The organism is Citrobacter sp. ABFQG (assembly GCF_004322975.1).
GTDB classification, from domain to species: Bacteria; Pseudomonadota; Gammaproteobacteria; order Enterobacterales; family Enterobacteriaceae; genus Citrobacter; species Citrobacter freundii.
This window is the reverse complement of record NZ_CP036435.1, coordinates 1,437,601-1,552,943: the sequence shown is the minus strand read 5'-3', so window position 1 is coordinate 1,552,943 and position 115,343 is coordinate 1,437,601. Positions and strand designations below refer to the sequence as shown.

General features: G+C 52.6%; 97 protein-coding genes, 2 pseudogenes and 1 riboswitch (1 of these 100 running past the window's edge). Of the genes and pseudogenes, 36 read left to right on the top strand and 63 right to left on the bottom strand.

Going from position 1 to position 115,343, the window contains the following annotated elements; genetic code table 11:
* Positions 1–490, bottom strand: partial view of a GMP reductase gene (locus tag WN16_RS07525; RefSeq protein ID WP_044698978.1) — the beginning only. The gene continues 554 nt to the left of window position 1, outside the view; the window shows 490 of its 1,044 coding nt (coding positions 1–490); its start codon is at positions 488–490; its stop codon lies off the left edge, out of view.
* A gap of 225 nt (positions 491–715) precedes the next feature.
* Between WN16_RS07525 and coaE the strand changes: the two genes are divergently transcribed.
* From coaE to yacG, 3 genes are read left to right on the top strand one after another with little or no spacing between them, the layout of a single operon-like run.
* A complete protein-coding gene (gene coaE / locus WN16_RS07520) occupies positions 716–1,336 on the top strand; it encodes a dephospho-CoA kinase (RefSeq protein WP_044698980.1) in 621 nt (206 codons plus the stop codon).
* On the top strand, positions 1,336–2,079 hold the full coding sequence (gene zapD / locus WN16_RS07515) for a cell division protein ZapD (RefSeq protein WP_003837445.1): 744 nt from the start codon (positions 1,336–1,338) through the stop codon (positions 2,077–2,079). Before coaE ends, zapD begins: the two co-directional genes overlap by 1 nt.
* 9 nt (positions 2,080–2,088) lie before the next feature.
* A complete protein-coding gene (yacG, locus tag WN16_RS07510; protein ID WP_003018740.1) occupies positions 2,089–2,283 on the top strand; it encodes a DNA gyrase inhibitor YacG in 195 nt (64 codons plus the stop codon).
* 88 nt (positions 2,284–2,371) lie between these two features.
* Here yacG and mutT read toward each other — a convergent pair whose 3' ends face one another.
* The 23 genes from mutT to leuO form a co-directional block, all read right to left on the bottom strand.
* Positions 2,372–2,761, bottom strand: coding sequence for an 8-oxo-dGTP diphosphatase MutT (gene mutT, locus WN16_RS07505; protein WP_003837443.1), 390 nt, complete (start codon positions 2,759–2,761; stop codon positions 2,372–2,374).
* A gap of 56 nt (positions 2,762–2,817) precedes the next feature.
* On the bottom strand, positions 2,818–5,523 hold the full coding sequence (gene secA, locus WN16_RS07500; protein ID WP_003018746.1) for a preprotein translocase subunit SecA: 2,706 nt from the start codon (positions 5,521–5,523) through the stop codon (positions 2,818–2,820).
* A 60-nt stretch (positions 5,524–5,583) separates the two neighbouring features.
* Positions 5,584–6,090, bottom strand: coding sequence for a secA translation cis-regulator SecM (gene secM, locus WN16_RS07495; RefSeq protein ID WP_003018748.1), 507 nt, complete (start codon positions 6,088–6,090; stop codon positions 5,584–5,586).
* Between the two features lie 283 nt (positions 6,091–6,373).
* On the bottom strand, positions 6,374–7,291 hold the full coding sequence (gene lpxC, locus WN16_RS07490; RefSeq protein ID WP_003018750.1) for a UDP-3-O-acyl-N-acetylglucosamine deacetylase: 918 nt from the start codon (positions 7,289–7,291) through the stop codon (positions 6,374–6,376).
* A gap of 100 nt (positions 7,292–7,391) precedes the next feature.
* The gene (ftsZ, locus tag WN16_RS07485; protein WP_003018753.1) at positions 7,392–8,543 is read right to left on the bottom strand and encodes a cell division protein FtsZ; all 1,152 of its coding nucleotides are present in this window, start codon (positions 8,541–8,543) and stop codon (positions 7,392–7,394) included.
* A 62-nt stretch (positions 8,544–8,605) separates the two neighbouring features.
* Complete coding sequence (gene ftsA / locus WN16_RS07480) at positions 8,606–9,868, bottom strand: cell division protein FtsA (RefSeq protein WP_003018755.1); 1,263 nt, start codon at positions 9,866–9,868, stop codon at positions 8,606–8,608.
* Entirely contained in the window at positions 9,865–10,698 is an 834-nt protein-coding gene (ftsQ, locus tag WN16_RS07475) for a cell division protein FtsQ (RefSeq protein WP_003018758.1), read from the bottom strand. Before ftsQ ends, ftsA begins: the two co-directional genes overlap by 4 nt.
* Position 10,699: 1 nt before the next feature.
* Positions 10,700–11,620, bottom strand: a complete 921-nt coding sequence (locus tag WN16_RS07470; RefSeq protein ID WP_032937536.1) for a D-alanine--D-alanine ligase — start codon at positions 11,618–11,620, stop codon at positions 10,700–10,702.
* Entirely contained in the window at positions 11,613–13,088 is a 1,476-nt protein-coding gene (gene murC / locus WN16_RS07465) for a UDP-N-acetylmuramate--L-alanine ligase (RefSeq protein WP_003018763.1), read from the bottom strand. Before murC ends, WN16_RS07470 begins: the two co-directional genes overlap by 8 nt.
* Before the next feature lie 51 nt (positions 13,089–13,139).
* Entirely contained in the window at positions 13,140–14,207 is a 1,068-nt protein-coding gene (murG, locus tag WN16_RS07460) for an undecaprenyldiphospho-muramoylpentapeptide beta-N-acetylglucosaminyltransferase (RefSeq protein ID WP_032937534.1), read from the bottom strand.
* On the bottom strand, positions 14,204–15,448 hold the full coding sequence (ftsW, locus tag WN16_RS07455) for a cell division protein FtsW (RefSeq protein WP_003018770.1): 1,245 nt from the start codon (positions 15,446–15,448) through the stop codon (positions 14,204–14,206). Before ftsW ends, murG begins: the two co-directional genes overlap by 4 nt.
* Entirely contained in the window at positions 15,448–16,764 is a 1,317-nt protein-coding gene (murD, locus tag WN16_RS07450; protein ID WP_016149555.1) for a UDP-N-acetylmuramoyl-L-alanine--D-glutamate ligase, read from the bottom strand. Before murD ends, ftsW begins: the two co-directional genes overlap by 1 nt.
* Before the next feature lie 2 nt (positions 16,765–16,766).
* The gene (mraY, locus tag WN16_RS07445; RefSeq protein ID WP_003018774.1) at positions 16,767–17,849 is read right to left on the bottom strand and encodes a phospho-N-acetylmuramoyl-pentapeptide-transferase; all 1,083 of its coding nucleotides are present in this window, start codon (positions 17,847–17,849) and stop codon (positions 16,767–16,769) included.
* Positions 17,843–19,201, bottom strand: a complete 1,359-nt coding sequence (gene murF / locus WN16_RS07440; RefSeq protein WP_003018777.1) for a UDP-N-acetylmuramoyl-tripeptide--D-alanyl-D-alanine ligase — start codon at positions 19,199–19,201, stop codon at positions 17,843–17,845. The genes mraY and murF overlap by 7 nt, the downstream gene beginning before the upstream one ends.
* Entirely contained in the window at positions 19,198–20,685 is a 1,488-nt protein-coding gene (murE, locus tag WN16_RS07435; RefSeq protein WP_003845734.1) for a UDP-N-acetylmuramoyl-L-alanyl-D-glutamate--2,6-diaminopimelate ligase, read from the bottom strand. Before murE ends, murF begins: the two co-directional genes overlap by 4 nt.
* Entirely contained in the window at positions 20,672–22,438 is a 1,767-nt protein-coding gene (ftsI, locus tag WN16_RS07430; protein ID WP_003018783.1) for a peptidoglycan glycosyltransferase FtsI, read from the bottom strand. The genes murE and ftsI overlap by 14 nt, the downstream gene beginning before the upstream one ends.
* A 15-nt stretch (positions 22,439–22,453) precedes the next feature.
* Positions 22,454–22,819 (bottom strand): cell division protein FtsL, encoded by a 366-nt coding sequence (ftsL, locus tag WN16_RS07425; protein WP_000625651.1) that lies wholly within the window; start codon positions 22,817–22,819, stop codon positions 22,454–22,456.
* Positions 22,816–23,757: a 16S rRNA (cytosine(1402)-N(4))-methyltransferase RsmH gene (gene rsmH, locus WN16_RS07420; RefSeq protein ID WP_003018789.1), complete on the bottom strand. Its 942-nt coding sequence runs from the start codon at positions 23,755–23,757 to the stop codon at positions 22,816–22,818. Before rsmH ends, ftsL begins: the two co-directional genes overlap by 4 nt.
* A 1-nt stretch (position 23,758) precedes the next feature.
* Complete coding sequence (gene mraZ, locus WN16_RS07415; protein ID WP_003018792.1) at positions 23,759–24,217, bottom strand: division/cell wall cluster transcriptional repressor MraZ; 459 nt, start codon at positions 24,215–24,217, stop codon at positions 23,759–23,761.
* Positions 24,218–24,830: 613 nt separating this feature from the next.
* Entirely contained in the window at positions 24,831–25,835 is a 1,005-nt protein-coding gene (gene cra / locus WN16_RS07410) for a catabolite repressor/activator (RefSeq protein WP_003018794.1), read from the bottom strand.
* 180 nt (positions 25,836–26,015) lie between these two features.
* A complete protein-coding gene (gene ilvN / locus WN16_RS07405) occupies positions 26,016–26,507 on the bottom strand; it encodes an acetolactate synthase small subunit (protein ID WP_003829566.1) in 492 nt (163 codons plus the stop codon).
* Between the two features lie 2 nt (positions 26,508–26,509).
* Positions 26,510–28,234, bottom strand: coding sequence for an acetolactate synthase 3 large subunit (ilvI, locus tag WN16_RS07400; protein WP_003845729.1), 1,725 nt, complete (start codon positions 28,232–28,234; stop codon positions 26,510–26,512).
* A gap of 318 nt (positions 28,235–28,552) precedes the next feature.
* Positions 28,553–29,500, bottom strand: coding sequence for a transcriptional regulator LeuO (gene leuO, locus WN16_RS07395; protein ID WP_103790811.1), 948 nt, complete (start codon positions 29,498–29,500; stop codon positions 28,553–28,555).
* Positions 29,501–30,152: 652 nt separating this feature from the next.
* Between leuO and leuL the strand changes: the two genes are divergently transcribed.
* The 5 genes from leuL (at position 30,153) to leuD (ending at position 35,012) form a co-directional block, all read left to right on the top strand.
* On the top strand, positions 30,153–30,239 hold the full coding sequence (leuL, locus tag WN16_RS07390) for a leu operon leader peptide (RefSeq protein WP_048998978.1): 87 nt from the start codon (positions 30,153–30,155) through the stop codon (positions 30,237–30,239).
* A gap of 91 nt (positions 30,240–30,330) precedes the next feature.
* Positions 30,331–31,902 (top strand): 2-isopropylmalate synthase, encoded by a 1,572-nt coding sequence (gene leuA / locus WN16_RS07385; RefSeq protein WP_003837421.1) that lies wholly within the window; start codon positions 30,331–30,333, stop codon positions 31,900–31,902.
* Positions 31,902–32,993, top strand: a complete 1,092-nt coding sequence (gene leuB / locus WN16_RS07380; RefSeq protein WP_044698990.1) for a 3-isopropylmalate dehydrogenase — start codon at positions 31,902–31,904, stop codon at positions 32,991–32,993. The genes leuA and leuB overlap by 1 nt, the downstream gene beginning before the upstream one ends.
* Before the next feature lie 2 nt (positions 32,994–32,995).
* A complete protein-coding gene (gene leuC / locus WN16_RS07375; RefSeq protein ID WP_016149551.1) occupies positions 32,996–34,396 on the top strand; it encodes a 3-isopropylmalate dehydratase large subunit in 1,401 nt (466 codons plus the stop codon).
* A gap of 10 nt (positions 34,397–34,406) precedes the next feature.
* The gene (gene leuD / locus WN16_RS07370) at positions 34,407–35,012 is read left to right on the top strand and encodes a 3-isopropylmalate dehydratase small subunit (RefSeq protein WP_003837416.1); all 606 of its coding nucleotides are present in this window, start codon (positions 34,407–34,409) and stop codon (positions 35,010–35,012) included.
* Between the two features lie 45 nt (positions 35,013–35,057).
* On the opposite strand, the gene WN16_RS07365 is transcribed toward leuD, so the two are convergent.
* From WN16_RS07365 to sgrT, 5 genes are all read right to left on the bottom strand, one after another.
* On the bottom strand, positions 35,058–36,050 hold the full coding sequence (locus WN16_RS07365; protein WP_044699207.1) for a substrate-binding domain-containing protein: 993 nt from the start codon (positions 36,048–36,050) through the stop codon (positions 35,058–35,060).
* An 82-nt stretch (positions 36,051–36,132) separates the two neighbouring features.
* On the bottom strand, positions 36,133–37,416 hold the full coding sequence (locus WN16_RS07360) for an MFS transporter (RefSeq protein ID WP_003837412.1): 1,284 nt from the start codon (positions 37,414–37,416) through the stop codon (positions 36,133–36,135).
* A 58-nt stretch (positions 37,417–37,474) separates the two neighbouring features.
* On the bottom strand, positions 37,475–38,239 hold the full coding sequence (gene idnO, locus WN16_RS07355; RefSeq protein ID WP_044698992.1) for a gluconate 5-dehydrogenase: 765 nt from the start codon (positions 38,237–38,239) through the stop codon (positions 37,475–37,477).
* Between the two features lie 278 nt (positions 38,240–38,517).
* Positions 38,518–39,696 (bottom strand): sugar efflux transporter, encoded by a 1,179-nt coding sequence (locus WN16_RS07350; protein WP_003837408.1) that lies wholly within the window; start codon positions 39,694–39,696, stop codon positions 38,518–38,520.
* A gap of 373 nt (positions 39,697–40,069) precedes the next feature.
* Positions 40,070–40,198, bottom strand: a complete 129-nt coding sequence (gene sgrT, locus WN16_RS07345) for a glucose uptake inhibitor SgrT (protein WP_003018817.1) — start codon at positions 40,196–40,198, stop codon at positions 40,070–40,072.
* Between the two features lie 99 nt (positions 40,199–40,297).
* Here sgrT and sgrR point away from each other — a divergent pair, with 99 nt between their 5' ends.
* The 4 genes from sgrR to thiQ all read left to right on the top strand — a co-directional run bounded on the left by sgrR (position 40,298) and on the right by thiQ (position 45,392).
* Positions 40,298–41,953 carry an HTH-type transcriptional regulator SgrR gene (gene sgrR, locus WN16_RS07340; RefSeq protein ID WP_044698994.1) on the top strand — a complete coding sequence of 552 codons (1,656 nt, stop codon included), beginning with the start codon at positions 40,298–40,300 and terminating at the stop codon, positions 41,951–41,953.
* Between the two features lie 33 nt (positions 41,954–41,986).
* Positions 41,987–42,110: riboswitch (TPP riboswitch) on the top strand.
* A 30-nt stretch (positions 42,111–42,140) separates the two neighbouring features.
* Positions 42,141–43,124: a thiamine ABC transporter substrate binding subunit gene (thiB, locus tag WN16_RS07335; RefSeq protein WP_003837404.1), complete on the top strand. Its 984-nt coding sequence runs from the start codon at positions 42,141–42,143 to the stop codon at positions 43,122–43,124.
* Entirely contained in the window at positions 43,100–44,710 is a 1,611-nt protein-coding gene (thiP, locus tag WN16_RS07330) for a thiamine/thiamine pyrophosphate ABC transporter permease ThiP (protein ID WP_016149543.1), read from the top strand. Before thiB ends, thiP begins: the two co-directional genes overlap by 25 nt.
* Positions 44,694–45,392, top strand: coding sequence for a thiamine ABC transporter ATP-binding protein ThiQ (gene thiQ / locus WN16_RS07325; protein ID WP_032937527.1), 699 nt, complete (start codon positions 44,694–44,696; stop codon positions 45,390–45,392). The genes thiP and thiQ overlap by 17 nt, the downstream gene beginning before the upstream one ends.
* A gap of 44 nt (positions 45,393–45,436) precedes the next feature.
* On the opposite strand, the gene WN16_RS07320 is transcribed toward thiQ, so the two are convergent.
* Both WN16_RS07320 and araC read right to left on the bottom strand, forming a co-directional pair.
* A complete protein-coding gene (locus WN16_RS07320) occupies positions 45,437–46,204 on the bottom strand; it encodes a DedA family protein (RefSeq protein ID WP_003837398.1) in 768 nt (255 codons plus the stop codon).
* Between the two features lie 119 nt (positions 46,205–46,323).
* Positions 46,324–47,169, bottom strand: a complete 846-nt coding sequence (araC, locus tag WN16_RS07315; protein WP_003018834.1) for an arabinose operon transcriptional regulator AraC — start codon at positions 47,167–47,169, stop codon at positions 46,324–46,326.
* A gap of 339 nt (positions 47,170–47,508) precedes the next feature.
* On the opposite strand from araC, the gene araB reads away from it, so the two are divergent.
* The 3 genes from araB (at position 47,509) to araD (ending at position 51,524) form a co-directional block, all read left to right on the top strand.
* The gene (gene araB, locus WN16_RS07310; RefSeq protein WP_044698997.1) at positions 47,509–49,218 is read left to right on the top strand and encodes a ribulokinase; all 1,710 of its coding nucleotides are present in this window, start codon (positions 47,509–47,511) and stop codon (positions 49,216–49,218) included.
* Between the two features lie 10 nt (positions 49,219–49,228).
* Positions 49,229–50,731 (top strand): L-arabinose isomerase, encoded by a 1,503-nt coding sequence (gene araA / locus WN16_RS07305; RefSeq protein ID WP_088169041.1) that lies wholly within the window; start codon positions 49,229–49,231, stop codon positions 50,729–50,731.
* A 97-nt stretch (positions 50,732–50,828) separates the two neighbouring features.
* The gene (gene araD, locus WN16_RS07300; protein ID WP_103790812.1) at positions 50,829–51,524 is read left to right on the top strand and encodes an L-ribulose-5-phosphate 4-epimerase; all 696 of its coding nucleotides are present in this window, start codon (positions 50,829–50,831) and stop codon (positions 51,522–51,524) included.
* Positions 51,525–51,564: 40 nt separating this feature from the next.
* On the opposite strand, the gene WN16_RS07295 is transcribed toward araD, so the two are convergent.
* Entirely contained in the window at positions 51,565–51,948 is a 384-nt protein-coding gene (locus tag WN16_RS07295) for a DUF4751 family protein (RefSeq protein WP_044699003.1), read from the bottom strand.
* 596 nt (positions 51,949–52,544) lie between these two features.
* Here WN16_RS07295 and polB point away from each other — a divergent pair.
* The 3 genes from polB (at position 52,545) to rluA (ending at position 58,605) form a co-directional block, all read left to right on the top strand.
* A complete protein-coding gene (gene polB / locus WN16_RS07290) occupies positions 52,545–54,896 on the top strand; it encodes a DNA polymerase II (RefSeq protein WP_044699004.1) in 2,352 nt (783 codons plus the stop codon).
* Between the two features lie 131 nt (positions 54,897–55,027).
* Positions 55,028–57,934, top strand: a complete 2,907-nt coding sequence (gene rapA / locus WN16_RS07285) for an RNA polymerase-associated protein RapA (RefSeq protein ID WP_044699006.1) — start codon at positions 55,028–55,030, stop codon at positions 57,932–57,934.
* 11 nt (positions 57,935–57,945) lie between these two features.
* On the top strand, positions 57,946–58,605 hold the full coding sequence (rluA, locus tag WN16_RS07280; RefSeq protein WP_003018849.1) for a bifunctional tRNA pseudouridine(32) synthase/23S rRNA pseudouridine(746) synthase RluA: 660 nt from the start codon (positions 57,946–57,948) through the stop codon (positions 58,603–58,605).
* A 95-nt stretch (positions 58,606–58,700) separates the two neighbouring features.
* Here the strand turns inward: rluA and djlA are convergent, their stop codons facing one another.
* Positions 58,701–59,516 (bottom strand): co-chaperone DjlA, encoded by an 816-nt coding sequence (djlA, locus tag WN16_RS07275; protein WP_003837382.1) that lies wholly within the window; start codon positions 59,514–59,516, stop codon positions 58,701–58,703.
* A 255-nt stretch (positions 59,517–59,771) separates the two neighbouring features.
* Between djlA and lptD the strand changes: the two genes are divergently transcribed.
* The 6 genes from lptD to apaH are packed head-to-tail and all read left to right on the top strand — an operon-like array spanning position 59,772 to position 66,514.
* Complete coding sequence (lptD, locus tag WN16_RS07270) at positions 59,772–62,129, top strand: LPS assembly protein LptD (protein ID WP_016149536.1); 2,358 nt, start codon at positions 59,772–59,774, stop codon at positions 62,127–62,129.
* Positions 62,130–62,182: 53 nt separating this feature from the next.
* Positions 62,183–63,469: a peptidylprolyl isomerase SurA gene (gene surA / locus WN16_RS07265; protein ID WP_003018860.1), complete on the top strand. Its 1,287-nt coding sequence runs from the start codon at positions 62,183–62,185 to the stop codon at positions 63,467–63,469.
* Entirely contained in the window at positions 63,469–64,461 is a 993-nt protein-coding gene (pdxA, locus tag WN16_RS07260) for a 4-hydroxythreonine-4-phosphate dehydrogenase PdxA (protein ID WP_032948498.1), read from the top strand. The genes surA and pdxA overlap by 1 nt, the downstream gene beginning before the upstream one ends.
* Positions 64,454–65,275 carry a 16S rRNA (adenine(1518)-N(6)/adenine(1519)-N(6))-dimethyltransferase RsmA gene (gene rsmA, locus WN16_RS07255; protein ID WP_003018865.1) on the top strand — a complete coding sequence of 274 codons (822 nt, stop codon included), beginning with the start codon at positions 64,454–64,456 and terminating at the stop codon, positions 65,273–65,275. The genes pdxA and rsmA overlap by 8 nt, the downstream gene beginning before the upstream one ends.
* A 2-nt stretch (positions 65,276–65,277) precedes the next feature.
* Positions 65,278–65,655: a Co2+/Mg2+ efflux protein ApaG gene (gene apaG / locus WN16_RS07250; RefSeq protein ID WP_003018867.1), complete on the top strand. Its 378-nt coding sequence runs from the start codon at positions 65,278–65,280 to the stop codon at positions 65,653–65,655.
* A 10-nt stretch (positions 65,656–65,665) separates the two neighbouring features.
* Complete coding sequence (apaH, locus tag WN16_RS07245) at positions 65,666–66,514, top strand: bis(5'-nucleosyl)-tetraphosphatase (symmetrical) ApaH (RefSeq protein ID WP_044699010.1); 849 nt, start codon at positions 65,666–65,668, stop codon at positions 66,512–66,514.
* 96 nt (positions 66,515–66,610) lie between these two features.
* On the opposite strand, the gene folA is transcribed toward apaH, so the two are convergent.
* The 9 genes from folA to WN16_RS07200 all read right to left on the bottom strand — a co-directional run bounded on the left by folA (position 66,611) and on the right by WN16_RS07200 (position 74,940).
* Positions 66,611–67,090, bottom strand: coding sequence for a type 3 dihydrofolate reductase (gene folA, locus WN16_RS07240; RefSeq protein ID WP_003018873.1), 480 nt, complete (start codon positions 67,088–67,090; stop codon positions 66,611–66,613).
* A 198-nt stretch (positions 67,091–67,288) separates the two neighbouring features.
* The gene (gene kefC, locus WN16_RS07235) at positions 67,289–69,151 is read right to left on the bottom strand and encodes a glutathione-regulated potassium-efflux system protein KefC (protein ID WP_003018875.1); all 1,863 of its coding nucleotides are present in this window, start codon (positions 69,149–69,151) and stop codon (positions 67,289–67,291) included.
* Positions 69,144–69,674, bottom strand: coding sequence for a glutathione-regulated potassium-efflux system oxidoreductase KefF (kefF, locus tag WN16_RS07230; protein WP_003018878.1), 531 nt, complete (start codon positions 69,672–69,674; stop codon positions 69,144–69,146). The genes kefC and kefF overlap by 8 nt, the downstream gene beginning before the upstream one ends.
* 103 nt (positions 69,675–69,777) lie before the next feature.
* Positions 69,778–70,011 carry a YgdI/YgdR family lipoprotein gene (locus WN16_RS07225; RefSeq protein WP_003018880.1) on the bottom strand — a complete coding sequence of 78 codons (234 nt, stop codon included), beginning with the start codon at positions 70,009–70,011 and terminating at the stop codon, positions 69,778–69,780.
* A 91-nt stretch (positions 70,012–70,102) separates the two neighbouring features.
* Entirely contained in the window at positions 70,103–71,446 is a 1,344-nt protein-coding gene (locus tag WN16_RS07220) for an MFS transporter (protein ID WP_003845694.1), read from the bottom strand.
* 147 nt (positions 71,447–71,593) lie between these two features.
* Complete coding sequence (gene fixX / locus WN16_RS07215; RefSeq protein ID WP_000203736.1) at positions 71,594–71,881, bottom strand: ferredoxin-like protein FixX; 288 nt, start codon at positions 71,879–71,881, stop codon at positions 71,594–71,596.
* On the bottom strand, positions 71,878–73,164 hold the full coding sequence (locus WN16_RS07210; protein ID WP_003018887.1) for an FAD-dependent oxidoreductase: 1,287 nt from the start codon (positions 73,162–73,164) through the stop codon (positions 71,878–71,880). The genes fixX and WN16_RS07210 overlap by 4 nt, the downstream gene beginning before the upstream one ends.
* Before the next feature lie 48 nt (positions 73,165–73,212).
* Positions 73,213–74,154: an electron transfer flavoprotein subunit alpha/FixB family protein gene (locus WN16_RS07205; protein WP_003837367.1), complete on the bottom strand. Its 942-nt coding sequence runs from the start codon at positions 74,152–74,154 to the stop codon at positions 73,213–73,215.
* 15 nt (positions 74,155–74,169) lie between these two features.
* A complete protein-coding gene (locus WN16_RS07200) occupies positions 74,170–74,940 on the bottom strand; it encodes an electron transfer flavoprotein FixA (RefSeq protein ID WP_003018893.1) in 771 nt (256 codons plus the stop codon).
* Between the two features lie 480 nt (positions 74,941–75,420).
* On the opposite strand from WN16_RS07200, the gene caiT reads away from it, so the two are divergent.
* The 6 genes from caiT to caiE all read left to right on the top strand — a co-directional run bounded on the left by caiT (position 75,421) and on the right by caiE (position 82,496).
* Positions 75,421–76,938, top strand: a complete 1,518-nt coding sequence (caiT, locus tag WN16_RS07190; RefSeq protein WP_044699016.1) for an L-carnitine/gamma-butyrobetaine antiporter — start codon at positions 75,421–75,423, stop codon at positions 76,936–76,938.
* A 34-nt stretch (positions 76,939–76,972) separates the two neighbouring features.
* Entirely contained in the window at positions 76,973–78,115 is a 1,143-nt protein-coding gene (gene caiA / locus WN16_RS07185; protein ID WP_003018898.1) for a crotonobetainyl-CoA dehydrogenase, read from the top strand.
* 105 nt (positions 78,116–78,220) lie between these two features.
* On the top strand, positions 78,221–79,438 hold the full coding sequence (gene caiB / locus WN16_RS07180; protein WP_044699018.1) for an L-carnitine CoA-transferase: 1,218 nt from the start codon (positions 78,221–78,223) through the stop codon (positions 79,436–79,438).
* A 61-nt stretch (positions 79,439–79,499) separates the two neighbouring features.
* Positions 79,500–81,053 (top strand): crotonobetaine/carnitine-CoA ligase, encoded by a 1,554-nt coding sequence (caiC, locus tag WN16_RS07175; protein WP_044699019.1) that lies wholly within the window; start codon positions 79,500–79,502, stop codon positions 81,051–81,053.
* A 54-nt stretch (positions 81,054–81,107) separates the two neighbouring features.
* Complete coding sequence (gene caiD, locus WN16_RS07170) at positions 81,108–81,893, top strand: crotonobetainyl-CoA hydratase (protein ID WP_044699022.1); 786 nt, start codon at positions 81,108–81,110, stop codon at positions 81,891–81,893.
* 6 nt (positions 81,894–81,899) lie between these two features.
* Positions 81,900–82,496, top strand: a complete 597-nt coding sequence (gene caiE / locus WN16_RS07165) for a carnitine operon protein CaiE (protein ID WP_044699023.1) — start codon at positions 81,900–81,902, stop codon at positions 82,494–82,496.
* Between the two features lie 75 nt (positions 82,497–82,571).
* Here caiE and caiF read toward each other — a convergent pair whose 3' ends face one another.
* From caiF to WN16_RS24500, 11 genes and pseudogenes are all read right to left on the bottom strand, one after another.
* The gene (gene caiF / locus WN16_RS07160) at positions 82,572–82,967 is read right to left on the bottom strand and encodes a carnitine metabolism transcriptional regulator CaiF (protein WP_003018912.1); all 396 of its coding nucleotides are present in this window, start codon (positions 82,965–82,967) and stop codon (positions 82,572–82,574) included.
* Between the two features lie 273 nt (positions 82,968–83,240).
* Complete coding sequence (carB, locus tag WN16_RS07155; RefSeq protein ID WP_003018915.1) at positions 83,241–86,468, bottom strand: carbamoyl-phosphate synthase large subunit; 3,228 nt, start codon at positions 86,466–86,468, stop codon at positions 83,241–83,243.
* A 17-nt stretch (positions 86,469–86,485) separates the two neighbouring features.
* Positions 86,486–87,634, bottom strand: coding sequence for a glutamine-hydrolyzing carbamoyl-phosphate synthase small subunit (gene carA / locus WN16_RS07150; RefSeq protein WP_003018918.1), 1,149 nt, complete (start codon positions 87,632–87,634; stop codon positions 86,486–86,488).
* 455 nt (positions 87,635–88,089) lie between these two features.
* Complete coding sequence (gene dapB, locus WN16_RS07145; RefSeq protein WP_044699026.1) at positions 88,090–88,911, bottom strand: 4-hydroxy-tetrahydrodipicolinate reductase; 822 nt, start codon at positions 88,909–88,911, stop codon at positions 88,090–88,092.
* A gap of 173 nt (positions 88,912–89,084) precedes the next feature.
* Complete coding sequence (gene rihC / locus WN16_RS07140; RefSeq protein ID WP_044699027.1) at positions 89,085–89,999, bottom strand: ribonucleoside hydrolase RihC; 915 nt, start codon at positions 89,997–89,999, stop codon at positions 89,085–89,087.
* A gap of 66 nt (positions 90,000–90,065) precedes the next feature.
* Entirely contained in the window at positions 90,066–91,016 is a 951-nt protein-coding gene (gene ispH / locus WN16_RS07135; protein ID WP_003018925.1) for a 4-hydroxy-3-methylbut-2-enyl diphosphate reductase, read from the bottom strand.
* Between the two features lies 1 nt (position 91,017).
* Positions 91,018–91,467: an FKBP-type peptidyl-prolyl cis-trans isomerase gene (fkpB, locus tag WN16_RS07130; RefSeq protein ID WP_003018929.1), complete on the bottom strand. Its 450-nt coding sequence runs from the start codon at positions 91,465–91,467 to the stop codon at positions 91,018–91,020.
* Positions 91,468–91,584: 117 nt separating this feature from the next.
* Positions 91,585–92,082, bottom strand: coding sequence for a signal peptidase II (lspA, locus tag WN16_RS07125; protein ID WP_003018932.1), 498 nt, complete (start codon positions 92,080–92,082; stop codon positions 91,585–91,587).
* Positions 92,082–94,898, bottom strand: coding sequence for an isoleucine--tRNA ligase (gene ileS / locus WN16_RS07120; RefSeq protein WP_016149528.1), 2,817 nt, complete (start codon positions 94,896–94,898; stop codon positions 92,082–92,084). Before ileS ends, lspA begins: the two co-directional genes overlap by 1 nt.
* A gap of 37 nt (positions 94,899–94,935) precedes the next feature.
* The gene (gene ribF, locus WN16_RS07115; protein ID WP_003837336.1) at positions 94,936–95,874 is read right to left on the bottom strand and encodes a bifunctional riboflavin kinase/FAD synthetase; all 939 of its coding nucleotides are present in this window, start codon (positions 95,872–95,874) and stop codon (positions 94,936–94,938) included.
* A gap of 7 nt (positions 95,875–95,881) precedes the next feature.
* Positions 95,882–96,085 (bottom strand): annotated as a pseudogene (locus WN16_RS24500) (DUF2575 domain-containing protein).
* A gap of 117 nt (positions 96,086–96,202) precedes the next feature.
* Between WN16_RS24500 and rpsT the strand changes: the two are divergent.
* From rpsT to WN16_RS07095, 3 genes are all read left to right on the top strand, one after another.
* Positions 96,203–96,466 (top strand): 30S ribosomal protein S20, encoded by a 264-nt coding sequence (gene rpsT, locus WN16_RS07105; RefSeq protein ID WP_003018940.1) that lies wholly within the window; start codon positions 96,203–96,205, stop codon positions 96,464–96,466.
* A gap of 463 nt (positions 96,467–96,929) precedes the next feature.
* Positions 96,930–98,303: an MFS transporter gene (locus tag WN16_RS07100; protein WP_044699208.1), complete on the top strand. Its 1,374-nt coding sequence runs from the start codon at positions 96,930–96,932 to the stop codon at positions 98,301–98,303.
* A gap of 40 nt (positions 98,304–98,343) precedes the next feature.
* Positions 98,344–100,383: a glycoside hydrolase family 31 protein gene (locus WN16_RS07095; RefSeq protein ID WP_003845653.1), complete on the top strand. Its 2,040-nt coding sequence runs from the start codon at positions 98,344–98,346 to the stop codon at positions 100,381–100,383.
* Between the two features lie 49 nt (positions 100,384–100,432).
* Here WN16_RS07095 and nhaR read toward each other — a convergent pair whose 3' ends face one another.
* The 8 genes from nhaR to dnaK form a co-directional block, all read right to left on the bottom strand.
* Positions 100,433–101,332, bottom strand: a complete 900-nt coding sequence (nhaR, locus tag WN16_RS07090) for a transcriptional activator NhaR (protein ID WP_003018949.1) — start codon at positions 101,330–101,332, stop codon at positions 100,433–100,435.
* Between the two features lie 38 nt (positions 101,333–101,370).
* A complete protein-coding gene (gene nhaA / locus WN16_RS07085; RefSeq protein WP_003018952.1) occupies positions 101,371–102,537 on the bottom strand; it encodes a Na+/H+ antiporter NhaA in 1,167 nt (388 codons plus the stop codon).
* 142 nt (positions 102,538–102,679) lie between these two features.
* The gene (locus tag WN16_RS07080) at positions 102,680–103,942 is read right to left on the bottom strand and encodes a hypothetical protein (protein WP_003837330.1); all 1,263 of its coding nucleotides are present in this window, start codon (positions 103,940–103,942) and stop codon (positions 102,680–102,682) included.
* 24 nt (positions 103,943–103,966) lie between these two features.
* Positions 103,967–105,157, bottom strand: a complete 1,191-nt coding sequence (locus tag WN16_RS07075) for an anaerobic sulfatase maturase (protein ID WP_032941172.1) — start codon at positions 105,155–105,157, stop codon at positions 103,967–103,969.
* A 102-nt stretch (positions 105,158–105,259) separates the two neighbouring features.
* Positions 105,260–106,753: a sulfatase-like hydrolase/transferase gene (locus tag WN16_RS07070; RefSeq protein WP_044699031.1), complete on the bottom strand. Its 1,494-nt coding sequence runs from the start codon at positions 106,751–106,753 to the stop codon at positions 105,260–105,262.
* 20 nt (positions 106,754–106,773) lie between these two features.
* Complete coding sequence (locus WN16_RS07065) at positions 106,774–107,538, bottom strand: outer membrane protein OmpK (protein WP_032941170.1); 765 nt, start codon at positions 107,536–107,538, stop codon at positions 106,774–106,776.
* A gap of 352 nt (positions 107,539–107,890) precedes the next feature.
* Complete coding sequence (gene dnaJ, locus WN16_RS07060; protein ID WP_003837322.1) at positions 107,891–109,024, bottom strand: molecular chaperone DnaJ; 1,134 nt, start codon at positions 109,022–109,024, stop codon at positions 107,891–107,893.
* Positions 109,025–109,109: 85 nt separating this feature from the next.
* Positions 109,110–111,032, bottom strand: coding sequence for a molecular chaperone DnaK (gene dnaK / locus WN16_RS07055; RefSeq protein WP_003018959.1), 1,923 nt, complete (start codon positions 111,030–111,032; stop codon positions 109,110–109,112).
* A 383-nt stretch (positions 111,033–111,415) separates the two neighbouring features.
* Between dnaK and WN16_RS07050 the strand changes: the two genes are divergently transcribed.
* From WN16_RS07050 to satP, 3 genes are all read left to right on the top strand, one after another.
* Positions 111,416–111,820 carry a DUF2541 family protein gene (locus WN16_RS07050; protein WP_003018965.1) on the top strand — a complete coding sequence of 135 codons (405 nt, stop codon included), beginning with the start codon at positions 111,416–111,418 and terminating at the stop codon, positions 111,818–111,820.
* A gap of 33 nt (positions 111,821–111,853) precedes the next feature.
* Complete coding sequence (msyB, locus tag WN16_RS07045; protein ID WP_044699034.1) at positions 111,854–112,567, top strand: acidic protein MsyB; 714 nt, start codon at positions 111,854–111,856, stop codon at positions 112,565–112,567.
* Between the two features lie 148 nt (positions 112,568–112,715).
* On the top strand, positions 112,716–113,282 hold the full coding sequence (satP, locus tag WN16_RS07040) for an acetate uptake transporter (RefSeq protein WP_044699036.1): 567 nt from the start codon (positions 112,716–112,718) through the stop codon (positions 113,280–113,282).
* Between the two features lie 34 nt (positions 113,283–113,316).
* Here the strand turns inward: satP and WN16_RS07035 are convergent.
* Together WN16_RS07035 and mog are read right to left on the bottom strand one after the other, a co-directional pair.
* A pseudogene (locus WN16_RS07035) lies at positions 113,317–114,611 on the bottom strand (MFS transporter).
* A 124-nt stretch (positions 114,612–114,735) separates the two neighbouring features.
* Positions 114,736–115,323 carry a molybdopterin adenylyltransferase gene (mog, locus tag WN16_RS07030; protein WP_044699039.1) on the bottom strand — a complete coding sequence of 196 codons (588 nt, stop codon included), beginning with the start codon at positions 115,321–115,323 and terminating at the stop codon, positions 114,736–114,738.
* Positions 115,324–115,343 lie beyond the last annotated feature (20 nt).

Below are 115,343 nucleotides of genomic sequence, written 5' to 3'. Positions count from 1 at the left end.
TTTCACCGGTGACTACATTGCCCGCACAAATCGTTTTTGTCGGCCATGCTTCACGCGCTTTCGACACAAACTGAACAAAATGCTCTGAGTAGCCATTTGCCACATCAATGCAGATAAAATTCAGCGCTGGGTTGAGCGCCAAAATCTGTTTGGTTTTTTCGAAGTCTGCGTCAGACGTGCCGGTTGAAACCATTACGTGTTTGAGTACATCGGCAGAAGTCTCTGCGATGAAGGTGGCCCAGTCTTCAACAGAATAGTGTTTGTGCACAGCGGTCAGGATGTCGAAGGATGCCAGCGCCGTTGCCATGGCAAACGTCCCGACAGTGTCCATGTTCGCGGCAATAATAGGTACGCCGGACCAGGTCTGACCTGAATGCTTAAAGGTAAATTGACGTTCCAACTCAACATCGGAACGGCTTTTGAGAGTAGAACGCTTAGGGCGGATAAGAACGTCTTTGAAACCTAACTTCAGATCTTCTTCGATACGCATGTGCGGATTCCTGGGGTTAATGGCGAAAAATCGAAACTCACAACTCCAGTGACGCTATCATACGCACTAATCAATGCCGCGCAAGACTGCGAAATTCTCTTTTTTTACGCTACAATCCCATAAATTTACCTGGCGAATAGTAGGTTAATCCTGCAACAGCCTCGCCTTCGCACGCTTAACTTTTAACTGTTTGATAATCAAACTTAAACTCCAGGATCGGCATCTATGAGGTATACGGTAGCCTTAACCGGCGGCATTGGCAGTGGTAAAAGCACCGTTGCAAATGCGTTCGCTGACCTCGGAATAAACATCATTGATGCAGATATTATTGCGCGCCAGGTGGTTGAACCCGGCACACCTGCTCTTAAGGCAATCGAAGAACATTTTGGTTCCGAGGTTATCGCCGCAGACGGATCGTTGCAGCGGCGCATTTTACGCGAACGCATTTTTTCCGCCCCAGAGGAGAAAAGCTGGCTGAATGCCCTGCTCCATCCGCTTATTCAGCAGGAAACGCAGCGCCAGTTTCAGCAAGTGACCTCACCTTACCTGTTATGGGTTGTCCCTTTGCTGGTGGAAAATTCGCTGTATAAAAAAGCCGACCGCGTACTTGTGGTGGATGTCACGCCCGAAACCCAGCTCAGACGCACCATGCAGCGTGATGACGTCACACGTGAGCATGTTGAACAAATTCTTGCTGCCCAGGCAACGCGTGAAGCGCGGCTGGCCGTGGCAGACGATGTTATTGATAATAATGGCGCACCGGAAGCCATCGCCTCGGATGTCGCCCGCCTGCACGCGCTCTATTTGCAATGCGCGTCGCAGTTTGTCTCACAGGAAAAACCGTAATGCACACCCAGGTCCTTTTTGAACACCCTCTCAATGAGAAGATGCGTACATGGCTGCGCATTGAATTTTTAATCCAACAGCTCTCCGTTAATTTACCCATTGCTGACCATGCCGGCGCTCTGCATTTTTTCCGCAATATCGGAGATTTACTGGATGTATTTGAACGCGGCGAAGTCCGTACCGAACTCCTCAAAGAACTGGAGCGACAGCAGCGTAAACTCCAGGCCTGGGTCGAAGTTCCCGGCGTCGATCAAAGCAGAATCGACTCTTTGCGCCAGCAGTTAAAAAGTGCAGGCAGCATTCTGATTTCTGCCCCGCGTATTGGACAGACGCTGCGCGAAGATCGTCTGATTGGTCTCGTACGTCAGCGTTTAAGTATTCCTGGCGGGTGCTGCAGTTTCGATCTGCCGACTCTGCATATCTGGTTACACCTGGCGCAATCGTATCGTGACGCGCAGGTTGAAACCTGGCTTGCCAGCCTGAATCCGCTCAATCAAGCGCTGTCGCTGGTGCTGGATTTAATTCGCAACTCAGCGCCGTTTCGTAAGCAAACCAGCCTGAATGGTTTTTATCAGGACAACGGCGAAGATGCAGATCTGCTGCGCTTGCAGCTGCCGCTTGATTCGCAGCTTTATCCGCAAATTTCTGGTCATAAGAGCCGTTTTGCCATCCGCTTTATGCCGCTGGATAGCGAAAATGGTCAGGTGCCTGAGCGCCTCGATTTTGAACTGGCGTGCTGTTAAGGAGTCAACATGTCTGAACAAACCATCGTCAACTGCCCAACCTGCGGCAAGCCTGTAGTATGGGCTGAAGTCAGTCCGTTTCGCCCATTCTGCAGCAAGCGCTGCCAGTTAATCGATCTGGGAGAGTGGGCTGCAGAAGAGAAACGCATCCCAAGCTCAGGCGATCTGTCGGAAAGCGACGACTGGAGTGAGGAGCAGAAGTAATTCTGCTAATACGTAGGGCGGGCAAGCGTAGCACCCCCGCCATAATTTGCCGGATGGCGGTGTTGCCTTATCCGGCCTACGAACACCATTATCCAGTAATCAGCTTTTCAATGACCGGTGCATTCGCCGGCGGGAAATCTTCCGCATTCAGAGCATATTGCGCTATCCACTGCGCCGGTTGCCCCTCTTTTCCCCACGGCTCGCCTTCCCAGCTTTCAACCAGCCAGAACCACAGAGTGATATGCCTGTCCGGAAACTGATACTCCAACTTTTCGAACAATGAACTTTGAGTCGGCGTGATCCCTACTTCTTCCTGTAGCTCGCGAATCAGCGCCTGCTCCGGCGTTTCGCCCGCTTCAATTTTCCCGCCGGGGAACTCCAGCTTATTGGCCATGTGGGCATCAGCCGCACGCTGGGTGATAAAAATTTCATTGTGCTGATTACGAATAATCCCGACGGCGATCTGCAATATTTTCATTTTCATCGTCCATAAAAAAGGCGCAGAAGTCTGCGCCTTTTCAATAAGTTATTTTCTTAGCTCAGACGGCCATGACACTGTTTGTATTTCTTGCCGGAACCGCAAGGACACGGATCGTTACGACCCACTTTACGATCGCCGGTTTGTGCCGCCAGCTCTTCTGCCGCAGCAGAATCATCACCTTTATGGCTCAACTGCTGCATCTGCGCTAAACGCTCAGCTTCTTCGCGACGCTGCTGCTCCATCGCTTCTACTTCTTCAGGCATACGCACCTGAACTTTGCTCAGAGTGCTGATCACTTCGTACTTCAGTGATTCCAGCATTGATGCAAACATAGAGAAGGATTCACGCTTGTATTCCTGCTTCGGATCTTTTTGCGCGTAACCACGCAGGTGGATACCCTGACGCAGGTAATCCATCGCAGCCAGGTGCTCTTTCCACAAAGAGTCGAGCGTTTGCAGCATCACGCCTTTTTCGAAGTGACGCATCATCTCCGCGCCCACAACTTCTTCTTTGCGCTGATAAACTTCTACTGCGTTTGCCAGAATACGTTCGCGCAGCGTTTCTTCGTGCAGCTCAGGTTCTTTATCCAGCCACTCTGAAATCGGCATATCCAGATCGAAGTCGTTTTTCAGACGTTCCTGCAGACCCGGAATATCCCACATTTCTTCCAGAGACTGCGGCGGAATATAGGCATCAATCGTCGCTTTGAATACGTCTTCGCGAATGCTGTTAATGGTTTCGCTAACGTCAGTTACGTCCAGCAGTTCGTTACGCTGGGTGTAGATAGCACGACGCTGGTCGTTGGCAACATCATCATATTCCAGCAACTGCTTACGAATATCGAAGTTGCGGCTTTCCACTTTACGCTGCGCGTTAGCAATTGCTTTGGTCACCCATGGGTGTTCAATGGCTTCACCAGGCTTCATACCCAGTTTACGCATCATGCCGGACACGCGGTCAGAGGCAAAAATACGCATCAGCGCATCTTCCATCGACAAATAGAAACGAGAAGAACCCGCATCCCCCTGACGACCAGAACGACCACGCAGCTGGTTATCGATACGACGAGATTCGTGACGCTCAGTACCGATAATATGCAAACCACCAGCAGCTAATACCGCGTCATGGCGAACCTGCCACTCGGCTTTGATCTGCGCGATTTGTTCCGGAGTTGGGTTTTCCAGCTCGGCAACTTCTGCCTGCCAGCTACCACCCAGCACGATATCGGTACCACGACCCGCCATGTTAGTAGCGATTGTCACGGCAGACGGGTAACCCGCCTGTGCGACGATATCCGCTTCGCTGGCATGGAACTTGGCGTTCAGAACGTTATGTTTGATGCCTGCCTTGGTCAGCTCGTTAGAGACCACTTCAGATTTTTCAATGGAGATAGTACCCACCAGCACCGGCTGGCCATTTGCGGTACGCTCTTTAATATCTTCAATGATCGCCTGAATTTTTTCCGCTTCGGTCATGTACACCAGATCCGGTAAATCCTTACGGATCATCGGACGGTTAGTTGGTACAACTACGGTATCCAGCTTGTAGATGGAGCTAAATTCAAAGGCTTCGGTATCTGCTGTACCGGTCATACCGGCCAGTTTTTCGTACAAACGGAAGTAGTTCTGGAAGGTAATAGATGCCAGCGTCTGGTTCTCGTTCTGGATCTCTACGCCTTCTTTAGCTTCAACAGCCTGGTGCAGACCATCAGACCAGCGACGCCCCTGCATGGTACGGCCGGTGTGTTCATCAACGATGATAACTTCGCCGTCTTTCACGATGTAGTCAACATCGCGGGTAAACAGCACGTGCGCACGCAGTGCGGCAGTCACGTGGTGCATCAGCATAATGTTGCCTGGAGAGTACAGAGACTCGCCCTCATCCATAATGCCTTCGTTAACTAACAACTCTTCAATCAGTACCAGACCACGTTCGGTCAGGTTAACCTGGCGCGCTTTCTCATCAACAGAGAAGTGGCCTTCCCCCTGGAACGTGTCGGAATCTTCCTTCTCCTGACGGATCAGGTGTGGGATGATTTTGTTCACTTTTTTATACATTTCCGAGCTGTCTTCAGCCGGGCCGGAAATGATCAGCGGCGTACGCGCTTCATCGATCAGGATGGAGTCAACTTCATCGACCAGCGCATAGTGCAGTTTACGTTGAACACGCTCTTCCGGACTAAACGCCATGTTATCGCGCAGGTAGTCAAAGCCGTATTCGTTGTTGGTACCGTAAGTAATATCGGCGTTGTAGGCTTCACGCTTGGCTGGCGCTGGCAGGCCAGACATGTTGATACCAACGGTCATGCCGAGGAATTCAAACAGCGGGCGGTTATTTTCGGCATCACGCTGAGCCAGGTAGTCGTTCACGGTAACTACGTGCACGCCCTTCCCGCTTAATGCGTTCAGGTAGGCTGGCAGCGTCGCGGTCAGGGTTTTACCTTCACCAGTACGCATTTCCGCGATGCAGCGATCGTTAAGCACCATACCGCCCAGCAGCTGAACGTCGAAGTGGCGCATACCGAACACGCGTTTACTCGCTTCACGCACCACTGCGAACGCTTCCGGGATCAGGCTCTCAACGCTGGCACCTTTTTCCAGACGGGCGCGGAATTCAGCGGTCTTCGCTTTCAGTTCATCATCGGAGAGTTTTTCCATCTCCGGTTCCATTGCGTTGATGACATTGACCACTTTACGCATACGACGCAGCGTACGCTCGTTACGGCTACCGAATACTTTGGTTAATAATTTGATTAGCATAATAAAATCTCAAACGCCCCGCGATGCGGAGTCAAAAATTATAAGTTGGAAGGTTCTTTTTTAGCTGAGGCGTTGAGGACCAGCGCGGATACCCTGCAGCTGGCTGATCCAGACCGGAACGCTAAATGCGGCCTGAGAAGTAAAGTGGGCGTATGTCACGCGACTTACTGTCGCGGGCGGAGTGCCTTCTTGCGTCAGCATCGCGCTGAGCGTATTCAGTAACGCAAGATGGTGCGCCTGGATTGGCAACGGCTCTTCGGCAACAGGCAACGCCTGAGGCGCCATGGCAAAAGAAAGATGGCGGATAACCGTACGAATGGCATGTTGATGCCAGTAATCGACGGTAAAATTTGGGCGGCGATTAGTCGCTTCCAGCAAAGCAAGCTGGCTAAAGTTAACTTTAGCGGATTGATCGTGATTGCTGGCGGTCGCCTTCGCGGGGGTATTGGGTTCAGCAGCATTACCGAGCGCGGGCAGGCCAAAACTCGCCGCGACCATCCCCAACAGGAGATGCGGCCAGAAGTACCGTCTGCCTAACTGTCGCCAACGCGTCAGTATTCCACTCACGTTTTTGCCACCTGATATACCCTGCGTTTGGGGTTACGAATGCAAAACATTTTTTTTGCGCACGAATCTTATCATTAAAGCGTACGCTCCACAGCAGTAATGACAACCGGCCATGGGTAAATATGCTCAAGAAAGCAGCGATCGCACACTATTTTAACCTAGTGGCAGGGAAATATTTGCGTTGGAAAAGGCTGCGCTAATGAGTACATAAAAAAACGACTGGCTCACCTGGCCGGAGAGAGTGCCAGATTTACCAGTCGAATTTATACGACAGTGTATGTCGTTATGCCAGTACGGTCGAAGGTGCTTTGAACGCCAGAGGCAGTTCTGCATCGTCCTGGAAGGTCACATATTCCCAGGCTTCCTGTTTTGCCAGGACCGCCTGCAACAGTTTGTTATTCAATGCATGACCGGATTTATACGCGGTGAATGCACCAATAATGTTGTGACCACACATGAACAAGTCACCAATCGCGTCGAGCATTTTGTGACGAACGAATTCGTCTTCAAAACGCAGACCGTCTTCGTTCAATACGCGATAATCGTCAACAACGATGGCACAATCGAAGCTGCCGCCCAAGGCCAGGCCACGGGACTGCAGATATTCGATATCACGCATGAAGCCGAAAGTACGCGCACGGCTGATCTGACGCATGAACGCATCTGCAGAGAAGTTCATCGCGTAGCGCTGCGTGCTGGCATCAATCGCTGGATGGTTAAAGTCGATGGTAAAATCCAACGAGAAACCATTAAACGGTTTGAATTCAGCCCACTTATCACCATCTTCGACACGAACGGTCTCTTTGATGCGAACAAATTTCTTAGCGCTGTTCAGTTCTTCAATACCCGCATCGAGCAGCAGATATACGAATGGAGCAGCACTACCATCCATGATCGGGATTTCCGGGGCGTTAACTTCAATAACAATGTTATCGATACCTAAGCCCGCCAGAGCAGCATTCAGGTGCTCTACGGTTGAAATCCGCACATCATGCTCATTGACCAGACACGTACAGAGCATGGTATCACGCACAGATTTGGCATCGGCCGGGAAATCTACCGGAGGATTCAAGTCGGTGCGACGATAGATGACCCCGGTGTTGGCCGGCGCAGGGCGTAGCGTCAGCGTGACTTTTTTGCCGGTATGTAAACCGACGCCAGTCGCCTGAACGATACGTTTAAGTGTCCTTTGTTTGATCATCGTATAATCTCGCCAAATTAACTATCCAACCGAAGTGTACTATACATTCGGCGGGCCAGTTTAGCACAAAGAGCGCAGATTCCCAAATTCCAGCTAATTCTTAATCAGCTTGCTTACGCAGGAATGCAGGGATATCCAGATAATCCGGCTCTTTAGTGGTTTGCGGCGTATTGTCGTTAACCACTTTCGCTACCGGCTTCTGTTCTTGCGTCAACGGCGCCATGCCGTGTTGCTGGTAACGATCCATTACCGGCTGCTGTACCTGCTTGTTGGTTACCAGAGTGATTTCAGGACGCTTGTCCATACCAATTCCAGTCGCAACAACGGTCACACGCAGTTCGTCGTTCATATCCGGGTCCAGAGAGGTACCGATTACCACGGTCGCGTTATCCGATGCAAAGGCACGGATGGTGTTACCCACGGTTTCGAACTCATCCAGACGCAGGTCGAAGCCCGCAGTAATGTTGACCAGCACGCCGCGTGCGCCGGACAGATCGATGTCTTCCAGCAGCGGAGAAGAGATAGCCATTTCAGCCGCTTCTTCTGCACGGTCTTCACCGCTCGCCACGCCAGAACCCATCATCGCGTAGCCCATTTCGGACATCACGGTGCGCACGTCTGCAAAGTCGACGTTCATCAGGCCCGGACGAGTAATCAGTTCAGCGATACCCTGAACTGCGCCTTTCAGTACGTCGTTCGCTGCGCCAAACGCATCCAGCAGGGAGATACCGCGACCCAGTACTTTCAGCAGTTTGTCATTCGGAATAGTAATTAGAGAGTCCACATGTTTGGACAGCTCGGTGATACCCTGCTCCGCGAATGCCATACGCTTCTTGCCTTCAAAGTTGAAAGGCTTAGTCACGACAGCAACGGTCAGAATACCTAAATCTTTTGCTACTTCAGCAACCACTGGCGCTGCACCGGTACCGGTACCGCCGCCCATGCCTGCTGCGATAAACACCATGTCTGCCCCGTCAAGCGCTGCACGCAGAGCTTCACGATCTTCGTCTGCCGCATTACGGCCGACTTCCGGGTTCGCACCCGCGCCCAGACCTTTGGTGATGCCGCTACCAATCTGAATGGTCTGTCCAACCGCCGTTTTACGCAACGCCTGAGCGTCGGTATTCACCGCGAAGAATTCAACACCTTCGATGCGCTCGCGCACCATGTGTTCAACGGCATTACCGCCACCGCCGCCGACGCCGATGACTTTAATCACCGCGTCATTGGTAAGTTCCATAGGTTCAAACATAGTTTCTCTCTCCGTTGTGCCTGTCGCCTGAGACCGTTAATGTGCGTTGGTCTCTTTAAAAATTAAAACTCTTTTCGCAGCCAGCTATTGAGTCGTTTGATCCACGAGCCAACTGATGCCGTTACGCGTTTTTCTACTTCAGCCTCACCACTCAAATGGGATTCTTTTCCGTAGTGAAGCAGCCCCACTGCCGTTGAATAATACGGCTCCTGAGCATAATCCGTCAGACCAGTGATATTCAGCGGCGCGCCAATACGTACTTGCGTATGGAACACGCGCTGTGCGCAGGCCGCAAGACCTTCAATTTGCGCAGCACCACCGGTTAACACAATCCCCGCCGCCAGATGATGTTTCACACCCTGCTGGCGAAGCTGTTCTTGTAATTGCAAAATTTCTTCGTTGACCAGGTTGAGCAGCTCGGTATAACGCGGCTCAATGACTTCTGCCAGGGTCTGACGTTGCAGGCTACGCGGTGGACGACCACCTACGCTTGGCACTTCAACGCTTTCGTCTTTACCCACGATGGACCCCAGCGCACAGCCATGGCGCACTTTAATGGCTTCAGCATCGCTCGGCGGCGTACCAAAGGCATACGCGATATCACTGGTCACTACATTCCCTGCATAAGGGATAACTTTAGTGTGGCGCAACGCCCCGCCAGTATAAACGGCGATGTCCATTGTACCACCACCAATATCCACCACGCAGACACCCAGCTCACGTTCATCTTCCGTCAACACGGAATAACTGGCTGCCAACCCGGCAAAAATCAGTTGGTCAACTTTCAGACCACAACGTTCAACAGCTTTGACAATGTTCTTCGCCATGTCGTTGTGGCAGGTAATAAGGTGGACTTTTGCCTGCATACGTACGCCGGAAAGACCTACCGGATTTTTAATGCCTTCCTGGTAGTCAATGGCGTATTCCTGCGGAATAACGTGCAGAACACGATGTTCATCGCGAACGCGTACGGATTTTGCCGTATGTACCACGTTTTCCACATCTTCCTGCGTCACTTCCTCTTCGGAAATGGGCACCATACCAATTTCATTTTGACAGCTAATATGTTTACCGGAAAGTGCCAGATACACCGAGGAAATCTGGCAATCTGCCATCAGTTCAGCCTGGTCAATGGCGCGCTGTACGCACTTCACCACTGACTCAAGGTCATTCACCCCGCCTTTATCCATACCTCGCGATGGGCAACTGCCCACGCCAATGATATTGACCATACCGTCGGGCAGAACTTCCCCTACTAAAGCGGCTACCTTCGCGGTGCCAATCTCCAGTCCAACTACCAGTTTTCTGTCCGTCGCCTTGATCATTGTTGTTCTGCCTGTGCCTGATTCTGTTGCTGATTAGATTCCTCAGGAGGCAAGGGAACCCAGCCTACTGCCGCTCCTGAGTCATAACGCAAATCAACGTAGCTAATCCGTTTGCCATCGGTTTGCGCCTGCTGCTGTAAAACCGGGTAGAGTTCCACAAAGCGAGCCAAACGTTTTATCGTATCGCCCCTGCCCAGATTGAGCTTAATATCGTTATTCAGCGTCAACTGCCAGGAACGACGAGCGGTCATCGCCGCTTCCTTCAGGGTGAATCTATCCTTAGCCAGCACCTGCCCCATATCACGGAACCCTTGCAACACTTCACTTGCGCTGCCTTCCGGTCCGTACAACATAGGTAATACCTGCTTATTGGCCCGACCGGTTGGGACGCTGAACGTATTGCCTTCGGCATCCACCATATGCTGGTCATTCCAACGCGCAATGGGCACATATTCAACCAGATGAATCTTCAATTCATCGGGCCATTGCTTTCTGACGCTCGCCTGTTTAATCCAGGGGAGACGTTCAATTTGACTCTGAATGATGTTCACATCCTGAGTCATAAAGGTTCCCGGAGCGCCCAGAGCCAGAATGGACTGACGAATATCGTCATTGCGCGTGTAATGCCGTTCGCCGGTTAACACCAGCTTTGACAATGGCAACCGCTGCGCATCTTCCATCCACCCCAACACTACCCAGCCGCTGACAAACACGGTGCACAGCACTGTCAGCAGGAACAGTATTCCTGCAAGACGCGTTCCATTATTGCGGCGTGAGGAGTTTACTTCTTCTTCATCACCGTTTCGCGTGTTCAGCGCAGCCTGCGACATATCAGTCCGCCAACTCCAGAATTCTTACCACCAACTGCGAGAAGCTCAGGCCAGCCTGACGTGCCGCCATCGGCACCAGGCTGTGGCTGGTCATACCCGGAGAGGTATTCGCTTCCAGCAGATAAAACTGGCCATCGCTGTCCAGCATGACGTCAATGCGACCCCAACCTTTACAGCCCAATGCGGTCCATGCTTTCAGGACTAATTCCTGCAAACGGGCCTCTTGTTCAGCTTCCAGACCTGCAGGGCAGAAATATTGTGTCTCATCAGAGAGATACTTCGCCTCATAATCATAGAAGGTTCCCGCGGGTTGGATACGTATTGACGGTAAAATTTCTTCACCAAGTATCGCAACTGTAAATTCCGGGCCACTGAGCCATTTTTCGATCAGTACTTCTTCATCATGCTGAAAAGCCAATGCTAATGCACCCTGCAAAGCATTTTCTTCTTCAACTTTTGACATCCCTACGCTGGAGCCTTCACGGCTTGGCTTCACAATCAGCGGCAAACCTAACGCAGAGATTTTTGTAACCGCTTCATCGCTAAGACCTTTTTCGAACTCAGAGCGGGTCAATGCAACCCAGGGCGCGACGGGTAAACCTGCGCCCTGCCACAGCAGCTTGCTGCGCAGTTTGTCCATCGAAATTGCGGACGCCATGACGCCGCTGCCGGTATATGGCAGGCCAATTTGCTCCAGCATGCCCTGCAACGTGCCATCTTCCCCGCCACGACCGTGCAGCGCAATAAACACCTTCTGAAAACCCATAGATTTCAGAAGAGTGACATCAATATCTTTAGGGTCAACCGGATGGGCATCGACACCACCTTCGCGTAACCCTGCCAGTACGGCCGCGCCGGAATTCAGCGAAACTTCACGCTCTGTGGAGGTTCCTCCTAACAGGACCGCGATTTTATCAGCCATGTTGTTCTTCCTCCGGGTTTTGCGGCTTCAGTTTGATTTCAGCTAAGGAACGTGCGATTTTGCCGATATTTCCAGCGCCCTGCACCAAAATCAGATCATTGCCGGTTAATACCGGCGCCAGCATGTCTGCCACCTGAGCCGGATCGGATACCAGAATCGGGTCGATCTTACCGCGACCACGGATCGTACGGCACAGCGAACGGCTGTCAGCCCCCGGAATCGCGGCTTCACCCGCGGCGTATACATCCAGCATCAACAGCGCATCGACCTGAGTCAGCACGTTGGCAAAGTCGTCATACAGATCGCGTGTACGCGTAAAGCGGTGCGGCTGGAACAGCATTACCAGATTTTTGTCCGGCCAGCCCGCGCGTGCAGCTTTAATCGTGGCATCCACTTCCGTTGGATGATGGCCATAATCATCAACCAGCATCGCCGTCCCGGCTTTACCGTTTACCGGCTCAAGCGGAAATTCGCCGAGGAAGTCAAAACGGCGTCCGGTGCCCTGGAAACTTTCCAGCGCGCGCAGAATTGCGTCGTCTTCAATGCCTTCTTCTGTTGCAACTGCCACCGCCGCCGCCGCGTTCAGCGCATTGTGACGGCCCGGTGCGTTCAATGTCACACGTAAATCGGCCATCCCCTGACGCAGCAGCGTGAAGTGCCCTTGTGGACCAATCTGCTGGTAATCTTCAACGCGCACATCAGCATCATCGCTGAAACCATAGGTTGTGGTTTGACGACCGACGCGCGGCAACAACTCGCGGATCACCGGATCGTCAACGCACATCACCGCACGACCATAAAACGGTAAGTTATGCAGGAAATTAATAAACGTCTGCTTTAAATTTTCGAAGTCGCCATGGTAGGTATCCATATGATCGGCTTCGATATTGGTAACAATCGCCACCATCGGCTGCAAATGTAGGAACGACGCATCGCTCTCATCCGCCTCCGCAATTAAATAACGGCTATGACCCAGACGCGCATGGACGCCTGCAGCCTTCACCAGACCGCCGTTGACAAACGTCGGATCCAGCCCCGCTTCCGCGTAGATACTGGAGACCATCGCTGTGGTCGTGGTTTTACCGTGCGTCCCGGCAATGGCGATACCGTGACGAAAACGCATTAATTCAGCCAACATTTCAGCACGACGGATCACCGGAATACGTGCTTCATGCGCCGCAACAATTTCCGGGTTATCCGCAGAAATGGCGCTGGATACCACCACCACGCTCGCATCACGCACGTTTTCCGGGCGATGGTTGAAGAAAATCGTGGCGCCCAGATTCGTCAACTGCTGAGTCACCGGATTCGGCGCCAGGTCAGAACCGCTGATCTGATAACCTTCGTTGGCCAAAACTTCGGCAATACCGCCCATACCAGCACCACCGATGCCGACAAAGTGAATGTGCCGAACGCGACGCATTTCGGGCACTATGGAACGCAGTTTTGCCAGTTGTTGTGTATTCATTCTTTAGCCATTAACTTCTTAGTTCATGCGATGCAAAAGGCATCACCACAATTACGCCCGGGCAGCCCGGCTCACTTCATTAGCAACACGCTCTGTGGCATCCGATATGGATGCGGCGCGCGCACGTTCTGCCATGGTTAATAAGGTTTCTCGCGACCACCCGGAAAGGGTGTTAGCGACGGCATCCACAGTAAACTGCGGCTGCTCAAGAATTTTGGCGGCGCCCGCTTTCTCCAGCGGCAGCGCATTCCAGTACTGCTGTCGGTCTTTGTGCTGGAAAGGCACAAACAGCGCAGGCAAACCTGCGGCAGCAATTTCACTTACCGTCAGCGCACCTGAGCGACAAACTACGACATCCGCCCACGCGTAGGCGGCTGCCATATCATCAATAAACTCAGTGACCTTGTGCTGTGGTTGTCCCGCGTCAGCATATGCCTGTTCAACGGTTTGCTGCGCACCTTTGCCGCTCTGATGCCAAATAGTCACCGCGTCACCAAGCTCTGCGGCAACCTGCGGCATCGTCTGGTTCAATACGCGTGCACCCTGAGACCCCCCGACGACCAGCACGCGAACCGGGCCTTCACGCCCTGCCAGACGTACTTCGGGCGACGGCAGCGCCAGAACGTCGGTGCGTACCGGGTTACCCACCACTTCCGCATTCGGGAAAGCGCCAGGAAAAGCCTGCATCACCGTAGTGGCAATTTTCGCCAGCCACTTGTTGGTTAATCCCGCAATGCCATTCTGCTCATGCAGTACAACCGGAATGCCTAATGACCAGGCTGCCAGACCGCCAGGGCCGGACACGTAGCCGCCCATACCCAGCACCACATCAGGCTTAAACTGCTTCATGATGGCCCGCGCCTGACGCCAGGCATTAAAAATACGCACGGGGGCGGCAAGCAGAGCGTTGACACCTTTGCCACGCAAACCGGAGATGCGAATAAAGTCAATTTCAATGCCATGCTTCGGCACTAAGTCCGCTTCCATACGATCGGCGGTGCCCAGCCAACGAACTTGCCAGCCCTGAGCCATTAAATGATGCGCGACCGCCAGCCCCGGGAACACATGCCCGCCGGTACCGCCTGCCATCACCATTAACCGCTTCGGTTGACCACTCATCGTGCACCTCGTGTAAACGCCTGGGCTTTTTCCAGACGCGTTTCATAATCAATACGTAACAAAAACATGATGGCCGTCGACATAATCAACAAACTGGAACCACCATAACTGATCAGCGGTAACGTCAGACCTTTGGTTGGCAGCATACCAGCTGCCGCACCGACGTTTACCAGCGCCTGGAAGCTAAACCAAATCCCGATGGAGCAGGCTAAAAAGCCTGAAAAACGGTGGTCAATTTCCAGCGCTTTGCGGCCAATCGACATCGCGCGAAAAGCGACGAAGAATACCATTAAAAGTGCCAATACCACACCGATATAACCCAGCTCTTCCCCAATGATGGCGAAGATGAAGTCGGTGTGCGCTTCCGGTAAATACTCCAGTTTTTGCACCGAATTACCTAACCCCTGCCCCCAAATCTCACCGCGACCAAAAGCCATCAGCGATTGCGTTAACTGGTAGCCGCTGCCAAACGGATCTTCCCATGGGTTCCAGAAGGAGGTTACGCGGCGAATACGATACGGTTCGGCAAGGATCAGCAGCACCACCGCCGAAATCCCCATACCGATAATGGCAATGAACTGCCACAGTTTCGCTCCAGCGAGAAAGAGCATCGCCAGCGTCGTGACAAACAGCACCACTACCGTACCAAGGTCAGGCTGCGCCAGCAGCAAGATTGCCAGCACCAGAATCACACCCATCGGTTTTAAGAAGCCGCGCAGGTTGTTACGCACTTCATCGACTTTACGCACCAGGTAGTTGGCGAGATAACAGAACAGCGACAGCTTGGTGAATTCCGCAGGCTGAATACGCAGTGGACCCAACGCGATCCAGCGCGATGCCCCGTTAACGGAGCTCCCCACCACCAGAACGATCAACAACATGATGATCGAGGCGATCAGCATCGTCGTGCTGTACTTTTGCCAGAACTCCATCGGCAGACGTAGCGTCACCATCGCCAGACAGAACGCGAGGAAGATATACAGCGCGTCACGTTTAGCGAACAGGAAGGGATCGCCTGCCAGGCGTTGCCCTACGGGCATCGATGCCGATGTCACCATCACAAAACCGATCGCTGCCAGACCAAAAGTCAGCCACAGCAGCATGCGGTCATACATGATCAGGCTGTCCGCGTCTTTATCACGCGAAGCCATCACCCAGCCTTTAAGTGCCGCGAAGATCCACGCCAGGACACCCAGTCCCGGTACGCGCGGCATTTTCAGACGAGGGAGAGAGAAGCGCATCAACCCAACTCCTTCGCCAAACGGGTAAAGACGTCACCACGTTGCTCAAAGTTCTTGAACTGGTCAAGGCTGGCACAGGCTGGCGACAGCAGCACCATATCACCCGACTTCACACGCGGTGCGAGCAGACGCATTGCCTGCTCCATGGTTTCAGTGTGTTCCGCAACCTCAGGACGCAGAGCGGCAAGCTGTGCGCCATCGCGACCAAAGCAGTACAGACGAATGTTGTCGCCAGTCAGGTAACGTTGCAGCGGCATAAAGTCGGCGGATTTCCCGTCACCGCCCAGCAGCAGGTGCAGCGTACCCTCAACGTGCAGACCATTCAGTGCCGCTTCGGTGCTGCCGACGTTGGTGGCTTTTGAATCGTTGATCCAACGCACACCGTTATGATTCAGTACCAACTGGAAACGATGCGCCAGACCGGTAAAGGTAGTCAGCGCTTTCAGGCTGGACGCCCGCGGCAGACCCGCAGCATCCGCCAGCGCCAGCGCCGCCAGGGCGTTGGTATAGTTATGCTGGCCGGTAAGCGTCATCTCTTTCACGTTCAGGACTTTTTCACCCTTCACCCGCAGCCAGGTTTCACCCTGCTGACGATTGAGATGATAGTCACCCATATTGATGCCAAAGCTCACGCAGCGCTCATCCGCCCCGCGAATCGGCATGGTCAGCGCATCATCAGCATTGACCACACACACTTTCGCATTCTCATAGACACGCAGTTTGGCCGCACGGTACTGCTGCAAGCCAAACGGATATCTGTCCATATGATCTTCGGTGACGTTCAAAATGGTGGCGGCTACGGCCTGTAAGCTGGAGGTTGTCTCCAGTTGGAAGCTCGACAGCTCCAGTACATACAGCTCGCGTTCGTCATCCAGCAGCATCAACGCGGGCAGGCCAATATTTCCGCCAACACCGACGTTCACGCCGGCTGCTTTCGCCATCTCGCCGACCAGCGTAGTGACGGTACTTTTCCCGTTGGAACCGGTGATCGCGACGATCGGTGCCTGTGCTTCGCGGCAGAACAGCTCAATGTCGCCAACAATTTCAATCCCTGCATCAGCGGCGGCGCTCAGCGAAGGATGCGCCAGGGCAATACCAGGGCTGGCGACGATGAGATCGGCGGCCAGCAGCCAGTCATCATTCAGGCTGCCAACATGACGCTCAACCGCTTCCGGTAATTTATCCAGACCAGGCGGCGTCGCACGGGTATCCATTACGCGCGGCGTCACGCCACGCGCCAGGAAGAAATCCACGCAGGACAGTCCGGTCAACCCCAGACCGATAATGACGACTTTTTTACCCTGGTAATCAGCCATGATTAACGTACCTTCAGCGTTGCCAGGCCAATCAGCACCAGCATCAGCGAAATAATCCAGAAGCGCACAATGACGCGCGGTTCCGGCCAGCCTTTCAGTTCATAGTGATGGTGAATCGGCGCCATACGGAAGATGCGCTGTCCGCGCAGCTTAAAGGAGCCAACCTGCAGAATGACCGACAGCGTTTCTACAACAAATACGCCGCCCATGATTACCAGCAGGAACTCTTGACGCAGCAGCACGGCAATAATGCCCAGCGCGCCCCCCAGCGCCAGCGAACCGACGTCACCCATAAAGACCTGCGCCGGATAGGTGTTAAACCACAGGAAACCTAATCCCGCGCCGACAATCGCCGTACAGACGATCACCAGTTCGCCTGCATGGCGTAAGTAGGGAATGTGCAGATAGTTGGCAAAGTTCATGTTACCGGTAGCCCATGCCACCAGCGCAAAACCCGCTGCTACGAACACGGTCGGCATAATCGCCAGACCATCCAGGCCATCGGTGAGATTGACCGCGTTGCCGGTCCCCACAATCACGAAGTAGGCCAGCAGAACATAGAACAGACCCAGTTGCGGCATCACGTCTTTAAAGAACGGCACCACCAGCTCGGTAGCCGGGGTGTCTTTACCAGCGAGGTACAGCGCAAAGGCTACACCCAGCGCAATCACCGACATCCAGAAGTACTTCCAGCGGGCAATCAGGCCCTTGGTATCTTTGCGCACCACTTTGCGGTAGTCATCGACAAAACCGATAATGCCGTAGCCAATCAATACCACCAGCACGCACCATACGTACGGGTTCGACGGATATGCCCACAGCAGTACGGAGATAACTATCGCGGTGAGGATCATGATCCCCCCCATGGTTGGCGTACCGCGTTTACTGAAGTGCGATTCCGGACCGTCGTTACGTACGACCTGTCCAAAGGACATTTTTTGTAAGCGGGCAATCATGCGCGGTCCCATCCACAAAGAGATGAACAGCGCGGTCAGCAGGCTGACGATGGCGCGAAACGTCAGATAGGAAAAGACGTTAAAGCCGGAATAATATTTGACCAAATGTTCGGCCAGCCAAACTAACATGTCCCATTCTCCTGTAATGCGCGTACTACCTCTTCCATGGCGGCACTACGTGAACCCTTCACTAAAATCGTCATGACCTGATGTTCTGCAATCAATGCCTTAAGATGCGCGGCCAGCGCACTTTTATCCGCAAAATGTTCGCCAACGCCACTGGCGTCGCTAATTGCCTGACTCAGTTTTCCCGTACTCAGTACACGGTCGATGCCTGCGGCTTTCGCAGCAACACCCACCTGTACATGGCATGCTTCGCTTTCTGCGCCAAGCTCTGCCATATCACCAACGACCAGTACGCGATAGCCCGGCATTTCAGACAGCACCTGCACCGCTGCGGTCATCGAACCGACGTTCGCGTTATAGGAGTCGTCCAGCAGCAGCTGATTTTCCGCGAGTTGAATCGGGAACAGACGCCCCGGTACCGCTTGCAGATCCTTCAACCCCGCTTTGATCGCCTCGTGCGTCGCGCCTACCGCCATAGAGAGCGCCGCCGCCGCAAGGGCGTTAGCGATATTATGGCGACCCGGTAACGGCAGCAGGACATCAATGCTTCCGGTCGGCGTTTGCAGAGAAAATTCCGTGCCATGCGAGGTCACATGAACGTTGGTCGCCGAAAAGTCGCTATTGGCTGCATTCGGGGAGAAACGCCAGACTTTGCGATCGCCGATGATGCTTTGCCAGTTCAGCCAGTCGTTGTTGTCGGCATTCATAATGGCGATACCGTTCGCTGACAGACCGGTAAAAATCTCACCTTTTGCCTTCGCAACGCCCGCCAGAGAGCCGAAGCCTTCCAGGTGCGCGGCGGCCAGGTTGTTCACCAGCGCCGCTTCCGGACGCGTCAGGCCGACGGTCCAGGCGATTTCGCCCTGATGGTTGGCACCGAGCTCAATCACGGCATAGTCGTAATCGTTGTTTAAGCGCAGCAGCGTCATCGGTACACCGATGTCGTTATTCAGGTTGCCCGCGGTATATAGGGTGTTACCACACTGGCTCAGAATGGCAGCCGTCATCTCTTTGACGGACGTTTTACCGGATGAGCCGGTCAGCGCGACAACGCGCGCCGGAACCTGGGCGCGAACCCACGCAGCCAGTTCACCAAACGCCAGACGCGTATCGTTAACAATCAGCTGCGGCAGGTTGGTGTCCAACGGGCGGCTGACCAACAGCGCACCGGCCCCGCTCTCTTGCGCTTTGTCTGCAAAATCATGGGCATCAAAGCGTTCGCCTTTCAGTGCCACAAACAGGCAGCCCGGCGTCACTTTACGCGTATCGGTTGTTACGGCATCAAGGGTCAGATCGGCCCCTTTCAATTCGCCACGGAGGATCTCCGCCAGTTGGCTGAGCGTTACGCTAATCATGCGATAACCCCCAGCAGACGCGCTGCCGTGACGCGGTCAGAATAATCGAGGCGCTGTGAACCAACGATCTGGTAGTCTTCATGACCTTTACCGGCCACCAGCACCACATCATTTTCTTTCGCCTGCATAATGGCGTTTGTCACCGCTTCTGCGCGACCTTCCATCACCTTCGCCTGTCCGGCATCCAGCATCCCCGCCAGAATGTCGTTAATAATGGCGCGTGGCTCTTCGGTACGCGGGTTGTCATCAGTCACCACGACAACATCTGCAAACTGCTCGGCAATTGCGCCCATCAACGGACGTTTGCCTTTATCGCGATCGCCGCCGCAGCCAAAGACGCACCACAGTTTGCCAGTACAGTGCAAACGTGCCGCCTGTAGCGCTTTTTCCAGCGCATCTGGCGTATGGGCGTAATCAACAACCACGGTAGTTTTACCCGGCGCACTGAACACTTCCATACGCCCGCAAACCGGCTGCAATTGTGTCGCCGTTTTCAGTAAATCAGCTAACGGATAGCCCAGTGCCAGCAGCGTTGCCAACGCCAGCAGCAGATTACTGACGTTAAACGCCCCCATCAGGCGGCTTTCAATTTCGCCGTCGCCCCATGAGGAGGTAAAACGAATCGTTGCCCCGCTGTCGTGATACTTCACGTCAACCGCTTTTAACCAACGACCGTGACAGTTCGGGTTGATGTGGTCTTCCATCGAAACGGCAACCGCATCCGGGAGTTTCGCCAGCCAGCGACGACCGACTTCATCATCCGCATTGACGATGGCCTGACCGCAATGGTGCGTGGAATACAGCAGCCATTTTGCGGCTTCGTAATGTTCCATGTCGCCGTGGTAGTCGAGATGGTCACGGCTTAAGTTAGTAAATACTGATGCGGAAAACTTCAGCGCCGCCACGCGATGCTGAACCAGACCGTGTGAAGAGACTTCCATTGCGCCAACCGTTGCGCCCTGCGCAACCAGCCCCGCCAGCACATGCTGGACATCAACGGCTGAACCGGTGGTATTTTCCGTCGGGATCACTTTGCCCAGCAGGCCATTGCCTACTGTTCCCATCACCGCGCTGGTTTCGCCAAGCAGTTGGCTCCACTGTGCCAGCAGTTGGGTGGTGGTGGTTTTACCGTTAGTCCCGGTCACACCGACCAGACGCATTTTCTCAGAAGGCTCGTGGTAAAAACGGCCTGCCAGTGCAGATAAACGTTCGTTAAGCTGACTAAGATAGATGACCGGAACGCCGTGCATTTCACGGATTTCACCATCAGTAGCTTCATCTTTCGCTTCTGCAATAATGGCAGCCACACCTTGCGCTATCGCCTGCGGGATATACCGACGCCCGTCCGCCTGATGACCTAATACTGCGACAAAGAGATCGCCCGATGCAGCCACACGGCTGTCAAGCGTCATCTCCCGCAGTGCTCGCTCCGGTGCACCCGGCACCCATGGAGCAAGAAGGTCGCGCAAATTACGATCTGCCACCTGTTGCCTCGCCTTGATTATTCACAAATTCATTTTTATCGCCCGTTGTCAGCGCATCCGGCTCGATGTTCATGGTACGCAGTACGCCGCCCATGATGGCACCAAAGACCGGCGCGGAAACGGCGCCACCGTAGTATTTACCCGCCTGCGGATCGTTGATAACAACAACCAGCGCGAAGCGCGGCTGACTCGCAGGCGCAACACCTGCGGTATAAGCAATGTATTTGTTGATGTAGCGGCCATCCGGCCCTACTTTTTTCGCTGTACCGGTTTTAATGGCGATACGATAACCTTTAATCGCCGCCTTCACGCCGCCGCCGCCGGGCAGCGCCACGCTTTCCATCATGTGCACCACGGTACGTACGGTCGCTTCCGGGAAGATACGCTCGCCCGGAACTGGAGGGTCAACTTTAGTAATCGACAGTGGACGATAAACGCCGTAACTGCCGATCGTTGCATAGACTCGCGCTAACTGTAACGGCGTTACCATTAGCCCGTAGCCGAAAGAGAAGGTGGCCCTCTCTATGTCAGACCACCGTTGTTTTTGAGGATATAAGCCACTGCGTTCTCCGACCAACCCCAAATTGGTCGCTTTTCCCAGCCCAAAACGTGAGTAAGTATCTACTAACGCTGAGGACGGCATCGCTAACGCCAGCTTGGAAACACCGACGTTACTCGACTTCTGCAAAACCCCGGTGAGGGTTAATTCGCTATAACGTGCCACGTCTTTGATTTCGTGACCATTAATTCGGTAAGGGATAGTGTTGAGGACCGTATTTTCGCGTACCACACCGCGCTGCAGCGCGGTCATCACCACCATCGGTTTAACGGTAGAACCCGGTTCAAACACGTCGGTAATGGTGCGGTTACGCATCGCGTCTTTTGGCGTACCGGTGAGATTGTTCGGGTTGTAGGACGGACTGTTGGCCATTGCCAGCACTTCACCGGTGTTCACATCCACCAGTACCGCACTGCCTGACTCCGCCTTGTTGAACGCCACGGCGTTATTCAGTTCACGGTAGACCAGTGCCTGTAAACGCTCATCAATGCTCAACGCGAGGTTATGCGCCGCCTGGCTGTCGGTAGAGGAGATATCTTCAATGACGCGGCCATACCGGTCTTTACGTACAATACGCTCGCCCGGTTGTCCGGTGAGCCACTTGTCGAAGCTCTTCTCAACGCCTTCAATGCCCTGGCTGTCGACGTTCGTAAATCCGATGAGGTGAGCAGTCACTTCCCCGGAAGGGTAGTAACGGCGGGATTCTTCGCGCAGATGGATACCTGGCAGCTTCAGTTTTTTGATGTAATCAGCCATGTCAGGGTTTACCTGACGCGCCAGATAGATAAAGCGCCCTTTCGGATTCGCGTTAATGCGGGAAGCCAGTTGATCGAGCGGGAGATTCAGCGCGGTTGACAGCGCTCTCCAGCGTTCGCCAACGCTCACTCCGCCGGCATCATGTACTTCTTTCGGGTCGGCCCATATAGCTTTAACCGGAACACTCACCGCCAGCGGACGACCAGAGCGGTCGGTAATCATTCCGCGCGATGTAGACACTTCCTGGACGCGTAGAGAGCGCATATCACCCTGACGCACCAGCATGTCCGGCGCGATGATTTGCAGCCAGGCAACGCGACCCAGCAGAAAACCCAGTGCCAGCAAAATACAGCCGCACAGTAACGCAAAACGCCAACTGATAAAGTTGGCTTGTTCTTCCTGGCGTTTTGGTTTGTGCGTTTTTGCCGCTGCTTTCATGCGTCGCGTTTATCCTTATTTTTGTACTACGATATTTTCTTGTGAGGGATCGACATGCTGCATTTGCAGCTTTTCCGTTGCGATCCGTTCAACACGGCTATGGTCGCCGAGCGCGTTCTCCTCAAGGATCAAGTTACGCCATTCGATATCCAGCGCATCTCGCTCCAGGACCAGCTGCTCACGCTGCGCAGTCAGTAACCGCGTATGGTGCGCTGTTGTCACGACGGTAACCGCCGTCAAAATAATGCAAATGAACAGGCAGAGTGGCAGCTTCCCAAACCGCAAAAGATCGTCACCGATCACGCCAGGCAAGGCATGGCGCTCGTTGCTTCCTATCGATCCTTTAACTTTGCTGAGGGCTTCTGTCACTCTGCTGATCATGCGTTCGTCCTCTCTGCAATACGCAGAACTGAACTACGGGCACGAGGATTCTCAGCGACCTCTTCTTCACCCGGCATCATCTTGCCTAGTGCTCTTAACTCACGGCCGCCCAGTTTTTTGATCTGCGCTTCGGTCATCGGTATTCCAGCCGGTACCTGAGGACCACGGCTTTGTTCACGCATAAAGCGTTTCACAATGCGGTCTTCAAGCGAATGGAAACTGATGATCGAAAGGCGACCACCTGGAGCCAGCACGCTGAGCGAGCTTTTTAGCGCCTGCTCTATCTCCTCCAGTTCACTGTTCACCCAAATGCGCACCGCCTGGAAGGTACGGGTCGCGGGATGTTTGAATTTGTCCTTCACCGGCATTGCCGCCGCAATAACTTCCGCCAGTTCTTTGGTGCGGGTCATCGGTTCGATGCGGTTACGCTCCACGATGGCGCGCGCAATGCGTTTGCCGAAGCGCTCTTCGCCAAAGGTTTTAATCACCCAGGCAATGTCTGCTTCATCGGCGGTTTGCAGCCATTCGGCCGCTGACTGACCGCGTGTTGGGTCCATACGCATATCTAACGGACCGTCACGCATAAACGAAAAACCGCGCTCTGCGTCATCGAGCTGCGGTGAAGAAACGCCCAGATCGAGAAGAATCCCGTCGATCTTACCGGTCAGTCCACGCTCAGCGACATAGTCAGCCAGCGCAGAGAAAGGTCCATGTACGATGGAGAAGCGAGGATCGGTAATCGTTTTAGCAACGGCAATAGCCTGCGGATCGCGATCGATTGCCAGTAAACGCCCCTCTTCGCCAAGCTGGGAGAGGATCAGACGTGAGTGACCACCGCGACCAAATGTCCCGTCAATGTAGATGCCGTCTGGACGAATATTCAGGCCGTTTACGGCTTCATCCAGCAACACCGTTGTATGTTTATAATTTTCCGTCATTTTATAGAGACAAATCCTGCAATCGTTCCGACAACGCGCCAGTAACAGACTGCTCAGCGTCGATATCTTCCTTGACCTGTTGATACCAGGTCGTTTCATCCCACAGCTCAAACTTATTGAACTGCCCAACCAGCATCACTTCTTTCGTTAGCCCTGCGTGTTGCCGCAGAATGGGCGCTATCAGTAATCGACCAGCGTTATCCATCTGACATTCGCTGGCATGACCCAACAATAAGCGCTGTACGCGACGCTCAACTGGATTCATGCTCGACAGACGCGATAGCTTCTGCTCGATTATTTCCCATTCAGGCAGGGGGTACAGCAGCAGGCACGGGTGATGGATGTCAATGGTGCAAACCATTTGACCGGTAGCGCTCTCAAGCAGTTGATCCCGATAACGGGTAGGCACGGATAAGCGCCCTTTACTGTCGAGATTAACTAACGTTGCTCCCCGGAACATGCCAGTCTCACCCCCGATTACCACTTTATCCCACAAATTCCCACTTAAAGGAGTTTACGGAGCGGAGGAAAACCTTGTCAAGCAAGTCGCGGCGCTTAGCGGAGCAAAAAACCCATTGTTTACGGCTAATATCAGCGTTGAACAAAATCCGTACAGCAAACGAAGCAAATTAACGTCATGAATATTTGTAAGAAAAAAATCCAACAACTCATCATTGTTTAAAACAACTGAATATCATCAGAAGAAAATATAAAGTGTCAGTTTGCGACGCGAGCGGCATTTTAGGACAATATGCAGCGAGTTAACAGTACCAGTTAATCGGTCTGTACGCCGCGCAGGACCAAGGTAAGCACCAGATGGCCGCAATACGAGAGCAAAGTGTTTGTTAATTCGGCAAATCCACACATGCATGTAACAAAATAATACAACCGTAACGCGTCGTTACGTATCAATAACCCAAAAATGGATAGTTGCATTTTTAATTCGGGGTATTTCAAGAATACATTTCAGATAATTCTAAAGAATATTCTTAAATATAATGCAGTTATTTCTGAGAATAGAAAAACTGAAGACGTCAGAGGCTTATCCCGCCGACGTCATCAATTGAGGAAACTTAGTTACGGCTGAGAATACCGCGACGGTACAGATTACGCCGTATACGCGTTAAACCTGGTTTTGGTTTACGCGGTTCGTCCAGGCTTGCCAGTACAATCTCCAGCACGCGTTCCGCGACATCACGATGGCGCTGTGCCACCGCCAGTACAGGGCACTGCAGGAAGTCGAGCAGTTCATGATCGCCAAAAGTCGCAATCGCTAAATCAGACGGCAACTGCCCATCACGACGCAGGGTCACATCCATCACCCCCTGCAACAGGGCAAACGACGTGGTAAACAACGCCTGAGGCATTGGGTGCGTTTCCAGCCATTTATCAAACAGCTGCGCTGCAGCTTCCCGCTCATAGCTGTTGGCGTACAGGAAATGGACTTCACGCGGATCGTCCTTCCACGCGGTACGAAAACCCTGTTCGCGCAGGAAACTGACGGATAATTCAGGAAGCGCGCCCAGATAGAGGACGGTTTCAGCAGGGAATTTGCGTAACTCTTCCGCCAGCATTTCCGCATCATCCTGATCTGCACCCACAACGCTGGTAAAATGTTCGCGATCCAGTGCACGATCCAGCGCCACAATCGGGAATGAACTGTTTGCCCAGCGTTGGTAGAACGGATGTTCAGGCGGCAAGGAAGTCGACACAATAATGGCATCGACCTGGCGCTGTAAAAGATGCTCAATACAGCGCATTTCGTTATCTGGCTGATCTTCAGAGCAGGCAATCAACAGCTGATACCCACGTTGACGCGCCTGGCGCTCCAGATAGTTTGCGATCCGGGTATAGCTCGTGTTCTCAAGATCCGGGATCACCAGCCCGATAGAACGTGTGCGTCCAGCACGCAGCCCGGCCGCCACGGCATTCGGGTGGTAATTATGCTCGCGCACCACCGCCATGACTTTTTCAACCGTTTTGTCGCTTACGCGATATTGCTTTGCTTTGCCATTAATAACGTAGCTTGCAGTCGTTCGCGAAACGCCGGCCAACCGAGCGATTTCATCCAGTTTCACAATTGCCCCTTGCGTAAAATGTACAAACCATAACCTTTGTGATGGCATGGGTTAAATTTATTAACATCTAAGCGCAGAATAATGACTCCGGCAACCGCTTTTGTCTCTGGTTACCGCTGATTTCGCAAAAAAAAGCCCAACCTGAGTCGTTGGGCTTGCGAATTAAGAACCCGATCATGATTAACGCATGATTTTATCGCCACGGGAAAGCCCCACCACGCCGGAGCGAGCAACTTCCACAATTTTAGCGACTTCACGCAGCGTTGCCAGAAACGCATCCAGCTTATCGCTGGTGCCCGCCAGTTGTACGGTGTATATAGACGGCGTGACATCGATGATTTGCCCGCGGAAAATCTCCGTGTTGCGTTTCACTTCTTCCCGGCCATAACCGCTGGCCTGGATTTTCACCAGCATGATTTCTCGTTCAACGTGAGCGCCCTGCCCCAGCTCGCTAACGCGCAGAACATCCACCAGTTTGTGGAGCTGCTTTTCGATCTGCTCAAGGACTTTCTCATCCCCTACCGTCTGAATCGTCATCCGCGATAAGGTCGGATCGTCGGTCGGCGCGACGGTCAGGCTTTCAATGTTGTAACCACGCTGGGCGAAGAGGCCAATCACACGCGATAATGCACCTGACTCGTTTTCAAGCAATACTGATAATATCCGGCGCATAATCAGGTCCTCTCCGTTTTGCTTAACCACATTTCATCCATCCCACCCCCACGAATCTGCATCGGGTAGACATGTTCACTACCGTCGACGGTGACATCGACAAACACCAGACGATGGTTACGCACATGTTCCAGCGCTTCGCCCAGCTTGCTCTCAAGTTCTTCAGGCCGATTAATCTGGATACCGATATGCCCATAAGCCTCAGCAAGGCGCACGAAATCGGGCAGCGACTGCATGTAAGACTGTGAGTGACGCCCGGAGTAGATCATGTCCTGCCACTGTTTGACCATGCCGAGATAACGGTTATTAAGGTTGAGTACCAGCACCGGCAGTTCATATTGCAGCGCCGTCGACAGTTCCTGGATATTCATCTGAATGCTGCCATCCCCGGTGACGCACACTACCGTTTCATCCGGCAAAGCCATTTTCACCCCTAACGCCGCAGGTAAACCGAATCCCATAGTGCCGAGGCCGCCTGAGTTAATCCAGCGACGCGGTTTATCGAACGGATAGTAAAGTGCGGCAAACATCTGGTGCTGGCCAACGTCAGAAGTCACATACGCCTCCCCTTTCGTCAGACGCCAGATGGTTTCAATCACCGCCTGCGGCTTAATACTTTCGCTTTGCGTGTCGTATTTCAGACACTGACGGGCGCGCCAGTGCTCAATCTGTTGCCACCAGTCACGATTATCATCCAGCGGCTGCTGAGATTTCTCCTGCTCCAGTAGTTCGAGCATCTGATCCAGCACCAGGCGGGCATCCCCCACAATCGGAATATCCGCAGTAACGGTTTTGGAAATAGAGGTCGGATCGATATCGATATGCAGCACGGTCGCATTCGGACAATATTTTGCCAGGTTATTCGTCGTTCGATCGTCAAAGCGAACGCCGACAGCAAAGATCACATCGGAATGATGCATGGTCATATTGGCTTCGTAAGTACCGTGCATGCCCAACATGCCCAGCGCCTGACGATGCGTGGCCGGAAACGCGCCCAACCCCATGAGCGAGGAGACAACCGGCAGATTCAGCGCTTCAGCAATCTGAGCTAACTGCTCATGGCAAGCGGCATTGACCGCGCCACCGCCCACATAGACAACCGGTTTCTTCGCCGCGACCAGCGTCTGCAACGCCCGTTTTATCTGTCCTTTATGTCCCGTCGTCGTCGGATTATACGAGCGCATACTCACCGAGTCCGGCCAGCTATAAGGCAGTTTCTTCGCCGGATTCAGAATATCCTTCGGCAAATCCACCACCACTGGCCCCGGACGACCGCTTGCTGCCAGCCAGAAGGCTTTTTTCAGCACCTGCGGGATATCTTCCGTTTGTTTGACCAGGAAGCTATGTTTCACCACCGGGCGGGATATACCTACCATGTCGCACTCCTGGAAGGCATCGTAGCCAATCAGCGACGTTGCGACCTGTCCGGAGAGGATCACCAGCGGAATGGAATCCATGTAAGCCGTTGCGATCCCGGTAATCGCGTTGGTCGCCCCCGGCCCGGAGGTGACCAATACTACCCCCACTTCTCCCGTGGCACGCGCAAGGCCATCAGCCATATGTACCGCCGCTTGTTCATGGCGGACCAGCACATGATCAATACCGCCGACCGTATGCAGGGCATCATAAATATCGAGGACGGCCCCCCCGGGATAACCGAATACCTGCTTCACACCCTGATCGATGAGCGATCGGACGACCATCTCGGCTCCAGACAACATCTCCATGGCTTGCCTCACTCTTATAATGAATTGCGGTTTAACAACACATTAACCGCTGACGATGACGCATGGCAATTGACTCCGAAGGGGTGGCACTGGAGTAAATAAGAATAAAAAGGAGGAAAGACGCGAATAAACGGAGAATTAAACCAGCATAAGCAATCAGTATGATAAATAATCGCTTAAAAATGGGGACTTACAGCGATTACTCTATTTTTTGACACTTTTGGACAGACGTAAAAAATAGAGTTCAGCATAAAATTTCAGTTATAAAGTTAAAAGCAGAATAAACAGGATGCACCGTCCGGTTTACTCTGCTAAATGCTACTGCTTACAAACGGAGACTAACAACTCTTCCATCCATTGATGTCCTTTATCCCGGCCTGCGGCTTCATGCCATGAAAGATAGCATGTGCGGCTGTTCAATTTTAACGGTAAAGGCAAGATCTGTAGTTCTAAAGAATCGGCAAATTCTTCTACTAACCAACGCGGCGCAATAGAGACCAAATGCGTTTGCGACACAATATTTAGAACACTAATTAATGCCATGCCCTGATAAGCCACGGAGGATTGTTTATCCGGTGTGTCATACCACGGTTGGCTGAATGATGCGAAGCGATCAAGTGACACCACCGCATGCTGTTCATTATAGACATTGCTTTCCAGTAAAGGACCACTAATGCGCGGATGCTTTTTACTTGCCACTAACACTATTTCGTCATTGAATAACGGAATACTGGTAAATTCAGGACGTCGGAACTCTTCATAGCTAATAACGAATTCAGTTTCCTGGTAACGTAATTGATGCTCTGTATTTTGATTGAGTGAAGATTTAAATACGACATGAATGTTTGGTGCAACTTGCTCAACCCTATTATAAATCAACGAGGTCAGAATATTATCCAATGGGCTGCATACGCAAAGATTGAATACGCGCTCGCTGCTGGCTGGCTCAAAACCCGATCCAGGCAGTTCATTCTGCACTAATTGCAATGCCTGGCGAACAGAACCAAATAGCTGGAAGGCTCTTGCTGTCGGCTGGATACCGCGTCCATAACGAACAAAAAGCTCATCATTAAACATAATTTTCAGGCGCGCGACCGCATTACTGACAGCAGGTTGCGACATCCCCAAAGTATGCGCGGCACGGGTGATGTTTTGTTCTTGCATCACCGCATCAAAGACGGTTAATAAATTAAGATCAACCATGCGAAGCTGTGGTTTCCCAATATCTATAATATTTGTTTTATCTGTTATTTTTACTTCTGGCATATTTAACTCCACTGTCACTCTAAACTCCCTTTTCCCAGACGGAGTGAAGAAATAATCTCCGTTAATATGATTTACCATACATATAAGATGAGAAAAAGAAAAAACATTAAAATTAGGAAAACATAAAGGCACAAACCAAATGAACAAAAGACCAATGCGATCGCAGTGTGGCAGTGTCACTGCACGGTGATTCATATGTTTAAATTTCAAAAACAATATAACCATAAGCATGGCGAATATACAATCATACGTATAGTGAATGTGTATTTAAGTTTTAATTAAATGTTTATATTATTAATACATTAAAAGTTAACATTAATTTATCAATTTTGTGGTGTTACACCACCCATAGCCATTCATAATTACTATAAAAACAGATAAATCATTAAGATATGAAATCCCAAGAGCGACTTTTCCTTCAGTTCGCCGTTACAATAAATGCAAATAACTATGCTCAAATATGTCAAAACATGAAAATTATGTACAACCATCAACTGATTAATTTTATGTAGCCCGAAAAATTCAGCACAATTCGCTTAAGTTTTGCAGAAACTTCCCCCCTCTAACGAGGCATTTGCTGGAGTGAGGGTTGACATCAGTCTTCATATCCAGTACCACTAAAAGCATATCGCATTCGCCTGGAGCTTAATTGATGACTTACATTGCTCGTTTCAACGGTCTACTACTACTAAACGCATCTTCGTTGCGCGGTAGACTGGTGGACGACATTCAGCATTAAGTCAGCTCCAGTTAAGACAAAAAACCCGCGCCGTTGCGCGGGTTTTTTTATGCTCGAAGCAAGGCGCCCTAAGAAACCAAGGACCTAAACCATGAGCCAGCAAGTCATTATTTTCGATACCACCTTACGCGATGGTGAACAGGCGTTACAGGCAAGCCTGAGTGTGAAAGAAAAACTGCAGATTGCGCTGGCCCTTGAGCGTATGGGCGTTGACGTGATGGAAGTGGGTTTCCCCGTTTCTTCACCGGGCGACTTTGAGTCAGTTCAGACTATCGCTCGTCAGGTTAAAAACAGCCGCGTTTGTGCCTTAGCTCGCTGCGTAGAAAAAGATATCGACGTTGCCGCAGAATCTCTGAAAGTCGCTGAGGCTTTCCGTATTCATACGTTTATCGCCACCTCGCCGATGCACATCGCGACGAAATTACGCAGTACGCTGGATGAGGTCATTGAGCGCGCGGTCTACATGGTTAAGCGTGCGCGTAATTATACCGATGACGTGGAGTTCTCCTGCGAAGATGCAGGCCGTACCCCTATCGCCGATTTGGCTCGCGTGGTTGAAGCTGCCATTAACGCGGGAGCCAAAACCATTAACATCCCCGATACCGTCGGTTACACCATGCCTTTCGAATTTGGGGCAATCATTTCTGGCCTGTATGAACGCGTACCAAATATCGATAAAGCCATCATCTCCGTACACACCCATGATGATTTAGGTTTGGGCGTAGGCAACGCACTGGCAGCCGTTCACGCCGGAGCGCGTCAGGTGGAAGGCGCGATGAACGGTATCGGCGAACGCGCCGGTAACTGCTCACTGGAAGAAGTGATCATGGCGATCAAAGTGCGTAAAGATATCCTGAATGTACAGACCCGCATCAATCACCAGGAGATCTGGCGCACCAGTCAATTAGTCAGCCAAATCTGCAACATGCCTATTCCTGCTAACAAAGCCATTGTCGGTAGTGGTGCCTTTGCCCACTCTTCCGGCATCCATCAGGACGGCGTACTGAAAAATCGTGAAAACTACGAAATCATGACGCCTGAATCCATCGGCCTGAACCAGGTACAGCTGAACCTGACGTCCCGTTCCGGACGTGCCGCGGTGAAACACCGTATGGACGAGATGGGATATAAAGAAAATGAATACAGCCTGGACAACCTGTACGACGCATTCCTGAAACTGGCGGACAAAAAAGGTCAGGTATTTGATTACGACCTGGAAGCGCTGGCCTTCATCAATAAACAGCAGGAAGAACCGGAGCATTTCCGTCTGGATTACTTCAGCGTGCAGTCCGGCTCAAACGACATCGCCACCGCCTCCGTCAAGCTGGCCTGTGGTGAAGAAGTCAAAGCCGAAGCGGCGAACGGTAACGGTCCGGTCGATGCCATTTATCAGGCAATCAACCGTGTAACTGAGTACAACGTCGAACTGGTGAAATACAGCCTGACCGCCAAAGGGCACGGTAAAGATGCGCTGGGTCAGGTGGATATCGTTGCCAACTATAACGGTCGTCGTTTCCACGGCGTCGGTCTGGCGACAGATATCGTCGAATCTTCCGCTAAAGCAATGGTTCATGTGCTGAACAACATCTGGCGCGCCGAAGAAGTCGAAAAAGAATTGCAACGCAAAGCTCAGAACAACGAGAACAACAAGGAAACCGTGTGATGTCGAAGAATTATCATATTGCTGTTTTGCCGGGTGACGGTATTGGCCCGGAAGTGATGGCGCAAGCCCTGAAGGTACTGGACGCAATCCGCAACCGCTTTAACATGCACATTACCACCAGCCACTACGACGTGGGTGGTGCCGCTATCGATAACCACGGTCAGCCGCTGCCGCCTGCAACGGTTGAAGGCTGTGAACAAGCTGACGCCATTCTGTTTGGCTCCGTTGGCGGCCCGAAATGGGAAAATCTGCCGCCAAACCAGCAGCCAGAGCGTGGCGCGCTGCTGCCATTGCGTAAGCACTTCAAATTATTCAGCAATCTGCGCCCAGCTAAGCTCTATCAGGGTCTGGAAGCGTTTTGCCCTCTGCGCGCAGATATTGCCGCGAACGGTTTCGACATCCTGTGCGTACGCGAACTGACTGGCGGAATTTACTTCGGTCAACCAAAAGGCCGCGAAGGCAGCGGACAACATGAAAAAGCCTTTGATACCGAGGTTTATCACCGTTTCGAGATCGAACGTATTGCGCGTATCGCGTTTGAATCCGCCCGTCAACGTCGCCGTAAAGTCACGTCGATTGATAAAGCTAACGTACTGCAAACGTCTATTCTGTGGCGCGAAATCGTCAATGAAATTGCTAATGAATACCCAGACGTTGAACTGGCGCATATGTACATCGACAACGCGACGATGCAATTGATCAAAGATCCTTCCCAGTTCGACGTGTTGCTGTGCTCTAACCTGTTTGGCGACATTCTGTCTGACGAGTGCGCCATGATCACCGGTTCAATGGGCATGTTACCGTCCGCCAGCCTGAATGATCAGGGCTTCGGTTTGTACGAGCCTGCTGGCGGCTCCGCTCCTGACATCGCCGGGAAAAACATTGCCAACCCTATCGCCCAAATCCTGTCGCTGGCGCTGCTGCTGCGCTACAGCCTGGATGCCAATGATGCGGCAACCGCAATTGAGAGCGCCATCAACCGCGCATTAGAAGAAGGCATCCGCACCGGTGACTTAGCCCGTGGCGCTGCCGCAGTCAGTACCGATGAAATGGGCGACATCATTGCCCGTTACGTCGCAGAAGGGGTGTAATCATGGCCAAAACGTTATACGAAAAATTGTTTGATGCGCACGTCGTCTTTGAAGCGCAAAACGAAACCCCGCTGTTGTACATCGACAGACATCTGGTGCATGAAGTGACCTCTCCGCAAGCGTTTGATGGCCTGCGCGCGCATGGCCGTCAGGTACGCCAGCCGGGTAAAACCTTTGCCACCATGGATCACAACGTCTCTACCCAGACCAAAGACATCAACGCGTCGGGTGAGATGGCACGCATCCAGATGCAAGAGCTGATTAAGAACTGTAACGAATTTGGCGTCGAGCTGTATGACCTGAACCATCCGTATCAGGGTATCGTTCACGTGATGGGGCCAGAACAAGGCGTGACGTTGCCGGGTATGACCATCGTCTGCGGCGATTCCCACACCGCTACACACGGCGCGTTCGGCGCGCTGGCGTTTGGTATTGGCACCTCTGAAGTTGAACACGTTCTGGCGACGCAGACCCTGAAACAGGGGCGCGCCAAAACCATGAAGATTGAAGTCAACGGTAAAGCAGCCCCTGGCATTACCGCCAAAGATATTGTGCTGGCGATTATCGGTAAAACCGGTAGTGCAGGCGGTACCGGACACGTAGTTGAGTTTTGTGGCGAAGCCATCCGCGCGCTGAGCATGGAAGGCCGCATGACCCTGTGCAACATGGCGATCGAATTGGGCGCGAAAGCGGGCTTGGTCGCGCCAGACCAGACCACCTTCAACTATGTCGAAGGCCGTCTGCATGCACCGAAAGGCAAAGACTTTGACGACGCGGTCGCCTACTGGAAAACCCTGCAAACGGATGAAGGCGCCACTTTCGACAGCGTCATCACCCTGCAAGCGGAAGAGATTGCGCCGCAGGTCACCTGGGGAACAAACCCGGGTCAGGTCATTTCGGTGAACGATAATATTCCCGACCCGGCATCCTTTGCCGATCCCGTTGAGCGCGCATCGGCTGAAAAAGCGCTGGCGTATATGGGGCTGAAGCCAGGTATTCCGTTAACGGAAGTGGCTATCGATAAAGTGTTCATCGGTTCCTGCACCAACTCGCGTATTGAAGATTTACGCGCCGCGGCGGAAATCGCCAAAGGACGTAAAGTTGCGCCAGGCGTACAGGCACTGGTGGTGCCGGGCTCTGGCCCGGTGAAAGCGCAGGCGGAAGCAGAAGGTCTGGACAAGATCTTTATCGAAGCAGGATTCGAATGGCGTTTACCAGGCTGTTCCATGTGTCTGGCCATGAACAATGACCGCCTGAATCCGGGCGAGCGCTGCGCATCCACCAGCAACCGTAATTTTGAAGGCCGTCAGGGCCGCGGTGGTCGCACGCATTTAGTCAGCCCGGCCATGGCCGCCGCTGCCGCCGTTACCGGTCATTTTGCCGACATTCGCAGCATCAAATAAGGAAACTACCATGGCAGAGAAATTTACCCAGCATACCGGCCTGGTTGTCCCACTGGATGCCGCCAACGTTGATACCGACGCAATCATTCCCAAACAGTTTTTGCAGAAGGTTACGCGTACCGGTTTTGGCGCTCATCTGTTTAACGACTGGCGTTTTCTGGACGAAAAAGGGCAACAGCCAAATCCTGAGTTCGTTTTGAACTTCCCGGAATATAAAGGGGCATCAATTCTGCTGGCGCGCGAAAACTTCGGCTGCGGTTCGTCACGTGAACATGCGCCTTGGGCGTTGACCGATTACGGTTTTAAAGTGGTGATTGCCCCAAGCTTTGCCGACATCTTCTACGGCAATAGTTTCAATAACCAACTGCTGCCGGTGACTCTGAGCGACGCGCAAGTAGATGAAATGTTTACCCTGGTGAAAGCCAATCCGGGCATTAAATTTGAAGTGGATCTGGAAGCGCAGGTGGTGAAAGCGGGCGATAAGTCCTACAGCTTTAAAATCGACGACTTCCGCCGCCACTGCATGCTGAACGGTCTGGACAGCATCGGGCTGACGCTGCAGCATGAAGCAGCCATCACCGAGTACGAAGACAAGCAGCCAGCATTTATGCAGTAATCTCTCCCGCTGGTCACCGCACGGTGGCCAGCCTCTACTCTTCGCCTACAGCGTATCGCCGTAATAGATTTGGTAGCCAAGATTAACGCTGCCCGGCGCATCCTTCCCGCCAAGACGTTTAATCAAAATATCCGCCGCCGTTTTGCCAATCTCAAAGCGTGGTGTAATCACGCTGGCGATTTTTTGCAGCCGCGCACGGCCAATTTCCAGCCCGTGGAAACCGGCAATCGCCATTTTTCCCGGCACATCGTACTGCTGTGCCTGACACTCCAGCAGCACGCCAACCGCCAGGTCATCGTTGGTACAGAAAATAGCGTCAATATCCGGCTTTTCCGCCATCGCCTGCTGAAACATTTTGCGCCCCAGCGCTACTGACGAAATCGTTTTTGGCGCCAGGTGATACGCCTCCAGCCCCTGCGCAGCCAGCGCATTCTCGGTACCTCGGTAACGACTCAAATCGCGAGGGTCGTCCATTGATCCAAAGAACGCAATGTGACGTTTTCCACTGTCGATAAACGCCTGGGTCATCTCGAAGGCCGCTTTTTCGTTATCGAAACCGACCTGTATATCCAGATACTGGCCGCTAATATCCATCAGTTCCGCCACCGGTACGCCGCTGGCGCGCACGTACTGGATCATCCGCTCGGTATGCAGTTTTCCGGTGAGGATCAAGCCGTCGATGTTGTAAGAGAGCAGATTCAGAACCTCGCGTTCTTCACGCTCGGCGTCATATTCGTAGTTGGCGATCAGCGTCTGGTACTGGCAAGCCGAGGTGACGGATTCAATTCCCGCCAGCACGTCGGCAAAGATCTGATTACGAAACGAGGGGATCAGCACACCAATAGTTTTGCTACGTGCGTTGAGCAGAATTTCCGGAGCGCGGTTAGGAATGTAGTTGTTCTCTTCCATGATTTTCGAAATCAATTCACGGCTGCGTTGCGACACCTGATTCGGGTCACGCAGATAACGGCTGACCGTCATCTTATTCAGACCGGCCAGATTAGCGATATCCTGTAATGTCATCCGATTGTTTTTCATGAGGTTCTCTACGACCAACATCCCATTATGCTCGCAGAGAACCTTATCACAGCCGGTTAGCGACTGCACTCCTCGCTCAACCTTAACGCGTTACCATCTCAGCCGACGGCGACGTGGTTTCATTTTGCGCACGAACGCAGTACATCAGCACCACCGATGACAGCAGAGCAATCGCCATGAAGGTGTAGGAGACGCCCGGCCCGCCGGTCACGCCGTTGAGGTAACCCACCAGCCACGCGCCGAGGAATGCCCCTAACGCGCCAAAACTGTTGATCATTCCCATCGACACGCCGGAGACGTTGCGCGGCAGCAGTTCGGGGATCAGCGCAAAGAACGGTCCGTAAGGCGCATACATACAGGCGGCGGCCACGACCAGCAGCGCGTAAGAGAGCCAGAAGGACTGGTTGCCCAGCATCCACGAGGCAAAGAACGCAATGGCAGCAATCAGCAGCAGCGGCCAGATAAACAGCTTACGGTTCTGGTATTTATCGGACAGCCAGGAAACCGTCAGCATCAGGCAGATCGCCGCCAGATAAGGCACTGCCGCCAGCCAGCCCACCGCCACAATATCCATCTGCGCCGCGTTTTTCAGAATCGACGGCATCCACATCATGAAGCCATACACCCCGATGCTCCACAGCGCATGCACCGCGCAAAGCATAATGACGCTGCGTGAACGCATCGCTTCACCGTAGTTGCGCATCGGTTTGATGTCCCGCTGCTCGCGGTCCATCGCCTGCTGTAACGCCTGCTTCTCCTGCTCGCTCAACCAACCCGCATCCGCCGGTTTGTCGCGCACCAGAATCACCCAGCAGAAAGCCCAGATCACCGCAGGAATACCTTCAATGATAAACATTTCGCGCCAGCCCCAGGCTTCAATCAGGTAGCCAGAGACAATCGACATCCACAGCACTGTGACCGGGTTACCGAGAATTAAAAAGGTGTTGGCGCGCGAGCGTTCAGTTTTGGTAAACCAGTTGCTGATATAAATCAGCATCGCGGGCATCACCGCCGCTTCGACGATGCCGAGAATAAAGCGGATCGCCATCAGCGTTGGGATATTGCTGACAAAGCCGGTCGCCGCGGCACAAAGCCCCCAGAGGATCAGGCTGTAAAAAATCATTTTACGGACGCTATGTTTAACGGCATACATGGCGCCAGGCACCTGGAAAAAGAAATATCCCAGGAAAAAGAGCGCGCCAATCAGCGAGGCCGTGCCCTGGGTGATCCCTAAATCGTGTTCGATACCAGCGGCAGCGGCAAAGCCGTAATTGGCGCGGTCGAGATAAGCTAAGCTGTAGGTAATAAAAATAATCGGCATTAAATACCACCAGCGACGCGCCGGCAGTTTTGCGAGCATATTCATACTCACTCCTTGGATTATCATTAAAGGATGAGGTCGCTTCCCGCGACCTCGTTAGCGATCAAACCGCGGCCAACATGCCGCCGTCCACAAACAGAAGGTGTCCATTCACAAAGTCAGAGGCTGGGGCAGCCAGATACACAGCTGCACCAATCAGCTCTTCCGGTTTACCCCAGCGAGCGGCGGGCGTGCGCTGGAACAGCCAGGCGGAGAATGCTTCATCGTTGACCAGCGCGGTGGTCATGTCGGTAGCGAAATAGCCGGGAGCAATACCGTTGACCTGAATATTGTATTCCGCCAGTTCCACGCACATGCCACGGGTTAACATTTTGACCGCGCCTTTTGACGCCGCGTAGGGGGTAATGGTTTTACGACCTAATTCGCTTTGCATTGAGCAGATATTAATAATCTTCCCGCGGCAGCGTTGCACCATGTAGCGGGAAACCTGCTGTGATACCAGAAAGACCGATTTCTGGTTTACATCAATCACTTTGTCCCATTCAGCCTCCGGGAATTCGGTGAAGGGATAACGACGCTGGATTCCGGCGTTGTTAATTAAAATATCAATGGCCCCAACGTCCTTTTCAATTTGCGCGATGGCGCACGCCACCTCTTCCCCGCTGGTAACATCAAATCCATAGCCAACAGCGCGATAGCCTTCGGCCACCAGTTTGTCCGCCGCCGCCTGCGCCCGCTGCTGGGTAATGTCGTTAATAACAATCTCAGCACCGTGCGCCGCCAGACCGCTGGCCAGCAGGTTACCAATGCCCTGAGCGGAACCGGTAATCAGCGCGCGTTTACCGGTCAGGTCGAATAGGTTTTTCATGAAAAAACTCCTTTTTTGATAACTGTTACGCGTAACTGTATACGCGTAACAGTAGAAAAAAGAAGATCCAGGAAGAGGAAAATGATCGTTATGTGATCAACGTTACATTTACGTGCAAGATAAAAAAAGAAGGATAGGCCTGATAAGCGTAACGCGTTCAGGCCGTAGGGACAGGTTGCCGGATGGCGGCGTAAACGTCTTATCCGGCCGACAAAAACGACAAAAACTAATGCAAAATATCGCCAGGCCGGGCACTACGACGCCAGGACTGCGCCGGACTAAACGTCCTTCACCCGCCCGGTCATCCACAGCGTAACCACCGAAATCACCGCAATCACCCAATAGACGGCATAGTGACCGTAGCTTTGCGCAACTGCCCCCTGAATCACCCCTGCCAGAATGACTCCCGTTGAAATACTGTTGGTAAATAATGTGGTCGCTGACCCCGCACGTCCGGGCATCAGATCCTGAAACCACAGCATGCCTATCCCGGCGATAATACCGATAAATACCGCGTTAAACAGTTGCAGCACCAGCAGCGCCATACGGCTGTGAAAGAAGATCAAACCAATATAAAACAGCACGCCTGCCGCTACGGCCGCGATCATCATTCGCCGTTTACCAAAGCGCTTCACGTAATAGCCTGCCAGAATCATCGCCGGAATTTCCAGCCCAGCCGCCGTCCCCATCAGGATCCCGGCCAGCTTGTCCGGCAAGCCCAGTTCAAGACTTATCCACAGTGGCATATCAATGATGTACATGGTGTTGCAGGTCCACATCAGCGTGGAGGCAATAAACAACATACGCACATTTTTGTCCTGCCAACCGCCGGTCTGTTCCAGCGGCACGTCTACAGGCTGCTCCACCCGCGCGACAGACGGCAGTATCAGCGCAATCAGCACCAGGCTAATGGCAAAAATCCCTGCGGCAATGGAAAACATCGCCGTAAAGCCGTAATTCAGCGCCAGCATGAATGCCAGTGGCGGTCCTATCACCCAGGCCAACGAAAGCTGCGCACGCATCACCGAGCTAAACATCACCACTTCACGCGCGGAGTTATCAGCATATTCTCGCGCCAGCGCAAACAGCTGCGGCATGGCGGTGTTCGCCAGCGAGGCCAGCAGCACACCGCAGGTGATCAGCGTGAGATAGTGGCGATTAAAGGCAAACAGCAGCGCATTGCCAATCGCCATCAGGCAGCAAAACATGATCAGCTTGCGCCGATCGCCCTGACTGTCGGATCGTTTCGCGAGGCCAAGGCTGACGACGATCCCGACAATCGCATTGACGGTGTAAAACAGCCCGACCCAAAATGGCTGCGCCCCGACTTCACGGCTCAGGAACAGACTCAGGGTGGGTGCCTGCAATGCCCCCGCCACGCCCATCATAAAAGCAACCAGCATAAATGCCGCGTAAACGCCGTTGAGGCGCCGTCCCATGGTCATAATCCAGAGCATATCTTTCCTTTTAAGCGCAGCTGAAACGAAAAAAGCCAGCAGATAATACCTGCTGGCGGGTGAACGAGGCTGTATCCTGCCATTATATCTGGCATCGACGCTGGGTAAAAAACGCATAATCCAGGCGGAGGGCGCTGGGTATAGAAATCTATTCCCAAGCCTGACAACGCAGAGTATGCGTTTTTTACACGCGTCCCGGAGGGCTGGGGCCATTTTTTCACATAGCTGTGTTGCTCACACCCTATTTGGTTCACCAAATTTCACTGTTCGCGCCTTGCCATGTGAAAAAATAGCCACCAGCGATGCTCAGATATAATGGCAGGATACAGCCTGCACCAATACTCAGTCACACATGATGTCTGCAATTTCCAATTCAGGAGTCAGATGTCATCTCCCACTGCATCAGCTCTTCGAGCATCTTTAAGCGCTGCGGTGCGCTCAGGCAAGCCAACCAGGACGATTTTTCCGTCGTGGTAAAGTACTTCAACCAGAACTGACGCATAGATGACCCCTTCGTTGTCTCATCGCTTCATCGGAATCTATTATTGGCTTAATATAGGGATTATAAAATTGCTGAGTTTTCCGCAGGAGTTCCCCTTTTATGTCTTCTGGTCGTTTGCAACAACAGTTCATCCGTCTGTGGCAATGCTGTGACGGCAAAACGCAAGACACGACGCTCAACGAGCTGGCGGATCTGCTGAGCTGCTCGCGCCGCCATATGCGTACGCTGCTTAATACCATGCAGGATCGCGGCTGGTTAACGTGGGAAGCTGAAGTTGGACGAGGTAAACGCTCGCGCCTGACATTCCTCTATACCGGGCTGGCGCTCCAGCAGCAGCGCGCGGAAGACCTATTGGAACAGGATCGCATCGATCAACTGGTGCAACTGGTCGGTGACAAAACGGCCGTACGGCAAATGCTGGTCTCCCATCTGGGTCGCAGCTTTCGCCAGGGTCGGCATATCATGCGCGTTCTCTATTACCGCCCCATGCACAACCTGCTCCCCGGCACGGCATTACGCCGCTCCGAAACCCATATCGCCCGGCAAATCTTCAGCGCCTTAATTCGGGTAAATGAGGAAAATGGGGAACTGGAAGCGGACATTGCCCATCACTGGCAGCAAATTTCACCTTTACACTGGCGATTCTTCCTGCGTCCGGGGATCCATTTTCATCATGGCCGCGAGCTGGAAATGGCAGATGTTATCGCCTCACTGATGCGCATTAACAGCCTGCCGCTGTACTCACACATCACGCAGATCGTCTCTCCCACGGCCTGGACGCTGGATATCCATCTGGCCCAGCCAGACCGCTGGCTTCCCTGGCTATTGGGGCAGGTCCCCGCCATGATCCTGCCGCGAGAATGGGAAACGCTAAACAACTTCTCCAGTCACCCGATTGGTACCGGTCCGTATGCGGTAATACGAAACACCAATAACCAACTGAAAATTCATGCATTTGATGATTACTTTGGCTACAGGGCCCTGATCGATGAAGTTAACGTTTGGGTATTACCTGACATCGGAGAAGAGCCTGGCGGCGGGTTGACGCTAAAAGGTCCCACAGAGGATGAAAAGGCGATCGAAAGCCGCCTCGAAGAAGGTTGCTACTACCTGCTGTTTGATGCGCGTAGCCACCGTGGCGCTAACCAGGAGGTCCGCGAATGGGTAAGCCGCATTCTCTCGCCAACGAATTTAATCTGCCACGCCGACGAACAGTACCAGCGACTGTGGTTTCCCGCGTATGGTTTACTCCCCCGCTGGCATCACGCAAAACCCGGCCATGGTGAAAAACCCGCCGGGCTGGAAACGCTGACTATCACTTACTATCGCGACCACATCGAACACCGAATTATCGCGCAGATCATGAAGACATTGCTGGCTGCGCATCAGGTGCAGTTGAATATTCAGGAGATCGACTACGATCAATGGCATGCAGGTGAAATCGTCAGCGATATCTGGCTCAACAGCGCCAACTTTACCCTACCGCTCGACTTCTCACTGTTCGCCCATTTGTGCGAAGTCCCGTTGCTGCAAAACTGTATCTCGCGGGACTGGGAAAACGATGCGGCTCGCTGGCGAACGGGCGAAATGAGCCTGGCTGCATGGTGCCAACAGCTGCTCGCCACAAAGGCCATTGTGCCATTAATCCACCACTGGCTGATCATTCAGGGACAGCGCAGTATGCGCGGGCTGCGCATGAATACCCTCGGCTGGTTTGATTTTAAATCGGCGTGGTTTGCTCCGCCGGATCCTTAATTGCTGCTAAGCAACAAAATCATTACACTAACGCCGTTCTCAACGGGGTGCTAAATAAAAACATACACAAAATCATTCGATCTGCGTATGGGCTGAGAGATACCCGTCGAACCTGATCCGGATAATGCCGGCGAAGGGATTTGAGGCTTATCTCAAGTCCTTTGCCACCCAACTCTTGAGGTGCAAAGTGTTTAAAAAATGTCTTCCGCTTTTACTGCTGTGCGCAGCGCCTGTCTTCGCCAAACCTGTACTGACCGTCTATACCTACGACTCGTTCGCAGCTGACTGGGGCCCGGGCCCAACAATCAAAAAAGCCTTTGAAGCTGACTGCAATTGCGAGCTGAAACTGGTCGCGCTGGAAGATGGCGTCTCGCTGCTTAACCGCCTGCGCATGGAAGGAAAAAACAGCAAAGCCGACGTCGTGCTGGGTCTGGATAACAACCTTCTGGAAGCCGCCACACAAACCAAACTGTTTGCCAAAAGTGGTGTAGCAAACGACACCGTTAACGTACCCGGCGGCTGGAAAAACGATACCTTCGTGCCGTTTGACTACGGTTATTTCGCCTTCGTTTATGATAAGAGCAAGCTGAAGAATCCGCCCAAAAGCCTGAAAGAACTGGTAGAGAGCGACCAAAAATGGCGCGTCATTTATCAGGATCCACGCACCAGCACGCCAGGTCTGGGTCTGCTGCTATGGATGCAGAAAGTCTATGGTGATAAAGCGCCAGAGGCGTGGCAGAAACTGGCAGCCAAAACCGTCACCGTCACCAAGGGCTGGAGCGAAGCCTACGGCCTGTTCCTGAAAGGTGAAAGCGATCTGGTGCTCAGCTACACCACCTCTCCGGCCTATCACATCATCGCCGAGAAAAAAGACAACTACGCCGCCGCTAATTTTAGTGAAGGCCACTATTTGCAGGTGGAAGTCGCCGCCCGCACAGCGGCCAGCAAGCAGCCGGAACTGGCCGAGAAATTCCTGAAGTTCATGGTGTCTCCGGCATTCCAGAATGCGATTCCGACCGGCAACTGGATGTATCCTGTGACGCAAGTCGCCCTGCCGTCAGGATTCGAGCACCTGAATAAACCGACCACCGCGTTGGAATTTACGCCGCAGCAGGTTGCAACTCAACGTCAGGCATGGATTAGCGAATGGCAACGCGCCGTCAGCCGTTAATCCCCGGCTGGCTGGTTCCAGGGCTTACCGCCGCCACGCTGATGGTGGCCGTTGCCCTGGCCGCGTTTCTGGCACTGTGGTTTAACGCCCCGCAGGGAGAGTGGTTCTCGCTGTGGCAAGATGACTACCTGTGGCACGTGGTGCGCTTTTCTTTCTGGCAGGCTTTTCTATCCGCTGTGCTGTCGGTTGTCCCGGCGATTTTCCTTGCCAGAGCGCTCTATCGTCGCCGTTTTCCAGGACGTCTGGCGCTGCTGCGCCTGTGCGCCATGACGTTAATCCTGCCGGTGCTGGTCGCGGTCTTCGGTATTCTTAGCGTCTATGGTCGTCAGGGCTGGCTGGCCTCACTCTGGCATGTCTTCGGGCTGGAATGGACCTTTTCGCCTTACGGTTTGCAGGGCATTCTGCTGGCGCACGTCTTTTTCAATCTGCCAATGGCCAGCCGTCTGCTGTTGCAGTCGCTGGAGAATATTCCCGGCGAACAGCGACAGTTAGCCGCTCAACTCGGGATGCGCGGCTGGCATTTCTTCCGTTTTGTTGAATGGCCGTGGCTGCGTCGTCAGATCCTGCCCGTCGCAGCACTCATCTTTATGCTGTGCTTCGCCAGCTTCGCCACCGTTCTGTCGCTGGGCGGCGGGCCACAGGCCACGACCATCGAGCTGGCTATCTATCAGGCGCTGAATTTTGATTACGATCCTGCCCGCGCAGCCATGCTGGCGTTGATCCAGATGGTTTGTTGTTTGGCGCTGGTGCTTCTCAGTCAACGTCTGAGCCGCGCGATTGCTCCCGGTGCTACCCTGGTACAAGGCTGGCGCGATCCTGACGATCGCCTGCACAGCCGACTGACTGACGCAATCCTGATTATTCTGGCCCTATTGCTGTTGCTGCCGCCGCTGCTGGCGGTGATTGTCGATGGCTTAAACCGCCATGTTCTGGATGTACTGATGCAGCCAGTGCTGTGGCAGGCGCTGGGAACCTCGCTGCGCATCGCATTAGCAGCAGGAGCGTTATGCGTCATACTCACCATGATGCTGTTATGGAGCAGTCGTGAACTTCGTGCACGACAGCAGGTGCTGGCAGGTCAGATGCTGGAACTGAGCGGCATGATGATCCTCGCCATGCCGGGTATCGTGCTGGCAACCGGCTTCTTTCTGCTGCTCAATAACACTATTGGGCTTCCCGAATCTGCCGACGGCATTGTCATTTTTACCAATGCGCTGATGGCGATCCCTTATGCATTGAAGGTGCTGGAAAACCCAATGCGTGACGTCACTGCGCGCTATAGTATGTTGTGCCAATCGTTGGGCATTGAGGGATGGTCGCGCCTGAAAGTGGTTGAACTGCGCGCCCTGAAGCGCCCGCTGGCACAGGCGATGGCGTTTGCCTGCGTGCTGTCGATTGGCGATTTTGGCGTAGTGGCGTTATTTGGTAATGAGGATTTCCGCACCCTGCCGTTTTATTTATATCAGCAGATTGGCTCTTATCGCAGTCAGGATGGCTCAGTTACGGCGTTATTACTGCTGATCCTGTGCTTTACGCTGTTTACCGTTATTGAGAAATTGCCGGGTCGAAATGTTAAAACTGATTGATATCACATGGCTTTATCACCATCTGCCCATGCGCTTTACGCTGTCGGTCGCGCGCGGTGAGCAGATAGCGATACTCGGGCCCAGCGGCGCCGGGAAAAGTACGCTGCTGAATCTGATTGCCGGCTTTCTCACGCCTGCCAGCGGTAACATGGTGATTGACGGTGAAGATCACACCACGACACCACCCTCGCGCCGTCCTGTTTCTATGCTGTTTCAGGAAAACAACCTGTTCAGCCATCTGAGCGTACAGCAAAATATCGGCCTGGGCCTGAATCCTGGATTGAAGCTTAACGCATCGCAGCGGGAGAAAATACTCCACATCGCCCAGCAAATGGGGATCGACTCTCTGCTGGAACGCCTCCCCGGTGAGCTTTCCGGCGGACAGCGGCAGCGCGTGGCGCTGGCGCGTTGTCTGGTGCGGGAACAACCTATTTTACTGCTTGATGAACCGTTCTCTGCACTTGATCCCGCGCTGCGCCAGGAGATGCTAACGCTGGTGGCCGAAGTCTGTCGCGAGAAGCAGCTGACGTTACTGATGGTTTCCCACAGCGTAGAAGATGCGGCGCGAATTGCGCCCCGCTCGATTGTGGTCGCCGACGGGCGCATCGCCTGGCAGGGCGATACGGACGATCTGTTAAGCGGCAACGCTAGCGCCTCGGCGCTATTGGGCATTAAAGCATAATGCGTTGCCGGATAAGGCGAAGCCGCCATCCGGCAAAAGATTCGTCAGTAACCCACGACTTTACGCAGAATATCGATATACACCGGCATCAGTGGATGGCGCAGTAACGCCACCAACGCAACCACACCGATCCCGAGCGTCAACGGCGCCAGATACAGCAAACGGCTGCGGGGGAAATACGCCGTTAAGCGATCGACAGCCGCTTTGCCACTGCGCCATAGCCGCCAGCAAAACCAGCCGCCAACCCAGAGCAACACCGCCGTCGCCAGCAGCAACCATTTGAAATCCCCGCTCTGCATATCAGAAGGAATATCAATTGCCGCTCCCGCCAGGATCCCCGGCAGGAAGTAGAACGGTGGCCACAGCACGCAGCCGATAATATTCGGGACGATAAATTTAGCGACAGGCAGATCCAGCATGCCTGCTACCATCGGCACCAGCGGACGCGTCGGTCCGACAAAACGCCCCACCAAAATAGTAAACATGCTGTGCTGATGCAGGGCGTGCTCGGTTTTATCCAGCAACGCCTTGTTCTTTTTCATGAACGACCAACGGTGCAATGGCTTTTTAAAGCGCCAGCCCAGCCAAAAAGAGATCCAGTCCCCCAATAAGCAACCTATAATGCCCGCAAGCCAGGCATGCCAGAAGTTCAGTTCGCCGCTGCCAATCAGCGCCCCCAGCCCCGCCATCATCACGGTCCCGGGTAGAATCAGGCCAACCAGCGCCAGCGACTCCAAAAAAGCCACCAGAAGTACGGCGATCAGAGAGTACAGGGCGGACTGGAGAATAAAGTGTTCCAGCAATGCTTGCATAATGTGTCCGTCAGATTTACGAAGCAGGGATTTTGATAACCCCTCTCAACTTCGTCAAGCCATCAATTGTCTGAATAGATTGCGAGTTATGACAACTTTCAGGATACATCATTCACTTTTTATTCACATCCAGCGCGAAACTCGCTCGGACTGGCGCCGGTACATTTTTTGAAAACACGAGAGAAATAGAGCTGGTCGTCAAAACCAACATTGCGACCTACGGTGGCAATGGGCATACGTGTGGTACTCAGTAATAGCTTCGCCTGGCTGATGCGCTGGTCCTCGCGCCAGCTTAATACGCTGATACCTAACTGCTGACGGAACAGATGCGACAAACGGGAAGGCGACAGGCAGACGTGCTGCGCGACGCTGGCGATATCAAAATTGCTGTCCGCCAGGTGATCGCTGATGTACTGGCAGGCATCGCGGACGCGGTTGTCCATGGGCGGGTGTAGCGATTCATTGATGGCTTCCATACGTCGGAGCAACAACTGTTCCAGTAAATTAATCGCCAGCAGTTCGGAATAACGACCTTCTCCCTGCCCGGCGTTAATTATCTGCCCAAACAGCTCGTTAAAATGCGGCTGATGCGCTTCATCCGGGCGGAAAAAACCGGTCTGGGCAAAAATGGCTGGCCAGGTCAGCCACTCCTGCCAGTAGGCGCGCGGGCGAAAGTAAACCCACTGGTGATACCACTCGCTGGCGTCAGGGTGGCGTCCGTAGTGGTGAATTTCTCCTGGTGGAAACAACAGAATATCGCCAGGCCGACAGACAAACTGCTTGCCCTGATTATTGATAACCCCTTCGCCACGGATGGTGAGATTGAGGATATAACCCTTCATACCCAGCGGCCTGTCGATAAAAAAATCCAGGTATCCGTTCGCCTCAATGGGGGTTAATCCGGCCACCAAATGCGCGTTAAACGAATAACCTGGCAACAGGGGATCGTTTTGCGTTTCAGCCATAATTTCAATACTCCCTATGTCCTGCCAAGAAACAATTTGTCCATATTACGCCAGACATCATCGCTGTCGCCCCTGCGGGCCGCTGTATTTGCGGTAATGGACCACCAATCCCGCTTGTGAAAAGCTCTTTGTAAAAAACATGTACTACGCCAACGTCAAAATCGGCTAACAAAAGTGTCTATAACTACGGCAGAAATGTCCACATTGATTATTTGCACAGCGTCACACTTTGTGATGCCACAGCATTTTAATCCATAAGATTAGCGGATCCTGCCTGACGGTTTTTATCGCTACTCACTACTGTTTATCCATACCCGTATTTTTGGATGGAGTAAGACGATGGCGATTGCAATTGGCCTCGATTTTGGTAGTGATTCAGTACGCGCTTTGGCGGTGGAATGTGCCACCGGCGAAGAGATCGCCACCAGCGTTGAGTGGTATCCACGTTGGCAGGAAGGGCAGTATTGCGATGGCCCAAACAACCAGTTTCGCCATCATCCGCGCGACTACATTGAATCCATGGAAGCGGCGCTGAAAACCGTATTGGCCGAACTGAGCGCTGAACAGCGCGCGGAAGTGGTCGGGATCGGCGTTGACAGTACCGGCTCAACCCCGGCGCCCATCGATGCAGACGGTAACGTACTGGCACTGCGTCCGGAGTTCGCGGAAAACCCGAATGCAATGTTTGTCCTGTGGAAAGATCACACCTCAGTAGAAGAAGCCGAAGAAATCACCCGCCTGTGCCACACACCGGGCAAGATCGATTACTCCCGCTATATCGGCGGCATTTATTCCAGCGAATGGTTCTGGGCCAAAATCCTGCATGTAACTCGTCAGGACCATGCGGTAGCCGAAGCTGCGGTCTCGTGGATTGAGCTATGCGATTGGGTTCCGGCCCTGCTCTCCAACACCGTACGCCCACAGGATATTCGTCGCGGTCGCTGCAGCGCCGGACATAAATCCCTGTGGCATGAAAGCTGGGGTGGTCTGCCGCCAGCCAGTTTCTTTGACGAACTCGACCCCATCCTCAACCGCCATCTGCAATACCCAATGTTTACCGATACCTTCACCGCGGATCTGCCGGTTGGCACCCTGTGCGCTGAGTGGGCACAGCGCCTGGGGCTACCGGAAAGCGTGGTGATTGCAGGCGGTGCTTTTGACTGCCATATGGGCGCGGTTGGCGCAGGCGCACAGCCTAACACGCTGGTGAAAGTCATCGGCACGTCGACCTGCGACATTCTGATTGCCGACAAGCACAGCGTCGGCGAACGCGCGGTGAAAGGCATTTGCGGCCAGGTTGATGGCAGCGTGGTACCTAGTTTTATTGGCCTCGAAGCTGGCCAGTCTGCATTCGGCGATATCTATGCCTGGTTTAGCCGCGTGCTGAGCTGGCCTCTGGAACAGCTTGCCGCACAGCATCCGGAACTGCAGTCCCAGATTAAAGCCAGTCAAAAACAGCTGCTGCCTGCACTCACTGAAGCATGGGCGAAAAATCCATCACTGGTGCATCTCCCGGTGGTGCTCGACTGGTTCAACGGTCGCCGTACGCCCAATGCCAACCAGCGTTTGAAAGGGGTAATTACCGATCTGAACCTGGCAACTGACGCGCCAGCGCTGTTCGGTGGGCTGATTGCCGCCACGGCCTTTGGCGCACGCGCCATTATGGAATGCTTCACCGAACAAGGCATTGCGGTTAACAACGTAATGGCGCTTGGCGGTATCGCGCGCAAGAACCCGGTCATCATGCAGGCCTGCTGTGACGTGCTGAACCGCCCGCTACAGATTGTCGCTTCAGACCAGTGCTGCGCACTCGGTGCGGCTATCTTCGCTGCCGTTGCCGCGAAAGTACACGCGGATATCCCAGCCGCTCAGCAGCAAATGGCAAGCGCCGTGGAAAACACGCTGCAACCTCGCCCAGAGCAGGCTCAACGTTTTGAACAACTCTACCGCCGCTATCAGCAGTGGGCGGTAAGCGCTGAACAACAATACCTTCCGACTGCCGCTCCGGCGCAACAAGCCCCGGTAGACCTGGCAACCCTGACACATTAAGGACACGACAATGACGATTTTTGATAACTATGAAGTGTGGTTTGTGATTGGTAGCCAGCATCTGTATGGCCCTGAAACCCTGCGTCAGGTAACCCAACATGCGGAGCACGTCGTTAACGCACTGAATACTGAAGCCAAACTGCCCTGTAAGCTGGTATTAAAGCCGCTGGGAACTTCCCCTGACGAGATTACCGCTATCTGTCGTGACGCTAACTACGACGATCGCTGTGCAGGGATGGTGATCTGGCTGCATACCTTCTCCCCGGCCAAAATGTGGATTAACGGCCTGACTATCCTCAACAAACCGCTGATGCAGTTCCACACCCAGTTCAACGCCGCCCTGCCGTGGAACAGCATTGATATGGACTTTATGAACCTGAACCAGACTGCGCACGGCGGTCGTGAGTTCGGCTTCATCGGCGCACGTATGCGTCAGCAGCATACCGTGGTCACCGGTCACTGGCAGGATAAACAAGCGCATGAACGCATTGGCTCCTGGATGCGCCAGGCCGTGTCCAAACAGGATACCCGCCACCTGAAAGTCTGCCGCTTTGGCGACAACATGCGCGAAGTTGCGGTCACAGATGGCGATAAAGTCGCTGCGCAGATCAAGTTCGGCTTCTCGGTAAACACCTGGGCCGTGGGCGATCTGGTGCAGGTCGTGAACGCAATTAGCGACGGCGAAATCAACGCGCTAATCGATGAGTATGAAAGCACTTACACCATGACGGCGGCGACGCAAGTCCACGGTGAAAAACGTCAGAACGTCCTGGAAGCGGCCCGTATTGAACTGGGGATGAAGCGCTTCCTGGAACAGGGTGGATTCCACGCCTTCACCACCACATTTGAAGATTTACACGGCCTGAAACAGCTTCCGGGTCTGGCCGTACAGCGTCTGATGCAGCAAGGCTATGGCTTTGCGGGCGAAGGCGACTGGAAAACCGCCGCTCTGCTTCGCATCATGAAGGTGATGTCAACCGGTCTGCAGGGCGGCACCTCATTTATGGAGGATTACACCTACCACTTCGAGAAAGGCAACGATCTGGTACTCGGTTCGCACATGCTGGAAGTTTGCCCGTCCATCGCGGTGGAAGAGAAACCGATCCTCGACGTACAGCACCTCGGCATTGGTGGTAAAGACGATCCCGCCCGTCTGATCTTCAACACCAAAGCCGGCCCGGCCGTGGTTGCCAGCCTGATCGATCTCGGCGATCGTTTTCGCCTGCTGGTTAACTGCATCGACACGGTACAAACACCGCACTCCCTGCCGAAACTGCCTGTAGCTAACGCGCTGTGGAAAGCTCAACCGGATCTGCCAACCGCATCTGAAGCATGGATCCTGGCCGGTGGCGCGCACCACACCGTGTTCAGCCACGCGCTGGATCTGAACGATATGCGCCAGTTCGCTGAAATGCACGATATCGAGATCGCTGTGATCGATAACGATACCCGCCTGCCGGCCTTTAAGGACGCGCTGCGCTGGAACGAAGTGTATTACGGGTTCAAACGTTAATTGTCGAAACGGATTGCCCGGTGGCATTTCATTTACCGGGCCTACAAATCACCGTAGGCCGGATAAGCGAAGCGCCATCCGGCATTCAGGAGTTAACATGCTAGAAGATCTTAAACGTCAGGTACTGGAAGCCAATCTGGCGTTGCCTAAGCACAATCTGGTCACCCTGACCTGGGGGAACGTCAGCGCCGTCGATCGCGAGCGCGACGTGTTTGTGATTAAACCTTCCGGGGTCGATTACAGCGTAATGACCGCAGACGATATGGTGGTAGTCAGTATCGCCACGGGTGAAGTAGTCGAAGGCCAGAAGAAGCCCTCTTCCGACACCCCAACGCACCGACTGCTGTATCAGGCATTCCCGACCATTGGCGGCATTGTTCACACCCACTCGCGTCACGCGACAATCTGGGCGCTGGCGGGTCAGTCGATTCCGGCCACGGGTACCACCCATGCGGACTATTTCTACGGTTCGATTCCCTGCACACGGAAAATGACCGACGAAGAAATCAACGGCGAATATGAATGGGAAACCGGCAATGTGATCGTTGAAACCTTTGAGAAACAAGGTATTGACGCCGCGCAGATGCCTGGCGTGCTAGTGCACTCTCACGGTCCGTTTGCCTGGGGAAAAAATGCCGAAGATGCGGTGCATAACGCCATCGTGCTGGAAGAAGTCGCCTACATGGGGATCTTCTGTCGCCAGCTCGCGCCGCAATTGCCAGATATGCAACAAACCCTGTTAGATAAGCATTACCTGCGTAAACACGGTGCTAAAGCCTACTACGGGCAGTAACCTTTATATAAGCGCGTTTTGATCGTCGCGCGCTTTATTTCTACTCGGCTATATATTCAGCAAAAGCACTTTGATAAACACAGTTATTAGAAGAAACATACTCAATCACATTGTCATAATTCCCATGAGTTTCCTCTCCTTCCAGTGAATGGAAGAAAATATAATCTGTTATCGTTGACTGCCATTTCTGCCCACACAACAAATAATTAATTACCGTATCACGATGACCATTTCTTCTGTCATGCCCCTGCCAGTGAAAAAAAGCGTTTCCACTTTCAATTATTTCAGTCCGCCAAATTTGTCCGGTCCATGTTTTGTACTCAATATATTTGCTCACAGTTTTAATTAATGGGTTTGATAGCTGAGTATTAACAAATAGATAGTGCTGGTATCCAGGCAAAATTGCCTGAGTATAAACATTCATAAAAACTCCATCTCATCACTTTCCCGGATATGTATTAAGAAGCACCCGAACAGTAAGCTGAAAATAAATTATATCCCGAGATAAAAACCAAATTCTACAGAGAGATTCCCGACGAATTCGAACTGAAAATCCGTTTCTATTCGGCAATAAATACGATTAAATATATATTATATTTCAAACTCATATCCGGATGCTTCGAATAAAATCTTTACATCAACCATTAATAAACACAAATAAAAAAAGTAACTTTTCCTGAATCCGAGAAAGATGTAGCAAAAATAAATAAGCACAAATCCGAAAAACAGCAAACATCCGATAATGGACTTTATAATATCAATTCAATACATAACCCAGATGGACAATCGCCATTTAAAACAACAGCCACACCAATAAAATAGTTCACTGCAACTCGTCTTAGGCACGATATTCATATATTAAATACGAAGATAACCCAGGCTGACACAACACATTTTTTACTCAGAGACGCTTTTTACTCCAGCGGGTACCGCGTCTTACGCCGAATAACTGTACAAAATAACAGTACAATCATGTAAACCAGGCTATAATAGTGTCTGGCTTTTTGACGGATACACAGCGTGGCGCAGGCAGGCTTTATTCTAACCCGACACTGGCGGGACACTCCGCAGGGAACTGAGGTCTCATTCTGGCAGGCTACAGACGATGGGCCGCTGCAGGTCACGCTTGCGCCTCAGGAGTCAGTCGCGTTTATTCCCACCAGTCAGGTTCCTCGCGTCACGTCATTATTACGCACTGAAAACGGCTATCGCCTGACGCCTCTTCAGTTGCAAGACTTCCACCGCCAGCCCGTTTCCGGCCTGTATTGCCGCTCACATCGCCAGCTTATGCGGCTGGAAAAACTGCTGCGCGAAAACGCAGTCACCGTCTACGAAGCTGACGTACGGCCGCCGGAGCGGTATCTGATGGAGCGCTTTATCACCTCCCCTGTTTGGGTCGAAGGCGACAGACATGACGACATGCTGGTTAATGCCCGCCTGAAGCCGAACCCTGACTATCGACCACCGCTAAAATGGGTATCGCTGGATATCGAAACCACGCGCCACGGCGAACTCTACTGCATCGGTCTTGAGGGCTGTGGGCAGCGTATTGTCTATATGCTCGGCCCGGCAAACGGTGACGCCTCTGCGCTGGATTTTGAACTTGAGTACGTTGCAAGCCGCCCGCAGTTGTTGGAAAAGCTCAATGACTGGATTGCCCGTCACGATCCTGATGTGATAATCGGCTGGAACGTCGTGCAATTCGATTTACGCGTCCTGCAAAAGCACGCCGAACGTTACCGCATTCCCCTGCGTTTTGGTCGTGACAATAGCGAGCTGGAGTGGCGCGAGCATGGCTTCAAAAACGGCGTGTTCTTCGCGCAGGCTAAAGGTCGCCTGATTATCGACGGCATTGAGGCGCTCAAATCCGCATTCTGGAATTTCTCGTCATTTTCGCTGGAGACGGTGTCGCAGGAGCTACTGGGCGAAGGGAAGTCAATTGATAATCCCTGGGACAGGATGGACGAAATCGATCGCCGGTTTGCCCAGGATAAGCCCGCGCTCGCCACCTACAATCTCAAAGACTGTGAGTTGGTTACGCGTATTTTTCATAAAACCGAGATCATGCCATTTCTGCTGGAGCGATCGACGGTCAACGGTCTGCCGGTCGACCGGCACGGTGGTTCAGTTGCCGCCTTCGGACATCTCTACCTGCCACGAATGCACCGGGCGGGGTATGTGGCACCGAACCTGGGTGAAGTCCCCGCTCACGCCAGCCCCGGTGGCTACGTGATGGACTCGCGCCCTGGCTTATACGACTCGGTACTGGTGCTGGATTACAAAAGCCTGTACCCCTCAATAATACGTACTTTTTTAATCGATCCGGTGGGGCTTATCGAAGGAATGGCGCAGCCGGATCCGGAGCACAGCACCGAAGGGTTCCTTGACGCCTGGTTCTCACGTGAAAAGCACTGCCTGCCGGAAATCGTGACCCGGATCTGGCATGGTCGCGATGAAGCAAAACGCCGCGGCAATAAGCCGCTCTCGCAGGCGCTGAAAATCATCATGAACGCATTTTACGGCGTGCTGGGAACCACCGCCTGTCGCTTTTTCGACCCGAGACTGGCCTCGTCCATTACCATGCGCGGTCATGCGATCATGCGCCAGACCAAAGCACTGATTGAAGCTCAGGGCTACGACGTTATCTATGGCGATACCGACTCGACCTTTGTCTGGCTGAAAAAGGCGCACTCAGAAGACGATGCCGCCCGGATTGGCCGTGAGCTGGTGAGCTATGTCAACGACTGGTGGGCGCAGTCGCTGAAGCAACAAAACCTGACCAGTGCGCTGGAGCTGGAATTTGAAACCCATTTTTGTCGCTTTCTGATGCCGACCATTCGCGGTGCAGATACCGGCAGTAAAAAACGCTATGCAGGGATGATTCAGGACGGCGCTGAGCAACGTATGGTGTTTAAGGGACTTGAAACGGTACGAACCGACTGGACGCCGCTGGCCCAACAGTTTCAGCAGGAGCTATACCTGCGAATTTTTCGTAACGAACCTTATCAGGAGTTTGTTCGCGAGACTATTGACCGTCTGATGGCCGGTGAAATGGATGAACAACTGGTGTACCGCAAGCGCCTGCGCCGCCCGTTAAGCGAATACCAGCGAAATGTTCCACCACACGTGCGTGCCGCGCGCCTCGCCGATGAGCAGAATGTAAAGCTGGGGCGTCCACCGCAGTATCAAAATCGCGGAACCATAAAATATGTCTGGACGGTCAATGGCCCAGAACCTGTTGATTATCAGCTATCTGTGCTCGATTACGAGCATTATCTGACACGCCAGATCCAACCCGTTGCCGAGGGAATTCTTCCCTTTATTGACGATAATTTTGCTACACTACTCACAGGGCAACTGGGGTTATTTTGACGCGTGACGAAACCGTCGCCATCCAGTACCATAGCGCCCTTTCCATTCCTGGACCCCAATACACTTGCTGCCACTTTACTCTGGCAGAGGGTGAGTATTGCCTGCAACTAAAGATATAGAGCCGAACATATATGCCTTTTACACTTGGTCAACGCTGGATCAGCGATACAGAAAGCGAATTGGGACTTGGTACCGTTGTCGCCATGGATGCGCGAACCGTCACATTACTTTTCTCATCGACGGGCGAAAACCGTCTGTATGCGCGCAGTGATTCCCCCGTGACCCGCGTGATGTTCAATCCTGGCGATACGATAACAAGCCATGAAGGCTGGCAACTGCATGTCGATGAAGTAAAAGAAGAAAACGGCCTGCTTGCCTATATCGGAACCCGCCTGGATACCGAAGAAACCGGTGTCATGCTGCGTGAAGTACTACTCGACAGCAAACTGGTATTCAGCAAACCACAAGATCGCCTGTTTGCCGGCCAGATTGACCGCATGGATCGCTTTGCTCTGCGCTATCGCGCGCGTAAATTTCAGAGCGAACAATACCGTATGCCGTGGAGTGGTTTGCGTGGTCAACGTACCAGCCTGATTCCTCACCAGCTGAACATTGCCCATGATGTTGGCCGTCGTCATGCCCCTCGCGTTTTACTGGCAGACGAAGTGGGTTTAGGTAAAACCATTGAAGCCGGGATGATCCTGCATCAACAGCTGCTGTCAGGCGCCGCAGAGCGCGTGCTGATCATCGTGCCGGAGACATTACAGCACCAGTGGCTGGTCGAAATGCTGCGTCGCTTCAACCTGCGTTTTGCCCTGTTTGATGATGAGCGTTATGCAGAAGCGCAGCACGACGCCTACAACCCGTTTGAAACCGAACAACTGATCATCTGCTCGCTGGACTTTGCCCGTCGCAGTAAACAGCGCCTGGAGCATCTGTGTGACGCCGAATGGGATCTGCTGATCGTCGATGAAGCGCATCACCTGGTGTGGAGCGAAGACGCGCCCAGCCGCGAATATATGGCCATTGAACAACTGGCAGAACGTGTGCCGGGCATCCTGCTGCTAACCGCTACACCGGAGCAGCTGGGCATGGAAAGTCACTTTGCTCGTCTGCGCCTGCTGGACCCCAGCCGTTTCCACGATTTCGCCCAGTTTGTTGAAGAGCAAAAAAATTATCGTCCGGTCGCCGACGCCGTCGCTATGTTACTGGCAGGCAACAAGCTGAGTAACAGTGAGCTGAACATGTTAGGCGACATGATTGGCGAGCAGGACATTGAGCCGCTATTGCAGGCGGCAAACAGCGACAGCGAAGATGCCCAGAGCGCGCGTCAGGAGCTGGTTTCGATGCTGATGGACCGCCATGGCACCAGCCGCGTGCTGTTCCGTAACACCCGTAATGGTGTGAAAGGCTTCCCAAAACGCGAGCTGCACACCATCAAGCTGCCGCTGCCGACCCAATACCAGACGGCGATTAAAGTCTCCGGCATTATGGGTGCGCGTAAAAGCGCGGAAGACCGGGCGCGCGATATGCTCTACCCGGAACAGATTTATCAGGAATTCGAAGGCGACACCGGCACCTGGTGGAACTTTGATCCGCGCGTGGAATGGCTGATGGGCTACCTGACCAGCCACCGCTCGCAAAAAGTACTGGTTATCTGTGCGAAAGCCACCACCGCGCTTCAGCTGGAGCAGGTTCTGCGCGAGCGCGAAGGTATCCGCGCAGCCGTGTTCCATGAAGGGATGTCGATCATTGAGCGTGACCGCGCCGCAGCCTGGTTTAGCGAAGAAGATAGCGGCGCACAGGTCATGCTGTGTTCTGAAATCGGCTCCGAAGGGCGTAACTTCCAGTTCGCCAGCAATCTGGTGATGTTTGACCTGCCGTTCAATCCGGATCTACTGGAACAGCGTATTGGCCGTCTGGACCGTATTGGTCAGGCACATGATATTCAGATCCACGTTCCGTACCTGGAAAAAACCGCGCAATCCGTGCTGGTGCGCTGGTACCACGAAGGTCTGGATGCGTTCGAACACACCTGCCCGACCGGCCGTACCATCTACGACACGGTCTATAACAATCTGATCGGCTACCTGGCTGAACCAGAAAATACCGATGGCTTTGACGATCTGATCAAAACCTGTCGCGAACAACATGACGCGCTGAAAGCACAGCTGGAACAAGGTCGCGATCGTCTGCTGGAGATCCACTCTAACGGCGGTGAAAAAGCGCTGGCGCTGGCTGAGAGTATTGAAGAACAGGACGATGATACCAGCCTGATCGCCTTCGCCATGAATCTGTTTGATATCGTTGGTATTAATCAGGATGACCGTGGTGACAATTTGATCGTGCTGACGCCGTCCGATCATATGCTGGTGCCAGATTTCCCGGGATTGCCGGAAGATGGCTGCACCATTACGTTCGAGCGCGATGTCGCCCTGTCGCGTGAAGACGCACAGTTTATTACCTGGGAGCATCCGTTAATCCGTAATGGTCTGGATCTGATCCTCTCTGGCGACACCGGCAGCAGCACCATTTCATTGTTGAAAAACAAAGCATTGCCGGTCGGAACGCTGTTGGTTGAGCTGGTGTATGTGGTTGAAGCGCAAGCGCCGAAACAGCTGCAGCTGAACCGCTTCCTGCCGCCAACGCCGGTACGTATGCTGCTGGATAAAAACGGCAATAACCTCGCTGCACAGGTTGAGTTCGAAACCTTTAACCGTCAGCTCAGCGCCGTTAACCGCCACACCGGCAGTAAACTGGTCAACGCCGTGCAGCAAGACGTTCATGCTATTCTGCAACTCGGTGAAGCGCAGGTGGAAAAATCAGCCCGCGCGCTGATCGACGCGGCGCGTAAAGAAGCGGACGAAAAACTGACTGCGGAACTCTCCCGTCTGGAAGCGCTGCGTGCCGTTAACCCGAACATCCGTGATGACGAACTCAGCGCAATTGAAAGCAACCGTCAGCAGGTGATGGAAAGCCTGGATCAGGCGGGCTGGCGTCTGGATGCCCTGCGCCTGATCGTCGTGACGCATCAGTAACGGAGCCATACATGGGGATGGAAAACTACAATCCGCCGCAGGAACCCTGGTTGGTCATCCTGTATCAGGATGAGCACATTATGGTGGTCAACAAGCCGAGCGGTTTGTTGTCTGTGCCGGGTCGTCTGGATGAGCACAAAGACAGCGTGATGACGCGTATCCAGCGCGATTATCCGCAGGCTGAATCCGTCCATCGTCTGGATATGGCCACCAGCGGCGTGATTGTAGTCGCGCTAACCAAAGCGGCAGAGCGCGAGCTAAAACGCCAGTTTCGCGAGCGCGAACCGAAAAAACAGTATGTTGCACGCGTCTGGGGGCATCCCGCTCCGGCCGAGGGTCTGGTTGATTTACCGCTGATTTGCGACTGGCCGAACAGGCCAAAACAAAAAGTGTGTTATGAGACCGGGAAATCAGCGCAGACAGAGTATGAGGTGGTGGAGTTCGCGGCGGATAACACCGCCCGGGTCGTGCTTAAACCGATTACCGGACGCTCCCACCAGTTGCGTGTGCATATGCTGGCGTTAGGGCATCCAATCCTCGGCGATCGCTTCTATGCTCCGCCTGAAGCGCTGGCGTTGGCACCCCGCCTGCTGCTGCACGCCGAGATGCTAACCATCACGCATCCCGAATACGGCAACAGTATGACGTTTAAAGTCCCGGCGGATTTTTAAATTCTGAGCCAATTTATGCCGGGGGCGCTTCGCTTGCCCGGCCTACATTCATTACCGTAGGCCGGATAAAGCGCTAGCCGCATCCGGCATAATTATTATTTAAAGCCTTTTTGTTCTTTGATTAACTCGTAAGCCTTCTGGATTTCCTGCGCTTTTTGCTTCGCCATTTCCATCATCTCTGGCGGCAGACCTTTCGCGACCAGTTTGTCCGGATGGTGCTCGCTCATCAGCTTACGGTAAGCGCGCTTTATGGTAGTCGCATCATCGGTCGTTTTCACACCCAGCACATTACAGGCGTCTTCCAGCGTCGGGCCGCGTTGCGCCTGCTGCCAGCTACCGCCGCCAGACTGCTGCTGATATCCGCCGCCAAACTGTGCGCCGCCCTGCATCATGCGCAGGAACTGATCAAATTGGGTACGTGAGATCCCCAACTCTTCAGCAATCACATACAGCACTTCACGTTCGTTAGGATGTAACGACCCATCGGCAAATGCCGCCTGGATTTGAATTTCCAGAAACATGCGGATCAGATCGAATCGACCGAAACAGACGCTGCGAAACTGACGCATCTTTTCACGTAATGGATAATTATCCGATTTTCCTACCCGGAAGGCGTGTTGTGCAGCCGTTCGCGAATCACCGTGCAAATTCATCCGATCCATCAACTGGCTGGCGATATGAATATCGGCTTCCGTGACGCGACCTTTGGATTTGGTCAGATGTCCCATCACCTCAAAAGTGGTGGCAAAAAACAGCGCCTGGCGTTCACGTTGGTTGGCAAACCACGCCATTTTGCGCATGCGGGCTTTGTCGAACATGTGGCCAACTAACAGCCCCAGAACGACACCCCAGAAGCCGCCACCCATCATTAAGGCCACGGCTACACCAATTATCTTTCCCCAATACTGCATAGACTCCCCAAATCTTTATGCTCTCAGCCAGGCTATGTCCCACAATATAAGGTGCTTTTACCGATTTACGGCTGCGGTCAATTGTGGGACATCGCCTATAATTTGCATTATCATACCTGTCATTCAATGCCGTGCCTAACACCACGGATGCCTAAATGGGCAGGATTAACACTAGCGCAGTGAAGATGAGATAAGTTAGGCTGTGACCGTTTGTCACGCGCGACGCTACTGATGATGGAACAATAAATACAACGTATGAAAAAACGTATTCCCACTCTTCTGGCTACCATGATTGCCAGTGCCCTCTATAGCCATCAGGGCCTGGCAGCCGATCTCGCCTCACAGTGTATGCTGGGCGTGCCGAGCTATGACCGTCCTCTGGTACAGGGCGAGACTAATGAATTACCCGTCACCATCAATGCCGACAACGCTAAAGGGAATTATCCCGATGACGCGGTATTTACCGGCAACGTGGACATCGCACAGGGTAACAGCCGCCTGCAGGCCGACGAAGTACAGCTTCATCAGAAGCAGGCTGAAGGCCAGCCGGAGCCAATACGTACCGTCGATGCGCTGGGCAATGTCCATTATGATGACAATCAGGTTATTCTGAAGGGGCCGAAGGGCTGGTCGAATCTGAATACCAAAGATACCAACATCTGGGAAGGTGATTACCAGATGGTGGGCCGTCAGGGACGCGGGAAAGCCGATCTGATGAAACAGCGTGGCGAAAACCGTTATACCATTCTGGAAAACGGTAGCTTTACCTCCTGTCTGCCAGGTTCCGATACCTGGAGCGTCGTCGGTAGCGAAGTGATCCACGACCGTGAAGAACAGGTCGCAGAGATCTGGAACGCCCGTTTTAAACTGGGTCCGGTTCCGGTCTTTTACAGTCCTTATTTACAGTTACCCGTCGGCGATAAGCGCCGTTCCGGTTTTCTGATCCCGAACGCAAAATATTCCACTAATAACTATTTTGAGTTCTACCTGCCGTATTACTGGAACATTGCGCCCAACATGGACGCCACCATCACGCCACATTATATGCACCGTCGTGGCGGGATCATGTGGGAAAACGAATTCCGCTACCTGACGCAAGCAGGTGCGGGCCTGATGGAGTTCGACTATCTGAACTCCGATAAAGTGTATGAGGACGAACATCCGAAGGATGACAATTCACGTCGCTGGCTGTTTTACTGGCAACACTCTGGGGTGATGGACCAGGTGTGGCGTTTCAACGTTGACTATACCAAGGTCAGCGACACCAGCTACTTTAATGATTTCGATAACAAATACGGTTCCAGTACCGACGGCTACGCCACGCAAAAATTCAGCGTCGGCTACGCGGTACAGAACTTTGATGCCACAGTTTCGACCAAGCAGTTCCAGGTCTTCGACGCGCAAAACAGTAACAGCTACTCTGCGCAGCCGCAGTTAGATGTCAACTACTACCAGAATGACGTTGGTCCGTTTGATACCCGTATTTATGGTCAGGCGGTGCACTTCGTTAACACCAACGACAACATGCCGGAAGCGACGCGTGTTCACCTTGAACCGACCATCAATCTGCCATTGTCGAACAACTGGGGAAGTATCAATACCGAAGCAAAACTGCTGGCAACGCACTATCAGCAGACTAATCTGGATTGGTACAACAGCAACCCGCAGAACACCAAGCTCGATGATTCAGCTAACCGCGTCATGCCGCAGTTTAAAGTTGACGGCAAGATGGTGTTTGAGCGTGACATGCAAATGCTGGCGCCGGGTTATACCCAGACGCTGGAGCCGCGTGCGCAGTACCTGTACGTACCGTATCGCGACCAAAGTCATATCTATAACTATGACTCGTCCCTGCTGCAATCCGACTATAGCGGCCTGTTCCGTGACCGTACCTATGGCGGTCTGGACCGCATTGCCTCCGCCAACCAGGTCACGACTGGGGTCACATCTCGCGTTTATGATGACGCAGCCGTTGAACGTTTTAATATATCCGTGGGTCAAATCTACTATTTCACCGAGTCTCGCACCGGCGATGACAACATTAAATGGGAGAATGATGACAAAACGGGCTCACTGGTATGGGCGGGCGATACCTACTGGCGCATCTCCGATCGCTGGGGGTTACGCAGTGGGATCCAGTACGATACCCGTCTGGACAGCGTTGCAACCAGTAGCAGCAGTATCGAATATCGTCGCGACGAAAACCGTATGCTGCAGTTGAACTACCGTTATGCCAGCTCGGAGTATATCCAGGCTACTCTGCCGTCTTACTACTCTACGGCAGAGCAGTATAAAAACGGGATCTCACAGGTGGGCGCAGTGGCAAGCTTCCCAATCGCCGACCGTTGGTCGATTGTTGGCGCTTACTACTTCGATACCAACGTGAACAAAGAAGCAGATTCAATGCTGGGGCTGCAGTACAACTCCTGCTGTTACGCCATTCGCTTCGGTTACGAACGTAAGCTGAACGGCTGGGATAACACCCAGAAACACGCGATTTATGACAACACGATCGGCTTTAATATCGAACTGCGCGGCCTGAGCTCCAACTACGGTCTCGGCACCAACCAAATGTTGCGTTCAAACATTTTGCCGTATCAAAGCTCTTTATGATCTGATTGATTTACAACGTAATCCGCATCGCGGTTAATTGAAATGGAAAAAGTATGAAGAACTGGAAAACGCTGCTTCTCGGTATCGCCATGATCGCGAATACCAGTTTCGCTGCCCCACAGGTAGTCGATAAAGTCGCAGCCGTCGTCAATAACGGCGTCGTTCTCGAAAGCGACGTCGATGGCTTAATGCAGTCAGTAAAACTTAATGCGGGTCAGGCTGGTCAGCAGTTACCGGACGACGCCACGCTGCGTCATCAGATCCTGGAACGTTTGATCATGGATCAAATCCTCCTGCAAATGGGTCAGAAGATGGGTGTTAAAATCTCTGACGAGCAGTTGGATCAGGCTATTGCCAATATCGCCAAGCAGAACAACATGACGCTGGATCAGATGCGCAGTCGTTTGGCACAGGATGGTTTAAGTTATTCGACCTATCGTAGCCAGATCCGCAAAGAGATGACCATCTCTGAAGTTCGTAACAACGAAGTTCGCCGTCGCGTCACTATCCTGCCTCAGGAAGTGGATGCCCTGGCGCAACAGGTAGGCAACCAAAACGATGCCAGCACCGAACTTAACCTGAGCCACATTCTGATCCCATTACCGGAAAACCCAACTTCCGACCAGGTTAACGCGGCTGAAAGCCAGGCACGCTCTGTTGTTGATGAAGCGCGTAACGGTAGCGATTTCGGCAAACTGGCTATTACTTATTCCGCTGACCAGCAGGCGCTGAAAGGCGGCCAGATGGGTTGGGGACGTATTCAGGAGCTGCCGGGTATCTTCGCCCAGGCGTTAAGCACTGCGAAAAAAGGCGATATCATCGGCCCAATTCGTTCAGGCGTCGGCTTCCACATCCTGAAAGTCAATGATATGCGTGGCCAAAGCCAGAGCATCTCCGTGACTGAAGTTCACGCCCGCCATATTCTACTTAAGCCGTCGCCGATCATGACCGATCAGCAGGCGCGTCTGAAGCTGGAACAAATCGCGGCAGATATTAAGAGCGGTAAAACTACCTTCGCGGCAGCCGCTAAAGAGTTTTCTCAGGATCCAGGCTCTGCCAACCAGGGCGGCGATCTGGGTTGGGCTGCAGCGGATATTTTCGACCCAGCTTTCCGCGATGCGCTGACCAAACTTCATAAAGGCCAGATGAGCGCCCCGGTGCACTCCTCTTTCGGTTGGCATCTGATCGAACTGCTGGACACGCGTAACGTTGATAAAACTGACGCGGCGCAGAAAGACAGAGCTTACCGTATGCTGATGAACCGTAAATTCTCGGAAGAAGCAGCAACCTGGATGCAGGAACAGCGCGCCAGCGCTTACGTTAAAGTTCTGAGCAACTAATGGCTCGTACTCAACGTGTTGTTATCACTCCCGGCGAACCCGCCGGGATTGGCCCGGACCTGGTGGTTCAGCTCGCCCAGCGCGATTGGCCTGTAGAACTCGTTGTCTGTGCGGATGCAGGACTTCTCAGTGACCGGGCAGCGATGCTCGGTTTACCGCTTTCACTCCTCCCCTACTCTCCAGATACCCCAGCCAGACCGCAATCAGCAGGCACATTGACGCTGTTACCGGTTGCGCTGCGGGCACCTGCTGTCGCGGGTCAGTTGGCGGTAGAAAACGGGCAATATGTAGTGGATACGCTGGCTCGCGCCTGCGATGGTTGTCTGCAAGGTGAGTTTGCGGCGTTGATCACCGGTCCGGTTCACAAGGGCGTAATCAATGACGCAGGCGTTCCGTTTACCGGGCATACCGAGTTTTTTGAAGAGCGCTCACAGGCAAAGAAAGTTGTTATGATGCTGGCGACCGAAGAGCTGCGCGTTGCCCTGGCAACCACGCATTTGCCGCTCAGAGCCGTTGCCGACGCCATTACGCCCGCCCTGCTTCAGGAAGTGATCGGCATTTTGCATCATGATTTACGCACTAAGTTCGGCATTGCCGATCCACATATTCTGGTGTGCGGTCTTAACCCGCATGCTGGTGAAGGCGGTCATATGGGAACGGAAGAGATAGACACCCTCATTCCGGTACTCGATGAACTGCGTGCGCAGGGGATGAAATTAAACGGCCCGCTGCCCGCAGATACGCTTTTTCAGCCCAAATATCTCGACCACGCGGATGCCGTGCTGGCAATGTACCACGATCAGGGTCTCCCCGTGCTAAAATACCAGGGATTTGGTCGCGGTGTGAATATCACGCTGGGCCTGCCCTTTATTCGCACATCCGTCGATCACGGCACCGCACTTGAACTCGCGGGCCGTGGACAAGCAGATGTCGGCAGTTTTATTACGGCGCTTAATCTCGCCATCAAAATGATTGTTAATACCAATGAATAATCGAGTCCATCAGGGCCATTTAGCCCGTAAACGTTTCGGGCAGAACTTCCTCAACGATCAGTTTGTGATCGAAAGTATTGTCTCTGCTATCAACCCGCAGAAAGGTCAGGCTATGGTCGAAATCGGCCCAGGCCTGGCGGCATTGACCGAACCAGTAGGCGAACGTCTGGACAAGCTCACGGTCATTGAACTGGACCGCGATCTGGCAGCACGCTTACAGACACACCCGTTTTTAGGGCCTAAGCTGACGATTTATCAGCAAGATGCCATGACCATGAACTTCGGCGAACTGGCACAAACGATGGGACAGCCGCTGCGTGTATTCGGCAACCTGCCGTACAACATCTCCACGCCGCTCATGTTCCATCTTTTTTCCTATACTGATGCCATTGCCGACATGCATTTCATGTTGCAAAAAGAGGTGGTCAATCGTCTGGTTGCAGGGCCAAACAGTAAAGCGTATGGTCGATTAAGCGTCATGGCGCAGTATTACTGCAATGTGATCCCGGTACTTGAAGTACCGCCTTCCGCATTTACGCCAGCGCCTAAAGTTGATTCAGCTGTTGTGCGTCTGGTCCCTCACGCGACGATGCCGTACCCGGTTAAAGATGTTCGTGTGCTGAGCCGTATTACCACCGAAGCGTTTAATCAGCGCCGTAAAACGGTACGTAACAGTCTCGGCAACCTATTTAGCGTTGAAGTACTGACAGAGCTGGGCGTTGATCCGGCGATGCGAGCGGAAAATATCTCTGTCGCGCAATACTGCCGGATGGCTAACTATCTGTCAGAAAACGCGCCATCGAAGGAGAGTTAAACATGATCAATTCGCCCCGAGTGTGCATTCAGGTACAAAGCGTCTACATTGAGGCGCAATCCTCACCTGATGATGAACGTTACGTTTTTGCTTACACCGTAACTATCCGCAATTTGGGGCGAGCGCCTGTGCAGCTATTGGGGCGTTATTGGTTAATCACTAATGGTCATGGCCGCGAAACAGAAGTCCAGGGTGAAGGCGTGGTTGGCGTCCAGCCCCATATCGAACCCGGCGAAGAGTACCAGTATACCAGCGGTGCGGTGATTGAAACGCCGCTGGGCACCATGCAGGGTCACTACGAAATGATCGATGAACAAGGCATCGCCTTTACCATCGACATTCCCGTATTCCGACTCGCCGTTCCAACACTCATTCATTAAAACAATAACTATGGCGACATACCTTATTGGCGACGTTCACGGTTGTTACGATGAACTGGTAGCCTTGCTGCATCAGGTAGACTTTAATTCCCAAAAAGACACCCTATGGCTCACCGGCGATCTGGTCGCTCGTGGGCCGGGCTCGCTGGACGTTTTGCGCTACGTGAAATCACTGGGCGACAGCGTACGGTTGGTATTGGGTAATCACGATTTACACCTGCTGGCCGTATTTGCTGGTATCAGTCGTAATAAACCTAAAGACAGGGTCACATCGCTGCTCGAAGCACCGGATGCCGACGAATTACTTAACTGGCTCCGCCGTCAACCGCTGTTGCAGGTGGACGAAGAGAAGAAGCTGGTGATGGCACATGCCGGTATCACCCCACAGTGGGACCTGCAGACGGCAAAAGACTGTGCTCGCGATGTTGAAGCCGTGTTGTCGAGTGACTCATATCCCTTCTTCCTTGATGCGATGTACGGCGACATGCCCAATAACTGGACCCCGGAACTGACCGGGCTGGCACGCCTGCGTTTTATTACCAACGCCTTTACCCGCATGCGTTACTGCTTCCCCAACGGTCAACTGGATATGTATAGCAAAGAGTCACCAGAAGACGCACCTGCCCCGCTGAAGCCGTGGTTTGCCATTCCTGGACCTGTCAGTGAAGTGTACAGCATTGCATTCGGGCACTGGGCATCGCTGGAAGGCAAAGGCACACCAGAAGGTATTTACGCGCTGGATACGGGGTGTTGCTGGGGAGGCGATCTCACCTGTCTGCGCTGGGAAGACAAACAGTACTTTGTGCAGCCATCAAATCGCCATCTGAATCTGGATCCTGGCGAAGCGGTCAACGCCTGAGAGATTTATGCCTGATGGCGCTACGCTTATCAGGCCTACATCTGGCACAAGAGTAGGCCGGATAAGACTTTTCGCTGCCATCCGGCACTTACAGGATTAACGACGCTCCAGAATCTCGAAGCAGTAGCTGTGAGAGTTTTGCGCGTCGGCATCGTGGAATTCACTGAACACCGACTCCCAGTCATCCGGTTCGTAGTCTGGGAAATGCGTATCCCCTTCGACTTCAGCATCAATGTGCGTTAGATACAGCTTCTGCGCTTTTGGCAGGAACTGCTCATACACGCGCCCACCGCCAATCACCATAATCTCTGGTTCATCACCGCAGGCCGCAATGGCTTCATCAACAGACTTCACCCACTGCACACGATCGTCAGTGCCAGGCTTGCTGCTGATGACGATATTTTTACGCCCAGGTAACGGTCGCCCGATGGATTCCCAGGTGTGGCGTCCCATGACAACCGGCTTGTTTAAGGTATTACGTTTAAACCAGGCGAGATCGGCAGGGAGGTTCCACGGCATGGCGTTCTCCATACCGATGACGCGATCTACCGCTAACGCCGCAATCAGACTGATCATTGAATATTTCCCGGATACAAAAAAATTGTCGCCACTATACGGAAAGCGCAATCTTTCGTCGACTGGCGGAAAGAGGATGAACAGGAAAATTTTCCGTTCTGCTGGCGAACCGACCTATTTAAGGTGGTACGCCAGCATTACAGTAGTTCAAAAACAGCCAATTAGCAGTAAAGTTTGCAGAACATCACATTTTTTACCCTATGCTGACGGTTTCACTTCCGGCTCATCGGCGACGTCGCCCGTATGCTTACCTTCATCCGTGCCTTGCCAGCCATGGCGTTGAATTAACGATAAGTGCTGACGATCTTCCGCAATAATTTCACTCAGCATTGCGCTGGTGCGTTTATAAACGGCCGCGCGGGAAGTCGCGTCATTTTCCCCTTTCACCATCTCCTCTACCATCATGGTATTGAATCGGCGGAATACGTCCGCCCGCTCACGTGCCTCATAGCGCCCAAGCCCGAGACCCTCCAACGCCAGACGTCCGGTCTTCAGTGCACCTTCAAAGGTTTCGCGTTCCGGCATATCCACGCCCGCCTGGCGCAGGCGGATGTAATGATCCACATCGCGCGCACGAGCAATAATTTGCAGATGCGGGAAATGCTCTTTCACCATTTCGGTTAACTGCAGGCTGGTTTGCGGATCGTCAATGGCATTAATAATGACTTCAGCTTTCGCCGCCCCGGCAGACTCCAGCAGATCCATCCGGGTCGCATCGCCATAGAAAACCTTCATCCCGAATTTACGCAGCGTTTCGATATGGTCCGGGTCATGATCAAGAACCACCATTTTGACCCCACTCGACAACAACAGACGACCGGTTATCTGGCCAAATCGCCCAAATCCAGCGATGATCACCCGCGGTTGCTCCTCATCGATTTCATCGGCTTCCCGCTCTTCCGAAGTCGCCGATTTTTCCAGACGCGTCAAAATCACCAGCAAAATCGGCGTAGCCGCCATCGACAACGCCACCGCCAGCGTCAGCGATTTCGCCCAGTCAGGATCGAGCACATTTGCCATTTGCGCCGCGCCAAACACCACAAAGGCAAACTCACTGCCCTGCCCTAACAATACGGCAAACCAGCGACGCTGCTTGTTCGGTACCTGCAACGGTTTCGCTATCAACCACAGCATGACGGTTTTGATAACCAGGAAACCGACCAGCAAAATGATAATGCGCAAGGGATTATCAATCAGCGTACCAAAGTCGATAGACATCCCCACGCCAATGAAAAACAGTCCCAGCAGCAATCCTTTAAATGGCTCAATGTCGCTTTCCAGCGCGTGGCGATACTCAGAGCTTGCCAGCAGCACCCCGGCCAGAAAGGCCCCCATCGCCATCGACAGGCCAACCTCTTCCAGGAGCAGACCGAAGCCAAACACGAGGAACAGCGCAACGGCACTGAATACTTCCCGCAGGCCCGAACGCGCAACAAAACGCAAGGCCGGACGTGTGACATAACGCCCCAATACCACCACCAATACCAGTGCGCCCGCTACCTTCAGGGCTGACAATGCAAACGCCCCAAGCGTAGTCGATGCGCCGCTCGCCGCCAGTAACGGGATCATCGCCACCAATGGAATAGCGGCGATATCCTGGAACAGCAGCACGGCAAACGCGCTGCGGCCCATTTGCGAAACCATCAGGTTGCGTTCATTCATTGCCTGCATAGCGATAGCCGTTGAGGAAAGCGCCAGCGTCATGCCGATCAGTTCCGCTACCTGCCAGCGCAGGCCAAGGAACATACAGAACAAACCAATTAAGCCGCCGCAAACCACCATCTGTAGCGCACCGCCGCCGAACACCGATGCCCGCAATTTCCACAAACGTTGCGGATCCAGCTCCAGACCGATGACAAACAGCATCAGTACCACACCGATCTCCGCAAAATGCAGGATGGATTCGGCGTCCGTCACCAGCCTCAGACCCCAGGGTCCGATAATGCATCCGGCGATGAGATACCCCAGTACCGACCCTAATCCCAGCCGTACGGCGATGGGTACAATCAGCGCCGCCGATCCGAGATAAATCAGCGCCTGTATCAGCGTATGGCTATCCATGGTGTGCCTCCTGCCATTCCATCAGACGCTGTTTGTAGTGACGCGCCTGCGCTTGCAGCGTTTCATCATCACAGATAAACGTACAGTGCATCGCAAACGGCGGCAGCCATTTGAGGCCGCAATAGAGCGCTGTTGCCTGTAAAGGCTGAGAAAGCACATCAAATCCGGGATGGGAGCCAATATCGAAGTGGTTTTCACCGCCGCCGGTCGTCACCGCCCACAGCAGTTGTTTACCGTGCAGCGCAGTACCACCATGGCCATACGCCCAGCCGTGCGAAAGGACTTTATCCATCCACAGCTTGAGTAATGGAGGTGTGCTGTACCACTGCATCGGATGCTGCCAGATGATCAAATCAGCGCGCGCCAGCGCATCCTGTTCAGCGGCAATATCGATATTGAAGTCGGGGTAGAGCTGGTATAGCGAGCGTATCTCCACGCCCTCCAGCGTCCTTGCCTGTTCAAGCATCCGCTTATTCGCATGCGAATGCTGCGGATAGGGATGCGCATAAATGATGAGAATCATGATTAGCCTGTATCACTGCATTATTGTAATAACAGTGAGTTTAGTCACTTAATCCACAGGCTAACAGTCAATATTATTGAGTGGCTGAATGGAGAAAACTGAACTAGTTGTCCAGTTCGCTCATATCCTTAACCTGATCGCGGTTAATCTGTTCCGTCTTACCCGTCTGGGCATTTTTGTACGACACCAGACCAGTATCATCATCAACCTGCGGTTTGCCGTCAGTGACGATTGTTTTGCCATCGGTGGTTTTAACCGCCTGGTTTGAGGAACAACCGGCCACGGTAAACAGTGCTGCTGCGGTAAAAATTGAGGTGATCAGGATATGTTTTTGCATGGTGTTCTCCCTGCTTTTCAGTTGTTTTCAGTGATATACCCAGTTAACTGTAGGCTAACTGACTGAGTTGCAGGGAAAATACAGAACACTCCTAATAGCCCGCCCTGGTCACGGGCTTACTGCGAATCGTCATTTGACTGGTTTGCGCCAGCGTCAGACCTCGCGTTTCCGGGGCGAAAGCGATGGACACAAGCAGGCCAATCAGCGAAATTCCTGCGCCCATCAGCATGACATTGCTGATACCGTATTTGGTGATGAATACCGGCAGCGCCCAGGTTGAAACAATAGTACCGATGCGGCTTAAGGACATAATCACCCCGACGGCAGACGCGCGAATGTCGGTAGGGAACAGCTCGTTTGGGTATAGCCACTGCAGGTTTCCCGGTCCCCCCGAGAAAAACGCGTACACGGCAAACGCCAGCACCACCAGCCACGCCCCCATATCAGGAATTAACCCCAGTACAGCCAGCGCCAGCGTCATCATAATAAAACTGCCAATCAACAGCGGTCGGCGACCCGCGCTATTGAGCCAGAACATGGGCGGAATGCATCCCAGCATAAAGCACAGGCTTATCACCACATTGCCCAACGCTGCGCTTTTCCCGGCACCAAGCCCCAACAGTCCAACAATCTGCGGACCAAAGGTATAAATGGCGAACATCGGGATCACCTGACAGGTCCAGATAGCGGCAACAAACAGGACAAACGGGAAGTGTCGGCGATTAAACAACTGAAGGAAACGCGTCTCCTGCGGCGCCTCTTCGTCGAACACCACCGGTTCGCCGAACAGTTTGATCATCATCGCTTCACACTCTTTCACCCGACCTTTACGCAGCAGCCAGCGCGGCGATTCAGGAAGATCGAAGCGCCCAATCAGGATCAAAATACAGGGGATCACCGCGCTGCCCAGCATCCAGCGCCATCCTCCCTCAACATCATAAAGCCAGTAACCGACCAGATCGGCACAGGTGGCGCCGACATACCACATCGCGGCGATAAAACCGATGGAGAAAGCGCGCTGGCGGGTATTGGAGAACTCGGTAATCATCGAGGTAGCAATCGGATAATCGGCACCAATCACAATGCCGATCAGCACGCGCATCACCAACAGCTCAACGGGCGAGGAAACAAACATGGTTGCTGCCGATATCACGCCAATGGCGATAATATCGATGATGAACATTTTGCGCCGCCCGACCTTATCGGAAATGTAGCCAAACAGCGACGTCCCCACAAACAGACCAGCGAGAGTGCCGGCGCCCAGCAGACCAATCCACTGTGCGTCCAGTTTCAATGCTGGCGTGAGCTGTTCCAGCGCTACGCCAATCATCACCAGCACATAACCATCCAGAAATGGCCCACCGCTTCCCCACAGCATTATCCGGCGGTGAATAGAGGTAAATTTGATGTCATCAAAGTTCCTGGGCTGCTGCATAGCGACTTCCTGTTTCAACACGGGCAAAGCGTCATCTATAGGCCGGATAAGGCGTTTACGCCCCCATCCGGCACTGGCGTCACATGATTGCCGGATGGCGACGCTAGCGCGTCTTATCCGGCCTACGGGTGCACAACCTCGTACTTATTAACCGTAGCGAAACTCCACGCCAAATGTCCCACGCGGGTATTCCCACTTTTCCAGCGCTGTATCGAGCCCGAGAATGCGGCACGTTCCGCACTCCAGGCATCCGGCGTAATCAAACCGTACGCTGCCGTCGTCCTGCTTTTTATACAGCCCCGCTGGACAGGCCTTAATCAGCACTTCCAGCGCCTGTTTATCAGGATCGGTTTTGAGAATGATATGTGGGCTGTCTTCATCGACATTGAACTTATTGACGCCCAGTTTGACGTCCACATTGACGGGAGATGTCATAATACGGTCACTCCTTTCAGGCCATCTTTCATCAGGTTGATGAAGCCCACTTTCTTCGCATGGCGCAGGATTTTTTTACGCATTGGCACTGGGGCGGAACCATCTACGGTGAACAGGTCGCGTGCGATACTGACCGCCATTTCGGGATAGGCGGTAAACATGCGCGGGTTATCAAGAAAAGCAGGAAGCTTCTGGTACATACGCATATCGCGCATCGGGCCATCGTCCAGATGCTGACGGTATTCACCCAGCGACTGCTTGCTAAAGTCGTCGCGCTTCATCGCTGAAAGCACCGTTTTCGCCGCCGCTTCGCCTGCGGAAATGGCGAGATCCATACCGCGAATGGTAAAGCCGAGGTTCATACACATTCCGGCAGCGTCACCGGCGATCAGCACACCGTCCCCCACCAGTTCTGGCTGCATATTCATACCGGCTTCAGGTACGACGTGCGCGGCATATTCCACCAGCTTGCCACCGGCGATCAGTGGGGCAACCGCCGGATGCTGTTTGAAATCTTCCAGCATTTGCGGGACCGATTTTTTCGCGTCTTTCAGGTGATGAAGGCCGCAGACCAGCCCCAGAGAAAGGGTCGTTTCATTCGTATAGAGAAAGCCACCACCCATCAATCCATCAGTTGGCGAACCGGCAAACAGGCAAGCTGCACCTTCGTTCCCCTGTAACTGGAAACGATCTTCAATTACCGATTTTGGCAGTTCGATCAGCTCTTTTACGCCGACGGCAACATGCGATGCCTCGACGCGCTTTGCCATACCCAGCTTTTCAGCCAGCAGAGAATTCACCCCGTCGGCGAGGATCACCACTTTGGCTTCCAGAATATCGCCGTCGGCTTCCACGCCCACGACTTTACCCTCGCGCTGCACAACGTTATCCACACGAATACCGGTGATGAGCTGGGCGCCCGCCTCCTCGGCCTGCTCCATCAGCCAGGCGTCAAATTTGCTACGTAAGACGGAATAAGAAACCTGCGACGATGCGGCCTCTTCACCATTGCAATAGTCGATGGTCATCGCCCCTTTGTCGGTCATAAAGGCGAGCTTTTCGTGGGTGATTATGCGTTCAATGGGGGCCTGCTCAGCAAAACCGGGAATGATGCGCTCCAGGCTATGCGCATACATGCGCCCACCGGTGACATTCTTCGCGCCAGCAGAATTGCCGCGCTCGATAACCAGCACCTGTGCACCTTCCCGAGCCAGCACCAGCGCCGCAACCGAACCAGCCAGACCTGCACCCACGATGATGGCATCAAAGATATCTTCGGACATACGTACTCCTGTCAGCGGCAGGATACCTTCGCATCCTGCCCGAATGGTTTAACGCGCTAAGGCAGCCGTCAGCGCAGGCAGGATCTTCAGCGCATCGCCAACGATGCCATAATCTGCATACTGGAAAATCGGCGCATTTTTGTCTTTGTTGATGGCGAAAATCGTCTGTGCGCCGTTGGCACCGACCATATGTTGGATCTGCCCGGAGATCCCCACGGCCAGATACAGTTCAGGCTTAAGCATCAGGTTGGAGATGCCGACGTAGCGTTCATGCTCCATCCACTTCTCGTTTTCCGCCACCGGACGGGAACAGGCCAGCTCAGCGCCAATCGTCTGGCACAGCGCTTCTGCCAGCGAGATATTTTCTTTGCTACCAATACCGCGTCCCACGCTGACCACCAGACGGGCTTTGTCGAGATCGACGCTGTTGCTCTGACGCGCCTGAGTTGCCGTACGGGTCACGACAATGGCCGGAGCCTGCCACTGTACGGTATGCATCTCGCCGCTGCGGGTGGTATCCGGTTGCTGCGCGTCAAACGTTCCGCTACTGAGAGTGATCACGGCAAACGGTGAAGCGATTGTTTCTGCTCCCATCGCCAGGCCACCGTAGACCATATGTTTGACCGCCGCTATTCCATCCTGCACCGCGACTGCGCTGGCGTCATTTGAGACTGCAGCCGACAAGCGAAAGCCCAGCTTTGCCGCTAACAGCTTGCCCCGACGTGTATTCGGCAGCAGCACCGCGCCGCCCTCGCTGTGCTGACGAATGGTCTGAGCCATCACATCGGCGTAGTCTTCAACCATACGGTCTTCTGGTTTGCCGCTGAGCAGCCAGACATGATCCGCGCCTAAATGACATGCCGTTGCGCTGTCCGCATCGCTGAGCACAAACGTGTTAACTTTTTCACCTAAAGCCTGCGCACCATTCATCAGTTCCGGCAGACGAGAAGGGGTATCGCTGAATACCCAGATACTGGAAAATTTGTTCATAACATCCCCTGATAATTAAATGATTTTGCGAAGATTCTCGACAAACGCGGCAATCTGTTCTTCACCGTCACCTTCAATTACAACGCGCTGACGCTCGCGCTGTTTCGGCGCAGCAACCTGTTGTGCGGAATACGCCTGCACGCTGTTCAGCCCAATGTCTGCAGGTGACCAAACCTGAACCGGTTTTTTCGCCGCACCAAGAATGGCTTTCATGGAAGGGATTTGAGGGGTGTTGATGTCAGTAGAGACCGCGATAACCGCCGGAAGCGGGATACTCAGGGTTTCAACTTCATCTTCCAGTTCACGCTCTACCGTCAGAGTGCTGTCGGTAAGAGAGAGGATTTTGCTCACGCCGTTTATCGCCGGCACGTCCAGCATTTCGCCCACCAGCAGACCAACCTGCTGAGCATAAAGATCGGAAGAACCGTCGCCGCAAATAAGCAGATCAAAACCGGATTTTTGCACCGCGGCAGCCAGCGCAGTGGCAGTTTGTTGCGGCAGCGCCTGTTCAAATTGATCGTCAATGACAACAATCAGTTCATCAGGGCCACGGGAAAGCACATCTTTGCGCCCTTTTGCATTGGTCAGCGCTTTGCCTCCGACGCTCATGGCCACAACCTGAGCCTCTCCCACCTGCTGTTTTAACTGGCAAGCCGCTTCGATCGCATTCAGATCATATTGGCTGATTTTGCCATCTGCTTTGCTGAAATCGAGTGTTCCATCAGCATTATTAATCGCAATATCCTGCTCATCAGGTACGCATTTGTAGCAAGTAATTATCTTCATTGCATCTCCAGAAATCATGAAGGAAACGTATTTATATCGGCGGTGTTAAATACAGATATCACGCTCTTTAATTCGGAAATAAAACCTTAATCACCAATATTGAAAATGTCACACATTGAAATTCGTAACTTTCAATAGTGTTACATGCCTCACCAATATTGAAAGAATCACGTCAAATATGAAAATTTTCAATATTGTCTGCTGGTTCAACAATATTGAACGCCAGTCACTTAAAAAAGTTAAAAAACCAATGTCAATATCATGATTAATAAAGAAATTATCTAGATTTCCAGACAAAATAACCAGCATAAAAAAGTGTGACACAGATAACAGAATAGCCGGAAATGAATACCCATTATGAGTTACTCACTGAGGCGTCCCAGAGGTTAAAAAGTCATCAACAAATCATTAATAATAAATAAACAAACGATCACATACGGGCACGCTAAATAAATTTCGTTTTCACACTGGAATTCACTTATGAAAAATGAAAAGAGAAAATCGGGAATTGAACCGAAGGTTTTTTTTCCGCCATTAATAATTGTTGGGATACTTTGTTGGCTAACAGTAAGAGATCTTGATGCCGCTAACGTCGTTATTAATGCGGTATTCAGTTATGTCACCAACGTCTGGGGTTGGGCATTCGAATGGTATATGGTCGTCATGCTCTTCGGATGGTTCTGGTTAGTCTTTGGCCCGTATGCCAAAAAGAAATTAGGCGACGAAAAACCCGAGTTTAGTACCGCCAGCTGGATTTTTATGATGTTCGCCTCCTGTACATCCGCCGCGGTGCTGTTCTGGGGTTCCATCGAGATCTACTACTATATCTCTACCCCGCCGTTCGCTTTGGAGCCCAATTCCACGGGTGCGAAAGAGATCGGTCTGGCGTACAGCCTGTTCCACTGGGGGCCGTTGCCGTGGGCAACCTACAGCTTCCTTTCCGTGGCCTTCGCCTATTTCTTCTTTGTGCGCAAGATGGACGTCATCCGTCCCAGCTCTACGCTGGTACCGTTAGTGGGCGAAAAGCATGCGAAAGGGCTGTTCGGCACCATCGTTGATAACTTCTACCTGGTGGCGCTGATCTTCGCGATGGGTACCAGCCTCGGTCTGGCGACGCCGCTGGTAACCGAGTGTATGCAATGGCTGTTCGGTATTCCGCATACGCTGCAATTAGATGCCATCATCATTACCTGCTGGATCATTCTGAACGCCATTTGCGTAGCCTGTGGCCTGCAAAAAGGAGTCAGAATCGCCAGCGACGTGCGTAGCTACCTGAGCTTCCTGATGCTGGGCTGGGTGTTTATCGTCAGCGGCGCCAGCTTCATCATGAACTACTTCACCGACTCGGTCGGCATGCTGCTGATGTATCTGCCGCGCATGTTGTTCTATACCGATGCCATCGGCAAAGGCGGATTCCCGCAGGGCTGGACTGTTTTCTACTGGGCGTGGTGGGTCATTTACGCCATCCAGATGAGTATCTTCCTGGCGCGAATTTCTCGTGGTCGTACCGTACGTGAACTGTGCTTTGGGATGGTGCTGGGCCTGACCGCTTCCACCTGGATCCTGTGGACAGTCCTTGGCAGCAACACGCTGCTGCTGATGGATAAAAACATTCTCAACATCCCGCAGCTGATTGAACAACACGGCGTGGCGCGCGCCATTATCGAAACCTGGGCCGCCTTGCCATTCAGCACCGCCACCATGTGGGGCTTCTTTATCCTCTGCTTTATTGCCACCGTCACGCTAATTAACGCCTGCTCCTACACCCTGGCGATGTCCACCTGTCGCGAAGTTCGTGATGGTGAAGAACCGCCGCTGTTGGTGCGTATCGGTTGGTCCGTTCTGGTCGGCGTCATCGGCATCGTTCTGCTGGCGCTGGGTGGGCTGAAGCCCATTCAGACCGCAATTATCGCCGGAGGATGTCCGCTGTTCTTCGTCAACATCATGGTGACGCTGTCCTTTATTAAAGACGCCAAAATGCACTGGAAAGACAAGTAATTCTTATTAACCCAATTGATCAAGAGGCTGAAAGATGGATTTCAACTTAAATGACGAGCAGGAACTGTTTGTCGCCGGTATTCGTGAACTGATGGCCAGTGAGAACTGGGAAGCTTATTTTGCCGAGTGCGATCGCGACAGCGTCTACCCTGAGCGTTTTGTAAAAGCACTGGCAGATATGGGCATCGATAGCCTGTTGATCCCGGAAGAACACGGCGGGCTGGAAGCCGGTTTTGTCACCGTTGCCGCCGTCTGGATGGAACTCGGACGTCTTGGCGCACCAACCTATGTGCTGTACCAGTTACCGGGGGGTTTTAACACCTTCCTGCGTGAAGGGACTCAGGAACAAATCGATAAAATCATGGCGTTCCAGGGAACAGGTAAGCAGATGTGGAACTCTGCAATTACCGAACCGGGAGCGGGATCGGATGTTGGCAGTCTGAAAACCACTTATACACGCAAAAATGGTAAGGTTTATCTTAATGGCAGTAAGTGCTTTATCACCAGTAGCGCCTATACCCCGTACATCGTAGTGATGGCGAGAGATGGTGCATCGCCGGATAAACCTGTTTATACCGAGTGGTTTGTTGACATGAGCAAGGCGGGTATCAAGGTCAACAAACTGGAGAAACTCGGTCTGCGCATGGATAGCTGCTGTGAAATCACCTTTGATGACGTTGAACTGGACGAGAAAGACATGTTCGGTCGGGAAGGTAATGGCTTCAATCGTGTGAAAGAAGAGTTTGACCATGAACGCTTCCTCGTCGCACTGACCAACTACGGTACGGCAATGTGCGCTTTTGAAGACGCAGCGCGTTATGCCAACCAACGCGTACAGTTTGGCGAAACGATCGGCCGTTTCCAGCTGATTCAGGAGAAGTTCGCGCACATGGCGATCAAACTGAACTCCATGAAAAACATGCTGCTGGAAGCCGCATGGAAAGCAGATAACGGCACCATTACTTCGGGTGACGCGGCCATGTGCAAATACTTCTGCGCCAACGCGGCATTTGAAGTGGTAGACACCGCCATGCAGGTGCTGGGTGGCGTGGGTATCGCGGGTAACCATCGCATCACGCGCTTCTGGCGTGACCTGCGCGTTGACCGTGTTTCTGGTGGTTCTGACGAAATGCAGATCCTGACGTTGGGTCGTGCGGTATTGAAGCAATACCGTTGATTCGTTCGTTTCGTAGGCCGGATAAGGCGTTTACGCCACCATCCGGCAATATGCCCGGTGGCGCTGCGCTTACCGGGCCTACAAAAAAATGCCAGGAGAAAAATGATGAATCATTTACCAATGCCAGCCTTCGGCCCGCTTTCCGGGGTACGCGTTGTCTTTTCAGGGATCGAAATTGCCGGTCCGTTCGCCGGACAGATGTTCGCCGAATGGGGTGCTGAGGTTATCTGGATTGAAAACGTCGCATGGGCCGATACCATCCGCGTGCAACCTAACTATCCGCAGCTCTCACGCCGTAATCTGCATGCCCTGTCGCTGAATATTTTCAAAGATGAAGGCCGGGAAGCGTTTCTGAAGCTGATGGAAACCACCGATATTTTCATTGAAGCCAGTAAAGGCCCGGCCTTTGCCCGCCGCGGTATTACCGATGAAGTGCTGTGGGAACATAACCCGAAACTGGTTATCGCCCACCTTTCCGGCTTCGGCCAGTTTGGTACCGAGGAGTACACCAATCTTCCGGCGTATAACACCATCGCACAGGCGTTCAGTGGCTATCTGATCCAAAACGGTGACGTGGATCAGCCAATGCCAGCCTTCCCGTACACCGCCGATTACTTCTCCGGGATGACCGCGACGACAGCGGCGCTGGCGGCTCTGCACAAAGTCCGCGAAACGGGTAAAGGTGAAAGCATCGATATCGCCATGTACGAGGTGATGCTGCGCATGGGTCAGTATTTCATGATGGATTACTTCAACGGCGGCGAAATTTGCCCACGCATGACCAAAGGCAAAGACCCGTATTACGCTGGCTGCGGCCTGTATAAATGCGCCGATGGCTATATCGTCATGGAGCTGGTCGGCATCACGCAAATCAACGAGTGCTTCAAAGATATTGGCCTCGCCCACATTCTTGGCACACCGGAAGTCCCGGAAGGCACCCAGCTTATCCATCGCGTGGAATGCCCTTACGGTCCGCTCGTGGAAGAGAAACTGGACGCGTGGCTGGCAACACACAGCATCGCCGAAGTCCAGGCGCGCTTTGCTGAGCTGAATATCGCCTGCGCGAAGGTGCTGACCATTCCGGAACTGGAAGGCAACCCGCAGTACGTTGCCCGTGAATCCATTACTCAGTGGCAAACAATGGATGGCCGCACCTGCAAAGGGCCAAACATCATGCCGAAATTTAAAAACAACCCGGGGAAAATCTGGCGTGGCATGCCGTCACATGGCATGGATACTGCCGCCATTCTGAAAAACATTGGTTATAGCGAAGCAGACATAAATGAGCTGGTCGGCAAAGGCCTGGCCAGAGTTGAGGAATAAACGCGACGCGCTGACCGCTCATTGGTTAGCGCTCACGCCTGATTTCAGTGGATAAAGCAATATGGATATCGTTGGCGGACAAAACTTACGTCAGATGTGGGACGACCTGGCCGGGGTGTACGGAGATAAAACGGCGTTAATTTTCGAATCCTGCGAAGGAGTCGTTCGGCAGTTTAGCTATGCCTCGCTCAATGAAGAGATTAACCGCACGGCAAACCTTTTCCATTCCTTAGGGATCCGCAAGGGCGATAAGGTCGCATTGCATCTGGATAACTGTCCGGAATTCATTTTTTGCTGGTTTGGGCTGGCAAAAATTGGCGCCATTATGGTACCGATTAATGCCCGCTTACTGGGCGAAGAAAGTGCCTGGATCCTGCAAAACAGCCAGGTAAGCCTGCTGGTCACCAGCGCCCAGTTTTATCCTATGTACCGCCAGATACGGCTGGAAAATACCACGCCGCTTAATCATATCTGTCTGATTGGCGAACAGCTTCCGGTTGACGACGGCGTGAGCCACTTTACCCAACGGCAATCCCGCCAGTCCGCCACGCTGTGCTATACACCTGCGTTATCCACTGACGATACGGCGGAGATTCTGTTTACTTCAGGCACCACTTCACGGCCTAAAGGGGTGGTGATTACCCACTACAACCTGCGTTTTGCAGGCTACTACACTTCCTGGCAAATCGCTCTGCGCGATGATGACGTCTACATGACGGTGATGCCCGCTTTTCATATCGACTGTCAGTGTACCGCCGCAATGCCCGCATTCTCCGCTGGCAGCACCTTTGTGCTGCTAGAGAAGTACAGTGCCAGGGCGTTCTGGAATCAGGTGCATAGATATAAGGCGACAGTTACCGAATGCATTCCGATGATGATCAGAACGCTGATGGTACAACCTGCCGCGCCAACCGACAGACAGCATCACCTGCGCGAAGTGATGTTCTATCTCAATTTATCCGCACAGGAAAAAGACGCCTTTACCGAACGCTTTGGCGTCAGGCTGCTGACCTCCTACGGTATGACTGAAACCATCGTCGGTATTATCGGCGACCGTCCCGGTGACAAACGACGCTGGCCCTCCATTGGCCGCGTGGGATTTAGCTATGAAGCCGAAATCCGTGACGATCACAACCGTCCCCTGCCCGCCGGAGAAATTGGCGAAATCTGTATTAAAGGCGTGCCGGGCAAAACAATCTTCAAAGAGTACTATGCCCAGCCGGAGGCTACCGCCAAAGCGCTGGAACCTGAAGGCTGGTTACATACCGGAGATTCGGGCTATCAGGATGCGGATGGCTATTTTTATTTCGTCGACAGACGCTGCAACATGATTAAACGCGGCGGAGAAAATGTCTCCTGCGTCGAGCTGGAAAATATTATTTCTGCGCATCCGAAAATTCAGGACATTGTGGTTGTCGGTATTAAAGATTCAATCCGTGATGAAGCCATTAAAGCGTTTATCGTTCTTAATGAAGGTGAAACATTAAGCGAAGCCGAGTTCTTCAGCTTCTGCGAAAACAATATGGCGAAATTCAAGGTTCCCTCGTTTATGGAGATAAGAACCGACCTGCCGCGCAATTGTTCAGGAAAAATAATCAAAAAAAATCTGAAATAACCCTCCCGGTAGGAATTCCTCCTGCCGGGAAATCTATTTATCTGGAGATGAACTATGAGTGAATCATTACATCTGACCCGTAACGGCCCGATTCTGGAAATTACCCTCGACCGGCCTAAAGCCAATGCCATTGATGCCAAAACCAGCTTTGCCATGGGTGAAGCGTTTCTTAATTTTCGTGATGACCCGGAATTACGCGTAGCGATAATCACCGGCGGCGGTGAGAAATTCTTTTCTGCGGGCTGGGACTTAAAAGCGGCAGCTGAAGGTGAAGCGCCGGATGCCGATTTTGGCCCAGGCGGCTTTGCCGGTTTAACCGAAATTTTCGACCTTAATAAACCGGTCATCGCTGCGGTAAACGGCTATGCGTTCGGCGGTGGTTTTGAATTAGCGCTGGCGGCGGATTTTATCGTCTGCGCGGAAAATGCCAGCTTCGCGCTACCGGAAGCCAAGCTCGGGATCGTACCTGACAGCGGAGGCGTTCTGCGTCTGCCGAAGCTACTGCCACCGGCTATCGTCAACGAAATGATGATGACCGGCAGACGAATGAGTGCCGAAGAAGCGCTGCGTTGGGGTATCGTCAACCGCGTTGTCAGCCAGAGCGAACTGATGGATAGTGCGCGCGAACTGGCGCAGCAGCTAGTGAATAGCGCCCCGCTGGCGATCGCCGCGCTGAAAGAGATTTATCGTGCGACCAGCGAAATGCCGGTGGAAGAAGGCTACCGCTACATCCGCAGCGGCGTGCTGAAGCACTATCCGTCAGTGCTGCACTCCGAAGATGCGCTTGAAGGACCGCAGGCGTTTGCAGAAAAACGCGATCCGGTGTGGAAAGGACGCTGATAACAGATGAGCTATTACGCCTTTGAAGGCCTGATTCCGGTAGTGCATCCAGAGGCGTATGTTCATCCCAGCGCTGTGTTGATTGGTGATGTGATCGTGGGGGCTGGCGTCTACGTCGGCCCACATGCCTCACTGCGCGGTGACTATGGTCGCCTGATTCTGGAGGCAGGTTCTAACTTGCAGGATGGCTGCATCATGCACGGTTATTGCGACACTGACACCATCGTGCATGAGAATGGGCATATCGGCCATGGCGCAATCCTGCACGGTTGCGTGGTGGGCAGAGATGCGCTGATCGGCATGAACAGCGTCATTATGGACGGCGCAGTGATTGGTGAAGAGAGCATTGTCGCCGCCATGAGCTTTGTCAAAGCCGGATTTCAGGGGGAGGCAAGGCAGATGCTGGTAGGCTCACCCGCTCGCGTATTGCGTGAAGTCACGGATCAGGAGCTGCACTGGAAACGGCTGAACACCAAAGAATATCAGGATCTTGCGGTCCGCTGCCGGGCAGGTTTACGCGAAACACAACCATTAACGCAGGCCGAAGAAAACCGGCCGCGCCTGCAAGGCACTACGGACGTAAAACCCAAATCAGCACAGTAATTGATGCCGGATGCGCTCACGCTTATCCGGCCTACGCGTCAACCACCGTTTATGCCGCCATCAGGCAACTGACAATTAGCGACGCATACTCTTGGAGAGCATCATCTGCCATTTCTGCTCACGGTTGAGCTCTGTTGGGGGAACGGCAGACAGCCGCGGCGTTTTCGCCACACTCACCTTTTTTTCCTGCAAATTGTGGCTCAATCGGTTGTAGAGGTGAGAATCAATACTGATGACTTTTACCAGACGCTGGCACTGGCAGCCCCGGCCTGCAATCTGATTAGGGATCATCTTAACTTCACAAACAATTTCTCCCACTTCCGACAGAATATAAGAGAGCGTATTAATTGCTTTGCAGTGTTCAATATCAAAATGGCGGGAAATTTCCTTTGCGGTGATCCAACGATCTTCAGCCATCATCCAGTCAGCAATTAACAAATAAAGCGGTCTTTCAACATATTTTTCACACATAAGCACACCATTTCACAAATTAAAAATCTGGCTACGGCCTGTCCAAATTAATAAAAACTAAGCCATATTAAAATTGTGGATATAAAAGATAGTATGCGACTTGAATGTTGATTAGTGTGAGCAATATCGTGCTTATTACATTGAAAATGTGGTTATGAAACTGCATTTGGCCAGGAATGACCTTACGAGAGATAAAAAAAGGGTTTCTTTACAGAAACCCTTTCAAGATTATATTGCAGGTCCGGTTAACGCAATTATCACCGGACTCTTTGTTTATGACTTTTTGATCTGCGCGTGCATTTCCTGCACCGAGGTCACCTTCTCAGTGGCATCGGCATTCAGCGCCATAGCCGTCGCGAAGCCACCGTTCAGGGTAGTGTCATAATGCACTTTGTACTGCAGGGCGCTACGGCGAATCAGCTTGGAATCCTCAATCGCCTGACGACCTTCGGTGGTGTTGATGATGTAAGTGTACTCGCCATTCTTGATACGGTCCTGAATGTGCGGACGCCCTTCATGCACCTTGTTCACCAGACGTGGATTGATACCCGCTTCGCCCAGCACAATCGCCGTGCCGTGCGTTGCATCCAGCTCAAAACCAAACTTCAGCAGTTTCGCCGCCAGGTCAACCACACGCTCTTTATCGCCTTCGCGAACGGAGAGCAGCGCACGCCCCTGTTTTTTCATGGTGGAGCTGCTGCCCAGCTGTGCCTTGGCGAACGCTTCCGCGAAGGTACGACCCACGCCCATCACTTCCCCGGTAGAGCGCATTTCTGGCCCTAACAGCGGGTCAACGCCTGGGAATTTGTTGAACGGCAGCACCACTTCTTTTACTGAGTAGTACGGCGGGATAACTTCTTTGGTTACGCCCTGCTGTGCCAGTGTTTTCCCGGCCATCACGCGCGCCGCAACTTTCGCCAGCGGTACGCCAGTTGCCTTGGAGACGAACGGAACGGTACGCGCCGCACGCGGGTTCACTTCAATCAGGTAAACTTCGTTATTCTTCACCGCAAACTGAACGTTCATCAGACCGCGAACCTGCAGTTCGAAGGCCAGTTTCTGCACCTGCTGACGCATCACATCCTGAATTTCCTGGCTCAGGGTGTACGCAGGCAGAGAACATGCGGAGTCACCGGAGTGTACGCCCGCTTGTTCGATGTGCTCCATGATGCCGCCAATCAGCACCATTTCGCCGTCGCAGATAGCGTCCACGTCCACTTCAACCGCATCGTCAAGGAAACGGTCCAGCAGTACCGGCGCATCGTTAGAAACGCTGACCGCAGTCTGGAAGTAGCGACGCAGGTCGGCTTCGTCGTAGACAATTTCCATCGCGCGGCCGCCGAGAACATATGACGGACGCACCACCAGCGGGTAGCCAATCTCTTTCGCCTTCTCAACAGCCTGTTCGATAGCCGTTACGGTAGCGTTCGCCGGTTGCTTCAGCTTCAGACGGTCAACCGCCTGCTGGAAACGCTCACGGTCTTCCGCGCGGTCGATGGCATCCGGGCTGGTGCCGATTACCGGTACACCTGCCGCTTCCAGCGCACGCGCCAGCTTCAGCGGGGTCTGGCCGCCGTACTGTACGATGACGCCTTTCGGCTTCTCAATACGCACGATTTCCAGTACGTCTTCCAGCGTGACCGGCTCGAAGTACAGGCGGTCTGAGGTATCGTAATCAGTTGAAACGGTTTCCGGGTTACAGTTGACCATGATGGTCTCGTAACCGTCTTCACGCAGCGCCAGTGAAGCGTGTACGCAGCAGTAGTCGAACTCAATGCCCTGACCGATACGGTTTGGACCACCACCCAGCACCATGATTTTATCGCGGTCGACGGACGGATTCGCTTCACACTCATCTTCATAAGTGGAGTACATATAAGCGGTGTCGGTCGCGAATTCTGCCGCACAGGTATCCACGCGCTTGTAGACCGGGTGAAGGTTATATTGGTCACGCAGTTTACGGATTTCCGCTTCGCGAACGCCGGCCAGTTTTGCCAGGCGCGCATCAGCGAAGCCTTTGCGCTTCAGTACGCGCAGGAAGTCTGCGTCGAGGCCGTTGATGCCAAGGTCAATGACTTTTTCTTCCAGGCGCACCAGCTCTTCAATCTGCACCAGGAACCAGCGGTCGATGTTGGTCAGGTTGAACACGCCATCGACGGACAGGCCAGCACGGAAGGCATCGGCGATGTACCAGATACGCTCAGCGCCAGCGTCTTTCAGTTCGCGACGGATTTTGGTCAGCGCTTCCGGGTCGTCCAGGCTGACTTTCGGGTCGAAGCCGGTCGCGCCCACTTCCAGACCGCGCAGCGCTTTCTGCAGCGATTCCTGCTGGGTGCGGCCAATCGCCATCACTTCACCAACAGATTTCATCTGCGTGGTCAGACGGTCATTAGCACCTACGAATTTCTCGAAGTTGAAGCGTGGAATTTTCGTCACAACGTAGTCGATGGACGGCTCAAACGAGGCCGGAGTACGGCCGCCGGTGATGTCGTTCATCAGTTCGTCGAGGGTGTAACCTACGGCTAGCTTGGCGGCGACTTTCGCAATCGGGAAGCCGGTAGCTTTGGACGCCAGCGCCGAGGAGCGGGATACGCGCGGGTTCATCTCGATGACAATCAGGCGACCGTTTTTCGGGTTTACCGCAAACTGGACGTTAGAACCGCCGGTTTCCACGCCAATTTCACGCAGTACCGCCATCGAGGCGTTACGCATGATTTGATATTCTTTGTCGGTCAGCGTCTGGGCAGGTGCTACGGTGATGGAGTCACCGGTATGGATGCCCATCGCGTCGAAGTTTTCGATGGAGCAGACGATGATGCAGTTGTCGTTTTTATCACGCACCACTTCCATCTCGTACTCTTTCCAGCCAATCAGCGATTCATCAATCAGCAGCTCGTTGGTTGGGGAAAGGTCCAGACCGCGTTCGCAAATCTCTTCGAACTCTTCACGGTTATAAGCGATACCGCCGCCGGTGCCGCCCATGGTGAAGCTCGGTCGGATGATGCACGGGAAGCCCACGTCAGCAGCAACCGCCAGCGCTTCTTCCATGGTATGGGCGATGCCAGAGCGCGCGGTGTCGAGACCAATTTTCTTCATCGCGATATCAAAGCGACGACGGTCTTCTGCTTTATCAATCGCATCAGCCGTGGCACCAATCATGGTCACGCCGAACTCAGCCAGCACGCCCTGACGCTCCAGTTCCAGCGCACAGTTCAGCGCCGTCTGACCGCCCATGGTTGGCAGCACCGCATCCGGGCGCTCTTTCTCAATGATTTTGCGTACCACTTCCCAGTGAATCGGCTCGATGTAGGTGGCATCGGCCATTTCCGGGTCGGTCATGATGGTTGCCGGGTTGGAGTTCACCAGAATAACGCGGTAACCCTCTTCACGCAGGGCTTTACACGCCTGTGCGCCGGAATAGTCAAACTCACACGCCTGACCGATAACAATCGGACCCGCGCCCAGAATCAGGATACTTTTTATGTCTGTACGTTTTGGCATGGCTCTTTTACTCCTGATTATTTCGCGGACTGACGGTATTGCTCAATTAACTCGATAAAGTGGTCGAACAGCGGTGCAGCGTCGTGCGGACCCGGACTCGCTTCAGGGTGCCCCTGGAAGCTGAATGCCGGTTTGTCGGTACGATGAATCCCCTGCAAAGTGCCGTCGAACAGTGACTTGTGGGTCACGCGCAGGTTGGCAGGCATGGAGGCTTCATCTACAGCAAAACCGTGGTTCTGCGCGGTGATCATCACGGTGTTGTTATCAATATCTTTTACCGGATGGTTGCCGCCGTGGTGGCCAAACTTCATCTTAATGGTCTTCGCACCGCTCGCCAGCGCCAACAGCTGATGGCCGAGGCAGATGCCAAATACCGGAATATCGGTTTCGAGGAATTTCTGAATCGCGGTAATCGCGTAGTCGCACGGCGCCGGGTCGCCAGGGCCGTTGGACAGGAAGATACCGTCCGGATTCATCTTCAGAACGTCTTCTGCTGAGGTTTTCGCTGGTACAACCGTCAGGCGGCAGCCGCGGTCCGCTAACATACGCAGAATGTTACGTTTAGCGCCGAAATCGTAAGCCACAACGTGGAACGGCAGTTCATCGGCAGATTTTGCTTCCGGCAGGTCACCCGCCAGCGTCCAGCTCCCCTGCGTCCAGCTATAAGGCTCCGCGGTGGTCACTTCTTTCGCCAGATCCATACCGTTCAGGCCAGGGAAAGCTTTTGCCTTTTCCAGTGCCAGCGCCGCATCCGGGTTATCGCCCGCGATGATGCAGCCGTTCTGTGCGCCCTTTTCACGCAGCAAACGCGTCAGCTTACGAGTATCGATATCAGCAATCGCCACAATGTTATGGCGCTTCAGGTAAGAAGAGAGGTCTTCGGTATCGCGGAAGTTGCTGGCAATCAGCGGCAGGTCGCGGATGACCAGGCCTTGCGCATGTACCTGTGAAGATTCTGCATCGGCTTCATTGGTGCCGACATTACCGATATGAGGATAAGTAAGAGTGACGATTTGGCGGGAATAGGAAGGATCAGTGAGGATTTCTTGATAACCGGTCATTGAAGTATTGAAAACGACTTCCCCAACCGCCGAACCTGTTGCCCCTATGGCCCGACCGTGAAACTGGGTTCCGTCTTCCAGAACCAATAGCGCTGACTTAATCAAAACACCCTCCAGAGAATATTCACTCACTTTATTTGCATATTAATTCATTAACACCTCATGAATCAATGCAAATTTGCTTACCTATGGATTTCTGGCAAACGGCGGCATTCTAGAGATAGCCCACGTAAAAGTCTACCCAAAAGGGTAATTTTTATTATTATTTTGCGCCACTGGGATAAATCACACGATTTAACAGGCAAAAAGATCAGCTAACTTGTGGTGGAAAACGCTTGCGGTAGGCAAAGAGTGTAAAAACAGAATGCGGGAGAGAAAAAAGTGGACCATTTGGTCAAAATTTACATTGAGGTAACATAAAAACCCAACAAAACATATACAAACACTCATTTAAAAGAAAAAATATATTCAAAAGATAAAAATTAAAGGGCAATAAAATATTGCCCCATGCAATCAAATAATTATGATTACAATAACCACATCACGAAGGGTAGTAAAAGCTATAAATTACGTAAATCAAGCACATCTTTCATATCAAAAAGACCATTTGACTTTGATTTTAGCCAAATTGCCGATCTCACCGCACCGTTAGCAAAAGTCATGCGGCTGGACGCTTTATGCGTGATCTCAATACGCTCGCCAATATCAGCAAACATCGCGGTATGCTCACCAACGATATCCCCCGCCCGCACCGTGGCAAAGCCGATCGTGCCCGGTACGCGCTCGCCGGTGTAACCTTCACGTGAATAGACTGCGCAGTCTTTCAGATCTTTATCCAGCGCCACGGCAATCGCCTCGCCCATCGCCAGCGCAGTGCCTGACGGCGCATCAACTTTATGGCGGTGGTGGGCTTCAATAATCTCAATATCAGTGTAATCGCCCATCACTTTCGCCGCTTTCTCCAGCAGCTTAAGCATAACGTTCACGCCGACGCTAAAGTTCGCGGCGAAAACAATAGCAATCTCCTGCGCGGCATCACGAATAGCCTGTTTACCCGCGTCATCAAAGCCGGTGGTGCCAATCACCATCCCTTTACCGTGCTGGCGGCAAAACGCCAGATGCGTCAGCGTGCCTTCCGGGCGGGTAAAATCGATGAAAACATCGAAATCATCTTTCACCGCTTCAAGGCTACTTTGTACGGTAACGCCCGTTTTCCCGGCTCCCGCTAACTCTCCGGCATCGCTTCCTAATAAGGAGGAACCTTCGCGCTCCAGCGCCGCGCCCAGCTGTACGCCTTCCATGCCGAGAGTGGCCTGAATCAACTGACGCCCCATGCGTCCTCCGGCTCCCGCGATGGCAACGCGGATTTGTGCATCATGCATAGCTATTCTCTTTTGTTAATTTTACGTAAATCGTTTTCAGATTAACCAGCGCAACGCTGCACCGCCAGCCGAAAACGTCGATAATTAGAATTTAATGATAAACAGGCAGAGATATCAGAAAAAGGCATGACGCCACGGAAAAAGCAGCGTCATCGGGTTATAAAGCGCGGAGATCAAGGGGCCAGTGCAAGCACCTCTGCCACCCACTGCTGGAAACCTTCAACGTTCAGACCCAGCGCAACCTGCGCATTTGCTGGATGCCCCAGACGTCCTTCGATATCCACCACCGTCGTACCTGAGGTATATTCGCCCTGGGTTTCAACCGCCACGAAACACGACTGCAGGGTAAACAGTTCCGGACGCACCAGCCAGGCAATGGCACACAGATCGTGCATTCGCAGCCCCGTATTCATACTGCCGCTACGGTAATGGCTAAACAGCGCGTGCAGCATTTTTCCCGTCTGGTTAAGCTGGGGGAGCGTCGCCAGATAGTCCGGGGCGAGCAGGGCCTGGTTAGTAACATCCAGCCCACACATCACAATATCCAGCCCGCTCTGGAAGACTTTCGCGGCAGCCTCGGGATCGATAGCAATATTAAACTCGGCGTTGGGTGTGAAGTTCCCGCGCCCGGCAGAGCCGCCCATAATCACCAGACGGTGAATGTTGAATACGCATTCAGGATAATGGGTCAGCAGCAGCGCAATGTTGGTCAGCGGGCCAATTGCCACCAGCGTCACGGGCTGCGGGGCATGCATCAGCGCATCGCGAATCGCCTGGAAGGCGGGTTTTGCCATCGCCTGGCGGTCGTGTTCGACAAATTCATACCCTTCCATACCGGACTCGCCGTGCACGGAAGCGGCATCACGCAGCGGCCGCACCAGCGGTATCGATGCTCCCTGCGCCAGTGGAACATCCGCATTCCAGAAGTGCAGCAGTTGCAACGCATTACGGGTGGTTTTTTCCACCGACACATTGCCTGCTACCGTGGTCATCAGTTGCAGATCCAGCTCAGGGGCAAACAGCGCGGCGGCAATGGCGGCAGCATCATCAATGCCGGGATCGGTATCAAGAATGATCGGTAAGCGCATGGTTTCTCCATAAAAAAATGCCAGACGTTGAGTCTGGCATCTTCTCATAATCGTAACCGGAAAGACTTACTCTACTTCACGAACATCCACACGCAGCTCTTTCGGCACTTCGAAAACGATGTTCTCTTCGCGGCCTTCCAGCGGAATAGCTTCCCCACCGCCAAGCTCCTGCAAGCGAGCAATCACGTTTTGCACCAGGATATCCGGCGCCGAGGCTCCGGCCGTCACACCTACGCACTTCGCCTCTTTCACCCACGCTTCCTGGATGTCGGTCGCATCGTCAATCAAATACGCCGCTTTCCCCATTCGCTGTGCCAGTTCAGCCAGACGGTTGGAGTTAGAGGAGTTCTTCGAGCCGACCACCAGCACAACATCAGCCTGTTCCGCCAGCGCGCGAACCGCTTCCTGACGGTTGGTGGTGGCATAACAGATATCGTCTTTGCGCGGTCCGACAATTTTCGGGAAGCGTTGACGCAGAGCATCAATAACGTCAGAAGTATCGTCAACGGAGAGCGTGGTCTGCGTCATGAAGGATAATTTGCCTTCATTTTTCACATTCAGTTTCAGCACATCATCTGGTGATTCAACCAGATACATTCCGCCTTGCGGGTTGCTGTACTGGCCCATCGTGCCTTCAACTTCCGGGTGTCCGGCGTGACCAATCAGAATGGATTCTTCGCCACGACGGCTGGCGCGGGCAACTTCCATATGCACTTTCGTGACTAGCGGACAGGTTGCATCAAAAACCGTGAGGTCGCGGCCTTTGGCTTCGTTACGCACCGCCTGAGACACGCCATGAGCGGAGAAAATCAGGATCGCGCCATCCGGCACTTCGCTGATTTGCTCGATAAAAATAGCGCCGCGCTCGCGCAGGCTATCCACCACATAACGGTTATGTACCACTTCATGACGGACATAAATCGGCGCGCCGTAAATAGCCAACGCGTTTTCGACAATGCTGATAGCGCGGTCTACGCCAGCGCAAAAACCGCGCGGGTTGGCCAACAGGATCTGCATTTTACGCCTCCAGTGCCGGTTCGACTTCCAGCACTTCAATATCAAAATGAACGGTATGCCCAGCTAGCGGATGGTTGAAATCAACCGTGATCGAGTCACCGTTGATTTCACGGATCACGCCAGGCATCTCACTGCCGTCCATTGCGGTAAAGAGCATGATAGCGCCAATTTCTGGCTCGCCCGCGTCCATAAATTCCCGACGCGAGAAATACTGAATTAAGTCCGGACTTGATACGCCAAAGGCGGCATCCGGCTCCAGAGCAAAGGTGGTTTTATCGCCTTCTTTTAGCCCCAGCAGGTGTTGCTCCAGTCCTTCAGACAGAGAACCGTCGCCCAGGCGAAACAGCGCAGGCTTGCCGTTATTGCGGGTTGACTCTGCGGTGGAGCCATCGTCGAGCTTAAGGGTGAAGTGCACCAGCACCGCACTGTTACTCTGTACTGATTTAGACATGCAGGTTGCTCTTTAAAATTGCTGCCGCCTGTCTGCCCGGTGGCGCTACGCTTACCGGGCCTACAAGGATCGCAGTAAATTGTAGGCCGGATTAGCATAGCGCCATCCGGCATTTTTTTATGCGGCTTTTTTCTCTTTCGACGGCAGGAAGCCTTCGAGAACAATCAATGCCGCCCCGATACAGATAGCCGTATCGGCCAGATTGAAGGTCGCGAAATGCCAGTCGCCGACGTAAAAGTCAATCATATCAACCACGAAGCCGTGCCACAGGCGGTCGAACAAGTTGCCCAGAGCACCGCCAATGATTAACGCATACGCGATGTTGTTCAGCTTCTGCGTCGCCTTCGAGCGATACATCATCACCATCAGGATGACGCAAATACCGATGGCGATACCGGCAAAGAACCAACGTTGCCAGCCGCCGCTGTCGGCTAAGAAGCTAAACGCCGCACCGTAGTTACGCGCGTAGTGCAGATTAAGCGACGGAAACAGCGACACCGTATCCCCCAGAGCAAAGTTCTGGAGGATCAGGTATTTGCTGCCTAAATCGATAATCAGCACGACTACCACCAGCCACAGCCAGCGTAGTCCTGTTGAACAAAGAGGCTTACTCATCAGGCAAACTTACGTTGTTCGCCATCACCGGCGATGTTGCTGACACAGCGTCCGCAGATATCTGCATGTTCCGCCACCTGGCCGACGTCGGTAGTGTAATGCCAGCAGCGCGGGCATTTCTCACCTTCGGCTTTGCTCAGTACGATTTTCAGACCTTTGAGCAGTTCGCTCTGCTGAGCATCAGCAGGAGCAGCCGCATAATCCGCAACCGTCGCACCTGAGGTCAGCAGTACAAAACGCAACTCTTCACCCAGCGCGGTCAGTTTCGCCGCCAGCTCAGGTTCAGCGTACAGGGTCACTGCCGCTTCCAGAGAACCGCCGACTTTCTTATCCGCACGCGCCTGCTCGATAACCTTGTTCACTTCGCCGCGCACTTTCAGCAGCTCGTCCCAGTAGGCATCGTTCATCGCTTCGGTTTCGCCTAAGCCAAACAGACCTTCGTACCATTCACCGGTAAAGACGTACTTCTCACGATCGCCCGGCAGGTAGCCCCAGATTTCATCGGCGGTGAAGGACATGATCGGCGCCATCCAACGAACCAGCGCTTCTGCAATATGGAACAGCGCAGTCTGGCAGCTACGACGCGCCACGCTGTCCGCTTTCGCGGTGTACTGACGGTCTTTGATGATGTCGAGGTAGAACGAACCCATTTCTACGGAGCAGAAGCGCATCAGGCGCTGTACCACTTCGTGGAAGTCATAGGCTTCATAGGCTTTCAGGATTTCGTCCTGCGCCGCTTGCGCACAACCTACCGCCCAACGATCCAGCACCACCATCTCTTCCGGTTTCACCATGTCTTTAACCGGATCGAACCCGTTCAGGTTCGCCAGCAGGAAGCGCGCGGTGTTACGGATACGACGATAGCTGTCGGCAGCACGTTTCAGGATTTCGTCAGAAACGGCCATTTCGCCAGTATAGTCGGTAGAAGCAACCCAAAGACGCAGAATATCCGCGCCCAGTTTGTTCATCACGTCCTGCGGAGAAACGGTGTTACCGATAGATTTGGACATCTTACGGCCCTGACCATCAACGGTGAAACCGTGGGTCAGTACCTGGCGATAAGGTGCTTTGCCTTTCATGGCGGTGGAGATCATCAAGGAAGACATGAACCAGCCACGGTGCTGGTCAGAACCTTCCAGATACATATCTGCCGCATGGCCTGCAAACTCAGGACGCACATCCACGACGGATGAGTGGGTTGAACCGGAGTCGAACCACACGTCCAGCGTATCCGGGACTTTGACATACTGGTCAGCTTCGTCGCCGAGGATATCTTTCGGATCGAGATCCCACCACGCCTGGATGCCGTCAACTTCAACGCGTTTAGCCACTTCTTCCATCAGTTCGATAGCGCGCGGATGCAGCTCTTCGGTGTCTTTGTGAACAAACAGAGACATCGGCACACCCCACGTACGCTGACGGGAGATACACCAGTCAGGACGGTTGGCCACCATCGATTCAATACGCGCCTGGCCCCAGTCCGGGATCCACTGTACGCCTTTGATCTCTTTCAGCGACTGCGCGCGCAGGCCTTTCTGATCCATGCTGACGAACCACTGCGGGGTCGCACGGAAGATGATCGGTGACTTGTGACGCCAGCAGCATGGGTAGCTGTGCTGCATCTTCTCAACGTGCAGCAGCGCGCCTTTTTCGCTCAGCAGCGCAACGATTTTGTCGTTGGCTTTAAAGACGTTCACACCGTCCAGATCCGGATAGGTACCCGCCAGGTATGCGCCGTCCGGGCCAACCGGGTTAGCGATTTCCAGACCGTATTTCTGGCTGATGACGTAGTCATCCGGACCGTGACCGCCAGCGGTATGGACCGCACCGGTACCCGCGTCCAGCGTAACGTGATCGCCAAGGATAGCCGGCACGTCAAAGCCCATAAACGGATGGGTAAAGCGCAGCAGTTCCAGCTCAGCGCCTTTCACTGTGCCGAGAATGGTGTATTCAGCCGCGCCAATACGCTGCATGACGCTTTCAACCAGATCTTTCGCCAGAATCACAGCCTGGCCGTCAATCTGCACCAGCGCATAGTCAAAATCAGGTGCCAGAGAGATTGCGCGGTTCGCCGGTAACGTCCACGGGGTGGTAGTCCAGATAACCAGTGAGATCGGGCCGTTGACGTCAGAAACGCCAAACTTCGCTTTCACCGCATCCTGATCGGCAGCGTGGAACGCCACGTCGATGGACGGGGAGGTTTTGTCATAATACTCAACTTCCGCTTCCGCCAGCGCGGAACGGCAGTCAACGCACCAGTGCACCGGCTTCGCACCTTTGTGCAGGTGACCGTTGCCGATGATTTTACCCAGCGCACGAATGATGTTGGCTTCAGTTTTGAAGTCCATGGTCAGGTACGGATGCGACCAGTCGCCCAGTACGCCAAGACGGATAAAGTCTTTACGCTGACCATCAACCTGGGTCGCTGCGTATTCACGGCACTTGGCGCGGAACTCAGCAGCGGTGAACTTCTCGCCCGGCTTGCCGTATTCCTGCTCTACTTTCAGCTCGATCGGCAGACCGTGGCAGTCCCAGCCCGGAACGTAAGGCGAGTCATAGCCCGTGAGTCCTTTGGACTTCACGATAATGTCTTTCAGAATCTTGTTAACCGAGTGACCAATATGAATGCTGCCATTCGCATAAGGAGGGCCATCATGCAGAATGAAGGTTTTTTTGCCTTTTTTGGCCGCACGAATGATGCCGTACAGGTCATCATCAGTCCAACGCGCCAGCATTCCCGGTTCGCGCTTGGCGAGATCGCCGCGCATCGGGAACCCTGTTTCCGGCAAATTCAGGGTTGATTTATAGTCACTCATCAGATTCTCGGTTCCGTATTTAAAACTCGTATAGGCATTAAGCCGGTTTTGTTAGCCCAAAAAATTCACGGGCAGTCAACTCATCACGCGCAATCTGCGCTTTTAGTTCATCCAGCGAGGCAAATCGCTGTTCGCTGCGTATTTTTTTACGCAGTACTACATCTATATGGCGACCATACAGGTCCATTACAACGTCCAATAGATGCACTTCCAACTGCTGGCGTACGCCTGCTACCGTCGGGCGGGTGCCGATGTTGGCGACGCCGGGCAACGGTTTGTCACCCAGTCCCATCACTTCAACCGCATAAACACCTTTCACCGGAGAAACCTGACGACGAAGCGGTAAGTTTGCCGTCGGAAAACCGATGGTGCGCCCTAACTCATCACCGTGAACGACGCGTCCTGAGATAGTAAAAGGATGCCCAAGCAGGCTTTCGGCCAGTTGCAGGTTATCTTCGGCCAGCGCCTGACGTACTGCGGTGCTGCTGATACGCACACCGCCTTCACAGAAGGTTTGGGTGCTGGTGATATCAAAACCATACTCAGCGCCCGCTTCCTGTAATAACAAGAAATCGCCCGCACGGCTAGCGCCAAAGCGGAAATCATCGCCAACGGCAAGAAATTGTACACCAAGGCGCTTCACCAGCAGGTCGCTGATGAAGGTCTGCGCCGTTAATGCGGCGAAACGCCTGTCAAAACGCACACACAGCACGTAGTCCACACCGCATTCGGCCAGATAACGCAGTTTTTCCCGCAGGCGGGTAAGGCGCGCAGGTGACTTGTCCGTCGCAAACAGTTCCAGCGGCTGTGGCTCGAAAATCATTACCACCACCGGTAAATTGCGTTTGCGCCCTTCTTCCCGTAAGCCTTGCAGCAACGCACGGTGGCCACGGTGCACACCGTCGAAATTACCAATAGTCAGCACACACCCATGCGGGGCCTGGCTGAGATTATGTATGCCTCGTATCAGCTTCATGTCTGGCTCAAAACAGTGAAAATCGTGAAAGTATACCCTGTACCGCGGTCAAGGTTAACCGGCGATTGTTTCTACGAAACAGAAAGAGGATGGTTTTCATTGTTATGAAACAAATTGACGCCCTTCACGGGTACACCAATGCAATTTTTCTCGTCGAAAAGCTGTATTCACGCCACGCAAGCTGGTAGAATCCTGCGCCATCACTACGCAACGAGTGCTGGAATTTAAACGGCGCTTATTTGCACAAATCCATTGACAAAAGAAGGCTAAAAGGGCATATTCCTCGGCCTTTGAATTGTCCATATAGAACACATTTGGGAGTTGGACCTTGGCTAATATCAAATCAGCTAAGAAGCGCGCCGTTCAGTCTGAAAAGGCCCGCAAGCACAACGCTAGCCGTCGCTCTATGATGCGTACTTTCATCAAGAAAGTATACGCAGCTATCGAAGCTGGCGACAAAGCTACTGCACTGAAAGCATTTAACGAAATGCAACCAATCGTGGACCGTCAGGCTGCTAAAGGTCTGATCCACAAAAACAAAGCTGCACGTCATAAAGCAAACCTGACTGCACAGATCAACAAACTGGCTTAATCGCCTGCTTGTTGACGCTTTGTGAAAAAACCCGCGAAAGCGGGTTTTTTTATGCCTGCTATCTGGCGTTTTTCTCTTCAACCACTGATGTTGTTCTCACTCGCCCACGCTCTTCCTGACCAGCCTGTTTTTTCAGCTATCCCTCCCTTAGTTAGTCGCGTCGCGTAATACTTGAAAGTTATTTTCTTTCACTGTTTTCCTTTTTTTATTTCATTATTAAAAAAACTGTGACCACCTTAGCAAATAGAAACATCGCTCATTCAAAAACGAATAAACGCAATCCTGATGTAAGATTTGATAATTGATTGCTGCGGTAGGGTCAACTACTTTCCATGTACACCTTACTCACTCATTTTAATCTGAGGTTAAATTCAGTAACGACATAAAAAATAATATTTAAAACTTGCTTGGAAAGTAAAAGTTGTTTTTCTGGGCGTATCGCACCAATATCGGAGTTATTATTATGAGTTCTGTTATTGAGGATACCCAGTCTTGCGGGTCAGCATCATTATCTTTACTACAGCGTATTAGCTACGGCTCTTTGGATGTGGCAGGTAATCTACTGTACTGTTTCGGCTCAACCTACATCTTATATTTCTACACTGACGTTGCGGGTATTAGTCTCGCCGTAGCAGGTGTCATCCTGCTGTTGGCGCGTATCGTAGATGGTATAGATGCCCCAATCTGGGGGATCATTATCGATAAAACACGTTCACGTTACGGTAAATGTCGTCCCTGGTTCTTATGGCTGCCGCTGCCTTTTGGTGTATTCAGCGCGCTGTCATTTTGGTCTCCAGATATCAGTATGACAGGAAAAGCCATATATGCAGCAATATCCTACATGATTGCCAGTATTTTATTTACCGGACTCAATACACCGCTCAGCGCAATATTACCTCTAATGACTCTGTCCCCTAAGGAACGGCTGGTATTAAATTCCTGGAGAATGACCGGGGGACAAATTGGGGTTTTATTAATGAATGCCACAGCATTACCCCTGGTTGCATTTTTAGGTAACGGAAATGATCATGCCGGATTTATTTACACGGCAATTCTGTTTGCTGCGATATCCTGTTCGCTAACGTTTTTCGCCTTTAAAAATATCCGCGAAATGGATGCGGATAAAATACAGCAAGAACCCAAACTGCCGATGAAAAAAAGTTTCACGGCAATGAAAGGTAACTGGCCATGGATCCTGATGGTGCTGGCCAATCTGATCTTCTGGATTGCCCTGCAACAGCGGTCCACAACCATTGTTTATTATCTGACCTACAACCTCGATCGCAAAGACCTGGTTCCGCTGATTAACAGTCTGGCGACGATTCAGATCCTGTTCATCATCGCCATCCCTTTCTTTAGCAAATTCCTGGCTAAAACCTGGATATGGGTAGGAGGCTTGCTGGTCGCCACGTTCGGCGGCGTCTTGATGTGGCTGGCGGCGGACAACATACCTTTCCTCATCGCGGCCTGGGTGCTCGGCAATATCGGTAGCGGAATCGCCTGCTCAATGCCGTTTGCCATGTTGGGCTTTGCCGTCGACTTCGGTGCCTGGAAAACGGGCATCAAGGCCACGGGCATTCTTATCGCCTTCGGCAGTACTTTCTGCATCAAGATGGGCAGTGGTCTGGGTACCGCTTTCGCCGCCTGGATCATGAACAGTTTTGGCTATGTCCCGAACCATGCCCAAAGCGCTGCGGGCCTGGAAGGCATTACCTGGGCCTTTATCTGGGCGCCCGCCCTACTCTTCGCACTCGCGGCGATCCCGCTACTTTTCTTCCGTAAGTACGAAGCAATGGAAGAGACGATTCGCCACGATCTGGAAACCATCACCCAATAACTTTCTTAATCTTTACCCTCAAAATATGGGAGGCACCACCATGCCATTTGTGCAACATGACCCGCGTCGTCTGGTCTGGCAGCAAAACGATCGCTATTTGTGGATTGAACCCTGGGGCGAGAACAGCCTGCGCGTACGCAGTGGTCGTCATCTGCCGGTAATGAGAAATGAAGACTGGGCATTGACTGAGCCAGTCGCAGAAAGCCACTGCCACATCGATTATGAGCACCACCAGGCGACAATGACGAACGGCAAAATTATCGCTATCGTCAATCAAAAAGGACAAGTTACCTTTTACCGTCATCCACACAAACCCCTGTTGCAGGAGTTCTGGCGCCTGCGGGGCGAAATTGGCGAGGATGAATCTTCTCACGGCCAGTACGTCAGCGCACTCAACCTTGAGGGACGCGAATTCCGCCCTATTCAGGGTGGGAAATATTCACTTAAAGCCCGCTTCGAAGCCACCGAAGGGGAAAAAATTTACGGCATGGGCCAATATCAGCAGGCCAATCTGGATCTCAAAGGATGCGTGCTCGAACTGGCCCAGCGCAACTCTCAGGCCTCGGTGCCCTTTATGCTCTCAAGCCTGGGCTACGGATTTTTATGGAACAATCCGGCGGTCGGCCGCGTGACATTCGCCCACAACGTGACCGAGTGGGAAGCTCAAATCAGCGAGCAGCTGGACTACTGGATCACCGCTGGCGATACCCCGGCAGAAATTAGCCGGGCGTATGCGCTCGCCACGGGCACGCCGCCGATGATGCCGGATTACGCCATGGGCTTCTGGCAGTGCAAGTTACGTTATCGCACTCAGGAGGAGTTGCTCGCCGTCGCCCGCGAGTACAAACGGCGCAATCTCCCCATCTCGGTAATCGTGATCGATTTCTTCCACTGGCCAAATCAGGGGGACTGGATGTTCGACTCGCGGGACTGGCCCGATCCCGATGCCATGATCGCCGAGCTAAAATCGCTGGGTATTGAGCTAATGGTCTCCGTCTGGCCAACTGTGGATAGCCGAACCGAGAGCTATCGGGAGATGCGCGAAAACGGCTGGCTGGTGCAAACAGAGCGCGGATTGCCAATTAATATGGATTTCCTCGGCAATACCACTTTCTTTGATGCCACCCATCCCGACGCTCGCGACTACGTATGGGGTAAAGCAAAACGCAACTATTACGATAAAGGCGTGAAGCTCTTCTGGCTAGACGAAGCCGAGCCGGAGTTCAGCGTTTACGACTACGATAATTATCGCTACCACGCCGGACCGGTGCTGGAAGTGGGCAATATCTACCCGCGAATGTACGCCAAAACCTTTTTTGACGGCATGAAAGCCGATGGCGAAGACCAGGTTATCAACCTGCTACGCTGCGCCTGGGCCGGAAGTCAGAAATACGGCGCGCTGGTCTGGTCAGGTGATATCCACTCATCGTTTCGTTCTCTGCGCAATCAGTTTGCCGCCGGGATGAACATGGGTATTGCAGGTATCCCGTGGTGGACAACAGATATTGGCGGCTTTCATGGCGGCAATATTCACGACCCACACTTTCATGAGTTGCTGATTCGCTGGTTCCAGTGGGGCGTGTTTAGCCCAGTGATGCGCCTGCACGGCAACCGCGATCCGCAGATTTTACCAGAACATCCTTACCGTGACGGTATTGCCCAGTGTCCGACCGGGGCGGCAAACGAAGTGTGGAGCTATGGTGAAGAGGTGTGCGAAGTGTTGACCGGCTGTCTGACGTTGCGAGAAAAGTTAAAGCCGTACATCAAAGCGGTGATGGCGGAAACACACCAACGCAATGCCCCGGTTATGCGCACCCTGTTTTTTGAATTCCCAGAACAGACAAGGAGTTGGGAGATTACCGATCAGTACTGTTTTGGTCCCGATCTGCTGATTGCTCCGGTGATGCATGAAGGCATGCGCGAGCGTGACGTTTGGCTACCGGAAGGGGAAACATGGACGGATCTTGCTACCGGCGAGAGCTATCAGGGAGGACAAACGCTGCGCTATGACGCTCCCCTGAACAGAATTCCGGTATTTATCCGCGAAGGCGGGCAGTATCGTAATATGTTGAAACTGTAGTCAAAGTCCGGCTGCGGTTAGTACACCGCAGCCGGCAACATGAAGGCGTTTAGACCTGTGGCGACTTGAACAGTGCTGAGTAGTCCGCATTGCAAATACGCTGCACCGCCGGATGCTGGATCATCCTTTCCGCAAATATGGCGTGATACTCCTCCATCACATTCTCTACGCGTCCAATTTCAACAATAGAATCATCGGCATAGAAATTGTGTGAATACAGAGTAGGCGCAACGAAAATGGCATTATGCGTTGCGCCAAACGCTTTCATCAGCGCAGCATCATCAAACTCGCCGAGGATTTCGACATTCAATCCTTGTGAGTTAATCCAGTTCAGCAGCTTACGTCCAAGCATCGAACGACGACCTGGGATCAGTAATCGACGCTCCTCAAGGCAGGCCGGGAAGGGTTTTTCAGGCAGCGGTTTGGTGCACCAAAAACTCACGCTGCATTCGCCTATCCGCACTGAGAACAGCCCTTCCTGCTGCGTAGAGTCGATCGGGCAGTCGGAGATAATCATATCCAGCTTATGCTGACTGAGTTGATCCAACAGCATCTCATGTGTTGACTCAAAACAACGCAGATGGATTTGTTCATCTTCAACCACAGCGGCATCAAGCACGCTACTGACCAGCTGCTTCGATAGCGCATCCGCCACGCCGACATCAAACAGTAAATTAGACTCTTTGCGGTAGTTCACGATATCCAGCATTTCCTGGCTTAAGGTGAACATCTTATCCGCATAACGAAAAACCAATTCGCCTAACTCACTAGGCTCCAGTCCACGCCCCTTGCGCTTGAACAGCTTTCCCTGCAAACGTTCCTCAAGCGCTTTAATCTGTCCGGTAATGGTTTGCGGCGTCAGATAAAGCGCTTCTGCAGCGCCAACCACCGAACCTTCTTTATAGACATGCCAAAAGTAGTACAGGTGGTTGTAGTTTATATGAGACATACTCACTCCCTGAAAATTGTCACAAAAGGGTTATCCCGTCAGGCTGACGCGTTCAACCGGGTGCGTAACCAGCAGTAACCTATTACCGCCGACAGCAAGGAACCGATCAGGATCCCCAGTTTCGCCCAGTTAATCAGCTCAGGATCGACGTTCCCAAACGCTAGGCTGGCGATAAAAATCGACATCGTAAAGCCAATGCCGCACAGAATGCCGACCGCCATAATCTGCTGGAAATTCGTTCCCTCTGGCAATTGCGCCACCTTGAGGCGTAACGCCAGCCAGCAAAACAGACTGATACCCAACGGTTTACCGATCAACAAACCAGCAATGATCCCCAGCGGTAACACCGAGGTCAGTCCATCAATAGTAACGCCCTGCAGTGAAACGCCCGCGTTGGCGAAGGCAAACAGTGGCAGGATCAGGTATGCCACCCATGGATGCAGAACATGCTCCAGTCGCTTCGCCGGTGAACGCCCGTGTTTTTCCTTTAACGGAATGAAGAAACCGACGATCACGCCAGCCAGAGTCGCATGCACGCCGGACTTCAGTACCGCAGTCCATAGCACCACGCCCACCAGAATATAAATCCCGGTACGTCTCACGCCACACAGATTCAAGGCCGCCAGGACGAGAATGGCACACGCGGCAACGCCCAGCGACAGCAGCGAGAGATCGCTGGTGTAGAACAGTGCGATGATTACGATAGCGCCGAGGTCATCAATAATCGCCAGCGCCATCAGGAATATTTTCAACGCCAGCGGAACGCGGCTGCCCAACAACGCCAGCACACCTAACGCAAAAGCGATGTCCGTTGCCGCCGGGATCGCCCACCCTTCACGGGTGATGGGATCGGCATAGTTGAATGCCAGGTACAGCAGCGCCGGGACAATCATGCCCCCGATAGCGGCAATGATCGGAAACGCTGCCTGACGCAGGCTGGCCAGCGAGCCTTGCATCAACTCACGCTTCACCTCCAGACCAATCAACAGGAAGAACACCGCCATCAACGCGTCGTTGATCCACAGCAGCATATTTTTGTTGATCTCAAGCGCGCCAACCCGCAGTTGAACGGGCGTTTCCAAAAAGGCGTGGTACCATCCACTGGTTACCCCGATGTTTGCCATCAGCATAGCGACCACGGCAGCGATGATCAGAATGATGCCCCCCGAGGCGTCACTACTAAAAAAACGATGCAGATGTTTCACTTTTATTCTCTCTATTGGGTGAATACTTCGTAAATACTATCTTACACCCTCAAAAAGCTCGTTAAAATTAGATTATTTGTGATTGATAGATCGGTTTTTACGAAGAATGAATCCAGGTGGGAACGGCTGAAAATCAGTACTCTTAGTAGTCATGTCGTTCGATGTGACGGGCATTGAATGCATAGCGGAGATAATCCAGCGTTGAGACGACATTACCGGGTGACATATGGTTAATTTGTGTCAGAAACGGATGATTATTGATGTACGTAATAAATTCCGTTGCTCCGGCAAGCGTAGCATGACGTAGCATGCCCGTTTTTTTATTACTCGTTAGGTTACATGCCGCTATCGCATAATCTTGGGTAGAATAGGTACGCCAGACATTATTACGAATCCCCCCACTTTGAAACATGCGGTACGGAATATCACTTTGCGCAGGCCTGTCCCCTCTTTCCTTCACAAACGAGATATGGCAGCGCCCTTGCTGAACGTGCTGTAAATTAGCCATCATACAACCACCTAATATGAAGCACTCATGGTCAATGTAATGCTGAACATTGAGGGAGCGTTCATCAGTAAGTGTTTTGACTAACTCAAAATGCCGATAAGCCGGCAGGACAGGTTTTACCAGCATTCCGGAATCGTTTCTGTATAGCGTTGCAGGACCATAATCCACATCAAACAAGGTATTTCGTCGCATTGTCATCAGTTCCTTGCGCTGGACAAGATGCGCTAACGTTCCGGGGGGTAAACGTTCTTCATAGTAGGAAGCATACTGGTACTCACCCTCAACAGGCTGGGTTGAATAATTAGTCGAAACGGCAATAACCCGACCGCTATTCTCCTCAACGGTAACCAGAACATACAGACTGTTGTCACTACCGTTAAATCTAATCCGAAAAGCACGCGTACTCATCACCAGGTCGAATTTCGGAATAACAAACTCACGTTCAGCCTGATTTGCCTTACGGGATAATTTTAGTAGAACGCGGTTCAGGCCCGTGCTGTCGACAGAAAGCGCCGTACGAATATCAACAAGTGAAGCACCCTCCAGGATAAGCCGGGCAAGATCTTCCAGACGAGGATCGTCTTTATGCCTGACAGGAGAAATAAACGTTTTATGACATTGCAGGCAATAAACTCGCGGTTCCCCCTGAGCGGAAAAACCATACTTTTTTAATGAGGAACTGCCGCATGTTGGGCAAACCTTAACCAACCCCTTCCATGACTGGTTTACCGACTGACGAAAAAGGTTAAGAGAGCGCTCAGAAATGATAGGGAAAAAAAAGCCACATTCCCGGCACAGGATATTTTTCCCCTGTGCCAAATAATCAGGGCTATTAAAGACTCCGAGGTTTTTACAATCGGGTGTTTTACACACATCTACATTGATTTGAGAAAACATATTCACTCCCTGCGAATATTGCTATCACACAAATATTGATTTTATCTCTGCGGGTGAAAATCCATTTTCATAGAGCGTTTTCATCGCATTCATCGTTGGGCTGGTATGGGCAAAAAAAGCCTGGTAACCCGCGCACAGGTAGTTTTGATTCGAAGAACCAGAAACCGAAGGTAAAAAACGATGCTTAGGGCAACCACCATAACAGGCAAACTGCCACTGACAGGCATGACATTCCCGTGCCATTGTTCGGCGCTTATCGTCGCCAAACTGTCGATTCTGTTGACTGTTGTTCATTGCGCGCAACGTCATATCCTGGATATTTCCCAGTTTGTACTGTGGGTAAACAAAATGATCGCAATTATAGACATCACCATTCATTTCCAGCGCAAACGCACTACCGCAGGTTGGCGCAAATACACATACCTGTGGCGGTAATCCACACCAGGCCACTAAAGTTTGCTCGAAAATCTGTACACCTACATCGCCAATGTCGTTACGGATCCAGACATCAAAGATTGCATTAAGAAAATGGCCAAATTCGATGGGATCAACAGACCAGGACATCATTACAGTTTGTTTATCAACAGGATGTGCCAATCCTGCGTCACCACCTCTCTCAACCAGCGGAATAAACTGCATATAGCGGCTGCCAATGCTTTTAAGATATTCATAGACCTGCAGCGGATAACGCATATTTGTACGGTTAACGACCGTCAGCGTATTAAACTCGACACCGTGACGTACCAGACATTTAATGGCTTGCTCAACCTTTTCGTGTGTCGGCTTTCCTGAACGCGTAACGCGCCATTCATCATGCAAAGCTGCATCACCGTCAATAGAAATCCCAACCAGGACGTTATGCTGCTTAAAAAACATCGCCCATTCGTTATCAATCAAAATACCGTTGGTCTGGAAAGTATTGATTATTGTCTTTTCACCCGCGTATATCTGCTGAAGTTCGACCGCCCGTCGAAAAAATGGCAGCCCCATCAACGTTGGCTCCCCTCCTTGCCAGGCAAAAATCACCTCATCCACATCCTGCGCGGCGATATGCTGTTTGATAAACAATTCAAGCGTATCTTCAGACATCCTGTAATTGGCTTTTCTCTGGGGATAGAGCTTCTCTTTCTCCAGGTAAAAACAGTATTTACAATCCAGATTGCATACCGAACCCGTCGGTTTAATCATGACCTGGCAACTTTTCCTGCTCATCATCATTCAAGCCTATAAATAAAAGAACCTGGCTCAGAGCTAAAACGCTGAGCCAGGCGGGCAGAGCCCTAAGTGGCATACATGGTATTTCTTATAATTATTCGATTAGCCCCAAGTGACCGGCGTAGGCTTATCACCGCGTGCTTTCATTAACGAGTCGTTATCAATATCCTGTTTATATTTCAGGAATTTACCGTAGAGTTGTTTCTCAATATCAGGCTGTTTGCCGATCTGGTTCAGTGTCTCGAAACGATCTTTTTTCAGGTTATAGAGGTACTTGGGTTTATTCTCACGATCGATGATCATTTTCCAGTCGCCATCACGAATAGCCCATTCATCAGTAGGGTCATCCTGGAATGGCATATCGATACCGAAAATCAGCGGTTTTTCACGTTTTAAGGTTTTCTGTTCCAGCAATGGAATCAAAGACTGCCCATCATAGGTGCGATCGGTAGGGAGCTTGAAGTTCATCATGTTTGCCAGCGTCGGCAACCAGTCGAGGCCATAGACAGGCGTATCTGTCACCATTCCCTGCGGAATATGCTTACCATATTTGATAATTGCCGGAACGCGGATCCCGCCCTCCCACAGATTATCTTTACGACCGCGAAGACCATCCGTTTCACCCGCCAGGTTTAACTCATACACTTTACGCGCTTCACGAGTGACAGGTCCGTTATCACTAGTAAAGATAACAATGGTGTTATCTTCTTCACCCATTGCCTTTATCTTATCCATTACTTTACCAACCTGAGCATCCATATAACTGACGTTGGCGTAATACTCACCTGTGCCACGCCAAGGTTTATCAGCCCAATCACCGTAGAACAGATCCGGATGCTGTTTCTGGTAGGCACTCATATATTGCGAATACATATCGAGGTACTTTTTCGGTGAGGCCAGCGGGCTATGGACCTCGGTAAATGCAACGTATAAGAAGAACGGTTTATCGTCTTTCTTGTTATCCAGCCAGTTAACGACTTCTGAACTAACCAGTTCACCGCTAAATGTTTCTGCTCTGCCAATCGGTTTGCCATTACGCGCGAATCCGGTCGGATGCACGGTGCCATAGCGTGGGCGCTCTTTCGCGTTATCTAAAGTGGAATCGGTCACAAACCCGGCTGTATTCACCAGGCCATAGTCAAACCCCATATCCTTAGCTTGCGGTTGGTCTGTTCGATCACCGCCGGCATTGAGGTGTAATTTACCCATCATCGCCGTGTCGTAGCCTTGCGCTTTCAGCAGATTAGCAATCGTCAGCTCATTACGGCCCAATGCCACATCTTTCCCTTCCGGGATCCAGGAACGGATCCCCGTGCGGAACGGCATACGTCCAGTCAATAACCCAGCATGAGAAGGGGAGCAAAGCGGAGCTGGCGCATAGTAATCCGTAAATCTCACACCATCCTGAGCCAATTTATCGATATTCGGTGTTTTAACGATTTGATGACCATAAACCGCCAGATCGCCATAACCCAAATCATCCGCAAGAATGATGACTAAATTAGGGCGTTTATCCGCAGCAGCCTGCGCGGTTTGTAATGTGCTCCCGGCGCACAGTGCCAGCCCAATCATGCTGGCAATGACTGTTCTTTTCATTTCAGTTCCTTTAATTTTAATTAAAATGAATATCCGACCATATAAATCATCTGATCCCCATATCCGTCATAACCTAATTTGTTCTCAAAATAACGATACGTTACAGATGCCTTCCATCGTGGATAAAACTTCCATGCCAGCGTTAATCCTCCATTTAAACCATTTCGACCGAATTGCTGCTCCGTGTAAGCATCATTTCTATCAATCTCGACTTCATTCCAGTCAGATAAAACAAAGCTTTCACCAAATAAAGAGAAGTTATAAACAGCAGTCCAACCAATAACATATCCATTCCATCCACTGGTCTGTCCATATTTCGGTGATACATAGTCACCTGATTGGTTATGCAAGCCGATATAAGGTTTAAAGAAACCCCAATCTCCACTCCACTCCAGATAACCGAGTCCATAAAACATATCCAGATCGTCACCCCATGAGTTGTCCCATTGACCGTATATCTTGCCAAAGAAGGTATAGTCAGAATCAAAAAGACGCACATGGGTCATAGCAGAGACGGTATGGTTACGGCCCGCCACTGCATGGTTTAATACGTTGCTTTCAATAAAAGAATAGAATTCAGCCTCTCTAAAATTGACGCCAAAATCAGCCGTTGCTTTCCAAACTTCACCGCGGTGCACATTCACAAAACCGCTATTCCAGTCTGCATAACCAGCGTTAATTGACCCAAAAGAGTTTTTATATTCCAGAGCTTGTACATTTTGGCTAAAAAGAGCTGGAGTGGCTAATACAAGACTAGCCAGTAGTATTTCCTTTATCCGAGGCATTGAATTTATTCCCCATAATTATAATTTTTTCATCAATGAATGAAGGTTCGCTGCGGTGATAAATATTAAACAAATGTAATTACAAGATAGTGATGTAAATCTCACATCAGAATAGATAATGACTGCTTAAAATAATGTGTCAAATAATGTTGCTGTAGATATGATAAGTTCATATTTGTTAGTAAGCGCATCAATATCTTCTTACTAACCTCCCCTAATATATTTACCTGACATGTTAGAAAACTCACATTCAAGGCCATCCAACTCACTTTTATCCTTGACAATAAAAAACCGGTATTCCCTTAAAAGGGAATACCGGTTTTTTCAAACGAGAAAGTTTTTTGGCTTGTCGTTAGCGAGTCAGATCGTCAAAGAACTTCTTCACACCGTCGAAGAAACTTTTGGAGCGCGGACTGTTTTGTTCACCCGTCGGGCCGCCAAAGCTGTCCTGCAAATCTTTCAGCAGTTGCTTCTGCTTGTCGTTCAGGCCAACCGGGGTTTCCACTACCACGCGGCACAGCAGGTCTCCCTGAGCGCCACCGCGTACAGACTTGACGCCCTTTCCACGCATGCGGAAAAGTTTGCCAGTTTGCGTTTCGCCCGGAATTTTTAGCTTCACGCGACCGTCCAGCGTCGGGACTTCAATCTCGCCGCCCAGAGCAGCCATCGCAAAGTTAATCGGCACTTCGCAGTAGAGGTTATTGCCTTCACGTTCGAAAATTGGGTGTTGTTTTACCTGCACCTGAACGTACAAATCACCTGCTGGCGCGCCATGCTCACCGGCTTCGCCTTCACCAGACAAACGGATACGGTCGCCGGTATCAACCCCAGCCGGGATTTTAACAGACAGCGTTTTGCTCTTCTCAACGCGACCATGCCCGTGGCATTTGTTGCACGGATCTTTGATCAGCGTACCGCGGCCCTGACAGTGTGGACAGGTCTGCTGTACGGCAAAAAAGCCCTGACGCATCTGTACCTGACCAGAACCGTGACAGGTTGGACAGGTCTGCGGCTGAGTGCCAGCCTTCGCGCCGCTACCGTGGCAGACGTCACACTCTTCCAGAGTCGGAATACGGATCTCTTTGGTGACGCCACGCACGGCTTCTTCCAGAGTGAGATCCATGTTGTAACGTAAATCAGCACCACGTGAGGCGCGCTGACGACCACGACCGCCGCCAAAGATATCGCCAAACACGTCACCAAAGATATCGCTGAAGTCAGCCCCGCCGCCAAAACCGCCGCCGCCGCCCATGCCGCCTTGCTCAAACGCAGCATGACCGTACTGATCGTAGGCCGCACGTTTTTGCGCATCGGTCAGGATCTCGTACGCTTCTTTGATCTCTTTAAACTTGGCTTCGGCCTCTTTATCACCCTGGTTGCGGTCCGGGTGATATTTCATGGCCAGGCGCTTGTAGGCCTTTTTGATTTCACGCTCTTCCGCTGATTTGGAAACGCCTAAAATCTCGTAATAGTCTTGCTTAGCCATCTCTTTTTATCTGCCCCTAACATGCGTGCACGGGCGGAGAGGAAACCTCTTCGCCCGTGCCAGTAATTACCCGTTCAAAGGGCGATTATTTTTTGTCTTTCACTTCTTCAAACTCGGCGTCGACAACGTCGTCATCTTTCGCGTTATTTGCAGAAGCATCAGCGCCTGCTGCACCAGCCTGTTGCTGTGCGTGCTGCTGCTGAGCGATTTCCATCAGTTTCTGGGAAACCTGTGCCAGCGCCTGCATTTTCGCTTCGATATCCGCTTTGTCTTCACCTTTCAGAGAAGTTTCCAGCGCGGTCAGTGCAGACTCGATGGCAGTTTTGTCGTCAGCCGGCAGTTTGTCGCCTGCTTCTTCAACCTGCTTGCGAGTGCTGTGCAGCAGATGGTCACCCTGGTTACGGGTCTGAACCAGCTCTTCAAACTTACGGTCAGATTCTGCGTTCGCTTCTGCTTCGCGAACCATTTTCTGAATTTCTTCTTCGTTCAGACCAGAAGAAGCCTTGATGGTGATCTTCTGCTCTTTACCGCTGTTTTTGTCTTTCGCGGAAACGTGCAGGATACCGTCGGCATCGATGTCAAAAGTAACTTCGATCTGCGGCATACCGCGCGGAGCCGGGCTGATACCATCCAGGTTAAACTGACCCAGATCTTTGTTATCAGCAGCACGTTTACGTTCACCCTGCAGCACATGGATGGTTACCGCAGACTGGTTGTCTTCAGCGGTAGAGAACACCTGGCTGTGCTTGGTCGGGATAGTGGTGTTTTTCGCGATCAGCGGAGTCATTACGCCACCCATGGTTTCGATACCCAGAGACAGCGGGGTAACGTCCAGCAGCAGCACGTCTTTAACATCACCGGTCAATACACCACCCTGAACAGCAGCACCGATTGCTACGGCTTCGTCCGGGTTAACGTCTTTACGCGGTTCTTTACCGAAGAACTCAGCGACTTTCTTCTGCACCATCGGCATACGCGTCTGACCACCAACGAGGATAACGTCGTTGATATCAGATACGGACAGGCCAGCATCCTGCAGAGCAACTTTCAGCGGCTCGATAGAACGGTTAACCAGGTCTTCAACCAGGCTTTCCAGTTTCGCACGGGTCACTTTGATGTTCATATGTTTCGGACCGGTCGCGTCTGCAGTGATGTACGGCAGGTTCACGTCGGTCTGCTGAGCGGAAGACAGCTCGATCTTCGCTTTCTCAGCGGCTTCTTTCAGACGCTGCATCGCCAGCGGGTCATTACGCAGGTCGATACCCTGATCTTTCTTAAACTCGTCAACCAGGTAGTTGATCATACGGCTGTCGAAGTCTTCACCACCCAGGTGGGTATCACCGTTGGTTGCCAGAACTTCGAAGGTTTTTTCGCCGTCAACTTCGTCGATTTCGATAATAGAGATATCGAAAGTACCACCACCGAGGTCATATACCGCGATAGTACGGTTGCCGACTTCTTTATCCAGACCGTAAGCCAGCGCAGCTGCGGTTGGTTCGTTGATGATACGTTTTACTTCCAGACCTGCGATACGACCGGCGTCTTTAGTTGCCTGACGCTGAGCATCGTTAAAGTATGCAGGTACGGTGATAACTGCTTCAGTTACCGGCTCACCCAGGTAATCTTCAGCCGTTTTCTTCATTTTTTTCAGCACTTCAGCAGAAATCTGCGGCGGTGCCAGTTTCTGACCTTTTACGTCAATCCATGCATCACCGTTGTCAGCACCGATGATTTTGTACGGCATGATGGCTTCATCACGCTGTACTTCTTCGTCCTGGAAGCGGCGGCCAATCAGGCGTTTAATCGCAAACAGGGTGTTTTGCGGGTTTGTCACTGCCTGACGTTTAGCCGGCTGACCAACCAGAGTTTCACCATCCTGGGTATAAGCAATGATAGAAGGCGTGGTGCGATCGCCCTCGGCGTTCTCCAGCACACGTGCAGTAGTGCCATCCATAATCGCTACACAAGAGTTGGTAGTACCCAGGTCGATACCAATAATTTTACCCATCTAAACGTCTCCACTAAAAATTCGGTCATCATGTGGTTGTGAATCTGTAATAAGGGCGAAACGTGCGGTTTCAACTACCCTGAATCGTTTTTTTTCAGACTCACCACTGCGGTTGCTTACAAGATGGGGTCGTAACCCACGTCATCAAGGGGGGCATGAAAATTTTTTTTAGCCTTGTGGCAATAAAATCGCAGAAAAAAGGCTAAAAGATTAAAAAATGAATAGTCTCAAATCAAAATTAATTCATAAAACAGATAAATTCAGCACAGTCATTCACATAAAAATTGTAATAAAAAGAAAAGATTACAAGCATGAATCATGATTCTGACAGCGGTAAGATGGTCTGAAACGACACACTTTTACAGCCGTCAAAGAGAAATTCCATGAAATCCGTATTAACCCTTTCCGCCAGCCTGCTTATGGGCCTGCTGCTGAGCAGCGCCGCACACGCTAACGATCATAAAGTCCTCGGCGTGATCGCCATGCCTCGTAATGAAACCAACGATCTAACGCTGAAACTTCCTGTTTGCCGCGTGGTGAAACGCATTCAACTTACGGCCGATCATGGTGATTTACAGCTCAGTGGTGCATCGGTTTATTTCAAAGCTGCCCGCATGTCCAGCCAGAGTCTGAACGTGCCTTCCTCCATCAAAGAAGGGCAAACGACCAATTGGATCAACATCAATAGCGACAACGACAATAAGCGCTGCGTGAAAAAAATTACCTTCTCCGGCCATACGGTGAACTCTTCTGATATGGCGACGCTGAAAATCATCGGCGACGACTAATTCCCCATACTTTTATTCAAAAGCCATAGAAACATGAATGTCACCTATTTGAATGACGACGATCTCGATTTTCTTCAGCATTGCAGTGAGGAGCAGCTCGCCAATATTACCCGCCTGCTTACACATAATGAAAAGGGGAAAGCCCGTCTGTCGAGCGTTCTCAACCACAACGATTTATTTAAATCGATGGAAGGACATCCGAAACAGCACCGCCGCAACTGGCAACTGATTGCTGGCGAACTGCAGCATTATGGGGGCGACAGCATTGCCAATAAACTCCGTGGACATGGAAAACTGTATCGGGCGATTTTGCTGGACGTTTCGAAGCGTCTGAAGATTAAAGCTGATAAAGAGATGTCCACGTTCGAAATTGAACAGTCTCTGCTGGAGCACTTTTTACGCAACGCCTGGCAAAAAATGGATGCCGGACAAAAGCAGGAATTTCTGCAGGCTGTCGATGCAAAAGTTTCTGAACTGGAAGAACTGCTACCGTTATTATTGAAGGATCGTCACCTGGCAAAAGGCGTCTCTCACCTGCTCTCCGGCCAGTTAACCAAAATTCTGCGAACCCACGCCGCCGTCAGCGTAATCGGGCACGGATTACTGCGCGGAGCCGGACTTGGCGGCCCGGTAGGTGCGGCTTTAAACGGGGTTAAAGCGGTGAGCGGCAGCGCTTATCGGGTGACGATCCCGGCTGTACTCCACATTGCCTGCCTGCGCAGAATGCTCAACCACACACAAGCGTGATGCCCATCACAGGGAAAATAATTCGTTTTCCCTTCGTTAGATCATAGACAGTGCCCTCTCCCCTGATTATTATGCCGCGCCCCGAAGACAGTGATCGTTATTTGGGGAAACTATTTCACCATTCAATCAATGATGATTTTGAGGAATTATGGGCAACACTAAGTTGGCTAATCCGGCACCGCTGGGCCTGATGGGCTTTGGCATGACCACCATTCTGCTTAACCTGCATAACGCGGGTTTCTTCGCTTTAGACGTTATTATTCTGGCGATGGGCATTTTCTACGGCGGTATCGCGCAAATTTTTGCCGGTCTTCTGGAATATAAAAAAGGCAACACCTTCGGTTTAACCGCCTTTACCTCCTACGGTTCGTTCTGGCTGACGCTGGTTGCGATTCTGCTGATGCCGAAAATGGGCCTCGCGGATGCAACCAATGGTCAGTTCCTGGGCGCTTACCTGGGTCTGTGGGGCGTGTTCACTCTGTTCATGTTCTTCGGTACGCTGAAAGCCGCGCGCATGCTGCAGTTCGTGTTCCTGAGCCTGACAGTGCTGTTCGCCCTGCTGGCCGTTGGCAACATTGCAGGTAACGAAGCAATCATTCACGTAGCGGGTTGGGTTGGCTTAGTGTGTGGTGCAAGCGCCATTTACCTGGCGATGGGTGAAGTGCTGAACGAACAGTTTGGCCGTATCATCCTGCCGATTGGTGAAGCGCACTAATCTGACAATATCCCCCCTGAAGGGGGGATATTCCTTACAAACGCTGTAACTCTCCCTGTACGCTCGTATCGCGATGATAAATATCCTGTCGCAGCCAAATCCCCAGACCTAACCCCACCAGCGATAACGCCAGCACATACCAGGCCGGAGCCATTGGCGACACGCTCATTAACATCGTCACGGCGATTGGCGTCAGACCACCAAAAATGGCATATGAGACGTTATAGGAAAAGGAAATGCCGGTAAAACGGACTTCCGCCGGAAACGCCCGCACCATGACATAAGGCACTGCGCCGACCACGCCAACGCATAATCCCACCAGCCCGTATAACAGGAACAAGTGCTGAGGATGGCTGCCGGTCAGGTGATAGAAAAACCAGCTCGAACAGGCCAGCAGCAGGCTGCCGACAATAAAGGTTTTGCTGGCGCCGACCCGGTCGACAATAAATCCGGCCAGCAGACAGCCGACGCACAGCATAATGGTAGCGACACTGTTGGCCTGTAGCGTTAGCGCGGGTGCAAAGCCATACTGCTTCTGCAACCAGACTGGTGACATCAGGATCACCACCACAATCCCGGCCGATAACAGCCAGGTCAGCAGCATTGAAATAACCACCGCTTTTTTATGCTTACTCACAACCGACTTCACCGGTAGCTCTTGCGCAAGTGCTTTACGCTGCTGCATTTCGAGGAAGATTGGCGTTTCCTGCAACCAGCGGCGCAGGTACATCGCCACCAGCCCAAAAACGCCCCCCAGCAGGAACGGGATACGCCAGCCGTAGTCATGCACCGCCTGGTATTCACCAGCGTCGCAACCACCGACCCCAACAGAATCCCCACCGTCAGCCCAGCGGTCAGCGTGCCACAGGCAATGCCGATGCGGCGCTCCGGTACATGCTCCGCCACGAACACCCACGCGCCCGGCACTTCTCCGCCGATGGCAGCGCCTTGCAAAATGCGCATCAGCAGTAACAGCAGCGGTGCGAGGATCCCCATTGAGGCGTAGGTAGGCAAAAGACCAATCGCCAGCGTCGGTATCGCCATCAGCAAAATGCTCAGGGTGAACATTTTCTTACGCCCGACCAGATCGCCAAAGTGCGCCATGATGATGCCACCCAGCGGACGCGCCAGATATCCGGCGGCAAAAATGCCGAAGGTTTGCACCTGACGTAGCCACTCAGGAATGTCTGCCGGAAAGAACAGTTCACCAACAACAGCGGCAAAGAAGACGAAGATAATGAAATCATAAAACTCAAGCGCACCGCCGAGGGCAGCAAGCGTAAGAGTTTTATAATCCTGGCGATTCAGCGGTCGAGTGTGTTGTGACATAGCAAACCATCAGTCAGTGGAGTTATTGAATCTGTCTGTCGATACATGTAAAGCAAAAATTACTATATCGTAAACAATTCAATACTCCACTGTGATTGGCACTTATGTCACGATCGGGCTACTTTCAGGCGTTTGTATCGCGAATTGCGCTTTTAGGACGAAAAGATGCTACAACAGACGGTGCGGTTTCCACATACGGCCCATCCAGCAACTGTATACAATACGGTACACTTGCAAAAATACCCGGTACGATAACCTTACCGTCGGCATCTTTCACGCCTTCCAGCGTTTCTTTGATCGATTTCGGCTGCCCAGGCAGATTCAGGATCAACGCCTGTTTGCGAATCACACCGACCTGGCGGGAGAGAATAGCCGTTGGCACAAAGTGCAGACTTATCTGGCGCATCTGTTCGCCAAAGCCTGGCATCTGGCGGTCAGCGACGGCAAGCGTAGCATCGGGGGTCACGTCGCGACGTGCCGGACCCGTTCCGCCGGTAGTCAGCACCAGATGACAGCTCATTTCATCCACCAGCTCGCATAAGGTCTGTTCGATGATCGCCTGTTCATCCGGGATCAGTCGCGTTTGCAGCTCAAAAGGGGTGGTAAGGGCAGATGCCAGCCACTCTTCAAGGGCCGGGATACCTTTATCCTGGTAAACGCCGCTGGAAGCACGGTCAGAAATGGAAACCAGGCCAATGCGTAAAGTATTCATGATTATTCCGTTTAAACAGT

What these genes read in the sequence shown, in the direction of transcription:
- leuC (WP_016149551.1), top strand. Translation starts at nt 32,996, where the DNA reads ATGGCCAAAACGTTATACGAAAAATTGTTTGATGCGCACGTCGTCTTT.
- WN16_RS07050 (WP_003018965.1), top strand. Translation starts at nt 111,416, where the DNA reads ATGAAATCCGTATTAACCCTTTCCGCCAGCCTGCTTATGGGCCTGCTG.
- WN16_RS07065 (WP_032941170.1), bottom strand. Translation starts at nt 107,538, where the DNA reads ATGCCTCGGATAAAGGAAATACTACTGGCTAGTCTTGTATTAGCCACT.
- leuL (WP_048998978.1), top strand. Translation starts at nt 30,153, where the DNA reads ATGACTTACATTGCTCGTTTCAACGGTCTACTACTACTAAACGCATCT.
- apaG (WP_003018867.1), top strand. Translation starts at nt 65,278, where the DNA reads ATGATCAATTCGCCCCGAGTGTGCATTCAGGTACAAAGCGTCTACATT.
- WN16_RS07470 (WP_032937536.1), bottom strand. Translation starts at nt 11,620, where the DNA reads ATGGCTGATAAAATCGCGGTCCTGTTAGGAGGAACCTCCACAGAGCGT.
- araC (WP_003018834.1), bottom strand. Translation starts at nt 47,169, where the DNA reads ATGGCTGAAACGCAAAACGATCCCCTGTTGCCAGGTTATTCGTTTAAC.
- araB (WP_044698997.1), top strand. Translation starts at nt 47,509, where the DNA reads ATGGCGATTGCAATTGGCCTCGATTTTGGTAGTGATTCAGTACGCGCT.
- rsmH (WP_003018789.1), bottom strand. Translation starts at nt 23,757, where the DNA reads ATGACGGAAAATTATAAACATACAACGGTGTTGCTGGATGAAGCCGTA.
- dnaJ (WP_003837322.1), bottom strand. Translation starts at nt 109,024, where the DNA reads ATGGCTAAGCAAGACTATTACGAGATTTTAGGCGTTTCCAAATCAGCG.
- ileS (WP_016149528.1), bottom strand. Translation starts at nt 94,898, where the DNA reads ATGAGTGACTATAAATCAACCCTGAATTTGCCGGAAACAGGGTTCCCG.
- apaH (WP_044699010.1), top strand. Translation starts at nt 65,666, where the DNA reads ATGGCGACATACCTTATTGGCGACGTTCACGGTTGTTACGATGAACTG.
- kefC (WP_003018875.1), bottom strand. Translation starts at nt 69,151, where the DNA reads ATGGATAGCCATACGCTGATACAGGCGCTGATTTATCTCGGATCGGCG.
- folA (WP_003018873.1), bottom strand. Translation starts at nt 67,090, where the DNA reads ATGATCAGTCTGATTGCGGCGTTAGCGGTAGATCGCGTCATCGGTATG.
- sgrT (WP_003018817.1), bottom strand. Translation starts at nt 40,198, where the DNA reads ATGCGTCAGTTCTGGTTGAAGTACTTTACCACGACGGAAAAATCGTCC.
- rapA (WP_044699006.1), top strand. Translation starts at nt 55,028, where the DNA reads ATGCCTTTTACACTTGGTCAACGCTGGATCAGCGATACAGAAAGCGAA.
- djlA (WP_003837382.1), bottom strand. Translation starts at nt 59,516, where the DNA reads ATGCAGTATTGGGGAAAGATAATTGGTGTAGCCGTGGCCTTAATGATG.
- thiQ (WP_032937527.1), top strand. Translation starts at nt 44,694, where the DNA reads ATGTTAAAACTGATTGATATCACATGGCTTTATCACCATCTGCCCATG.
- WN16_RS07210 (WP_003018887.1), bottom strand. Translation starts at nt 73,164, where the DNA reads ATGTCCGAAGATATCTTTGATGCCATCATCGTGGGTGCAGGTCTGGCT.
- WN16_RS07360 (WP_003837412.1), bottom strand. Translation starts at nt 37,416, where the DNA reads ATGAATATGCTCGCAAAACTGCCGGCGCGTCGCTGGTGGTATTTAATG.
- mutT (WP_003837443.1), bottom strand. Translation starts at nt 2,761, where the DNA reads ATGAAAATATTGCAGATCGCCGTCGGGATTATTCGTAATCAGCACAAT.
- zapD (WP_003837445.1), top strand. Translation starts at nt 1,336, where the DNA reads ATGCACACCCAGGTCCTTTTTGAACACCCTCTCAATGAGAAGATGCGT.
- rluA (WP_003018849.1), top strand. Translation starts at nt 57,946, where the DNA reads ATGGGGATGGAAAACTACAATCCGCCGCAGGAACCCTGGTTGGTCATC.
- kefF (WP_003018878.1), bottom strand. Translation starts at nt 69,674, where the DNA reads ATGATTCTCATCATTTATGCGCATCCCTATCCGCAGCATTCGCATGCG.
- idnO (WP_044698992.1), bottom strand. Translation starts at nt 38,239, where the DNA reads ATGAAAAACCTATTCGACCTGACCGGTAAACGCGCGCTGATTACCGGT.
- satP (WP_044699036.1), top strand. Translation starts at nt 112,716, where the DNA reads ATGGGCAACACTAAGTTGGCTAATCCGGCACCGCTGGGCCTGATGGGC.
- fixX (WP_000203736.1), bottom strand. Translation starts at nt 71,881, where the DNA reads ATGACATCTCCCGTCAATGTGGACGTCAAACTGGGCGTCAATAAGTTC.
- WN16_RS07100 (WP_044699208.1), top strand. Translation starts at nt 96,930, where the DNA reads ATGAGTTCTGTTATTGAGGATACCCAGTCTTGCGGGTCAGCATCATTA.
- WN16_RS07200 (WP_003018893.1), bottom strand. Translation starts at nt 74,940, where the DNA reads ATGAAGATAATTACTTGCTACAAATGCGTACCTGATGAGCAGGATATT.
- sgrR (WP_044698994.1), top strand. Translation starts at nt 40,298, where the DNA reads ATGTCTTCTGGTCGTTTGCAACAACAGTTCATCCGTCTGTGGCAATGC.
- ftsL (WP_000625651.1), bottom strand. Translation starts at nt 22,819, where the DNA reads ATGATCAGCAGAGTGACAGAAGCCCTCAGCAAAGTTAAAGGATCGATA.
- ftsW (WP_003018770.1), bottom strand. Translation starts at nt 15,448, where the DNA reads ATGCGCTTCTCTCTCCCTCGTCTGAAAATGCCGCGCGTACCGGGACTG.
- ilvI (WP_003845729.1), bottom strand. Translation starts at nt 28,234, where the DNA reads ATGGAGATGTTGTCTGGAGCCGAGATGGTCGTCCGATCGCTCATCGAT.
- WN16_RS07295 (WP_044699003.1), bottom strand. Translation starts at nt 51,948, where the DNA reads ATGAATGTTTATACTCAGGCAATTTTGCCTGGATACCAGCACTATCTA.
- nhaR (WP_003018949.1), bottom strand. Translation starts at nt 101,332, where the DNA reads ATGTCTCATATAAACTACAACCACCTGTACTACTTTTGGCATGTCTAT.
- leuD (WP_003837416.1), top strand. Translation starts at nt 34,407, where the DNA reads ATGGCAGAGAAATTTACCCAGCATACCGGCCTGGTTGTCCCACTGGAT.
- mraZ (WP_003018792.1), bottom strand. Translation starts at nt 24,217, where the DNA reads ATGTTCCGGGGAGCAACGTTAGTTAATCTCGACAGTAAAGGGCGCTTA.
- dnaK (WP_003018959.1), bottom strand. Translation starts at nt 111,032, where the DNA reads ATGGGTAAAATTATTGGTATCGACCTGGGTACTACCAACTCTTGTGTA.
- caiC (WP_044699019.1), top strand. Translation starts at nt 79,500, where the DNA reads ATGGATATCGTTGGCGGACAAAACTTACGTCAGATGTGGGACGACCTG.
- araD (WP_103790812.1), top strand. Translation starts at nt 50,829, where the DNA reads ATGCTAGAAGATCTTAAACGTCAGGTACTGGAAGCCAATCTGGCGTTG.
- WN16_RS07070 (WP_044699031.1), bottom strand. Translation starts at nt 106,753, where the DNA reads ATGAAAAGAACAGTCATTGCCAGCATGATTGGGCTGGCACTGTGCGCC.
- ispH (WP_003018925.1), bottom strand. Translation starts at nt 91,016, where the DNA reads ATGCAGATCCTGTTGGCCAACCCGCGCGGTTTTTGCGCTGGCGTAGAC.
- WN16_RS07205 (WP_003837367.1), bottom strand. Translation starts at nt 74,154, where the DNA reads ATGAACAAATTTTCCAGTATCTGGGTATTCAGCGATACCCCTTCTCGT.
- pdxA (WP_032948498.1), top strand. Translation starts at nt 63,469, where the DNA reads ATGGCTCGTACTCAACGTGTTGTTATCACTCCCGGCGAACCCGCCGGG.
- dapB (WP_044699026.1), bottom strand. Translation starts at nt 88,911, where the DNA reads ATGCATGATGCACAAATCCGCGTTGCCATCGCGGGAGCCGGAGGACGC.
- murF (WP_003018777.1), bottom strand. Translation starts at nt 19,201, where the DNA reads ATGATTAGCGTAACGCTCAGCCAACTGGCGGAGATCCTCCGTGGCGAA.
- WN16_RS07080 (WP_003837330.1), bottom strand. Translation starts at nt 103,942, where the DNA reads ATGTTTTCTCAAATCAATGTAGATGTGTGTAAAACACCCGATTGTAAA.
- WN16_RS07365 (WP_044699207.1), bottom strand. Translation starts at nt 36,050, where the DNA reads ATGAAAAACAATCGGATGACATTACAGGATATCGCTAATCTGGCCGGT.
- lspA (WP_003018932.1), bottom strand. Translation starts at nt 92,082, where the DNA reads ATGAGTAAGCCTCTTTGTTCAACAGGACTACGCTGGCTGTGGCTGGTG.
- fkpB (WP_003018929.1), bottom strand. Translation starts at nt 91,467, where the DNA reads ATGTCTAAATCAGTACAGAGTAACAGTGCGGTGCTGGTGCACTTCACC.
- secA (WP_003018746.1), bottom strand. Translation starts at nt 5,523, where the DNA reads ATGCTAATCAAATTATTAACCAAAGTATTCGGTAGCCGTAACGAGCGT.
- caiT (WP_044699016.1), top strand. Translation starts at nt 75,421, where the DNA reads ATGAAAAATGAAAAGAGAAAATCGGGAATTGAACCGAAGGTTTTTTTT.
- leuA (WP_003837421.1), top strand. Translation starts at nt 30,331, where the DNA reads ATGAGCCAGCAAGTCATTATTTTCGATACCACCTTACGCGATGGTGAA.
- lptD (WP_016149536.1), top strand. Translation starts at nt 59,772, where the DNA reads ATGAAAAAACGTATTCCCACTCTTCTGGCTACCATGATTGCCAGTGCC.
- WN16_RS07320 (WP_003837398.1), bottom strand. Translation starts at nt 46,204, where the DNA reads ATGCAAGCATTGCTGGAACACTTTATTCTCCAGTCCGCCCTGTACTCT.
- yacG (WP_003018740.1), top strand. Translation starts at nt 2,089, where the DNA reads ATGTCTGAACAAACCATCGTCAACTGCCCAACCTGCGGCAAGCCTGTA.
- caiD (WP_044699022.1), top strand. Translation starts at nt 81,108, where the DNA reads ATGAGTGAATCATTACATCTGACCCGTAACGGCCCGATTCTGGAAATT.
- msyB (WP_044699034.1), top strand. Translation starts at nt 111,854, where the DNA reads ATGAATGTCACCTATTTGAATGACGACGATCTCGATTTTCTTCAGCAT.
- surA (WP_003018860.1), top strand. Translation starts at nt 62,183, where the DNA reads ATGAAGAACTGGAAAACGCTGCTTCTCGGTATCGCCATGATCGCGAAT.
- WN16_RS07220 (WP_003845694.1), bottom strand. Translation starts at nt 71,446, where the DNA reads ATGCAGCAGCCCAGGAACTTTGATGACATCAAATTTACCTCTATTCAC.
- lpxC (WP_003018750.1), bottom strand. Translation starts at nt 7,291, where the DNA reads ATGATCAAACAAAGGACACTTAAACGTATCGTTCAGGCGACTGGCGTC.
- WN16_RS07225 (WP_003018880.1), bottom strand. Translation starts at nt 70,011, where the DNA reads ATGCAAAAACATATCCTGATCACCTCAATTTTTACCGCAGCAGCACTG.
- murC (WP_003018763.1), bottom strand. Translation starts at nt 13,088, where the DNA reads ATGAATACACAACAACTGGCAAAACTGCGTTCCATAGTGCCCGAAATG.
- ftsA (WP_003018755.1), bottom strand. Translation starts at nt 9,868, where the DNA reads ATGATCAAGGCGACGGACAGAAAACTGGTAGTTGGACTGGAGATTGGC.
- caiF (WP_003018912.1), bottom strand. Translation starts at nt 82,967, where the DNA reads ATGTGTGAAAAATATGTTGAAAGACCGCTTTATTTGTTAATTGCTGAC.
- WN16_RS07350 (WP_003837408.1), bottom strand. Translation starts at nt 39,696, where the DNA reads ATGCTCTGGATTATGACCATGGGACGGCGCCTCAACGGCGTTTACGCG.
- WN16_RS07095 (WP_003845653.1), top strand. Translation starts at nt 98,344, where the DNA reads ATGCCATTTGTGCAACATGACCCGCGTCGTCTGGTCTGGCAGCAAAAC.
- thiP (WP_016149543.1), top strand. Translation starts at nt 43,100, where the DNA reads ATGGCAACGCGCCGTCAGCCGTTAATCCCCGGCTGGCTGGTTCCAGGG.
- araA (WP_088169041.1), top strand. Translation starts at nt 49,229, where the DNA reads ATGACGATTTTTGATAACTATGAAGTGTGGTTTGTGATTGGTAGCCAG.
- leuO (WP_103790811.1), bottom strand. Translation starts at nt 29,500, where the DNA reads ATGCCAGAAGTAAAAATAACAGATAAAACAAATATTATAGATATTGGG.
- mraY (WP_003018774.1), bottom strand. Translation starts at nt 17,849, where the DNA reads ATGTTAGTTTGGCTGGCCGAACATTTGGTCAAATATTATTCCGGCTTT.
- carB (WP_003018915.1), bottom strand. Translation starts at nt 86,468, where the DNA reads ATGCCAAAACGTACAGACATAAAAAGTATCCTGATTCTGGGCGCGGGT.
- rsmA (WP_003018865.1), top strand. Translation starts at nt 64,454, where the DNA reads ATGAATAATCGAGTCCATCAGGGCCATTTAGCCCGTAAACGTTTCGGG.
- murG (WP_032937534.1), bottom strand. Translation starts at nt 14,207, where the DNA reads ATGAGTGGTCAACCGAAGCGGTTAATGGTGATGGCAGGCGGTACCGGC.
- ftsI (WP_003018783.1), bottom strand. Translation starts at nt 22,438, where the DNA reads ATGAAAGCAGCGGCAAAAACGCACAAACCAAAACGCCAGGAAGAACAA.
- ftsQ (WP_003018758.1), bottom strand. Translation starts at nt 10,698, where the DNA reads ATGTCGCAGGCTGCGCTGAACACGCGAAACGGTGATGAAGAAGAAGTA.
- rihC (WP_044699027.1), bottom strand. Translation starts at nt 89,999, where the DNA reads ATGCGCTTACCGATCATTCTTGATACCGATCCCGGCATTGATGATGCT.
- caiE (WP_044699023.1), top strand. Translation starts at nt 81,900, where the DNA reads ATGAGCTATTACGCCTTTGAAGGCCTGATTCCGGTAGTGCATCCAGAG.
- caiB (WP_044699018.1), top strand. Translation starts at nt 78,221, where the DNA reads ATGAATCATTTACCAATGCCAGCCTTCGGCCCGCTTTCCGGGGTACGC.
- coaE (WP_044698980.1), top strand. Translation starts at nt 716, where the DNA reads ATGAGGTATACGGTAGCCTTAACCGGCGGCATTGGCAGTGGTAAAAGC.
- mog (WP_044699039.1), bottom strand. Translation starts at nt 115,323, where the DNA reads ATGAATACTTTACGCATTGGCCTGGTTTCCATTTCTGACCGTGCTTCC.
- ftsZ (WP_003018753.1), bottom strand. Translation starts at nt 8,543, where the DNA reads ATGTTTGAACCTATGGAACTTACCAATGACGCGGTGATTAAAGTCATC.
- ilvN (WP_003829566.1), bottom strand. Translation starts at nt 26,507, where the DNA reads ATGCGCCGGATATTATCAGTATTGCTTGAAAACGAGTCAGGTGCATTA.
- caiA (WP_003018898.1), top strand. Translation starts at nt 76,973, where the DNA reads ATGGATTTCAACTTAAATGACGAGCAGGAACTGTTTGTCGCCGGTATT.
- WN16_RS07075 (WP_032941172.1), bottom strand. Translation starts at nt 105,157, where the DNA reads ATGATGAGCAGGAAAAGTTGCCAGGTCATGATTAAACCGACGGGTTCG.
- ribF (WP_003837336.1), bottom strand. Translation starts at nt 95,874, where the DNA reads ATGAAGCTGATACGAGGCATACATAATCTCAGCCAGGCCCCGCATGGG.
- murD (WP_016149555.1), bottom strand. Translation starts at nt 16,764, where the DNA reads ATGGCTGATTACCAGGGTAAAAAAGTCGTCATTATCGGTCTGGGGTTG.
- leuB (WP_044698990.1), top strand. Translation starts at nt 31,902, where the DNA reads ATGTCGAAGAATTATCATATTGCTGTTTTGCCGGGTGACGGTATTGGC.